Here is a 115,343-nt window from a genome sequence, read left to right as displayed (position 1 = left end):
AGTGCAACACCTGGTCGATCTGCATTTTCTGTTTCCTTTTTCTATCCCCACCGCACGCGGGTAGGTAGAGTTATAGCCATGCAGAGCCTTACTGAACTCGCCAAGGGCCCGCTGGGCGATAGCTTGACCCATGAGGACCTCGACTGGCTACACCTGATTCTAGCGGACTGGCAAATGCTGTCGGACCTGGCGGCCGCGGACCTCGTCATGTGGTTACCAACGCGCGATGGTCGCTTCCAAGCGGTAGCGCACGCGCGTCCCTCAACCGCGTCGACGGTGCATATGGATGACGTGGTGGGGCTTTATGTGCAACCAACTCGGGAGGCTTGGCTGCGGCAGGCCATGGAAGCGCAGCAGGTGCTTCATTCCGCCGCTCCCACGTGGTTGGGTACGTATGCGCGCACCGAATTCGTGGTTCCCGTGGTGCGTAAGGGCCGGTCGATCGCAGTTATAACCCGCGAATCTAACCTGTCTTCGCTCGGCTTTCTGGTTGGTGCGGAAACGTGGACTGTGGAGGCCGCGGACACGCTGTGCGACATGATCGCGACCAGTGAGTATCCCTACGATGCGACTCCCACATCTGTTACACACGGGCAGCCGCGCGTGATGGATGGGGCGATCCTGATTGACGCGGAAGGGGTAGTTAAACAACTCACCCCTAACGCGGTGTCTTGCCTGCGTCGGTTAGGTTTGCAAGAGGACCCGATCGGACGGTCCCTCATTGAAGACGTGACGAATATTGTTAAGGAAGACCAGCAGATAGACGAAACCCTCGCGGTTGTGGTGATGGGGAAAGCCAGTTGGCGCAGTGAACTGTCTCATGGGCGTTCAACCATAACGATTCGCGCGGTCCCGTTATTTGAGGACGGCGTGCGGATTGGTGCGGTGCTGCTCACCCGGGACGTGTCGGAGATGCGACGGCGCGAGCTGGAGCTGATGACTAAGGACGCCACTATTCGCGAGATTCACCACCGGGTTAAGAACAACTTGCAGACGGTGTCGGCACTGATCCGGCTGCAGGCACGCCGATCCGATAACCAGGAAGTGCGGGAGGCATTGACGGAAGCGGAGCGGCGCGTAAGTGCGATCGCTACCGTGCACGCAGCACTGTCGCAGAACGTGGATGAGCACGTTGATTTTGATGAGGTTGCGAAAGAAGTGCTGCGGCTCGCCTCGGTTGTAGCTACCCACCACCATGAGGTGTCGGTGGATATTCGCGGTAGTTTTGGTGAGGTAGATGCTGACGCTGCACAAGCCCTAGCGACGGTGCTGACGGAACTGGTCACTAACTCGGTTGAACACGGGTACGTGGACGGCGGTGGGGTAGTGGTTGTGGAAGCACACCGCTTAGGCCGCAAGCTAGAAGTCACTGTTACCGATGATGGGGTTGGGATTGATGAGGGGAGGGCCCGGTCGGGGCTTGGCACTCAGATTGTCGCCACGGTCGTAGCTGGGGAACTGTCGGGCTCTATCGAGTGGGAGCGGCGCAGCCACACGCACGGCACTCGCGTTCGGATCCACGCGCTCCTAGAAGACAAGTGAGCGCGGCAGTAGGTTTCCGGTGCTTGGCGCACCTAGAGTTTCCGTCAAAGTAGACGGATGGTGCTAAGAATTCCCGATTATGCAGCGAGCCTCACAATCTGGTTTAGGGACGTTTAGGCGTTGGTGTCGCTTGTTTCGTATCCGTGTTCGAGGAGGTGCTCGAACTGGTCGGAAGCGAGCACGGGAACCCCTAGTTGCTCCGCTTTCGCCTGTTTTGAACCCGCGCCCGGCCCGGCGACCACGAGGGAAGTTTTTTTCGACACGGACGAAGCGGCTTTAGCGCCCCGCGCAACAATCGCTTCTTTCGCTCCCTGCCGGTCGTAGCCCGGGACTGTACCGGTCACAACGATCGTCAGCCCACTGAGAGTTTGCTCAACTTCAGGCCCGGCTTCGTCTTCCATCCTCACGCCCGCTTGCGCCCACGCTTTCACGATCTCAACGTGCCAATCCACTGCGAACCAGTCGTGGATAGACTGGGCAATAACCGCCCCCACCCCGTCGATTTGGGCGAGCTCTTGTACGCTCGCGTCGCGTATTGCCGCCATGGTGCGGTAGTGTGCCGCCAACGCCTGCGCAGCCGTGGGACCCACGTGTCGGATCGATAGGGCAACCAGGACGCGCCACAGCGGCTGCGTCTTCGCGTTCTCCAACTCTTTGAGCATTGACCGCAGACTCTTGGACGGTTTTGGCTCCCCACCTTTCGCGAAAGTGCCGTCTTTCTTAACCCTGCCTTTCGTCCAAAAAGTAGGAACGGCCTCCCAATGATCTACCGTCGGCTCCGCTCCCGCGCGCTCCCGTGCCATCGCTGGCATCCACGTGTACACGTGTTGTAACCGAGTTTCCGTGAGGTCAAATAGTTCAGCTGCAGATTTAAGCACTGGTTCTTGAGGGGGTGGCAGCAGGGATTGTGCTGCTTGCGCGTACTCCGATGGGTGCAATCCCTCGGTGTCTAAGTGTTTAACTGACCCGTCGCGCAAGTGAACACTGAGGCCGCGGGTGAGTGCCTCAACAACCATGTCCCGCCCCGCTTCCGGCTGGGTTAAAGCAAGCGCGGATTCATCCCCCAACCCCTCAATGTCGAGCGCGGACCGGCCCCCGATATACGCAATGTGCTCCGTGATCTGGGCGGGGCAAGATTCTTGATTCGGACACCGCAAGTCCACGTCCCCCTCTTTCGCGGGGGCTAGGGTGGTTCCACACGACGGGCATTGCGTCGGCATATGCCACGGCTTTTCCGTACCATCCCGCTCACTTTTGACGGGCCCGACAATTTCGGGAATCACATCGCCGGCCTTACGCACAATCACCAGGTCACCCACCAGCACTCCTTTGCGCGCCACCTCCTGCGCATTATGCAATGTAGCGCGAGAAACATGGGAGCCGGCCACCAGCACTTTTTCCATCAGCCCAAACGGCGTCACTCGGCCCGTGCGACCAACCTGCACGTCAATGCTCAGTAACCTGGTTTGCACTTCAATCGGCGGGAACTTGTACGCCGCCGCCCACCGGGGGGCCCGCGACGTGGTCCCTAACTGCGCCTGGTCCGACCGCGAATCAATCTTGAACACCACCCCATCAATCTCGTGGGAAAGCTCGGTGCGATGCGCCGCAAAATACTCGATCGCCTCATCAACCTGCTCGTGAGTTTGCACCAGACGCGTATACGAAGACGTGGGAATACCCCACCCGGCCATGAGCTCATACCACTCGTGTTGACTGTCGGGCAGGTCCGCGCCCTCAAAAACCCCAATCCCGTGCGCCACCATTGCAAGTGGTCGTTTCGCAGTTTCCTGAGGATCTTTCTGCCGTAAAGACCCAGCTGCCGCATTGCGTGGGTTCACAAATCTTTGCTTCCCCAGTTTTTCGCGGCGCGTATTTAACTCCTCAAAAGCGGAAAGAGGGAAGTACACTTCCCCGCGCACTTCAACCCGGTGGGGGATATTCGAACCGGTCAACTGGTGGGGGACGTTCGTAATCGTTGCTACGTTAGCGGTCACGTCCTCACCCACGCGCCCGTCCCCGCGCGTAGCTGCGCGCGTGTAGACCCCATCTACGTAGAGTATGGAAACGGCGAGCCCATCGACTTTAACTTCAGCGGTCAACGTTGGAGCAGCTTCCCCGAGGCTGCGCCGGCACCTGTCTAACCACTGGTGGGTCTCTTCCACACTGAACACGTCATCGAGGCTGAGCATAGGAATGTCATGCTGAACGGGCGCGAACGCTTCGGACGCATACCCACCCACAGTTTGCGTTGGAGAATTGGCAGATACTAGCTGCGGATACTCCGCCTCAAGACTCGTTAGCTCTTGGAAGTACTCGTCGTAGCGCGCATCTGGCATAGTGGGGGCGTCCTGCTGGTAGTACTCCACCCGTGCCTGCTCGATCGTATCGAACAGTTCTTGCCAGCGTTCACGCGCCTGCTCAAAGGTATCTGCCACTTCTTCGCTCATAACAACTATTGTTCCCCATTCACCGGCATTTATGAACTCCTAACTCTAGGTCGATGCGCATCGCGACACTCTAGGTCGATGTGCATCGCGACGGCTGTGCAAATTCACTCGGTACGCGTAGGGCTAGCGAATCGTGTTTCGTGAAGCATGGCAAGCAAACAATTTCGGAGCGTTTATCTAATCTGCTTGTGGACAAGCGCTATCCACAGCGTTCTAGTAACCACAGGAAACAATATCGGGCAGGTATTTAGGCCTCCCAATGCGGTGCAATAGGCCCATGCCAGAAGCTACGTTCCTAACGTGCATTGACGGGCCAGACCGCGGCCTGGTCATCCCCGTGCACGCCAACCACGCACTGACGCTAGGCCGATCCGGAACTCCCATAACAGACCCGCAAGTGTCGCGTGAACACTGCGAAGTCCTAGTTCATCTAACCCGACGGCGAATGCGCATGCAGGTTATCGACAAACAATCAGCCAACGGTACCTATAGCGGCAAACCACTTCGATTCCTCCCCGGATTTGCCTACAACCGGTACTGGTTGCGCCGCCGCACACGCGCACACATAAAAACCGGAGGGGTAATTGGAATCGGCAAAAACCTCTTCCAATGGGAAGTGTCTGGCCTAGAAGTGTCAATCCCCGTGGTCGTTGACGCGCTGCAAGCCCCCAAACGAACGCGTTTCACCTGGCAGAAACTCTTCTACTTCCTCCCCCTGCTGAGCATCGGGTGGCTGCTGTGGCGCTTCATCTCCGCCTGGGGCGCAGCAGCGTTTATCGCTGCCATACTGCTCTCACTCCTCTACTGGTCCCTGGCTCGGCGCAGTCACATCTGGCACGTTCCCCTCCTGGCCACCCACCAAGCACTAGAGCTAAAAGCAGCTGAACACAGCGAGAATCCAAGCAACCTCAAAAACCAACTCCCCCTGAACTTGAACGTTGAACCGGAGTTCAAACGCCGCTACATCTTCACAATCTTGATGTGCCGCAGAAAACGCCCGCGCCGCAGAGACACTCACATCGCCTGGGGTGCGTCGATTTCTGTGTTGGGCGAAAAAATGGAATCGTGGCAGCTGTGGATTGCCCACCAAATCCTCCTGCAAGCCAGGTACCGTGGACTGTGGGACTGCACCGTGACCCACGCGGAACCACAGGAGAGGGAAAGCAAGTGCCTCGTCGTAAAATCCGGTGCGCAAACACTCGCGCGAATAGGGAAAATGCCAAACGCACGCGTGGTTCTAAAACTTGCTGGTCCGCCGCCCATAACCACCGCGAATACGGCGCTCAAACAATCTGCTCGTGAACAGACGCTGCCATCTCGCCTGCAGGTAACAGAACTTCCCACTATCAAGGCTGAACCCGGGTCGCTGGCAGTTCCGATTGGTGCGGGCATCGACACGCTAGATATCGTGCGCGACGGCCCCCACGCGCTCGTAGCTGGCACCACTGGTTCTGGAAAATCTGAGGCACTGCGAACCTGGATCATGCAAATGGCACGGTACTACCCACCCGATCGGCTACAACTCGTCCTATTCGACTACAAGGGCGGCGCCACTTTCAGTAAACTTGCACAGCTACCACACTGCGTCGGGCTCGTCACCGACCTCACCCCACGCCTGGCGATCCGCGCGATCCAAAGCCTGGATTACGAGATTCGGCAAAGAGAAATCCAACTGTCCGAATACGGTTACGCCGATCTCTCGCAATGGGAAAAAGCCGGTTCCGCACCCGCCCGAATCCTCCTGGTCATCGATGAGTTCCACGCCGTTGTGCGTACCCACCCAGAAGTAATGGACAGCCTGGTAGACATGGCTGCGCGCGGCCGGTCCCTGGGAATCCACCTAATCGCCGGTACCCAAAGCCCCGGCGGCGTAATCACCGCGCAAATGCGTGCGAATCTGACGCTACGCATCTGCCTGCGAACCGCTCAAGTGTCACAGTCTCTCGACATCCTCGGGGTCGATGACGCAGCAAAACTACCGCGCATTCCCGGACGCGCCATAATCGACACCGGGCAATTAAAAACAATCCAATGGGCGTACTGCGATGTTGCCCCCACCAGCGTTTCGAAACCTCGCACCCACGCCGGCACCGCACTGTGGAAACCACCTCTCCCCGCGGTAGTGAGCGAACGATTTGTAAAACAAACACTGGCCCTCACGCCCGCAGATGCCGCGGTACCGTTCGCGCTCGCGGACAACCCGCAAGTGCGCGCCTACACGCCGTTAAAGCTGCCCAAGGCGCCCGTAGCGATAGTTGCCGAACCCGACTCAAAGAATGCGGCCATCGCACACATCAACCAGTACCTCCAGGTTCACGCCAGTGATCGCGCCGTGTTGCGCGTAGACGAACGTGAAGACTTAGAAGCCACGCTCTACCAGCTAGAACGAGCCTGGGGTACCGACCGCCCCATAATCATCCCAGACCTGTCCACACTCATTGAAGCCATGGACGACGAATGGGGACACGGCAGTGGGAAAAGTATTTGGAAACGGTGGGCAAAACGAAACAGTGGCATAACCATCGTCGGCCTAGACCCGAGTGATCTACTGACCACCAGAGAATTGCAGTACGTACTAGCCTCAATCACCCCAACCCAAGCGCAACTCGCGGGGTTGGATCGCGACCAAGTGCAGATGTGTGAGGCGCTCAGTGGGGAACAAGACGCCAAAGCAGGCGTCTCACTCATGACCCTGCGCTGGAGGCATATACGAACGGTTAGTGTTGCGTTAACCCAAGTGTCACCACCCGTTAAAACACTGCAAGCAGCTGAAAAACCCGAAGAAAGAACCCCGTCACTAACTGTCGATGCGCTCGTGGAAAAGGCAGAAAACACGACTATAGATAGCCTCATAATCTTGGGGTATACCTCGGAAGCAGTGGAGGAAACCGCTCGGGAAGCAACCGAGGAACTGCAAGTTGAACTGCAAAAATACACAGGGCTAGAACTGGGCATGCAAAGTGAGGGGATTGCACGAAAAATGGGGCGTGCGCTCACCATAGTGGGGGAAGTAGAAGGTGCGGCAATGCGGGCGCTTCGGCCACCGCTTTACGCCCGGACCCACGCTCATAATCCCCAGCGCGTGTGGGTCGTTTGCGAACAAAATTGGCTTCGATATTGGACGTAAAATATTAGTGAGTCCCAGGTGAATAATCAACGTGAGGATTTGCACATTAAAAGACATGTGATACAAGCTCAAAACCCTTGCGTCATAAGAGAAGTTCAGTAAAACTTGAGGCGTCGCAAGAAATCAATGATCAGATCGGGACGCGCACGTCTCGATCGTTTTTATTTTGGAGGAGCCATAAACAATGGACTGGCGTACACGTGCCGCTTGCCTGAGCGTTGACCCGGAGCTGTTTTTCCCCATCGGCAATACCGGGCCCGCCATCGCGCAAACAGCTGAAGCAAAAGCTGTGTGTGCAACCTGTGAGGTCAAAGAAATCTGCCTCAAATGGGCGGTCGACAACAACCAGGACGCAGGTGTCTGGGGTGGGATGAGCGAAGACGAACGCCGCACCCTCAAACGCCGCAAAGCACGTGCCCGTCGAGTAGTCTAAGCCCCGCGGTTTAACGCGCGGTTAACAAACCTGAAGCGCCCACACACTCAGCTCGGAGCCGGCAACTGCAACAAGCCGGGGAGCTCACATGAGGGGCGCAAGCGGTTTCAAAATCTTCTCAGCGACTCGTCGTAAGACGGGTCGCTGAGCCCATCTAGCGGCAGTTAAACGCTTCGAGTTGGTCAAGTCATTATCAAAAATGTCTTGCAACACCTTCGCGTAGTCGGTGGAGTGGAACTGCATATTGATCTCAAAGTTCCCGAACATAGATAGGCGATCAATATTCGCGGTGCCCACAGTGGACCAGTGGCCATCAACGGTAGCTGTTTTCGCGTGGATCATAGTGTGCTTGTACTGGTAGATCTCCACGCCCTCGGCTAATAGTTCGTCAAAGAACGCCGATGATACCCAGTCGGCAACCACGTGGTTCGAATGCTCCGGCAAAAGTATGCGCACTTTTACGCCCCGCCGAGCCGCGTTTATGAGGGCGCGGAGAATCTCACCGTCTGGAATAAAATACGCGGAGGTTAGTAACGCCTTTTCACTAGCGCGGTCTAACGCGTCAATGTAAAGCCCGCGCACGGGGTAAAGCATGTGGGAGGGGAGGTTCAACGCAGCGAAGATTCTAGGGTTCCACCGCCGGGCCCCACGGTCTTGCAAGGTGGGTTGATTGCGCTTCTTAAACAGGTTCCAAAAGTCCACGAACCCGTTATCTAACTCCCACACTGCTGGACCGGTAATGCGCACGTGCGTGTCGCGCCATGCGTCCGCGTAGAGTTTACCGATGTTATACCCGCCGACGAAGCCGATGTGACCGTCAACTACGAGTAATTTTCGGTGATCACGCCCCGTTTTTCGCAGGTTCAAAACCAGCAGTCCGGTGCGGATCTCAGGGACGCGAACTACGTGCAGATTCGGGTGTTTCGGAAAGATTTTGAACCGCGGATCCACCACGAGGTTACCGAACCCGTCGTAAATGACGTACACCTGCACCCCGCGGTCTGCCGCTGCGATGAGCGCATCTTTAAAACGTTGTCCCACCCGGTCGGATTTCCACAAGAAGGTTTCGAAAAAGACGTATTTTTCGGCCGTGTTAATCGCGTTGAGCATGTCGCTATACAGGGAGCGCGCTTCCGTGTACGTAGTGATCGTATTGTCGGCAATGCGCGTGTCGATGGGGTCCATGGCTGGGAAGCTGCGCGGACTGGTGCGGCGTTTACGAACCTCGTCAACTACCAGCAGGGATGCGATCAGCGTGGCTTGGACGCCCAGCGCCGACAATCCTACGTATTTTGCCACGCGTAGGGCGCTTTCGGGTTTTGGCAGTCGAGTCAGTTTTGGCAGTCTAGTGAGGACTTTCCCCACTTTGGAACGGAGTCGGCGGTTCATACGTCTACTCTAGCGTTGTTGCCAAGGGGGAATGAATCCGACAAGCGCAGTGCTCAGCGGGTCCACTTTGACCGGTCAGTTACCCACGCGCGTTTCTGGCCAGTTACCCATGCGCGTTTCTGGCCAGTTACCCGCCCTGGTTTGTGAGCTTCTATACTGGAGGACATGTCGACTATTTCTTCAAAAGAGGTGGCTCGCGTTGCTGCGCTAGCCCATATTGCTCTGACCGATGAAGAGATCGATCGTTTCGCTGGTGAACTCGATGTTGTAGCCGAGTCGGTGGCGAAGGTCTCGGAGGTTGCTAAAGATGATATTCCAGCTACATCTCACCCGATTGCGCTAGAGAATGTGTGGCGTGAGGACGAGGTTGGGCCAACTTTGGACCGTGAGGAAACGCTGAAGAGTGCGCCTGAACCTCAAGATGGTATGTTCCGGGTGCCGCAGATTCTAGGGGAGGAATAAGACGTGACGGATGTCCTTTTGAAAACTGCGACGCAGATGGCGCAGATGCTTCGCGACGGGGAAATCACGTCGGAAGAGTTGACGCAGGCGTGTTTGGATCGGATTGAACGTTTTGACGGGAAGATTCACGCGTTTTTGTTTGTTAATCGTGAGGGGGCGTTAGCCACCGCGCGCCAGGTCGATGCCGCCCGCGAACGCGGGGAGGAATTGCCGGCGTTTGCCGGGGTGCCGATTGCGTTGAAGGACAACATTGTTACGCGTGGCATGCCCACGACGTGTGCGTCGAAAATGTTGGAGGGGTGGATTTCTCCGTATGACGCCACGGTGGTGAAACGCGTTCAGGCGGCGATGATGCCGATCCTGGGGAAAACTAATATGGATGAGTTCGCGATGGGGTCCACGACCGCTACGTCCGCGTTTGGGCGTACTGGTAACCCGTGGGACCCGGAGCGGATTCCTGGTGGTTCCGGTGGTGGCAGTGCAGCCGCTGTGGCTGCGTACATGGCGCCGCTTGCGCTGGGGTCGGATACGGGTGGTTCTATTCGCCAGCCCGGTTCGGTAACCGGCACGGTGGGGGCTAAACCAACGTATGGGGCGGTTTCGCGCTACGGTCTGGTGGCGATGGCTTCTTCCTTGGATCAGATTGGGCCGGTCGCTCGGTCTGTGGCGGATGCCGCGGCGCTGCAAGACATTGTGGGTGGGCACGATCCACTAGATTCCACGTCGCTCAACGACATGCCCCAGTCAATGGCTGAAGCGGTCGCGAACCGGAGTGAGGACCTATCGGGTCTGCGCATCGGCGTGGTCAAGCAGATGACTGGCGACGGATATGAACGTGGGGTTATCGAGGCTTTCAACGCCGGAGTTGAAGCACTGAAAGCACGTGGCGCGCAGATTGTTGAAGTTGATTGCACGTCTTTCGAATACGCGTTAGCGGCGTATTACCTGATTATGCCCGCTGAAGCGTCGTCTAACTTAGCGCGTTTTGATGGCGTGCGTTTCGGGTTGCGGGTGTTGCCTGAGGACGGGCCGGTGACGGCCGAACGGATGATGTCAGCCACGCGCGAAGCCGGATTTGGCGATGAGGTGAAGCGGCGCATCATTTTGGGAACCCACGTGCTGTCGGCCGGTTACTTCGATGCCTACTACGGCAACGCACAGAAGGTCCGCACCCTGGTGCAACGCGATTTCGCGGCTGCGTTTAAGCAAGTTGATGTGTTGGTTACTCCCACGTCGCCGACCACGGCGTTCCGGTTTGACGATAAACCACAGGACCTCATGTCTATGTACTTGAATGACATTGCGACGATTCCCGCGAACCTTGCGGGTGTGCCGGGCGTGAGCGTCCCAGTTGGATTGTCAGATGGCCTGCCGGTTGGCTTGCAGGTGTTGGCGCCGGCGCGTAAAGACGAGCTCATGTACAAGGTGGCGTCGTTCGTTGAAGACTTTGCGGACGTGGAGCCACACAACCCAGCGGCGCAGTGGTGAGAGGAACTGTGGATATGACTAAGTTAATGAAGTACCAGGATGCGGTAAAACAGTTCGACCCTGTGCTCGGGCTGGAAGTACACGTGGAGCTGGGGACAAAAACGAAAATGTTCGACGCGGCCCCAAACGTGTTCGGTGGGGAGCCGAATACGAATATCACGGAGGTTTCGCTAGGGCTCCCCGGTTCCCTCCCCGTGGTGAACCACACGGCGGTGGAGTACGCAATCAAGATTGGCCTGGCGCTCAACTGCCAGATCGCGCAGCACTGCCGGTTTGCACGCAAGAACTACTTTTACCCCGACTTGGCGAAGGCGTACCAGACTTCGCAGTCCGACGAACCGATTGCGTTTGACGGGTATTTGGATGTTGAACTTGAGGATGGGGAAATCTTCCGGGTTCAGATTGAAAGAGCCCACATGGAGGAGGACGCGGGGAAGAACACGCACGTCGGTGGTGCTGACGGGCGGATTCAGGGCGCGGACTACTCGCTGGTGGATTACAACCGTGCGGGCGTACCACTTGTAGAGATCGTGACCCGGCCTATTGAGGGAGCGGGGGAGCGCGCTCCGGAGGTGGCAGCGCGGTACGTGCAGACGCTGCGCGATATTTTCCGAGCCCTGGACGTGTCTGAGGCACGGATGGAGCGGGGGAACGTTCGCGCGGACGTCAACGTGTCTTTACGCGAGTCGCCGGATGCTCCGCTGGGCACCCGAACGGAAACGAAGAATGTGAACTCTTTCCGCGCCATCGAGAAAGCGGTTCGTTACGAAATTTCGCGGCAGGCCGCGCGCCTTTCTAGTGGTGAGCAGGTGATCCAAGAGACCCGGCATTATCACGCTGAAGATGGCACTACGTCTGCTGGGCGTGAGAAGTCAGATGCCGAGGATTACCGTTACTTCCCAGAGCCGGACTTGGTGCCGGTAGCGCCCCCGAGGCAGTGGGTGGAGCAGCTACGTGAGGGTCTACCTGAACTACCTGCAGTGCGTCGGCGTCGACTGCGTGAAGAATGGGGCTTTACTGAAATGGAAATGCGCGACGTGGTTTCCGCGGACGCTGTGGACCTCATTGAGGAAACCGTAGCGGAAGGGACCACGCCGGCTGCTGCCCGCAAGTGGTGGATGGGATCACTCTCGCGCACCGCGAAAGAGGCGGACGTGGAACTGTCGGAGCTTGCCGTTACCCCGAAGCAACTCGCGCAGCTACAAGCTTTGGTTGATGACGGTTCTTTGAACGATAAGCTCGCCCGTCAGGCACTTGAAGGGGTTCTTGCCGGGGAAGGTTCCCCCGCGGAAGTCGTGCAAAAGCGTGGTTTGAAAGTTGTTTCGGACGACGGTGCATTAGTTGAAGCGGTTGAACAAGCCATGGACGCTAACCCGGATGTGGTGGAAAAGATCCGGGGTGGAAAGATGGCTGCTGTGGGCGCGTTGATTGGACCGGTCATGAAGGCTACGCGTGGCCAGGCAGATGCTGGGCGCGTGCGTGAACTGATTATGGAACGGATCTAGTCGACGAGTTGGAAAACCTAAGGTCGGGGTGCGAGCAATACCTAGTTCGCACCCCGATTTCATGCAATCTTCATGCAGTCGCAAGAACTATGCAGCTGTTGCGGTGACCGGGAATAACCCGTGTGTTTGCAGCGAATCACCACTGTATGTACGCAGTGGAAACAAGGTGTGGTGCTTGTCACCGCAAGGAAATTTGTGTTGGAAGTAGAACCTGAGTAATGTTGTTTCTCGCCGCCGGTTGCAGCGCTGATGAAATCGGAACTGCGAAGGCGGAAGTCACTGCGATGGCAAACAGGTGTTACAACGCTCATAACGAGCGAAGTTGACTGAAAGAAACTGAGTTGCTAGAGTAAGTGGCCGGGTCGCTCGGAAATGATTAAATATTTCCAACAGCGGCTTTTCCTCAAACGTTGTCTTGAGGATTCTTACCTGCACTGATGCTCCAAACTATTACGCTTGGATCGCATTGTGTGTGGTGGGGTTGTTTGTGAACTTGATAGTGTGTTTTCTTGGCTTTTTTTGCTTTTTGTTTTTGTTTTTTCTTTTGTTTTTTGGTTGGGGTTGGCTGCTGCTGGCTGGTTGATTGGTTTTTTGGCTGGTTGTCTGGTTGGTGGTGGTTTGCTTTCTGAATGTTTTTGTTTTTGTTTGGAGAGTTTGATCCTGGCTCAGGACGAACGCTGGCGGCGTGCTTTACACATGCAAGTCGAACGGGATCCATCTTGATTCTTTTTGTTTCTTGGTGGTGAGAGTGGCGAACGGGTGAGTAACACGTGAGTAACCTGCCCTTTTCTTTTGGATAACCGCATGAAAGTGTGGCTAATACGGGATATTCTGCTTCCTTCGCATGGGGGTGGTGGGAAAGGCTTCAATGTTTTTGTTGTTGTGGATTGGGATGGGCTCGCGGCTTATCAGCTTGTTGGTGGGGTGATGGCTTACCAAGGCTTTGACGGGTAGCCGGCCTGAGAGGGTGGGCGGTCACATTGGGACTGAGATACGGCCCAGACTCCTACGGGAGGCAGCAGTGGGGGATTTTGCACAATGGACGCAAGTCTGATGCAGTGACGCCGCGTGAGGGATGACGGCCTTCGGGTTGTAAACCTTTTTCGCTGGGTTGAAAGGCCGCTTTTGTGGTGGTTGATTGATACTGGTAAAGAAGTACCGGCTAACTACGTGCCAGCAGCCGCGGTAATACGTAGGGTACTAGCGTTGTCCGGTTTTATTGGGCGTAAAGGGCTTGTAGGTGGTTTGTCGCGTCTGTCGTGAAATCCCATGGCTTAACTGTGGGCTTGCGGTGGGTACGGGCAGGCTTGAGTGCGGTAGGGGAGACTGGAATTCCTGGTGTAGCGGTGGAATGCGCAGATATCAGGAGGAACACCGGTGGCGAAGGCGGGTCTCTGGGCCGTTACTGACGCTGAGGAGCGAAAGCGTGGGGAGCGAACAGGATTAGATACCCTGGTAGTCCATGCTGTAAACGTTGGGCACTAGGTGTGGGGGGCCGTTTTGGTTTTCTGCGCCGTAGCTAACGCATTAAGTGCCCCGCCTGGGGAGTACGGCCGCAAGGCTAAAACTCAAAGGAATTGACGGGGACCCGCACAAGCGGCGGAGCATGCGGATTAATTCGATGCAACGCGAAGAACCTTACCAAGGCTTGACATGCACCGGGCGGGGTTTTAATCGACTCTTCTTTTTGCTGGTGTGCAGGTGGTGCATGGTTGTCGTCAGCTCGTGTCGTGAGATGTTGGGTTAAGTCCCGCAACGAGCGCAACCCTTGTCTAGTGTTGCCAGCAACATTTTTTATGGTTGGGGACTCTCTAGGGACTGCCGGGGTTAACTCGGAGGAAGGTGGGGATGACGTCAAATCATCATGCCCCTTATGTCTTGGGCTTCACGCATGCTACAATGGATGGTACAGAGGGTTGCGATACTGTGAGGTGGAGCTAATCTCTTAAAGTTGTTCTAAGTTCGGATAGTAGTCTGCAATTCGACTGCTTGAAGGTGGAGTCGCTAGTAATCGCAGATCAGCATTGCTGCGGTGAATACGTTCTCGGGTCTTGTACACACCGCCCGTCACGTCACGAAAGTTGGTAACGCCCGAAGCCCGTGGCCTTATGGGGAGCGGTCGAAGGTGGGATTGGCGATTGGGACGAAGTCGTAACAAGGTAGGCGTACCGGAAGGTGCGGCTGGATCACCTCCTTTCTAAGGATTTTTGCTTTTTGCTTGCTGGCTTGGTTTGTTCCTGCTGTGTTTGGGTGGGGGCTGGGTTGGTGAGTTTCCTTGGTTTTGGATTTTTTTGAGGGATTAAACAGGGGCTTTGAGTGTTTTTACTGCTTGGTGGGTGTGAGTGTTTTGCTTGCTCTGCTGGGTTGGGCTGGGATTTGCTTGCTGGTGCTGCGCGTGTTTTTGTGTGTGGTGTTGGTGGGGCATGCTATCGGGTTTAGGGTCAATTCCTTTTGTGGCCTTTGGCTTCATGTTTCTTGCTGCTGGTTTTTGCTGGTGGTGGGGGGTGTGGTGGTTGGGTTGTTGGTGAACTGTATAGTGGTTGCGAGCATCTTTTTTGTTTGTTTGTTTGTATTGTGTTTTGTTGTTGTTTTTTGTTTGTGTTCTTGTTTGTTTTTTGGGTTTGGTTTGTTTTTTGTTTTGGGGCGTTCGGTGGATGCCTTGGTGCTTGGAGCTGATGAAGGACGTGGTGGTCTGCGATATGCCTTGGGGAGTTGACGAGCGAGCTGTGATCCAGGGGTTTCCGAATGGGGTAACCTGACTGGGCTTTGGCCTGGTTACCAGCCTTTGAATGTATAGGGGGTTGGGGGGAACGTGGGGAAGTGAAACATCTTAGTACCTGCTGGAAGAGATATTCTGTGAGTAGTGGTGAGCGAAAGTGGATGATGGCTAAACTGTGTGCGTGTCAAGGCGGCAGCTGTTGCGCATGTGGGGTTGTGGGATATGTTTTTTGGTTCTTCTGCCGGGGGGCCGGGTAGTGATAAATGCAAGTGGGGAGCTGAATAGTTTGGGATGGCTGACCGTAGTGCGTGATAGTCGTGTAGGTGGTTCCTGTTTGCCTGCCTTGAGTGTGTCCCGAGTAGCAGTGGGCTCGTGGAATCTGCTGTGAATCTGCCCAGACCACTGGGTAAGCCTGAATACTACCAAGTGTCCGATAGTGGATAGTACCGTGAGGGAATGGTGAAAAGTACCCCGGGAGGGGAGTGAAATAGTGCCTGAAACCGTGCGCTTTTAATCCGTCAGAGCCAGTCGACCATGTTTTTTTGTGGTTGTGGTGATGGCGTGCCTATTGAAGAATGAGCCTGCGAGTTAGTGGTGCGTGGCTTGGTTAACCCTTTGTGGGGTAGTCGTAGCGAAAGCGAGTCTTAAATGTTTTTGGGCGTTTGTGGTTGCGTGCTCTAGACCCGAAGCGGGGTGATCTACCCATGGCCAGGTTGAAGCGATTGTAGTAGGTCGTGGAGGACCGTACCCACCTAGGTTGAAAACTGGGGGGATGAGTTGTGGGTAGGGGTGAAAGGCTAATCAAACTCCGTGATAGCTGGTTCTCCCCGAAATGCATTTTGGTGCAGCGTTGCGTGGGCCGGGTGGTGGTAGAGCTACTGGTTGGTTGAGGGGCCGTTTGGTTACTGACGTCAGCTAAACTCCGAATGCCGTCTTGGTTTTTGCGTGGCAGTGAGACTGTGGGGGATAAGCTTCATAGTCGAGAGGGAAACAGCCCAGATCATCGGTTAAGGCCCCTAAGGGTGTGCTGAGTGGGAAAGGATGTGCAGTTGCATTGACAATCAGGAGGTTGGCTTAGAAGCAGCTATCCTTGAAAGAGTGCGTAATAGCTCACTGGTCGAGTGATTGTGCGCCGACAATTTAGCGGGGCTTAAGCACGCCGCCGAAGCCGTGGCAGCATAATGGTTTTTTGTTGTGTTGGGTAGGGGAGCGTCCTGCGTGTGGTGAAGCTGGCACGTGAGTGTTGGTGGAGTGCGTGGGAGTGAGAATGCAGGCATGAGTAGCGTTTGACGGGTGGGAATCCCGTCCGCCGATTGACTAAGGGTTCCAGGGCTAGGTTTATCCGCCCTGGGTTAGTCGGGTCCTAAGGCGAGGCCGACAGGCGTAGTTGATGGATGACCAGTTGATATTCTGGTACCGGTGTTGTTTCGATCGTGCTGACAAAGTTGTGCTAACCATCATCCACAATGCGACCGTGCTCTTTCGGGAGTGTGGTTGCGGGTGGGTTTTGGGGTCCCTTCTTGGGTAGGCAAGCGCGTTAACAGGGGTGACGCATTGAGGTAGCCTGCGCTGGCCGGTGGTTGTGCCAGTCTAAGGTTGTGGCCTGCTGTCTTGGTAAATCCGGGTGGCTGCACTTATTGTGCGAAGGTGAGGGCTGATGGGCCTGCGCGCGTTGGCGTGTGGGTGTGGGTGATCCTGTGGTGTCTAGAAAAGCCTCGGCGTTAGAAGCAATACTGCCCGTACCCATAACCGACTCTGGTGGTCAGGTAGAGTATACCGAGGCGGCGAGTTAATCATGGTTAAGGAACTCGGCAAAATGCCCCCGTAACTTTGGGATAAGGGGGGCCAAACCCGGACATGGCTTTTTCAGGGTTGTGGTTTGGGTTTGGTCGCAGTGATTTGGCAGAAGCGACTGTTTATCAAAAACATAGGTGTGTGCGAAGCCGTAAGGCGATGTATACGCACTGACGCCTGCCCGGTGCTGGAAGGTTAAGCGGAAGGCTTAGCCACTCTTTTGGGTGGCGAGGGTTTGAAGTTAAGCCCCAGTAAACGGCGGTGGTAACTATAACCATCCTAAGGTAGCGAAATTCCTTGTCGGGTAAGTTCCGACCTGCACGAATGGCGTAACGACTTCTGCGCTGTCTCGACCATGAACTCGGTGAAATTGCAGTACGAGTAAAGATGCTCGTTTCGCGCAGCAGGACGGAGAGACCCCGGGACCTTTACTATAGCTTGGTATTGGTGGTTGGGTGTGTTTGTGTAGGATAGGTGGGAGACTTTGAAGCGCTCATGCTAGTGGGTGTGGAGTCGTTGTTGAAATACCACTCTGATACTTCTGATTGTCTAACTTTCGCCCGTGATCCGGGTGGGGGACAGTGCCTGGTGGGTAGTTTAACTGGGGCGGTTGCCTCCTAAATGGTAACGGAGGCGCTCAATGGTCTTCTCAGCCTGGTTGGTAATCAGGTGTTGAGTGTAAGTGTAGAAGAAGGCTTGACTGTGACACTGACGGGTGGAGCAGGTACGAAAGTAGGAACTAGTGATCCGGCAGTTGCTTGTGGAAGCGCTGTCGCTCAACGGATAAAAGGTACCCCGGGGATAACAGGCTGATCTTGCCCAAGAGTTCATATCGACGGCATGGTTTGGCACCTCGATGTCGGCTCGTCGCATCCTGGGGCTGGAGTTGGTCCCAAGGGTTGGGCTGTTCGCCCATTAAAGCGGTACGCGAGCTGGGTTCAGAACGTCGTGAGACAGTTCGGTCCCTATCCGCTGCGCGCGTTTGGAAACTTGTGAAGGCCTGTCCCTAGTACGAGAGGACCGGGACGGACGAACCTCTGGTGTGCCAGTTGTACTGCCAGGTGCATGGCTGGTTGGCTACGTTCGGTATTTTTGGATAACCGCTGAAAGCATCTAAGCGGGAAGCCGGCTTCGAGATAAGGTTTCCCACCCACGCTTGTGGGGTGAGACTCCCAGTAGATGACTGGGTTGATAGGCCAGGTGTGTAAGCCTTGTGAGGGGTTTAGCTTACTGGTACTAATAGTCGAACAGGAAAAACAAGCTCATAACAGACCCAAGGAACAACGGGGACGCGAGTGCAGGAAACAACCCCCCCACCTACGGCACGAGGACACTAGCTGGTGCCACGTGTTAAAAGGAGGGGAGCACAATAAAGAGAATGAGCAAACATTAAGGTTTTGCACGCATACCACTATACGGTTCACCACCAACCCACCAACCAGCCAAAACACATGGGGGGGGGTTGACACGCATAGTTTTGTGTGGTGGTCATAGCCTAGGGGAAACGCCCAGTAACCATTCCGAACCTGGAAGCTAAGCCCTAGCACGCTGATGGTACTGCAACCGGGGGGTTGTGGGAGAGTAAGACACCGCCACACACAAAAACAATAAAAAAAGGGGGGCCAACACACTAACGTGTGTTGGCCCCCCCAAAACACACCCACGCAAATACACACATGCAGGCCTGGGCTTATGGTGAAAACTTACATGGTGAGTACTTCTACGGTGAAGACTGGGTGTGTTAATTGGTTCCCACGTACCCCCCCCTATAGCGTGTCGGGTGGATGGACGGGTTGCAGGCTCGTGCTGGTTACATTGGCTTCGCCGTTTAGTGTCGGGCCACGCGTAAACACCCACGTGAACACTCCCACCCACCACACACCACAACAACAAGCAATTAGGGCGCTGGGAAGTATTTTAGGCATCAATTACTCACTGAAGATCGCATGAGTAGTGAAATCTAAAGCTCGATTGAGCATAGCTCCAAGATCAGGAGCTTTTTGGAGTTATATTTATGCCTGGGCTAAAACAACACCAACGCGTAAATAGGAGCGTACAATAACTCTTGACACGCAATGGTGCGTTATCAATCTTGACGAGATTGATATGTGTAATTGAAAGTGAAACTACAAATGTCAGATAAAAAGTGGGTAACCAAATCCGACAAGGCAGATGCTGGGTACGCTAAGTCCCTCAAGAACAGGCACCTGCAGATGATCGCAATCGGCGGCTCGATAGGTACAGGTCTATTCCTCGGCGCAGGCGGTAGGCTCGCACAAGGCGGTGCGGCCCTCGCGATATCGTACGCCCTATGCGGTTTCTTTGCGTTCATCATGGTCCGAGCACTTGGGGAACTATCGGTGTACCGGCCGTCCTCAGGCGCATTCGTATCGTACGCACGCGAATTCCAAGGGGAGAAAGGTGCGTACATAACCGGATGGTTGTTCTTCCTAGACTGGGCCGTTACCGTAATGGCAGACATTACTGCGGTGGCCCTGTACCTGCACTACTGGGCAGCCCTCACAGTAATCCCACAATGGGTACTAGCAGCCGGAGCGCTAGCAATCGTATTTGCACTCAACATATTCTCCGTAAAATTCTTTGGGGAATTCGAGTTCTGGTTCGCAGCAATCAAAGTCGCCGCGATTCTTCTGTTCATGGGAATAGCAATCTACGCGATCGTAACCGGAGCTGCAGTTGGTGAGCACACAGCCGGGTTCCACAACTGGACGGACTACGGTGGGTTTTTCCCAATGGGCGTTGTGCCAATGTTCACCCTGTCCATGGGCGTCATCTATGCATTCGGCGGCACCGAAATGGTGGGTGTAGCCGCAGGGGAAGCGCAAGAGACCCGGAGGATCATGCCGAAAGCCGTGAACTCCATGATCTGGCGGATAGCGTTCTTCTACGTCGGCTCCGTGATCCTCATGACCCTCGTACTGCCCTGGAACGCTTACTCAGGCGACGAATCCCCATTCGTCACCTTCTTCACCGGCATTGGAGTGCCACACGCGGGTGACATCATGCAGGTCGTGGTGCTCACAGCCGCACTGTCATCCCTCAATGCAGGCCTATACGCAACTGGCCGTACCCTGCGTTCCCTCGCCGTTGCAGGCGAAGCCCCCGCAATGGCTGCGAAACTGAACAAACACAAAGTGCCAGCAGCTGGCATCGCATTCACCGCAGCTCTCGGCCTGATTGGTGTGGCAATCAACTACGTGTACCCAACCGAAGCGTTCGAAATTGTGATGAACTTAGCGGCGTTCGGCATTGCCGGCACGTGGATCTCCGTGCTTATCTCCCACTGGATTTTCGTGCGCAAAGCCAGGGAAGGGAAACTGGAACGCCCGTCGTTCCAACTCCCGTTCGCGCCCTACTCGAACCTGCTCGCAATCGCGTTCTTCGCCATCGTAATCATCTCCATGGCATTCGACCGTGCCGGCGTGACGAAGTGGTACGAGCTGGGGAACGGGCAGAAAACCCTCGCCCTCTTCGGGGTCGTCTGCATCATGATGGTGATCGGCTGGTACGCGTGCCGCGACCGGATTAAACCTGAAATGATGGACGAGATCCTCGAAGAAGACCCGAAGGAGTAAACCGTGCGCATAGGCGTTGTATACACCGGCGGCACCCTGGGAATGGTGCAGTCCGAACGCGGACTCGTGCCCGGAGATGCGATTGAAGACTGGCTCAACTCGGTAGCCCCCGAGTTCGGACACGAACTAGTGTTCACCCGGTTTAAAAAGCTTCTGGACTCATCCAACATGGCGCCGCACCTGTGGCAAAAAATAGTGGACCACATTGAACAGTTTGAGGGCGTAGACGCCGTGGTTGTACTACACGGTACCGACACGCTCGCGTACACGTCTTCCGCCCTCGCATTCGCACTGTCTGGAACGCCGATCCCGATCATTGTGACCGGCTCCCAACTGCCCATGTTCCAGTGGGGCTCGGATGCGAAACCCAATGTGATGGGCGCACTCACCGCCGCCACCTGGTGTGACCCCGGAGTGTACGTGTATTTCGCTGGGGAGGTACTAAAAGGTGCGCGCGTGTGCAAAACCTCTGCCACGTCATTTAAAGGATTCGCCTCCCCGGAACCCCCGCTGGCTCAAGTGGGGGTGCCTTGGCGGCACCTCACCCAAGCCCCCCGCGCAGGCACCAGATGCGAATGGGGGCGCAAACCGGAACCTTTCCGGGACTTCGACGTTCCCGTCATCGACCTCGTGCCCGGCCTGAAAGCAGAACGGCTTGAGGCCATGCTGTCTGGAAACCCGGACGCCGTGATCCTCCGAGCTTTCGGGGTTGGGAACGGGCCCTCAAACAACGCGGGATTCATGGCGCTGCTACACAAAGTTTCACAGGCAGGGGTGACCGTGGTTGTCGCCTCCCAATGTATCGACGCGGCCGTGGAATTCGACTCCTACGAAACCGGGTACGCACTGCGGGAAATAGGTGCTGTTAGCGCAGCAACTATGACCACGGAAGCGACCTACGCTAAAGTCCAGTTCCTCCTCGCGCAAGGCTGTGGCAGAGACGAGATCGAACACTGGATGCGTAAAAACATGGTGGGGGAGCTGCGCGAGTAAAACCGCGCCTCACCTACCGTAAATCCCGAACTTTAACGACACTATCAATGAGGAGAGAGCGTTGACCAGAACGCGGAAAGAAAAAGACCTGCTCGGCACCCGCGAAGTACCAGCCGAAAAATACTGGGGTATACACACCTTGCGGGCAGTTGAGAACTTCCAGATTTCGAACACGAGAATCGACCACTACCCCTCTTTCGTGAAAGGAATGGTGCAGGTTAAGAAAGCTAGTGCGCGGGCTAACGCACGGCTGCACACACTGCCTCACGACATTGCAAATGCAATCGAACAAGCCTGCGACCAAGTACTTAACAACGGCAAATGCATGGACCAGTGGCCCGTAGACGCCTTCCAAGGTGGTGCAGGTACGTCCGTGAACATGAATACGAATGAGGTCATAGCCAACCTTGCGCTCGAAACCCTGGGGTACGAAAAAGGACGCTACGACATCATTCACCCAAACGACCACGTGAACAAATCCCAATCCACAAACGATGCGTACCCCACTGGGATGCGCCTGGGGATCTACCACGAGTTGTGTGCACTGCGTGAGCACATGGCGGTGCTGCGCGATGGCCTCAAGCAAAAATCGGAAGAGTTTAAAGACGTCCTAAAAATGGGGCGCACGCAACTGCAAGACGCGGTGCCGATGACGTTGGGACAAGAATTCGCGGGCTATGCCAAATGGGTGAGCGAGGACATGAACGTTATCGATAAGGCGAGTGCAGAACTGTTGCGGGTGAACCTGGGGGCAACCGCGATTGGTACGGGCCTGAACACGCCTGCCGGCTACGCGAAGGTGGCGTGTGAGGAACTGGCGAAAGTCACCGGGCTGAACATAACTAGTACCCCCAACCTGGTGGCCGCCACGCCGGACACGGGCGCGATTACGAGTGTGCACGCCGCGATTAAACGGTTCGCAGTTAAACTTTCAAAAATCTGTAATGACCTGCGGCTGCTGTCTTCCGGACCGCGGGCGGGGCTGAGTGAAATCTTGCTGCCCGCTTACCAGGCGGGGTCTTCAATAATGCCAGCAAAAATAAACCCGGTTATCCCAGAGGTCGTGAACCAGGCGTGCTTCAAAGTTATCGGCAACGACGTAACCGTGTCGATGGCGGCGGAAGCAGCTCAGCTAGAACTGAACGTCATGGAACCCGTGATGGCGCACACAGTATTTGAATCCATCACCCTGCTAGAAAACAGTGTGAAAACCCTGCAAGACCGGTGCGTCGCCGAGATTGAAGCACACCCGAAGATTTGTCGGGAAGAAGTGTTCCGATCAATCGGGATCGTCACTTATTTCAACGAAATCCTCGGGCACGCAAAAGGTGATGAGATCGGTAACGAAGCGCGTGAAACCGGGAAGAAAGTCGCGGACCTGATTGTTGAAAAAGGCTTGCTGCCGCGCGCGAAAGTAGACGAAATCCTCGCGGTAGAAAACCTGGTTAACCCAAAGTATTCCGGGAAGATATGGGGGGAGGACGAAGCGGGGATTCCCTCAAAGCAGTAGCTTTCCCCGGAGGAATAAATGTTGTGGCCTTGCACGCGCCTATAACTTTCAACGTTCGGTTAGCTATACTTTTCTCAGCGCAAGCAAGAGGGAGTTGTGAAGTTGAAACAAGTGTGGCGCGTGCACGGTTTTTCCCAAAATTACAGTTGGGGTGATCCCGTTGCTCTCCACGAACTATGTGACACAGTTCCCGATGGGAAACCGTTGGCGGAAATCTGGTTCGGCACCCATTCGGACGGGCCCGCAACGCTTGATGACGGGCGCTCCTTGATGCAGATCTTAGATGAACCCGCGCCTGGAGCCGACCGGCCGGTTGAGGGGTTGGCTTACCTAGCTAAGTTCATTGCGGTGGCCCGGCCCCTGTCGCTGCAAGTTCACCCTTCGAGGGCGCAAGCGGCTGCGGGGTGGGAACGGGAGAACGCCCAGGGGGTTCCCTTGCACTCGCGCGAGCGTTCCTTTAAAGACCGCAATCACAAGCCGGAAATGCTTTACACGCTTACCCCCTGGCGGGCGCTCGTGGGGTTCTCTGATCCGAGTGAAGTTGCTCGGTTTTTCTTAGCTGTCGGAGGCGAGTTGGGGCGGCGGTATGCAGCTGCGCTTACTCGCGGCGGGATTGACGCGTTCGTACATGACGCGTTGACGAACCCGCCTCAAGAAGCGTTGTTTCAAGAATTTCGTGAGGGATGTGAGCGGATCCTAGCTACTGGGAGCGAGCCGCAGGTGGACCGGGCGCGAGTGGCGTTGGAGGTCGATGAGTATTTCCCAACCGAGCCGGGCGTGCTCATTGCAGCTGCGATGAATCATGTGCGGGCAGAATCTGGGCAGGCGGTTATGGTTCCGGTAAACACTGTGCATGCCTACCTTAAAGGCGTGGGGTTGGAGTTGATGGCATCGTCCGACAACGTGATCCGCGCGGGGCTTACCGATAAGCACGTGGATGTGCAAGAACTGCTGGCCTGTGCGAACCTTGCGCCCACCCGGCCCGCGTTTATCGTGCCTACGCCTGTACGGGGGACTGTGCCCATGCCGACGCCTTCGCTACGGACTGTTCCCACGCCTACGTTTGTGCCAGGTCCTATGCCTTTGCCGAGGCCCGAGACCGCACTCGCAGGTGCAGCTTCGGGAGCAGCACCTGCGCAAAGTGGTGTGGAGAGTGCAGCCGCGGAGCCAGTGGTTTGGAGGTACGACCCGGGGGTACCCGATTTTCAACTGGACCTGTGCAACACCACTGGCGGGAAAGATCTGTGCAACACCACTGGCGGCCAAGACCTGTGCAACACCACTGGGGGGCGCGTTGACTATTGCGTAGAGCGCGACGCCCTGGTCATAGTGCTGCGCGGCGATGCGCACATTGGTGGGGAGCAGTATTCGCGCGGTAGTGCTGCGTACGCGTGCGCGGGTGCACGCGTGGTCGCCACCGGTGATGCGACCATCGCGATCGTTACTGAATCATTCGGCAACGCCCCGCGCAGTTAACCCGGTGTGCTCGACGGAGCCTTGCGCTCACATGCCGCCGAGGATCTGCGCAACCAGGATTTTGCCGATCATCGCCACGGGGTAAACCAACGCGTAGCCCATAGCGACCCGCGGATCTGAGTTTGTCCGCGAGTTCGCGAACGCCAACACAGCGGGTTGGGTTTGCGCACCCCCAAGCACACCCGCGGTCTGGGTGCCGCCCATCTTGAACATCCACCGCATAGACGCGTAGAGGCCCGCACCCATGATCGTGGTTATAAGGGCCCCGAGGATGAGGATTTGCCACCATTGCCCACCGGTGAAGGCTTGCGCAATCTGCCCACCCGCGTTGGTGCCCGCTTGCGCCAGGAAGATGAGTAGGCCGAACTCGGACAGCACCATGGCAGCCGTGTAGGGGATCGCGGTGACTACGCGGCCCACGCGGCCTACGCGTCCGAAGATCAGGCCGACGATCAGCGTGCCGGCGGCGGAACCGATTGAGAAGTAGTCCCCGGATGGCGTCAGGATCGGCAGCTCACCGAGCAGAATTCCGAGGGCCATTCCGAATCCGAGGGCGATTGGGTTAATGTCGGATAGGCCGCGCGCGGAGTCTCCGAAGAACTTGGTGATTTCTTTGATTTTTGAGGTGGGGGCCACTACCCTCACCCGGTCGCCTTGCTGTAGCACGAGGTCTGGTTCGCCTACCATGTCGATATCACCGCGACGTACCCGGGAGATGGTGCCGGAGAATTTGGCGGGCAAATCTAGGTCCGCAACCGTGTGGCCCGCTAGTTTCGGATCGGACACCGTGATGCGGCGGAAATCTAGGTAGGAGCGGTCTTGGATCAGCGAATGCGATGAGCCGTGTCCCAGTTCAGTAGCCACCCGGGTGACGAGTTCGCGCGGCCCCACAACGGTCACTAAGTCGTCTTTGAACAGTGCGTCGGACATGGCGGGGCGCGAAATCGGCCCGGTTTCACCGCGGCGGATGCGCGAGAACGTGACTTTGCGACCCATCATTTCGAAGATGTCACCCACGAGGGGATTGTCGGTGCGTTCCACGCGGATGGTGCGGTTCGCTAGTGGCGAGGGGGTGTCCGTGTCGTGTTTGCCGTAGCTCAGGGCCATGCCCGCGGCGATCATCATGCCGATAACCCCAAACAGGTAGGCCACGGCGTACCCCACGGTGGCGGCCCCGATGTCGCCGGAAGCTTGACCAGCGGCAGCTAGCGCAGGCGTGTTTGTGAGGGCACCGGCGAACGTGCCGGACACCATGGATATCGGTAGGTCGAACACGAATCTGCCCAGCAGGTATGCGGCGCCGGCAGCAACAATGTAGAGCATCACCATGCAGAGGATGGGGCCTACCGCGGTTTTTAAGTTGTGGAAAAATGCGGCTCCGGCGTTGATCCCGATGGCGAACGTAAATATGGCTAGCCCCAAGATCCCAAGTTCGTGAGGGACTCGCACCTCAATGTTGCCGGCTTGTGCCCACGCGGAGATCCCGATGGCGGCGAACAGTACGCCCGCCGCCCCCAGCCCCACGCCTCGGATTTTGATGTGCCCGAAGGCCATCCCGATTCCCAGTAAAAGGAACAACGTCAGTACTGGTTGTTCCGCTAAGAAGGTGAAAACTGCGTTCACGTTGTAAATGCTCCTACATACGCTCAAGAGGTCGCCGTGGGTTACGGCGGCTTATACAGTCTTGCGGCAGTCGCGTGCCACAATCTCTAGTATGTCAGTGCATTTGTAAATTTCGTAAGCATACAGTCCCAAACGCGCGGGTCTTCGCCTCCGGTTTTCCGTATTTTGGGTTGACATCATCCGCATGAGGGACTTCCGTCTCGAAGCCTCGAGGCATTCACATCCTAATGGTTGCCGCACTCGCGTTCTTGCCGGCCCGAGGTACGTGCGTTCCTCAATCTTGCTAGACCCACCTTCCATGGGCCCGAGGTACGGGCGTTCCTAAGAATAGTCCCTGAAACCGGCTCCTAAAACGGGCTCCTAGAAAAGGGTTGCATGCGGTTTTCCGTGGGGCGATGGTTAGTGGATTGAAGTTTTCTTGTTCCCTAAGAGCCGGTCGGGGAGCGTGAGGGGTTGTTCGAAAGTCCACCCGGGGTCGGTGAGCATCCGCGCGGCTGCGAGGCCAACGCCGATAGCGAGGATGACGAACGAGATGCTGGTTAGTGAACCGAGTGCCTGCATGAAGGAGCCGTCGTTCAGGGCGTTGATAGCCCGGTAGAACGGCACCCCCGGGATCATGATGACAACTGCGGGGACGGATAGGGAAACGCGCGAGTAGTAGGTGCGCAGCGCGATCGCGGTTGCGGTAAGCCCAACGAGTAGCGCCATGATTCCCGCCATGAGTTGGCTGGGCGCACCGTTTGCGTTGAGCAGGATCCGCGCTGGGTTCAAAGCGGCGCCAACCAGTGCAGCACACGCGGCGACGCGGGGCCGGCAGTTGAATAGGACTGCGAAGCAGAACGCGGCTACGAACGTGGCGGCGGTGTTCAACCCGTACAGTTGCAGTGTCGACAACCCCAGGTCGGGGGCTGCGGCGGTAACTTCCCAGCTGAACAAAGAGGTGACGAACCAGGCCCCCACCCCGGCGGACACCATGAGGATAAGCACGTAAAGGCCGCGCATTACGCCGGCGACCAGGTCGAACCTCACTAAATCAAGAATGGCGGTGGTGAGGGGGAAACCGGGAATGAGGAACAGGATTGCAGAGACGATCCCCGCTTGGTGCGTGTCGTCAACCATGCCGGTTACGAACAGGGCTTGCACGAGCGCCACGTAGATCGAGCAAGACAGGATTGAGCACAGCATCCACACGGCCGCGTGATTAACTTTGCGGCGGTTCAGCCACACCCGCAGCGCTTGTCCGAGGAATGCGGCAATCAGTACCGCAAGGCAGTCGATGGGCCCACATTTGTTGAGCCAGCCGAAGCATGCACAGCCCGCGCCAGAGGCAATGGCGAGCTGCATGGGAGAGTAGAGGGCGGGGCGGGTTGCGATCTCATCTAGTTTCTCGTCGATATCCTCGGCGATCATGTGCGGGTGCAGGTTGCGAACCAAGGCTCGCAGGTCGTCAATGCGCGCGGCGTTCACGCCGATGGCGCGTTGCTCAGCCAACTCGGTGCGGAACGTGCCGGATGCGAACGCGGTGGTGGTTACCTCATGAAAAAATACTTGCGAATGGAACTCATCTATTCCCACTGCTGCAGCCAGGCGCGCCATGGAGGTTTTTACGCGGTAGGCACCTGCCCCCGCGCCCATGAGCATGCGGCCCAGTTTTAGAACCACCCCGGTTTGCCGCACCAGGCGTTCGCGAGCGTGCTGACGCCTGGCGGTCTGCTCTTCGGTTAAAGAAAGGGAGGCGAGTCGCTTCTCAATGTCTTGCCGTTCCCGATCCTCACTGCTTGGGGTTTGCCCGATTTTGCTGGTTTCAGCTTCCCCCGAGTCGGCAGAGTTGGGGTCGGGGTCAGTGCGGTCAGGGGGCGTGGAAGAGGTCGAGGAACCTCGAAGGAGTTTTCTCAATCGCTTAAATAACACGTTCCCAGTGTAGAACGACCGTGCTTGAGAAATCACTGCAACAGTCCTAAACCAGCTGCACTCCAAGTGCAAGTGCCTGCTCGTGAGCGAGTATTCGTGCTTCGCAGCCCGGTATCCTTTTATGATGTAGGTAGAGAATGCGATTGGGTTGAATTTGCGGGTTTGGCCTGAGGGCCGGCCTTGGTGAAAACGCAGTGTTAGGAGAGTTACCGTGGCGCAAATCCTGTACGACGACGATGCAGATTTAGTGGTTATTCAAAACAAGAAGGTCGCAGTCGTGGGGTATAACGCGTTAGCGAGAGCGCATGCCCTGAACCTGCGTGACACGGGTGCGGACGTGATTGTGGGGGTTCAGCCGGAGGATCCCACGGGGCAGCGAGCTGCGGAAGAGGGGCTGCCCGTCGCCCCGATCGCGCAGGCGGTTGATGGCGCGGACGTGGTGGCACTGCTGGTCGCCGATTCAGCGCAGGTGGGGATCTACACCGAACAGGTGGCACCGAACCTCAAGCAAGACGCAACCCTCGTGTTTGCACACGGGTTTAACGTCCGCTACGGCTACATTGACCCCGGTAGGCACGACGTGTGTTTAATCAGCGCAAAATCTGCTCCGAGTGAGCTGCGCCGCCTGTTTGAACAGGGGCAAGGCGTGCCCGCAACAGTCGCGATCAGTGACGACGGTTCCGGACGCGCGTGGGAGGTAGCGCTGTCGTACGCCAAGGCGCTTGGAGCTACGCGTGCTGGAGTGATTAAAACCACGTTTGATGAGGAAGTTGAAGCGGGCCTATTTGGAAAAATCGCGGTGGAACGCGGTGGAATCCTAATGCTCATGCAGTACGGTTTCGAAACCCTCGTGGACGCAGGATACGAACCCGAGGTCGCTTACTTGGAGGTGTGCCACGGACTGCGCCCGCTCATGGAACTGGTGTCCGACCCATCGGCAAGCGTGCCGGTGGGTGCCTCGGCAAGTGAAGCAGCAAACCGGCCGGCAGATCAACGGGATAGCGTCTCGGAGAGTGGATCAGCAAACGCGCCTATGGGGCTGGAAGAAGTGAATACTGCGCTTTACGGAGCGCTCGTTGAAGGCCCGCGCGTAGTGGCACCTGAAGTTAAGAAACACATGCGCGAGGTGCTGACGCGGATTCAAGACGGGACGTTCGCGCAGCAGTTCATTGACGACCAGGCAGGCGGCGGGCAAGAACTCCGCGCGTTAACTGAGCAGGCGCGCTCCCACCCGATGCGCCGCGCCCAGGAAACTTTGAAAACCGCGTTTGGCTTCAATAACTAATGGAGCGCTAGGCACCTGCGCCGGTAGTTCCTGGCGCGAGATGCGGGTTAGCTCACGATGCGGCGGCACTCGAGGTAGTAGCGTTTCTCTTCTGCTTCTCCAAGTGAAAACGATTTGCGCGGCATCGTGCCGTTTGCCGACACGTAGTCAAACAGGGCAGACCTAGAGAGGGTTGGCAGCAGCAGGCCAACACTATCGGTTTGCGCCACCAGTGCGCGGGTAGCGTCACTGCCGTGCACGTACTCTAACGCCGCCGCAGGTAGGCTTTGCTCGGACAGTAGGGTGTCAAGAATCTGCTGTACCGCCTCTATCAGCAGCGGTCCAGGCTGGGCCACCTCAATCTGCCTCGTCCCGTTTTGCGCAGAAACCACCGCCACTTGCGCAAGCGGATCCTGGGGATGCGCCGCGTTCCACACCTCAACCGCGTCGAGTAGCACCTGCGTGTCAACGCCTTGCAAGAGCCGGTGGATAGGTTCCAGCACCAGCCCCTCCTCGTGCACATTCAAAACTTCCACCAAAGCGTAACGCGCCGGATGATCCTCGCTTGCGCCCTCGGACTTCAGCTGTTCCCAATGCATTTTCGCAGTCGCTAACGATTGGTTCCCATCTCCAACGATCGCACCGAACCCACGGTCCGGATCCGTCAAGACGCGTTCCAACGCAGCATTTAACGCCTGCCACAAGTCACTGCTCGCATCAATCCGCCAGCCCCGCACGTGCCCACCATCGAGCATCAAATCCGTGTCGTACAGCTGCTCCAAATCCTTAACCACCTCTGGTGGGAGCAAACCAAACACGTCCCCATCAGGATCGTCAAACAGCACCTGCGCGTGCGGCAGTTCCAACGTGGCGCCCGCCCGCACCTGTGCGCGCACTGGAATCCTCTCGACCACCGGAGCTTCCGAAGCGCGCACCTGAGTGTCTGCAGCCGCCTCATAGGAATACTGCTCAAGATCCAACGCCAAAACTATTGAGCGACGCCGACTCGCCTGCGCGGAGGCGCGCTCAACATACACCACGGTGTTCGCGCGCGGCACCAGCACCTGATCCGCGTACGCCCGCATCGCTTCGTGAACCCGGGCAATCCGCGCCCGCGCCTGCGCGGAATCCTCAAGCGGCAAAAAAACCTCAGGCACAATCATGCGCAAAGTAGAAGGAGACTGGCCGACTATGCCCTCCACCTGCTGCCAATACTGCAAAGAAGCCGAATGCTGGTCGGCTGCGATCACAGCCCAACGGAACCAGTCAACATCTTGAGGCAGTAGCACGGTAGTGGGTTTAAACAAAGCCGCCATGATCCTCCTGTATTCAAATGCTGCTCTTATCATCGCAGATACCCCAGTGAAACACCGAAACCCCCGGATTCAAACCCGGGGTAAGATGGGGGAAGTGTTGAAACTAGCAAGAAAGATGGAAATGCCCAACGACGGATTGGAACACAACCCCACAGCATTAGAACGCGCGGCCGAACAACCGCTGCCAAACGCAGACACGTTAGCGAACGAGTTTGAGGTGCTGCAGCACCCAGCGCCCGCAACGCCCGCGCAATGGCAAGAGGCGATGGAGAAACTGCAGTTCGGAACCAGTTTTTCCGACCACATGGCGACCGCGCATTGGAATCCGCAGCAGGGGTGGCACGACAAACAAATACAGGCTTTCGCCCCACTCGAGATCTCCCCGGCGTGCTCTGTGCTTCACTATTCGCAAACCATCTTCGAAGGGATGAAGGCCTACCAGCATGCAGACGGTTCCATTTGGACATTCCGCCCCGGATACAACGCCGCCCGCTTCACCTACTCTGCGCAGCGGCTGGCGATGCCCGCGCTGCCAGTCAGTGACTTCCTGGCTTCACTAGTGCAGACCGTGCGGCTCGATGCCCGCTGGGTGCCGCAGCAGCGGGGCGCGTCCCTATATTTGCGCCCCCTCATGTTCGCCTCGCAAGCATTTCTGGGGGTGCATCCCGCGCAAGAAATCACGTACCTGATGATGGCCAGCCCAGTGGGATCCTACTTCGCAAGTGGTCTGGCGCCAGTGTCTATCTGGGTTGCGCAAGACTACCACCGCGCCGGCCCAGGTGGCACGGGAGATGCGAAAACCGGCGGTAACTACGCGGCTTCGCTACTACCTCAAATCCGCGCGTCAAAGGCTGGTTTCGACCAGGTTTGCTACCTGGATGCGCAAACAAATAAGAATCTTGAGGAACTGGGCGGCATGAACGTGTTCGCAGTGCGCCGCGATGGGGCCCTGATTACCCCGAAGTTGACGGGCACCATTTTGGAAGGAGGAACGCGCAGCGCGATCGCTCGCATGTGTCGCGATGAGGGCCGGCCCGTGTTCGAACAAACCGTGGCACTGTCGCGGTTGTTGGAGGAGATAGACTCCGGGGAAATCACCGAGATGTTCGCCTGTGGCACAGCGGCAGTGGTAGTGCCCATCGGCCGGCTCGCCGGCGACGGGTTCGACGTTACCTTACCGGGTAGTGGCGTGGCGCAGCGTATTTACGATCGGCTAACCGGGATCCAGCAGGGGAGGGGCAAAGACCCGTACGGGTGGATGTACCGCCTCGCGTAAGGGCAAAACTTTGGGGAGGGCGCGGCGCCCTCCCCAAAGTGTTTGTAGCGTAATCGAGCTTGTAAAAAGCTACTGGCTAGTGCTACTTATCGTCGCCAGTAATTTCATCCTTCAGTTTGTTGAAGCCCGCTTTTGCGTCTTCGCCGAGCTCCTCAACCTTATCCTTAGCGGTCTCGAACGCATCCTTGATCTTGGACGAAGCCTGGTCTGCTTTACCTTCGGACTTCAAACCCTTGTCGTCGGTTACTTTGCCGACACCCTCTTTTACTTTGCCGCCTAGGTTCTCGGCCTTGTTCTCAATCTTATCTTCTGCTGACATTTGCCGCTCCTAACGTGTTAGTGGGTAAGTCAGGTGACTTACAGATACCAATTAGAACTTATACGTTTAAACGCCGTTACGCTACCCGACGCGGCCCAAACGCCATCGAACCTATCCGCACGCGGGTCGCACCTTCGGCGATCGCCAGGGGAAAATCACCGCTCATCCCCATAGACAGTTCCGTTGCGTCCACAAGCCCCTGCTGCACCGCCGCATCGCGAATCTGCCGCAGCTGGGCAAAAGAGCGTCGCACCAGCGTTTCGTCATCCGTGTGCGCCCCAATCGTCATGAAGCCAACCAGGTGCAGTGCGGGCAGCTCACTTATTGCCCCAGCCAGTTCGAGCGCATGCTCTGGATCCACTCCCGACTTCGTGTCTTCCCTCGCGGTATTCACCTGCACCATCACGTTCAGCACGCGCCCCGGTTCCACGCGTTTAGCTACCGCTTGCGCCAGCTTGAGGGTATCGAGCGTCTCAATTTCCTCAACCACCCGTAAAGCGTGGTTGATCTTGTTTTTCTGAAGCGGCCCAATCAAGGTCGGATAAAAATCCGCAATCCCAAGATCGCGCAACCCCGGGGTGCTCACCTGCGCTTCCTGCACCCGGTTCTGCCCCAAAATGGCTCGCTGCCCCCGCTTGTTCAACGCGTGAACCGCCTGCGCGATCTCGTTGACCGTACGGGTCTTGACCGCCAGCTCCAGCTGCACGTGTGCGCGATCACGCCCCGCCTGCTGCGCGGAAGTGTGGATTTGTTCTAGGATCCTGTCGATTCGACAATCAATACTTTCACTCACACTTAGAGCCTACCGCGGCTCCCTTTCAGCTTTGGTCCGCCGCGGGCCGAACGCCACCTGTGAATACCCCACGTAGCGCAACAGGGTACCTAAACCAACCCCAATAATGTTCGCAGACACATTGTCCGCAAGCGCGTCCGTGAGCCCCATCAGGTAGTGCGACACCCACAGGCACACCACAGGTGGGGCTAAACCGAGTGCGTTAATCACCATAAAACTAACGAACTCGCGGCCCAGGGAATGCCGCTGCCGGTTAGCGAACGTCCAAGACCGGTTCATCACCCACGAAAACAACGTTGCCGCCACCGCTGAGATCACTTTCGCCGTAACCACATAGTGGCTCAGCATAGTGAATCGCAACGCATTGAACACCCCCAGGTCCACCACGTAGTTCATGCCGCCCACCAGTAAGAACTTGAGGCCCTCGCGAACCTGCGGCCGCCCCGTCACCCTCACCGCGGGCCCACACTCAACAGTCGCAAGCACACCTCGTCCCGCTCGCGGGTTAACGCCAAGTCCACCAGTGCCACCAGGCGCCAGTCCCCATCACCATCTGGGTCCTCGAACGTGTAGCTGACGAGCATGCGGTCGGTCAGATCCGCATTTGCCTCAACTAAACGGTCGGGCACGCCCGCGTCCACAAGGTCCGCGTCCGTCGCATCTGCCGTTAGCGTGAAGCGGGCGCTGGAACGCGCCTCCGCGCTGGCACCAAGCCAGTCGTACTCCGCGTAGTACCGGTCCAGAACACTATCCCACCGGTCCGCTGTCCACTTCTCTGCCCCGTCCGAATCCTCAAAACCCGCGAGCCCATCCACGTCATCCAACGTGAACCGGTCCACGCGGCGGAACACTTCGTTACGCACCGCGCGGGCCAGCAGGTGCGGATTTGAACTCATGCGCACCACCCCGTCTGCATCGGCGCCGAACGCGCGCTCCACCGCAGTGTCAGTGTTCGCCGCATCGCTTGGCTTAGCGGCCTGCGGATTCGATAGTGCCTCCCACTCGTCTAACAGGGAGGAGTCCACCGCCTTAATCAGACCGGCCAGCCAGTCTAGAATCTGCTCAACCTCGTCCGTGCGGTACCGGTCGGGCACAATCTGACGCAGCGCCCGGTACGCGTCGGAGAGGTAACGCAGCACCACGCCCTCGGAACGGGCAATGTCGAAACGCGAAATCAGATCCGAAAACGTCATCGCGTTCTCCACCATGAAGCGCACCACCGACTTGGGGGCAAGCTCATGGCCCAGCACCCACGGGTTCGACTCCTCAAACGTCCGAAAAGCAGGCACCAGCAGTTCCGCAAGCGGCTGCGGCCACGTCACTTCCTCTAACGCTTCCATCCGATCTGCGTAGTCCAACCCCGCGGCTTTCATCTGCTCCACCGCATGGCCTTTCGCCTCATGCAACTGGGCAAACAAAAGGGGACGCGGATTTTCCAAAACCGCTTCGACTACTGACACGACATCCAACGCGTACGTCGGGGCGTCCGGGTCCAGTAAGTCTAACGCCGCCAATGCGAACGGGGAGAGCGGTTGGTTGAGCGCAAAATCTTCCGGGAGGGAACGCACGAGCTGCAACCGATCCACCCCCCGCTCTTGGGCGGTCGCAGTGGATAGTTTGTCCACCACGCCGGCCTGGCGCAACGACGTGTAAATCTGCCCAAGGCGGCGCAAATGCGGGTTCGAAACCGCGGGTTCAGAGTGGTTCTCGGTGGCCAAATACAGCAGGTGTTCGGTGGGGGACTGGGGGTTCGCCAGCACGTTCAGCACTATTGAGTGAGAGAACTCGAACTGGGACGACAGCGGTTCCGGCTGTGCATGCTGCAGGCGTTCAAATGTGGATTCGGACCAGCTGACTTGCCCGGCCTCGGGTTTCTTCTTCACGAGTTTGCGCCGCTTTTTCGGGTCATCACCCGCCTTCTTTTCTTCGATCCGGTTCTCAATCACGTGCTCCGGGGCTTGCACCACCACCCAACCGACTTCATCGAATCCAGCGCGCCCGGCCCGCCCGGCAATCTGGTGGAACTCGCGGGCAGACAGGATCCGCTGGCGGCGACCATCGAATTTCACGAGGGACGTGAGCAGCACCGTGGTGATCGGAACGTTAATCCCCACGCCGAGCGTGTCAGTACCACAGATCACCGCGAGCACACCCGCTTGCGTGAGCTTTTCAACGAGCCGACGGTAGCGCGGCAGCATCCCCGCGTGGTGCACCCCCACGCCCGCAACAAGTAGGCGCCGTAGGATCTGGCCGAAACCGCGGCCAAACTTGAATCCCCCGATCGCGTCCTTGATGCGCTGCGCATGATGTTTAGACACCAGGGTTTCACGGGCCAGTGCATGCGCGGTGCTCATCGCGGCTTTTTGCCCAAAGTGCACGATGTAAATGGGGTACTTACCTGCCTCAATCAAATCCGCCACCACCGTGGCCAGGCGGTCGTAGGAAAAAGACATTTCCAAGGGAACGGGGCGCTGCGCATCATTCACCAGCGCCACCGAGCGGCCCGTTCGTTTCTTCAGGTCCTGCTGAAAAAACGTGACGTCCCCCAAGGTGGCGGACATGAGCACGAACTGCACGCGCGGTAGCTCCAAGAGTGGAACCTGCCACGCCCACCCCCGATCTGGGTCCGCGTAAAAATGGAACTCGTCCATAATCACCATGTCCGCATCCAAATCCGCGCCCTCACGCAATGCTTGGTTAGCGAGGATTTCTGCGGTGCAGCAAATAATCGGTGCGTTCGCATTCACGGACGCGTCCCCGGTCACCATTCCGACGTTCGCGGAACCAAACAGGGCAACGAGGTCAAAGAACTTTTCTGACACCAACGCTTTGAGTGGGGCAGTGTAGTACGACCGCCCGCCACGTGCGAGCGACAAGAAATGCGCCGAGAGTGCGATCATGGACTTACCCGAACCCGTGGGGGTGGCGGCAATGACGTGCTGGTCGTCTAGCAGCTCCAGGAACGCCTCGTCTTGGTGCGGGTACAGGGGCCGGCCAGATTCTTCCGCCCACGTGGTGAACGCCGTGTAGATGGCTTCTTCGTCATCTAATTGTTCGCGGTCTTCCAAGTCGTCAAGCAGTGAGTTCAATGCGGCCATAAGTCGATTGTCTCAAAAACTTGGGCCCAGCCAAACACCGGGTTCCCTATTTTTCGCGCAGCCAAAAACCGGGCGTTCCAGTTATTGAACAAACTCCCGGGGTAATGCGGGGTTTAGAAAACAGTTCGGTAAACTCATGCGAGTATATTCACGCTGATACACCCCACTGTCTGTGGAGTTAGATATGCGAGGTTCTGATGCACAGTACTATTTACGCCCTCAGCGCCGCCGAATCTGTAGGTGCGGTTGCGGACTGGATTACCCTGCACGTCACAATGTGGGTCCTGTTCGGCGCGGGCGTCTTTTTTACTGTCATCACCCGTTTCGTCCAAGTCCGCCACCTACCGCGCATGGTGCGCACGGTTTTACATTCCCGAGGGGACGCGCACGGCGGAATCTCATCGTTCCAAGCGTTCACGATTTCGCTGGCAGCCCGCGTGGGCATTGGGAACGTTTTCGGGGTGGCCGCCGCCCTCATGTTCGGTGGCCCCGGGGCCCTCGTGTGGATGTGGGGAGTGGCGCTAGTGGGGATGGCGACCGCGTTTTTTGAGGCAACGCTCGCCCAAGTATTCAAAGTGCGCGGGCCCGACGGGTCTTTCCGTGGTGGCCCCGCGTACTACATGCGGCTGGGAATGCATTCGCGCGCACTGGGCGTGGTTTTTGCGATCATCACGATCGTCACGTGCGGATTCGTAATCACTTCCGTGCAGGCGAACGCAATTGCTCAAACGGTGGTGGAAACCACGGCGCTGAGTGAAACGCAAATCGCGATCATAATGGTGGTGTGCGCAGCCCCCGTCATTTTCGGTGGGGTACGGCGCGTGGCGCGGGTAACCGAGTACTTGGCGCCCATCATGGCTACGTTCTACGTCCTCGTCGTCGTTGTAATCATGCTCATGAACCTGTCGAAACTACCGGGCCTCTTCTCACTCATTTTCGCGAGCGCATTCGCTCCCAAACCAATCGTCTCCGGCCTTGGTGGGGGAATCCTCGCCGCCCTCATTACCGGGACGCAGCGCGGCATGTTTTCAAACGAAGCGGGTCAGGGCACCGCCCCGAACGCGGCTGCAACCGCCACCGTAGACCACCCGGTTAAACAGGGGTTTGTGCAATCCCTAGGCGTGTTCGTAGACACCATCATCGTGTGCACCGCAACCGCCATGGTGATCCTAATCGCTGGGGAACGCGTCTGGTCTGCGCCCGGAGTTAACCCCTCAAACTTAACGATGTTGGCGGTCCAAAACGAGTTGGGGAACTGGACTGTGATCCCCATGGCGATCATGATTTTCGTGCTCGCATTCTCCTCTATAATCGCCGCCTACGTGTATTCCGAAGTGAACATGGACTTCATCGTCTCTTCCCCCGTGGGCCGGTGGATCGTGCGCATCGTTTCCGTTGCCTCTGTTGGGATCGGCGCGGTAGCCAGCCTACAGCTGGTGTGGAACATGGTGGACATCGCCATGGCCGTCATGACGGTGATGAACCTGCTCGCACTGCTGTACCTCTACAAGTGGGTCGTGGGCGTACTCAGAGATTACGAATCACGCAAAGGCGCGCCCTTCAACCCTCAAGAATGTGAATTTCTACCCGCAAAACTACCTGCCGAAGTAGCGCAGTAAACGGGAGCTAAGCATGATTACCAGGATTCTTTCGACACTTGAAAACACGCTCATGTGGGCAGTGGACATGCTGTACTCGTGGGTCCTACTGTTCCTGCTGATCGGCGTTGGCCTGGCGTTAACCGCGTACCTGAAGGGCGTGCAATTTCGACATTTCAAAGACATGGTCCGCTCGCTAGCGAACTCGCGGACAGCAAGCCGAAATGGGATCTCCTCATTCCAAGCGTTCGCAGTTGGAATCGGCACGCGCATCGGCATTGGAAACATCGGTGGGGTGGCGCTTGCCCTAATTATGGGTGGGCCCGGCGCGATCTTCTGGATGTGGATCGTCGCCGCGGTCGGAATGGCATCCTCATTCGTCGAATCCGTACTGGCACAACTATTCAAAGTCCGCCACGCAGACGGCACGTTCCGCGGCGGGCCAGCGTACTACCTGCGGCAAGGTCTGAACTGTAAACCAGCGGCCGTAGTGTTTGCCGCAATCACGGTACTCGCCTGCGGATTCGCCGTACCCATGGTGCAGGTCAACACCGTGGCCGCCACGTTTGCTGCCAACCACGGGGTACCCACGTACTCCACAATGCTGTTCTTCCTGTTGCTACTCGCACCCGTGATCCTAGGGGGAATCCGTTCCGTAGCCCGCGCGTCCGAATACTTAGCGCCCATCATGGCCGGCGCCTACGTGGTCATCACCCTCGTGGTGCTTGTCCTGCACCCCGGCCAAGCGCTCGCGGCCCTAACCAGCATTTTCACCGCCGCATTCGGACCCACCCAAGTAGCTGGTGGCGTAACCGGCGGATTGTTCGTCGCCCTCGTGAACGGGGCGCGCCGCGGCTTGTTCTCTAACGAAGCCGGGCTGGGCACCACCCCGAACGCGGCCGGCGCAGCCGCGGTAGACCACCCCGTGCAACAAGGATTCTTGCAAGCCTTCGGCGTGTTCGTAGACACCATCGTCGTGTGCACCGCCACCGCCCTACTGATCCTCGTGTCTGGCGTTTACACCCCGGGCATGGACCCGGCGGCAGCGGGCTCGTTAACCGCCCAAGCCGTCACTTCCTCCCTGGGTTCGTGGATGGCACTCCCCATGTCGCTAATCATCTTTATATTTGGATACACCTCCGCCTACGGTGCATACTCTTATGGGCAAGTTGCACTGGACTCACTGACCTCCAACCGCGCGGCCTCGTGGGGCTTTCGCGTACTAGCCGTGGCCGTAGCCGGGTTGGGAGCCGTCGTTAAACTACCGGTCGTGTGGGCACTGTCGGATTTCCTCCTCGGCCTGGGCGGAATCATCAACCTCGTCGCCATCGTCGTGTTGGTGCGGTGGGTGCGGGTCGCGCTCGAAGATTGGGAGAAACAAACCCAACTCGGTACGCGCCCCGTGTTTAACGCCGGTAAGTATCCCCGCCTCAGGCCAATCCTGGAAAACAGGGTGTGGTCTGAGGGTAGTGATAGGAAGGTGCAGTAACAACGATCGGAGACTAGACATGACGACATTAATGAACGGGGTAGCAAGCGCAGTGCAATGGGCGGCGCAAATGCTCTATTCATGGGTCCTAGTCTTCCTTCTGATTGGGGTGGGCATATACCTCACCATCTACATGCGGGGCGTGCAAATCCGCCACTTCCCAAACATGATCCGCGCACTCAAAGGGGCGCGCAGCATCAAAGGGCAAGAAGTCAGTTCCTTCCAAGCCTTCGCCGTTGGCCTGGGCACGCGCATTGGAATCGGAAACATCGGGGGCGTGGCACTCGCTCTTATTATGGGTGGGCCAGGCGCGATCTTCTGGATGTGGATCGTGGCCGCAGTCGGGATGGCAACCTCATTCGTTGAATGCGTACTCGCGCAAATCTTCAAATCAGAAGTAGAACCCGGTATTTACCGAGGCGGACCCGCCTACTACATTTCCCGCGCCCTGGGGTGGAAACGCGTGGCCGCGGTTTCGGCGTGCATTTCCGTCGTCGCATCCGGCTTGGCCGTGCCCATGGTGCAGGTCAACACGGTTGCGTCCACCCTCGGGGCGAACCACGGCGTACCCACGTGGGTGACGATGCTGATCTTCCTCGTCCTCCTCGCACCCGTGATCTTGGGCGGCATGTACTCGGTGGCGCGTGCCTCCGAGTATTTAACACCCATCATGGCGGGCCTGTACATTTTGGTGACGATCGCGGTGCTGGCGCTGAACCCCGCTGCCGCAGCCGCCGCCTTCGGGTGGATAATCACCGCTGCATTCGGCCCCACCCAAGTGGCGGGTGGCGTGACCGGCGGGTTGTTCGTAGCGTTGGTGAACGGGGCGCGCCGCGGCCTGTTCTCTAACGAAGCTGGCCTGGGCACCACCCCGAACAACGCGGGGGCAGCCACCGTCGCCCACCCGGTGCAGCAAGGCCTCGTGCAATCACTGGGCGTGTTCATCGACACGATTGTGGTGTGCACCGCCACCGCTTTGCTGATCCTCGTTTCGGGCGCCTACCATCCCGCGATGCCGACGCAAGCTGCGGGTTCCTTAACTGCCCAAGCTGTGACCTCCTCCTTGGGCTCGTGGATGGCATTGCCGATGTCCCTGATGATCTTCGTGTTTGGCTACACGTCGGCGTACGGCGCATACTCGCACGGGCAGGTGGCGCTCGATCATCTGAGTCGCAGGCCGGCGGTCACGTTGGTTTATCGGGCGGCCGCAGTGTTGGCAGCATCTGCCGGCGCAATTGTGAACTTGCCCGTTGCTTGGGCATTATCTGACTTACTCTTGGGGTTGGGCGCTATTATTAACCTCGTGGCCATCGTCGTGTTGGTGCGGTGGGTGCGTTTGGTGCTGCAGGATTGGGAGAGTTTGAAGCGGCGCGGCAAACCACTCGTGTTCAATGCAAACCGATACCCCGAATTGCGTGAACTCACGCAAGAGGGCGTGTGGAATGGTGAGCTACGGTAAATAACCGCATGTGACCGCTCTGGGTGGCCGCAGCGCTAAACCGCCATTGACCTGGAAAGGGAGTACCTATGTACTCAGCAAGCATCGTTGATACGTTTGAATCCATTGATTCAACGCTGGCGAATCTTTTTACATTGTTTTACGATAATCCGTTGCAGATGAACGTGATTTACGCGCTCGCTGCCGCCGGAATCGTGTTCACAATCTGGACGCGCGGCGTGCAACTGCGGTTCTTCCCCGCAGCCTTGAAAGCGGTTTTCTCCTCCCGGGCGGATGCGGAAGGGGGGATTTCCTCGTTCCAAGCTTTCGCGATTGGCCTGGCGTCGCGCGTGGGGACCGGCAATATTGCTGGGGTTGCGATCGCGATCGTCCTCGGCGGCCCCGGCGCCGTGTTCTGGATGTGGATCGTTGCGATTTTAGGGATGTCAACGGCGTTCATTGAGGCCGTGTTGGCGCAGCTGTTCAAGATCCGCTCTAAAGACGGGTCTTTCCGCGGCGGGCCTGCCTATTACATTCGCGACGCACTCGGGTCAAAACGAGTGGGCGCCGTGTTCGCCATCTTCTTGATTTTCGCGTACGGATTCTCATTCAACATGGTGCAGGCGAACACGATTTCAAACGTGGTGTCCACCCAGTTCAACGTACCCACCTGGAGCGTGGCGCTGGTTTTGCTGCTGATTAGCGCACCAATCATTTTTGCTGGGATTAAACCAGTTGCCCGTTTCGCTGAGGTTCTTGCGCCCTCCATGGCGATTGCATACATTCTGTTTGCGGTTGTGATCATCGGGTTGAATGTGATGGATGTGCCGGCGGTGCTGGTGCAGATCGTCCACTCCGCGTTCGGTTGGGACCAGGTGGTTGGCGGTGGCGTCGGTGGGTTCATGGCGGCGTTAACGAACGGGGTGAAGCGCGGCCTGTTTTCGAACGAGGCCGGGATGGGGTCGGTGCCGAACGCGGCGGCGACCGCGACGGTGCGTCATCCGGTGCAGCAGGGCCTGATCCAAACCCTGGGGGTGTTTGTGGACACGATGATTGTGTGCACAGCCACCGCCTGCATCATCCTCTTCTCGGGCTTGTACAACCCGGGGATGAGTAGCAACGATGGGGCGGCGTTGACGGTTGAGGCGATCAGTACGAACCTGGGGACCTGGGTGGAGATCCCGATGGCAATCATCATCTTCGTTTTCGGCTACTCCTCGGTGCTGGGTAACTACACGTACGCGGAGATCAACTGGAACTACCTGCGGGGTATGAACGCGTCAACAGTGCCCCTTAAGGCCCTCGTACTGGTGTCCGTGGGCTTGGGCTCGGTCATATCGCTCAAGGCGGCGTGGAACCTGGCGGATATTGCGACCGCGTTCATGACGATGCTGAACATCGTTGCCCTGTTTCTGCTGGGCCGGTACGCGGTGGGGGCGCTTCGAGACTGGGTGGATCAGCGGCGTTTCTCTGATGCTCCACCCGTATTTTGCGTAACGGATAACAAGTACTTCCCCCAGGGGCTGCGCGGTTCAACCGTGTGGTCGCGCGAGGCCGTTAAACAACAGTGGGGTGAGATTCCGCGTTACTATGGCGTGCAGAAGGAGGGTTAGAAAACTATGAAGGTCGTGAGGTTCAAACCGGCGGGCAATCCGCGCTACGGGGTGTTAGAAGAAGGTTCCAGTCGGATTCTTGGGCTCAAAGGTGATCCCCTGTTTCAACAGGTGGAACCGTCCGGGGAGTTCTTCGAGGTGGACGAAGTGCGGTTACTTTCGCCCGTGATTCCGCGTTCTAAAGTAGTGGGGGTGGGCCGCAACTACGCGGATCACGCGCACGAGTTGGGCAACGAAGTGCCTCAGGACCCAATTTTGTTTTTTAAACCGAACACGTCTGTGATCGGCCCGGACGACCCGATTGTGTTGCCACCTTGGTCCAACGAAGTGCATTACGAGGCGGAATTGGCTGTGGTGGTGAAAACGTTGTGCAAGGACGTGGCTGCGGACAGGGCGAAAGATTATATTTTGGGCTACACGGTTGCCAATGACGTGTCTGCCCGCGATGTGCAGCGAAGTGATAACCAGTGGGCGCGGGCGAAGGGATTTGACACGTCGTGCCCGTTGGGTCCGTGGATTACAGTGGATCCTGACTTGGATCCGCACGACCTGGATATTTCAACCACGCTGAACGGGCAGGTGGTTCAAACGGGTAATACCCGCGACATGCTCGTTGGCGTGGGGGAGTTGATTGAGTACATTACGCACGCGTTCACGCTCTTGCCCGGGGATGTGATTTTGACGGGCACTCCCGCGGGTGTGGGGCCGATGCAGGCTGGTGACCGGGTGGAATGCACGATTAGTCAGATTGGTACGCTCGGTAATTTTGTGGTGCGTCGATAGGTGCGATTGTAGTTGCCGGGTTGGGAAAACAGTTCCAGTAGTGTGGTGGATGCGCAGACGCGTAAGATTCATGAGGTTCTAGCAGCTCAGTCGCTGCCGATTCTGTCTGTGCGCGGGCAGGTCGAAGAGGCGGCTGCGCGGGGCGGCCGGTTTGTTTTGTCGGCCACGCCGGGCAGTGGGAAAACCACGTTGGCGCCCCTCATGTTGGCTGGTGTCCGGCCGGGTCGCGTTCTGGTGGCGGCGCCGCGGCGGGTGGCGGTGCGCAGTGCCGCCCGGTTTGTGGCCGCCCTGTTTGGTGAGCCGGTGGGACGCACGGTGGGCATGTCGATGCGTGGGGATCGGCGGGTTAGTGACCGCACCCGCGTGGAGTACACCACCACTGGGGCGCTGTTGCGGCGAGTAATTAACGAACCGGACTTGCCGGGGGTTAGTGCCGTGTTAATAGATGAGGTTCATGAGCGGCACGCGGATGCGGATTTGGCGTTAGCGATGGTGCTGGATGTGGCGGATTTGCGCGAAGACCTGCTGGTGGGCGTGATGTCCGCAACCGCGCAGAACGAACTGTTTGAACACTTGCTGGAGCCGGCGAGGCGCATTGAGGCGCGCGGCCAGATTTTTCCGCTGGAGGAATACTGGCGTCCGCATCGAAGCCCGTTGGATGCCGGTGGGCTCACCCGCGGGTTCCTAAGCCACGTGGCTGACGTGGCCCGCGCGGCGTTCGACCGTCACGGTTCCACATTGGTGTTTGTCCCCGGGGTGCGGGAAGTGGAGGCGGTGCGCGGGCAGTTACAAAACCTTGGGGTACCCGCGTTGCCACTGCACGGGTCACTGACTTCTGAGCAGCAAGACGCTGCGCTGGCCGATGGCAAGCGCGTGGTGGTGGCAACCGATATTGCGGAAACTTCCCTGACAGTACCGGGGGTGAATTGCGTTGTGGATAGTGGTTTTACCCGGGCCCCGCGGTTCGATCTGGCGCGGGACGCGCAAGCACTCGTAACGGTCCGGGAATCGCGTTCGTCTGCGCGGCAGCGGGCGGGGCGGGCGCATCGCACCGGGCCGGGCGTGGTGTACCGGTGTTTTAGCGAGGTAGATTTTGCCCGCCTGGAGCGGTTTGTGCGTCCTGAAGTGGAGTCGGTTGATTTAACTGAGCCGGTGCTTTTAGCCCACGCGTGGTCTGCGCCAGCGCAGTTGCGGCTGCCCACGGCAATGCCTGCCCCAGCGATGGAGCGGGCCGAAGCGAACCTGCGGGGTATCGGGGCTTTAGACGAGTCGAATGCGTGCACTAATAGTGGTCGCACCCTGGTGGGGATCCCAGTTGATCCGCGGATGGCGCACGCACTGTGCACGGTTGCAACGTGGGTGAATGATGCGGCGGCCAAAGCGGAGGTTAACGGGAAGCGCGGCGCCACTAGCTTGGTGCGGGTCGCCGCCCAGGCAGTGGCATTGCTGAATACGGATGCGCGCCTTCCCGGCAGTGACTTAGAGGCAGCGCTCGCCAGCGCGGACAAACGTGAGGTTGCGCGGCTGCTCAAAGTGGCGCGGCGCGACTATCCGCTGACGCCGCGGGAGCGCAAATGTTTAGCACACGCGCCCGGGCTGACTAAAGTTCAGGTACCCGGTTTAGTTACAGCGCTGGCGTTTCCGGGGCGGGTAGGTAAGCGCCGGGGGGAGGACCGGGCCGGGCGGGCGAGATTCACGGCAGTTTCTGGCACGGGTTTCGTTGTGGACCCGAATTCGCCGCTGCACGGTGAGTCGTGGATTGCGGTTGGCGCGGTGCAGACGATTCGCGGAGTGACACACGTGCGGGCGGGAGCACCGCTGGATCCAGAGTTTTTGCCGGTAACGAACCCATCTGATTTTTGTGAAGTGCAGACAGCCGAAGTGATTTTGGACCGCGTGGTGGGGCAGCGAGTGCGCCGGGTTGGGGCGATTGAGATTTCCAGGGAGCGCACGCGTGCCGAGTATGCCCCAGCGCTTGAGGCGTTGCGTGAACTGGTGCGCGAACGCGGACTGGCGGTGTTCAAACCCAGTCGGCAAACTCAGCGGCTACTGGATGCGATGACGTTCTTAGCTGGAGCTGATGAGGCAGCGAAGCACAGTGCCGGCGAGGCGGCCGACGCGAGTGCTGAACCGGGCGAAGAAGCAAAATCAGCGAATGCTCACCCTAGTGCCAAGCGGTGGCCAGCACCTACTGCGGAGTTTTTCGTAAACCATTTGGAACTGCTGATTGCCGGCACGCGTGCGTTAGAAGGGGAGCGGCTGTCGAGTATTGCGGTGACCACGGGAATCCGGAACGTGTTGGGCTGGGAAAAAGCTGCGCAACTGGACCAGCAGGTGCCCCAGCGCGTGCAGTTGCCCAGCGGCCGGTTCGCTCCAGTGGAGTTCGACCCCGAGCGGGGTCCCACGATCCGTGCAAAGCTACAGGAGTGCTTCGGGTGGCGGGATGTCCCCCGGGTGCTGGGCAGGCCCCTCACGATTGAACTGTTAGACCCCGCTGGGAGGCCGCTGGCGATAACCGGGGACCTGGAGTATTTTTTCAACGAGGTGTACTCGCAGGTGCGCTCGCAAATGCGGGGCCGGTATCCGAAACACCCGTGGCCCGAGGACCCGTGGGCGGCGGTGGCCACGAACCGCACAAAGCGTCGCATGTAACCCAGCGCCACCTCGAATCCTCAGGCAGCTAATCTAGCTTCAACAAGCAATCCCACCGCAACAGGCAATCCCACCGTAACAGGGTGCTGGCTGGGCGTTACTGTACGGCAGGGGCAAACCGGTGGACGCTCGCGCTAGTTACTGCAATAGATCCTTCAACGGAGGCGAGTGCGACCTGTCGGGCGCCCTTCCCTTGGGGGAAGTTCAGGGAGGTCAGCGACGTGCTGCATCCGTTTGCAAACACCTCCAGCGAACCCTTATCTACCAGCACGCGAAGCTGTAGGTGGTCCCCACCGTTGTAAGGCATGGAACGGTACCCGCGCTCACTGGGAACAGCTAAACCGCGATCCAAGTAGATCCGCTCCGACAGGGAATCGTACCCAACTACTGCGCAGGACTGCTCGGTTGCATGCACTAGCAAGGCAACTTGTTCAGAGGAAGTCGCGGTCAAATCAACCTCCACGTTCACTTCCCCGGCTTGCAGGTCTGCGCAGAGCACGCGGGTTTCGTTGGGGCCGAGCGTATCCGCGTCAATGCGGGCGAGTTGCGGGCCGTGCAACCCCTCGATTTCCTTGACAGGACGAGCGCATAGTTCCCCATTTGCAGCTAAAGTCAGCTCCCGGGGCGTGCACTGCTGTCCGCTCCAATGGTCCGCCACCGAAGCCAAAGGTCGGTCGAAACCACCCATCCACGCAAACAGGATGCGCCGCCCATCCGGTGCCTGCATGGTTTGGGGCGCGTAGAAGTTGTGCCCTAGATCGTATTGCGCGTACTTAGACGTCACCTCAAAATCCGAACCGGGTTGCCACCGGCCCACCACGTACCCCGTGTTGTGCCCGTTTCGCCCCGAATATCCTTGAGGTTTCGCGTGCGTCATAGGGCCGTACAACAGTACCCACTGGTCGCCAAGTGGGAAGAAGTCGGGGCATTCGACCATGTACACGTTCCGATCAGGGGCGGTAAATAGCACGCGGTCAAACTCCCAGTGCTTGAGGTTTTTTGAGGTGTACAACCACACTTCACCACGGTTCTTAACGCTCGCGGCAACCACCAGGTACCAAGTGTTACCCATGCGCCACACTTTAGGGTCGCGAAAATCCTCCACTCCTTCTGGGGGTGCAATTACCGCCCCGCGCTTTTGAAACGTGATGCCATCTTTGGAGGTAGCCAGGCATTGAGTTTGGATTTTCCCATCCGCGTCGTCACGGCCGTTCACCCACTGGTTACCGGTGTAGAACACGACGAGCTCGTCATCGTCCACCACCGCGCACCCAGACCACACGCCCCCGGTGTCCTGTGTAATCTCACCGTTGTTTGGCTCAGTTCCTCCCTCAGGAATATTACTGGGGGCCAGGGCAATGGGGTGTCGCTGCCAGTGAACCAGGTTTGGGCTGGAAACGTGCCCCCAGTGCATCGGACCCCAGTGGGGTGCGTACGGGTAGTGCTGGTAGAACACGTGGTAGCGGCCTTTGAAGTAGCACACCCCGTTGGGGTCATTCATCCATCCTGCTGCGGGGGCAATGTGGAATTGCGGGTACCAGCGGTCCGCACGCTGGTTTTCGAGGTTGTGGTTTGCGTACATCGCTTCGGTAATCGCCGCGTCCGACTCCCCCTCAGACGAAATGAACCCGATTGAATGCGACTTACCCATGCGCAAGGTGCGGGCCGTGGCATCGCGAATGTACCCCAACTCGTGAGCCGCCTGCCACACCCGCTGCTGCGTGCGATCCGAAATGCGGCGGCCCGTATGGTTCAACACGAGCGACACGGTGGCAACAGAAACCCCCGCAAGTTTCGCAACATCAGCCATCCGTGGTTTAACACTCACCGCAATCCCTTTCCACCAAAATCCACTCGCCCAGGCGCCCCTGATAGTTCAAACAGGCCTGCTGTTTCAGACGGTCTACTGTTTCCGATGGCCTACTGCTTCAGCGGGCCCCTGATTGTTCCAGCAGGCACACCCGCTCAAACACCTCTATTTTCTCACGCGTGCGGGTGAGGAAACCGCTCTAAGCTGCGACGCAAAACAGAACGCCCGGTTGCAACGTTGAACCGAATAAACTGGTCGAAACCCGCTCCGCATGCTTTCCCATCATTGACCAAAATGCCGGCGCGCACAAAATCCTCTGCTGGACATTCACTGCCCAGCGCAGACGCGTCAATGAACCCCATGTACGTGCCTTCCGGCCGCGTCCACGACAGCGCACGGCCAGCCAGGAACTCATCGACAACCGTCAGGTTCTCATCAACATACGCGTTAACGGCATCCAACCATTCGCCGCCCTCGCGGTACGCCGCAATCGCTGCTATCGCTCCCAGTGGGGCAGCCGGATGCAAGTACCGCCGTGCCTGCTCCCATCGGCCGGCCAACTTCCCTCGCCCCACAATCATCTGCGCGCAGTGCAAACCCGCCACGTTAAACGCCTTCGACGCCGCCACCGCCATCACCGCGTGGTCCGCGAACGATGGATCCACACTCAAATAAGGTACGTGCCGACGCGGCTGCGGCACCAGACCCGCGTGAACCTCGTCGGCAAACACCAGCAAGTCGTGTCTTTGAGCAATTTCCCCAACGCGTTCCAACTCCTCGCGTTCCAACACCCTCCCCGTTGGATTCCACGGGTTACATAGCACCAGCAGGTCCCCCGAATGCGCGGCTGCCTCAAGTGCCTCAAAATCCAACTGCCAACGCCCCCGCACAATCTGGCCGGGCACTTGGTGGACGCGGTGACCATGCAGCTGCGGCAACGTCAAAAAAGGCATGTAAGCCGGCGTGGGCACAATAACGGTTGAACCGGGCTCCAACAGGCCCTGAAGCATCGCGCAAAACCCATCTAGCACCGAAGAAGCTAACGACACGCAGGTCGGATCTACCGAAAACCCAAAGCGTTCGCGCTCAAAAAACTCCACTGCCAACGCAGTGCGGCGCGCCAAGTGGGGCGGTAGGTAACCAAAAAACTCCTGCCCCACCGCCTGCTCAACCGCCCGCTTCACCGCTGGCGCAGTACCGTAATCCATCTCCGCAATCCAATGACCACTGGCCGACTCCAGTGTTTTCGCGGGCGTGTTTGCGACCGGGGAAGTAGACCACTTCATACTCGCCTTCGAACGCATCTGCGCCTCGTCAAACCCGTCAAAATCAAAACCCATAACCAGCATCCTCCCTGATGGTCTCGCGGTAACGCCACGCATCTTGTACAGCGCATACCTGCACGCGGTAGAATAAAAGCACTATGGCTACTAATTCTAACGGTAAAGTCCGCGTTCGTTTCTGCCCTTCACCAACGGGCACCCCCCACGTCGGTATGGTTCGCACCTGCCTGTTCAACTGGGCTTGGGCCCGGCACGTGGGAGGCACGTTTGTGTTCCGCATCGAAGACACCGATGCGGCCCGCGATTCACAAGAATCATTCGACCAAATCATCGAGTCGCTGCAGTGGCTCGGCCTGGATTGGGACGAGGGTATCAACAAAGGTGGCCCACACGGGCCCTACCGCCAGTCGGAACGCATGGACATCTACCAGGATGTAGCGCGCAAACTAGTGGAAGGTGGATACGCGTACGAGTCTTTCTCAACGGCAGAGGAAGTGGAGGCCCGCCACCGGGCAGCCGGACGCGATCCGAAATTGGGGTACGACGGCTACGATCGCGACCTAACGCAAGAACAAAAAGATGAGTTCCGAGCCGCCGGACGCGAACCCGTGCTGCGCATGCGGATGCCCGATGAGCCCATTACGTTCACGGACATGGTGCGTGGGGAAATCACGTTCAAACCCGGTTCCGTACCCGACTACGTGATTGTGCGGGCCAATGGGCACCCGCTCTACACGCTTGTGAACCCGATTGATGACGCGCTCATGGACATTACTCACGTGCTGCGTGGTGAAGACCTATTATCGTCCACGCCGCGGCAGATCGTACTGTACCGCGCGCTGCTGGAGCTGGGGATTGCCAAGCAAATCCCCCAGTTTGGCCACCTCCCGTACGTGATGGGGGAGGGGAACAAGAAACTGTCTAAACGCGACCCCGAATCGAACCTCCTGCTGCACCGCGAACATGGGATGATCCCCGAAGGGCTCATCAACTACCTCGCGCTCCTCGGCTGGTCAATCAGTCCTGACAACGATATTTTCTCTGCTCAAGAGATGGTGGATGCGTTCGACATTCACGACGTAAACCCGAACCCGGCGCGGTTCGACCTCAAAAAATGCACCGCCATTAACGCAGAGCACATTCGGATGCTTGAACCAGATGATTTCAAGTGCCGCCTAGTGCCGTTCCTGCACCGCGAAGGGCTCGTGTCTGCAGAAACGTTTGACGAGCTTTCCGGGCGGGAACAAACCATCCTCACTGCGGGTGCGCCGCTGATCCAAACGCGGATCCAGCTGCTAGGGGAAGCACCCGGTATGCTGCACTCGCTGTTCGTGGGCTCCGACCTGATTTCTTACGATCCGAAAGCCGTGAAAAAACTTAAAGCCGGCGCTACGGAAGTGGTGGAACGCGCGCGCGACATCCTCACGGATCTTCCGCAGTTCGACGCGCAGTCTATTGAACACGCACTGCGCAGTGAACTGATCGAAAAGATGGGGTACAAACCGCGTTTGGCATTCAACCCAGTGCGGGTTGCCGTGTCTGGCAAACAGGTGTCGCCACCACTGTTCGAATCCCTCGAGATTATTGGGCGCGAAGAAACCCTGGTGAGGCTGAACAAGTTCGTGGGCGAAGTGCAACTGTAGAACACAACTGAGGTTCACGCCGCTAAAGCAGAGCGTGACCTGTTTAACCCCGCGCCGATTTGTGAACGCGAAGGGGACTCAGGTAAAGTTTCTTAGCGGCGACGCCGGCGGAATGATTGAAAAATCAACCGTCAGCGAGCCTCATGCCTTGGGGTATGGTGTAATTGGCAGCACGAGTGATTCTGGTTCATTTAGTCTAGGTTCGAGTCCTGGTACCCCAGCCACCACTTGTTTTTGCAAGTGGTTCCACCTGTAGCGTGGTTGTTTGGCCCCCATCGTCTAGCGGCCTAGGACACCGCCCTCTCACGGCGGCGACACCGGTTCAAATCCGGTTGGGGGTACTGCGTCTGAGCATTCAACCGTTCCCATTTTTGGTTCGAAAACCAGTTTGGTTCGAGAGCCTTTCTTGGCGCGAAAACCATTTCGGTTGAGACCTTCTTGGTGTGGAAGAATGCGTAGGCGCCGATTTGGCCCCCATCGTCTAGCGGCCTAGGACACCGCCCTCTCACGGCGGCGACACCGGTTCAAATCCGGTTGGGGGTACCATCCACGCGGGCGTTTTCGTAGGCCTGCACGTACCGCCACATTCCTGTTTTCCACGTGTAATCCACGGGTTTCAGTGCGGCTTCTTGCAGTTTATTTAAAGTTCGAGGGGCCCGCACCAGGCGGGCGATCGCTGCTTCTAACTGCTCATCGGAATCGACTAGGGCACCGTTTACCCCGGAGGTAATGAAGTCGGCGATTCCGTTATTACTTCTAGCTAGCACGGGTAGGCCGCAGGCGCGCGCTTCGAGTGCAGCAATGCCGAACGCTTCGTGCACCACTGGGGAGACGAAGGCGTCCGCACGTTCGTAAGCGTGCGCTAGGGTGGTGGCGTTAGCGCGACCATGCAGGCGTATCGGCGCACCTTGCCGCGCGAGTTTACTCAGGGCTGCGGCGTCGGGCCCCACTCCGTAAACGTCCCAGCGCACAGCGATTCCCGCGCGCTGCATCCGCAGAATCGTTTTCCCAAAGGGCACTACTCGTTTACGCCCTGCCAGCCGCGTTGCGGTCACGAGCCGCAGTGGCTGTGGCCCCGCGTAGTTGCGACTGCATTCTGGGGTTGTTTCTAGCGTGCGTAGTTTCCGTCCGGTTTGTTGTGCGCGCGCTTGGATGCGGTTTTGGCGGGCGCTTTCCCACGGGTCGGTATCGATTAGGTTTGGAAGTATTTTGACGTTGAGGGGGAAGCGGCTGCATGCCTGCACTGCTTGCGCGGCGGCGTGGGACACGGAGGTTAAACTCATCGGGGTGGCCGCCCATTGCGCGAGGGGATGCACCCAGCCGTACCAGGTGCGCGAGTCGGTGAGTAAACAGTGCCATGTGAGCACAGTTGGAAGTTTCAGTTCGGCACAGATTTTTACGGCCATGCGGGCGAACGGGGAGACGACCCCCATGTGAATGTGCACTACGTCGTACAGTGGCAGCATGCGGCGCAGAGTGGGGCCGGCGAATGGGTTAACGGGCACTTGTCCCGGCAGGCGCAGTGCGAGCCGCACGACTTTGGGCCCGCCCGTGTCCGGGTGGGGGCTGGCAGTAGCGGTGATGACGGTGACGTCGTGCCCAATGCGCTGCAGGGCGTGCGCTAAACCACTGACTTGCGACTCAATCCCTCCCATGCGCGGGGGGTAGCAGTCGGAAACTAGTGCGATCCGCAATCGTCCTAGCCTTGTGAGTGGTCTTGTTCTTCGGCGCGCCGTAAGAAGTCAGAGAGTCGGTTCGCAGCCGCCACTACGGACGGGCCGTGTTGGCGCCCTGGCTGCCGCCCCATGCGCTCGACGGGCCCGGAGATTGAGAGGGAGGCTAAGACTTTACCTTTTGGCCCGCGAACGGGGGCGGATACGGAGGCGACCCCGGTTTCACGTTCTGCGATGGACTGCGCCCAGCCGCGGCGGCGCACCGCAGACAGCATGGTGGCGTTGAACGCGGCGCCGTACAGGCCGCGGTGCAGGCGGTCAGGTTCTTCCCACGCTAAAAGCACTTGCGCGGCAGAACCAGCTTTCATTGAAAGGGTTGCGCCCACTGGAATGGAGTCGCGCAACCCCATTTGCCGTTCTGCGGCGGCTACGCACACTCTCTGGTCACCTTGACGGCGGTACAGTTGAGAAGATTCGTGCGTGTGATCACGCAGCGCAACCAGCACTGGTTTCGCGAATGTGAGTAAACGATCTTCCCCGGCTGCGGAAGACAGTTCAGCCAGGCGCGGGCCCAGTATGAAGCGGCCTTGCATGTCGCGCGCCACAAATCTATGGAACTCGAGGGCCACGGCCAGCCGGTGGGCTGTGGGGCGGGCGAGTTCCGTTGAGGATACGAGCTGGGCCAAGGTAGCAGGGCCGGCTTCGAGTGCCGATAGCACGAGCGCAGCCTTGTCTAAGACGCCCACTCCGGAAGTGTTAGTCTTCTCGTCCATAACACGATCATTGCATCTCAAGGCGTGAGATGGCAACTTTAAGTGAGTTGTCTCCGTTCACCTGCCGCGTACGACCTTGGAGCCGGCGAGTCGGTAGAGTAGAGTACACACTCTTAGAGATGGTTAGTGCGAAAGGGCGAAATGGCCTCTGGAAATGTTTTGCGGGTAAACGGCGGGAAACCGCTCAATGGCTCTATACGCGTGCGGGGAGCGAAAAACTTCGTTCCCAAAGCAATGGTCGCATCCCTGTTGGGGAATACGCCGTCGACGCTGCGTAACGTACCGCTTATCCGCGATGTCGATGTGGTCTCGGAGCTGCTCACTTTGCATGGCGTGCACGTGAACTATGACCAGGCGGGGGGCGTGTTGGAGCTCGATCCGTCGAGTGTGGAAACGGCGCACAGTAGTGAAGTGGATGCGCTCGCGGGTTCGTCTCGGATTCCGATTTTGTTCTGTGGACCGCTGCTGCACCGGATTGGGGAAGCGTTCATCCCGGACCTGGGTGGGTGCAATATTGGGGGCCGGCCCATTGATTTCCATTTGGATACGTTGCGTTCTTTTGGGGCCGTGGTGGAGAAGCTTTCCAGTGGGATCCGCATTAGCGCTCCGGAGAGGCTTAAGGGCACCCGCGTGCACCTGCCGTACCCGTCTGTGGGGGCCACCGAGCAGACTTTGCTCACTGCCGTGATGGCGGAAGGCATTACGGAGCTGACGGGCGCTGCGATTGAACCGGAGATCATGGATTTGATTAACGTGCTGCAGAAAATGGGGGCGATCATTTCTGTGGATACGGATCGGACCATCAATATTGAGGGCGTTGACGAGCTCGAAGGGTTTACGCACACGGCGCTGCCGGATCGGATTGAAGCGGCATCTTGGGCGTGTGCTGCACTGGCTACGCGTGGAGATATTTATATTGAGGGCGCGCACCAGCCGGACATGATCACGTTTTTGAATACGTTCCGCAAAGTGGGTGGACGGTTCTCGGTGGAAGATGAGGGGGTCCGGTTTTGGCATCCCGGTGGGGATCTGAAGTCGATTGTGTTGGAAACGAATGTGCACCCGGGGTTCATGACGGATTGGCAGCAGCCCCTGATTGTGGCACTAACGCAGGCGAAAGGCCTGTCGATTGTGCATGAGACTGTGTACGAGAACCGGTTTGGTTTCACCCGGGCGCTGCGGGACATGGGGGCGAACATTCAGGTTTACCGCGAGTGCTTAGGGAACTTGAAGTGCCGGTTTGGGCAGCGGAACTTCCGCCACTCCGCGGTTATTTCTGGGCCAACGCCACTGCATGGCGCCAATATCACGGTGCCGGACCTGCGCGGCGGGTTCTCACACCTCATCGCAGCTTTAGCGGCCGAAGGTGAGTCGAATGTCGCGGGGATCGACGTCATCTCGCGCGGCTACGAGCACTTCCTCAAGAAGCTAGGGCAGCTGGACGCCCACGTGGAAATGGTAGCCCGCTAAAAAGACCGCGCCCGTCGGCTTTGGAATCGGTTCGTGAACATTGACGCACTTGGAAGCGATGCGGGGCGACCAAAGGAACGAGTGGGGTCGGATGCGCTGGGGCGACCAAAGGAACGAGTGGGGTCGGATGCGCTGGGGCGACTGGGTTTGATTATGATGTAGGTCGTGAGTAAAAAACCTGAAGGCATGTATAAGGCGGTTTTGCGGATCACGGGCCCACTGATCCGACCTATGATGCGTACGCATTGGACGGGACAAGAGAACCTCCCGAAAGAAGGCCCGTTCATTTTGATCATGAACCACGTGACCGAGTTCGATCCATTCATGGTCATGTACTATCTGGGCGACGAGGGACACGCCGTGCGCGCCCTGGCGAAAGATAGTTTGTTCCACGTTCCCCTGCTGAAAACGGTGCTTAAACGCGCAAAAATGGTGCCGGTTCACCGTTCTTCCTCCGAGGCTGGGGACGCGCTGAAGAACGCGAAAAATGCGATTGCCCACGGTGAGTCGATCGCGTTTTTCCCAGAAGGTACGCTCACACGCGATCCAGACATGTGGCCAATGACGTTCAAAACTGGAGCGGCCCGCCTGGCGTTCGCCATGAATGTGCCAGTGATTCCACTGGCGCAGTGGGGTGGGCACAAGATTATGCACCGGTTCCGCGATTCGATCCCGTTCCTCAAGGGCCGGCAAGACGTGTGGGTGCATACCGGGCCGGCGATCGACCTGTCCGATTTGAATCAAGATGAGGAAGACCGCGCGGCCGTGCATGCCGCTACCCGCCGGATGCAACGCGTGATAACGCAGATGGTGGCTGCGTTGCGGAACGAAGAACCTCCGCGCTACCCGTGGAATCCGAAACTGGGCCGGTACTTAACCGCAGACGACGACGCGGGAGACACCACCATCTCCTAACGACGCCACCCGCAGCTTGCACCGGGGCAGGAGTAATTTTCTCCCTCTTGTGGCCCGCAAGTTTTCCGTGCCCCTCTTTTCCGCACTCGTCGGCACCGACTGCTCAGCCGATCCTACTGGCAGTGGTTATTTTTGAATGTCAATCACGAGACGCGTGGGGGAGTCGTAGAACACGGCGGATGCACCGGTTTGCTTGCCCGTGGAGATCGCCAGGTGGGTTTGATCTTCGTAACTACCGTCGAACCACGCGATCGTGTGGGCGTCTAACCGCTTGTCTGCCGGCCCGTTGTACGCCACCTTCTGCTGGTCCGCCATTATCGGAGCGATCGTTCCAATCATGCGTATGTCCAGCACATGTTCTTGAGGGATTGGCAGCGGCAATCCCCGTCCCATTTCGACAACTTTCTGCGTTGCCCACTGGGCTTTAACCTGCGGTCGTTTATCGCCTACGAATTCGACTACCACGCGGTAGTACCCATCGTGCTCACCGACGCGGAAATCCCGTACGAGCGCTCCCGCTGATTCGGATCCTTTGAGTTCGATCGGGTTTTGCGTCCACTGGTGACTATCGCGCTCACCATTTTTGCCTGAGGGGGTGGGGGCGCTGTCTGCTTCGTCCAAATCCGCGGTGGGTGACGCAGTTGGCGTGGGAATAGCGCTCTTTGAATGCTGAGGGGAAGCCGACGCCGAACTGCTGGCAGGGGCGCTGCTGGGCTGGTCTGAGGTTGTGTTGGAACACGCGGCAGTGAGTGCCGCACATGCTCCCATAGTCAGACATGCCCGCCCCAACTGCTTTAAACGCGAGGTCGTGAAGGGATGGTGGTTCTTTCGCCTCGGTTTGCGCTCGCTCACAGGTGTGGGGTGCTGCTCGCTCACAGGTGTGGGTTGCTGCTCGCTCCCAGGTGCGGGGTGACGCTCGACGTTGTGCCTGCTTTTTCCTGTTGTTTCCATGCCGCCTCCTAATAGTAACTAGTGTGCCAAACCCCGCTGGCCACCGCCATCTTGACGCAGCCGAGCGTTAAAACTTAAAACCATCGGCGCGGACGAACAGAGTGGTTGTAGTGGAGCGGTAAAGTATTTGGCATGACTCAAACCCAGCGTGCACACAAAACCCGCGTAGCATTAATCTTCGGTGGGCGCAGTGGGGAACACGAAGTTTCCTGCGCAACCGCCGCATCCGTAATGAACGCGATCGACCAAACGAAGTTCGAAATCCTCCCCATTGGGATCACGAAAGACGGACGTTGGGTGCACGTAACAGGGGACGTAGAAGCATTCAGCATGGACCACAGGCCCGAAGGTGCCGTGGAAGCCGACGACGAAACCGTGTCCCTGTGGTTAGGGTCGCGCTCAATCTTCCAACAAAGCCCCGGAAACCTGGGCAAACTACAAGACGTGGACGTGATCTTCCCGCTGCTGCACGGGCCCTACGGCGAGGACGGCACGATCCAAGGGCTGTTCGAAATGTGCGCAGTTCCCTACGTGGGGTGCGGGGTCGCGGCCTCCGCAGTGGCGATGAATAAACACCTGGCGAAAACAGTGCTGCGCGCCGCCGGCATCAACGTGGGGCGCTGGACACTCATCACCGACGAACTGTGGCACACGGACCGCTCGCGGGCACTTGCCCAAGTCTCCGCTGTAGGCACAGACCTCTACATTAAACCCGCGCGCGCAGGTTCTTCACTGGGCATAACCCACGTGACGGAACCGAAAGAACTGGAAGACGCCATCGCTCACGCGCGTGAATACGACCGGCGAATAGTGGCAGAAGCAGCTATTGCGGGCCGCGAAATTGAATGCGGCGTGCTGGAAACCGAGGAGGGGCCCCGCGCCTCAGTGTGCGGAGAAATCGCGGTAAAAGACAGCGAGTTCTACGACTACAACACAAAGTACGTGGCCGCAGACCAAGCGGAACTATCGTGCCCAGCCGCAGTACCCGAACAAGTGCAGACCCGGATCCAGCAAATCGCGGTGGAAGCATTTACCGCACTGGGCTGCGAAGGCCTCGCGCGCGTCGACTTCTTCTACGACGAACAAACCGACAGCATCACCTTGAACGAAGTGAATACGATGCCCGGTTTCACGCCTATCTCGATGTACCCGCAAATGTGGCAGGCAACCGGAATCGCTTACCCGAACCTGATCACCACGCTCATTGAACAGGCACTGAACCGTCCCGTGGGCCTGCGGTAAAAACGGGCGTGGGCCCGTCCCGTGGGCCTGCGGTAAAACAGAATCTAAGTACTCTATAGTGGAAGTTATGAAACGTCGCGTAACACTTGTAACCAGCCGGGATATGCCGAACCTGTATTCAGACGAAGCCGGTATCCTCGACCTACTTGCCGAACGGAACATGGACCCGCAAATCAAGTTCTGGGACGACCCGGATATGGACTGGGAAAAAGCGGGGGTAGTGGTAGTGCGGTCCGTGTCGGACTACGCGAAACGCCGCGACGAATTCCTGAGCTGGGCCCGCAGTGTGCCACGCATTTTAAACCGGCCCGAAGTATTGACGTGGAACTCAGATAAGCACTACCTGCGGGAACTGGCGGACCGGGGGCTACCGATCATTGAAACAACGTGGTTGGAACCCGAACAAAAACTCACGAAACACCGGATCCACTCGCGTTTCCCAGCACTGCAGGACTTCGTTTTGAAACCCGCGGTATCATCGGGTTTGCGCGACATCGGTCGGTACAGCGCGATCTTGAACGAAGACCGGTCAAACGCCGTGTTCCACGCCATGGAACTACTGTCTGCAGGTCGTTCCGTGATGCTGCAGCGCTACTTCAGCGCAGTGGATGAACACGGGGAAATCTCCCTGGTGTTCTTCAACGGGCTCGTCTCGCACGCGGTCGAGAAAAAAGGGATGCTCCACCCATCGCACGTGACCGACGAACTCATGCATGAAACCCGCAACCGGGCGCGCGAAGCCACGCCGGAAGAGTGGCGTTGGGGCGAACAGATTCGCAACGTGCTGCACGAAGTTATGCGCGACAAGATCGGTCACGACACCCAGTTTCTATTCAACCGAGTGGACGTGGTGCCCGACGGAGAAGGGTCGTTCCGCATAATGGAAGTCGGGCTGGTGGACGCGCAGCTGTACCTCGACTCCTCGGCAGATGCGAAACGCAACTTCGCAGACGCGATCGCACAGCGAGTGCACTGGTAAAAACTGATTCTGACACCAGCCGCCTACAAGTCTGAGCGTGATTTTCCTAACGCTCATTGGTTTTGGGTTTAGCTGAGCGTGCTGGTAAAGTAAGGTCTTGCTGCTTCACTCAAGAAGTGGTGATGGTGGGTGTAGCTCAGCTGGTAGAGCACCTGGTTGTGGTCCAGGATGTCGCGGGTTCGAGCCCCGTCACTCACCCAGCTCACCGGGGGTTCAACCCCCGGTTTTTTATATGCACTTACCTCTACTTTTTCGATAGCATGCACTCGAACGAAAAACTGTTAAAAAGGGATATTCTGTGCGAAAAAACTCGGTGAAGTCACCAATCGTTAAGGCCGCGGTCGAGTCGATAGCGTCCCACCGCTATGCGTGGGCAGGGGCTGCGCTCGCGCTCTTAGCATTGGTGGTTGCCGCGTGCCTGTCGTGGAACACAGCTGCCGTTCAGCACTTCGTGTCTAAATACCCCGGGGTTGCTACCGGTGCCGAGTTTGAGGGCAACGCCGCCTGGGTGTGCGCACTTCACGCACTGAACATATTCTTCATGGCCCTCATCGTGAAAACCGGTATGCAAGTGAGGTTTTCGCGCCGAGGCGCCGGGTACCTCAAACCAAAATGGCCGCGCAAATCCCCAAAGGTGAGTGTCCTGCAGTTCACGCACGTGCTGGTGGACGTGCTGTGGATGGTTAGCGGACTCGGGTACGTCGTACTCATGTTCATTTCTGGACGCTGGGTCCGGCTGATTCCAACCAGCTGGGACGTGTTCGCCCACAGCGCGTCCGTGGCCTTGCAATACCTTTCGTTCCACTGGCCGGCCGACAATGGGTGGATCGCGTACAACGCGTTGCAAATGCTGGCGTACTTTGCCGTTGTGTTCATTCTGACCCCACTGGCGATAATCACCGGCTGGCGGATGTCCACCCTGTGGCCAAAAAAGTGGAACCGAGCATTCCCCATGCCGTGGGCACGGGCAATCCACTTTCCAACCATGATCGCGTACGGCCTATTCGTGGTCGTGCACCTGGTGCTGGTGGCCAGCACTGGGCTGATTCAAAACCTCAACCACATGTTCGCTGCCCGCAACGACAACAGCCTGTGGGGCCTGGTGGTGGCAGTTGTAGTACTGGCATTAACCGCGTTCGCCACCTGGGGGTTAAAGCCCGTGCTGATGCGAACCTTCGCCACTTTGTTTGGTCGCGTCACCCGCCGGTAGCGGGGTTTTGGGAGTTGCATTTCGCGCCCAGGCAGCCCCGGGTTGTAAACGTGCGTTTAAGGTGGGCGGACAGAAAAGCCTTAGTTTTTGGGTGCGTCAATCAGCATGCAGGTAAGGCGCGCGCTGGCGCACAACTGGTCTGCGTCGTCGCGAATCTGAATTTGTGTTGCCACGAGGGACCTGCCCGCCTTCAGCGTTTGCGCGCGCGCATGCACCCGCCCACTGCGCGCCGAGGAGTGATGTGTAACATTCAGTTCAATCCCCACCGCGGTTTTTCCCTTGGGCGCATTTGCGCGGGCCACGAGGGAACCCAACTGCTCGGCTAAAACGGCAGACGCCCCACCGTGCAGCAAACCAATTGGCTGCGTATTACCTTCCACGGGCATAGTCGCGTAACCTCCCTCAGCAGACAGGTCCACCAGTTCAATCCCCATTTTGTGCGCTAACGCGCCCATCACTGTTGCGTCCACGGGCTCCTCCTTCGTCTATAACCTACGTGTAGGCTATCGCCTCACGCGTGTGCAAAGTCTTGTCTAACCTGGGTACCAAACGCAGGGCGGAAAATGCGTAAGCAAAAACACAGTCCGCAGCCGCATTCGGGGTTTAGTTTAACAATCCGGTTCGTTACAATGGCGAGCAACGGCATAGACTCGGCCCGCTTGAAGAACCCGCGAACTTCGCGTTCTTGCAAAACTTGGTTCTACCTGCGGATATCACCGACGAGCCACCCGGAAGAAACGCGTTAACGCTTATTAGAACCGGGCGGGTAAGCCCGAAATAGCAGATAACAAGCGGCCCCACGAGCACTCGTTAAACCCGGGAGCCGGCGTAGCCCGGTTCCTGGTGTATCCCGGTAGCCGGTGAAGCCCGGTAACTGGTAGAACCTGGCAACCACCCCATGAGGGTGGTGCGGGAAACACGTGTTCGCGGTGGGGCAAGCGAGGTGGTACCGCGCAACCGACCCCGTGGTCGGCCACGTCCTCGACGACAGACGATTAGGACTCGAGGACAGGTAACGTGAGCGAGAAGAATTACCCCTTGCACCGCAGTGGTGACGTAGAAGCATCCCCATTTTTCCCAGACGTTGAACGCGACGTCCTCGCGTACTGGAAAACGGACGATACGTTCAAGAAGTCCATTGCCCAACGCCCGGCCGGTAAGAACGGTGATAACGAGTTCGTTTTCTACGACGGCCCCCCGTTCGCTAACGGCCTGCCTCACTATGGGCACCTGCTAACCGGTTACGTTAAAGACATCGTGGGCCGGTACCAAACGATGCAGGGCCGGCACGTGGAACGCCGGTTCGGGTGGGACACGCACGGCCTCCCGGCGGAACTGGAGGCCGAACGGATCCTCGGGATAGAAGACAAATCCCAGATTGAAGGGGAAGGCGGTATCGGTATCGCCGCGTTCAACGACGCCTGCCGGTCGTCCGTGTTGCGCTACACCGACGAGTGGGAAGAATACGTTACCCGCCAAGCCCGCTGGGTCGATTTCGAAAATGACTACAAGACCCTCGACCCCACCTACATGGAGTCCGTGATCTGGGCGTTTAAAACCCTGTGGGATAAAGGTCTGGTTTATGAGGGCTACCGGGTGCTTCCATACTGTTGGAACGACGAAACCCCGCTGTCGAACCACGAACTAAAAATGGATGACGACGTCTACCAGGACCGGCAAGACAACACGCTCACCGTCGGCATGCGTTTGGAAACCGGGGAGCTGGCCCTGATCTGGACCACCACCCCGTGGACACTGCCATCTAACCTCGCGATCGCAGTGGATCCGAATACGGACTACGTGACAGTTGAACCCACCGAAGGTGAGTTGGTGGGGGAGAAAGTGGTGCTCGCCCAGGCGCTAGTGGACCGGTACGCGGCAGAACTGGGGGAAGACCCCCGGGTGGTTGCCACATATAAAGGCAGTGATTTAGTGGGCCGCGCATACACCCCAATCTTCGACTACTTCGTCGGCCGCGGCAAAGATGAGGCGCCGGGTGAAAACGCGTGGCACGTGATTGCCGCGGACTTCGTCACTACGGAAGACGGCACCGGGCTGGTGCACATCGCCCCCGCGTTCGGTGAAGACGACATGAACGTGTGCGTGGAAAACAACATCCGCGCCGTCGTGCCCGTTGACGAGGCCGGTAAGTTCACTGCCGAAGTTCCCGATTACGAAGGCCTGCAAGTGTTCGACGCAAACAAGCCAATCACCCGGGACCTGCGGCGCGGTTGGGAAGAAGACGAAGGGCCCGTGGCGCGCACTCCCCGCAGCGAGCGTGCCCGCCTGGTGCGCCAGCAGTCTTTCGCCCACTCCTACCCGCACTGCTGGCGTTGCCGCAAACCCCTGATCTACCGGGCGGTGTCTTCTTGGTTCGTGCAAGTAACCGCTTTCCGCGACCGCATGGTGGAGTTGAACGAGCAGATCAACTGGTGTCCTGCGCACATCAAGCACGGCCAGTTCGGGAAGTGGCTTGAGGGAGCGCGGGACTGGTCGATTTCCCGCAACCGGTTCTGGGGGAGCCCAATCCCGGTGTGGAAGTCGGATAATCCCGATTACCCCCGCATTGACGTATACGGGTCTTTTGAGGAACTGGAGCGCGACTTCGGGGTGAAGGTAGATAACCTCCACCGCCCCTTTATTGACTCTCTGACTCGCCCGAACCCGGATGACCCAACCGGGCAGTCCACGATGCGGCGGATCCCCGACGTGTTGGACTGCTGGTTCGACTCCGGGTCGATGCCGTTCGCACAGGTGCACTACCCGTTTGAGAACGAAGACTGGTTTGAAGACCATTACCCGGGTGACTTCATTGTTGAATACATTGGGCAAACCCGCGGGTGGTTCTACACGCTTCACGTGCTCGCTACCGCACTGTTTGACCGCCCCGCGTTCAACAACTGCGTGAGCCACGGCATCGTCCTCGGTGACGACGGTCGGAAAATGAGTAAATCACTGCGCAACTACCCGGATGTGAACGGTGTGTTCAACGACTACGGGTCCGATGCCATGCGCTGGTTCCTCATGTCCTCAAACGTGGTGAACGGCGGGAACCTCGTGGTAACTGAACGGGGAATTCGCGACACGGTACGCCAGATCGTGCTGCCCATGTGGAACGCCTACTACTTCTTCGCGCTGTACGCAAAAACGTGTGCGAAAGGGAGCGGCTACCTTGCGACCGCGATCGCTCCAGATGATGAGGCGCGGGTGAAGGCCCTGCCCGTCATGGACCAGTACTTGCTTGCCCGCACCAGGCAACTAGCGATAGAGGTGGAAGCGGCGCAAAACCGGTTTGATATTCCCGGAGCATGCGAACTGGTGCGCGCCCACTTGGACCTGCTGACCAACTGGTACGTGCGCGTGTCGCGCCAACGGTTCTGGGATGAGGACCACGACGCGTTCGACACCCTGTACACGGCACTGGAAGTGCTCATGCGCGTGTCCGCACCACTGCTGCCACTGGTCACAGAAGAGATCTGGAGGGGCCTAACCGGCGGTGAGTCAGTGCACCTCACGGACTACCCGCATATCGGGCAGGCGTGGGCAAACGACGAACTACTGCAAACCATGAATGAGGTGCGCGACGTCGTCTCTGGCGGCCACTCACTGCGCAAAGCCGAACAGATCCGCGTCCGCCAACCGCTGCGCTCCCTCACGGTAGTATCCCCACTGGCGCAAAACCTGGAGGCTTACAAGCACCTCATTGCCTCAGAAGTAAACGTGAAAAACGTGCGTTTGAGCGCGCCGGACACCTCCGGATTAGAAACCAGGCAAGAACTCACGCTGAACCCGCGCGCATTCGACCCCGCGGTGCGGCGCTACACGTCAAAACTGTTCGCAGCGCAAAAACAAGGGCAGTGGCAAGCGGAAGACGGCAGCGTTGTTTTCCCAACCGTGCTCGTAGAAGGCGAACCTGTGCGGCTGAGTGGAGACCAAGTTAAACTCGCTACCGTCGTGCAAGCGGAAGAAGGACAGTCGGCCACAGTGCTCGGATCGGGCTCATTCGTGGTCCTAGATACGCAACTGGATGAGGAACTAAAAGCGGAAGGGTACGCACGCGACCTCGTGCGCGCCATCCAAGACGCACGGAAACAAGCGGGCTTGGATATTTCAGACCGCATCAACCTCACGCTGCAGGTACCAAACGAACATGTGGCCGCCGCCCGCACGCATGCGGACATGATTGCCCACGAAGTGCTCGCACTCGAAACGCACATCACCGGCGGTGTGGACGAAGTGAAGATTGAGGTGACGAAACGATCGTGACTGAGGATCTGGATACGGAACGTAAACTCAGCGAAATAATGGACCGCGACGTGTCAACCGACCTGCGGTCCGCGTTAGGGTCGCTGCACATGCTGCCTGAAGAGGAGCAGGAAACGCCGCCGCAGGCAACCAAACTCGGGAACGAGGAGCGCGTGGCAATCCACGAGCGATACCGGGCGATTGAACAGGCGATTCTAGCGCGCGCCCCGGAGCACAAGATACAGCCGTCATTAGAACGCGTGCGCATGGCCCTGGGAATCCTCGGGGATCCGCAAACCACGTACCGGAGCGTGCACATTACGGGCACAAACGGGAAAACCTCAACCGCGCGCATGCTTTCTGCATTGCTGATGGCTACGGGGCGGAAGGTGGGGCGCTACACCAGTCCGCACTTGCACAGCATGTGCGAACGCATCAGCATTAACGACGAACCGGTTACGGAAGCGCAGTTCAACGCCCTGTTCGACGACGTCGCGCTCTACCTCGACATGGTTGATGAAGCGAACGAGCAGGCTGGCAAGCCCCGCATGTCGTTCTTCGAAATCCTCACGGTAATAGCGCTTGCGGGGTTCGCGGATATTCCCGTGGACGCCGCCGTGGTGGAAGTGGGCATGGGGGGTACGTGGGATGCCACCAACGTGCTCGACGCGGAAGTGGCGGTGATTGCCCCGATCGCACACGACCACGAGAAATGGCTTGGTTCCACACTGCGTCAGATTGCGGCGGAGAAAGCGGGAATAATCAAACCCGGGAGCGTGGCCATTGTTGCGCACCAAGAACCCGAAGTTATGGAAATTTTGGAGCAGCGTGCCCGTGAGGTAGATGCCCAACTTCGAGTTGAAGGCCGGGACTTTGAGGTTGCGCAGCGGCGCCTAGCGGTCGGTGGGCAAATGCTGACTGTGCGCACTCCCGCAGCCGTGTACGCCGACGTGTTCGTCCCGCTCGTGGGCGCCCACCAGGCGCAGAACGCGGCGTTAGCTCTTGCGGCGATGGAAGCGTTTAACGGCGGTCGCGCTCTCGAGGGCACGCTCGTGGAAGAAGGGTTCGCATCCGCAACCTCCCCGGGGCGGTTAGAGGTGGTGCGCACCTCCCCGTCGATCGTGGTGGACGCCGCGCACAATCCGCACGGGGCCCGCGCGCTCGCCACCGCGCTTGGGGAGTCGTTTGACTACACCCACATGGTCGGCGTGTACGCTGCGATGGCGGATAAGAACGTGGAGGCCGTGCTGTCCGAAATGGAACCGATCCTAGATTCGATCGTTATCACCGGGATGGACACGCCCCGCGCTATGCCGGCGCAAGACCTGGGGGAGGTCGCGGTGGACGTGTTCGGACCCGACCGGGTGAGTGTGCAGCACTCTTTGCTGGATGCGATCGACCAGGCGGTTGAGCAAGCGGACGCGTCGACCGATCCGGCGGCGTCAAACGGGGTGGTGGTGTTCGGTTCCGTCGTCCTCGTGGGCCACGTGCGGGACCTCATGAAAGAACAAAACCAGCGGCTTTAAACGCACGCGCACTAAACCCTGGTAATACGGAAGTAATGATGGGACAATCGTGATTGTATTCACGTTTGTCCCATCTGCTTTATTGAGCGTAGTTCGAGGAGAACAATGAAGAAACTGGTCAATGATGTCCATGAGGTAGTGCGCGAGTCCTTAGAAGGATTCGCTCTGGCGCACGGTGATCTGGTGCAAGTTGAGTACGATCCCGCGTACGTGTACCGAAAGCAAGCCAAAGACGAGGGGAAGGTAGCGCTCGTTTCCGGGGGTGGGTCTGGCCACGAGCCCCTGCACACGGGCTACGTTGGATACGGGATGTTGGATGCGGCAGTGCCCGGCCCGGTTTTCACGTCCCCCACCCCGGATCCGATTGTTGCGGCGACGCAGCAGGTGGATCGCGGTGCCGGCGTGCTGCATATCGTGAAGAACTACACGGGCGACGTGCTGAACTTTGAAACCGCGGCGGAACTGGCGCAAATGGAAGACGTGGACGTGCGCACGGTTGTGGTTGCGGACGACGTTGCGGTCGAAGACTCTTTGTACACCGCGGGCAGGCGCGGTGTGGCGGGAACCTTCTTGGTGGAGAAGATCGCGGGGGCGGCTGCGGAACGCGGTGACGATCTAGATCAGGTGCAGTCCGTTGCGCAGGCCGTGTGCGACAACATGCGGTCCATGGGGTTGGCGCTGGGTCCGTGCACGGTTCCGCATGCGGGTAAGCCCTCGTTCGACTTGGGGGAGCGAGAAGTGGAGCTCGGGATCGGGATTCACGGGGAACCCGGTTACCGGCGCACATCCATGCGGGAAGCAGACGTGTTGGTCGCGGAGCTGTACGAGAAGGTGCAGGAGGACCTGCCGTTTAAGACGGGCGACAAGGTGGTAACGTTGGTGAACGGCATGGGGGGCACGCCACTGTCGGAACTGTACATAGTGAACCGCAAGCTCGGGCAACTACTGGATGACGATGGGGTTGAACCAGTCCGCATGCTGGTGGGTAACTTTGTTACGAGCCTGGAGATGCCGGGCTGTTCCGTTACCATGCTTCGTGTCGATGAGGGAATGTTGGAACTGGTGGATGCGCCCGCTTTAACACCGGGGTACCGGAAGGGAATGTAAATGAGTTTAGACACCGCTTGGGCGGTGCGGTGGTTGAATGACACCGCCGCGTTGATGCGTGAAAACCGTGAGGAACTAGTGGATCTGGATCGGGCGATTGGCGATGGCGACCACGGTGAAAACATGGACCGCGGGTTCACGGCACTGCGTAAACGCCTAGAAGAAAACGAACCCGATTCGATTGCGAGTGCGCTAAAACTGACCGCGAAAACCCTCATGTCTACCGTCGGTGGGGCAGCCGGCCCCCTGTACGGCACCGCTTTTTTGCGGGCCGCTAAGGTTGTGAATGCGCCAGCCCTTGAAGCGGCGGACGTGAACGCGCTCGTGGAAGCCATGCTCGACGGCGTGCAGGCGCGGGGCAAAGCAGCGCCCGGCGAGAAGACTATGGTGGACGCGTTAGCGCAGGCCGCGCGGGCCACCCGCGAGGCCGTTGCGGATGGTGCTGAGCCAGGCGCAGTGCTGGAAGCGGCGGCGGCCGGTGCGCACGCCGGCGCGGAGGCGACTAAACCCATGCGGGCCCGCAAAGGCCGGGCTTCCTACCTGGGAGAACGCTCCGTTGGACACCTGGATCCGGGGGCGGTTTCTACCGCACTGATTTTCCAGGCTGCTCTAGGAGCGGTAGATGAGTGAGACCACGACGGCGCTGCTGCTGGTGTCGCACAGCGAACAGCTCGCCAACGGTCTCGCTGCGCTCGCGGCGCAAATGGCACCAAACGTGACTATGAAAACCGCTGCCGGAACCGCTGACGGCAGGTTGGGAACGTCTTACGACAAAGTCGACGACGCCCTCAGCGAAATGCTCAAAGCCGGATCCGTGGTGGTGCTAACCGACCTGGGGTCAGCCACCCTCACCGCCGAATCCGTACTAGAGTTCCTAGACGACGAACCCGTAGTGTTTGCGGATGCCCCTTTCGTTGAGGGCGCTGTAGCCGCAGCTGTTGCAGCTCAAGGTGGCGGCGACGCATCCACCGTTGCGCAAGCGGCCCGCCAAGCCGCGCAGCAGTGGAGAGCACAGAGCGAGCCTGAACCTCAAGCGGAATCGGAAGAAGACTACGCAAACGCACAGGCCGTGACCGCGCAAGCAACCATCCACGACCCGGCTGGTCTGCATGCCCGACCGGCCGCTAAAATCGCGCGGGTTGCGGCGAACTACGATGCGGTAGTGACAATCAACGAGGTAGAAGCCGATTCGGTACTATCAGTAATGGGATTGGGCCTAAAAGACGGCGACACGGTAACCGTCGTGGCCCGCGGACCACAAGCGGAAGAGGCGTTAGACAACGTGGTCAACACGATTAACGAAACCCAAAAGGATGCGCAATAACAGCGTAGAAAGGAACAATATGCCTACTCCAGACCTGCTGGACCCAGAGAAAGAACACACGCTGGTACTCATCAAACCGGATGGGTTCAAACGCGGCTTGACCGGTGAAGTACTGCGCCGGATCGAACGCAAAGGATACGTGCTCAAAGGGCTGAAAATTAAGAAAGCCTCCACGGAACTGCTCGAACGCCACTACGTCGAGCACCGTGAAAAACATTTCTTCAAAGACCTCGTGGCCTACATGCAGTCTGGCCCCCTGGTTGCGGTGGTCGTGGAAGGTGACCGCGTGATTGAAGGGTTCCGACACATGATGGGCGCCACGAACCCCACGGTGGCGCAGCCGGGAACGATCCGCGGTGACTTGGCGCGCGACTGGGGAACCGGGCAGATTGAGAACGTGGTACACGGTTCAGATTCAACTGAATCAGCGGACCGGGAAATCTCCCTGTGGTTCCCAGAGCTCGTGTTTGAAGACGAGAAGAAATAGTTCTCCCCTCGGGTCCGCCGCCGCTTGGCGGCGGGCCCGTATAATAAGCAACTGTGCACCTTAAAACCCTGACTCTGCGCGGATTTAAATCGTTCGCATCCGCTACCACCCTGAACCTCGAACCCGGAATAACGTGCGTGGTGGGGCCCAACGGATCTGGAAAGTCAAACGTGGTGGACGCCCTCGCGTGGGTAATGGGAGAGCAGGGCGCTAAAACCCTGCGGGGTGGGCAGATGGCCGACGTTATTTTCGCGGGAACCTCGGGCCGCGCGCCACTGGGGCGAGCGCAAGTGTCCCTCACGATTGATAACAGCGACGGGGCCTTACCGATCGACTACACGGAAGTGACGATTTCCCGCACCCTGTTCCGCGGTGGCGGCTCCGAGTACTCCATTAATAATAATCCGTGCCGCCTGCTGGACATTCAAGAACTCCTGTCGGATACGGGGATGGGCCGGCAAATGCACGTGATTGTTGGCCAGGGGCAGTTAGATGCTATCTTGTCCGCGGGCCCAATGGAGTTGCGCGGTTTCATTGAGGAAGCCGCGGGCGTGCTGAAACACCGCCGGCGCAAAGAACGGGCGCTAAAAAAACTGGATTCAATGGAGGCTAACCTGCATCGGGTTCGGGACCTGGCTAATGAGCTCGCTCGGCAGTTGCGGCCCCTCGCGCGGCAGGCGAAAGCAGCGCGGAAAGCGGCGCAGGTGCAGGCTGTGATTCGCGATGCGCAAGCGCGGCTGCTGGCGGATGAACTGCAAGACCTCACGGAGCGCCTCGAAGTGGCGAACGCACAGGGGGAAGGCGTGGCTAAGCGCCGAGCTGAAATGGAAGAGCGCATGGGGACGCTCAAGCAGCAGCTGGCCGAGACGGAAGAACAGGCGCGCAAAGGGGCCCCGAGGGCGCAAGAACTAACTGTTATTTGGCAGGATCTAAACGCGGTTAACGCGGCGCTGGGAACCTTGGATTCGGTAGCGAAAGAACGGGTTCAACAGGCCGCGCACGCGCCGACCAGGCCCGCGGTGGACCTGGCGCAACTACAAGAACGCAGTGAACGAGCGAACTCTGAGGACAGTGAGCTACTGAAACAGTTGGAAGCCAGCGCCACCCGTTTAGACCAGGCCCGTAAAGACCGGGAGGCCGCGGAGGAAGCGGCGGCGCAGGCACAGCGGTTGGCACGGCGCCTCGAGTCCGAACGCGCGCAACACCGCGAACAGGTCGCCCGCCTAGTGGGGGACGTGCAAACCGCCCAGCAGGGGGTGCATAGCGCACAAGCGGATATGAAACGCATGGAGGAATCAGTTGCGGGAGCCCGCGAGCGCACCACCCGCGCTAGAGCTGCGGTGGAGGAACTGGGAACCGTGGCTCCCGAGGAGGAATCCGGCCCTGCGCGTGAACATGAGAAAGCCGTGGAAACGCGGGATCGGGCGCGGGAAGTGGTGGACGAGCTGCTTGCTACTGAGCGCGACGCGCAGGCGAGTGCGGCGACGTGGCGGGCGCGGCGCGACACGCTGCACCGCGGACTAGCGCCAGATGATGAGACTGCGCTACTGCTTGAGGATTCGCGTGCCCGCGGGACGCTGTCGCAGTTCGTGCGGGTAGCTTCCGGGTGGGAGAACGCGGTTGCGGCGCTGCTAACTCCGTTTTCTGACGCGGTTGTGGTCGATGATTTGGATGTGGTTACGTCGCTGAGTGGGGAAGGGGCCCGCCGCGTGGTGATCGCCAGTGCTGAACCAGTGGGGCCGGACGTCGGGAGCGAGCGCGCGTTGGATCCGGTAGAAGCCAGCTCGGAGGCGGCGGGTAGTGGGCCGGCGCAGCATGGTTTAGAGGCGAGCGGGCGCGAGGAGCGTGGTCTAGAGGGGACTGGGCCCGAGGGCGCTGTCGCTGCGTTGAGCGCGGTGGAAACCAGTGTGGAAGTGGCGGGTGTGAGCCGGGAGGTGCTGGCTGACTGCCTGCTGGTGGAGGATCTGCCCGCCGCGGTGGCTGCGGTGCGAACCCCGGGGGTGCGCGCGGTGGCGACGCGCGCGGGGGATGTGCTGACGCGTTACGCGGTGCGGACCGCTGGGCGAGTGCACGCGTCGGTTCTGGAGCGGCGCGCGGAGTACGAGGTGGCGCGCAAGCAAACCGAGAGCGCCCAAGCGCACTTGACGGATGTGCGTAAGAAACTGCAGGCGGCGCGTGAGCACTACGATGCGGCGGTTAAAGCTGCGCATCAGAGTTTGCAGGCGGTGCGTGCGGCGGATGCAAAGAAGGCGCAGCAGTCGGAGCGCAGAGCGCGGGTCCTGTCGGCATTGCGCGCGGCCCAGGCGGAGCAACAGCGTTTGGGAGAGTCGTTAGAAACCGCTCGTAAACGCGCGCGCGATGCGGTACAGCGCCTGGAGGCGGCGCAGGTTCGGCAGCGGCAGGTGCAGGATGTGCCTGAGGGGGCGGATCCGGCGGAGGCGTTAGAGCGTGCCCAGCGGTGTGAAACGCAGGCTAAGCAGGCGCGGGCTAATGAAACCCAGGTGCGCCTCGACGCGCGTACGTTGGAAGAGCAGTCGAAACGGGCGCGGGATCGAGCGCGGTCTTTACGCACGCAGCTGGCTCGTGCGCGCGAACAGGTACATGCGTACGAGCGGCAGGAGCAGCGGCGGGTGCGGCGCCACGCAGCGCTGGTGAGTATCGTGGAGCGGCTGCAAGGCCCTCTGCAGGCTGCGGATGCGGCGTTGAACCAGGCGGGGGAGGCGTTGAAGCAAGCGGAATCCGCGCGGAGTGAATTTAGCGATCGGGCGGATGCGTTGCGCAAAGAGGTGGATGCGCGGCGGGCAGAGCTGATTGCACTGACGGACGAGGCGCATCGCGACGAGATTGCCAAGCAAGAGCTGGTGCTCAACTATGAACGGGTGGTGGAGCGTGCCCAAGCCGAATTAGGGCTGGAGCCGCAGGCCCTGTTGGCGCAGTACGGGCCGGCTGTTCCAGTTGAGGCACCTGAACCCTATCCATATGATCGTGAGGAACAGCAGCAGCGGCTGGGGCGGGCGCAAAAAGAGCTGAAACGGCTGGGGAATGTGAATCCGTTGGCGCTTGAGGAGCATCGCGCGCTCGAGCAGCGGCACCAGTTTTTAACCGACCAGCTGCGCGACTTGTTGGAGTCGAAGAACGACCTGCTTGGGATTGTAGACGCGGTGGATGCCCAGGTGCAGGAAGCGTTTGCGTTGGCGTTCTACGACACGGCGGAAGCGTTTGAGCAGGTGTTCGCCACCTTATTTCCGGGCGGCGCGGGCCACTTGGCGCTCACGGATCCTGAGGACATGCTGCAAACTGGGATTGAGATTTCTGCCCGGCCGGCGGGGAAGAAGATTACCCGCCTCTCCTTGCTGTCGGGTGGGGAGCGTTCACTTGCGGCGGTCGCGCTGCTAGTTGCGATTTTTAAGGCTCGGCCTTCCCCGTTCTACGTTATGGATGAGGTTGAAGCGGCTCTCGATGACGTTAACCTGTCGCGTTTGATCACTATTTTTAAGCAGTTGCAGGAGGATTCCCAGCTGATCATTATCACCCACCAGAAGCGGACGATGCGGATTGCAGATGCGCTGTACGGGGTGACTATGCGCGATGGGGTGACGCAAGTGGTGTCGCAGAAGTTGGCGCAGACCCCGCAGGCGCAAGCAGATGAAAACTGAACGGACCGCGACGTGGTTGCAGCTGCGCACCCGGTCTAGAGAATGGTCACAAACTGGCAACAAGAGGCGGTTCTAGTTGATATTTGTTGGGGAAATACTGATTATTAGAGGGTGCTTTCTACCGCGTTTTTTGTGATCATCACGACGTTAGCTATCGTCGTGATCGCCCTGATTGTGCTGGCGGTATTGATGACTACGCGCCGACCTATGGCGTCGTGGCAGGACGAGTTGAAGAGCGCGCGCACGTATTTGAAGCCGCAGCAGAAACCGGATGAGAAGAGGGATGCGGCGCCTCAAAAACCCATTTTGGTTGAGCCGCAAACAGAGTCCATTTTTACGGTTATGGAACGCGATTCCACGTCGGGGTCTGGGTATTTGTCGGCGGACGAGTTGCAGGCACCTCAACTGGGGGAAGAAGAAGACGACTAACCCACCCGTGGGTGAATGCGGGTAACGCGCAGAGCAAAAAGTTTTCCCCTGGGCTTTTCCCAGCGCTGAAAATAAGCGAAGATGGAAAGCATGAGTAGTTTAGTGCTTCTGTATGCGATCCTGGGGATTGCCGCTGTCGTCGTAATTGGGGCCGGTATCTACTGGGTTAAACGCCGTCATGATTCCCTTCCACCCGCACCGGACCAGTCGCAGTTGGAACCGCGGCAGCCGGAGGAACCAGCGGGCAAAGCCGCAGCGGAACAACCTGAAACGCAGGCCGAAGCGAAGCCCAGCACGCCGCAGGCGCACGAACCGGCAAAGCCGCAGGTTGTGGAACCGGAGCCGGTGGCGGGGCGGATGCAGCGGCTGCGTTCACGCTTGGCGGGGTCAGGCAAGATGGGGCAGTCACTACTGTCAATCCTTTCGCGCGCCGACCTTTCAGAGGCGGACTGGGAAGAGTTCGAAGAAACCCTGCTGATGGCGGATCTTGGGTTGGACGCCACCCAAGAGGTACTCGACAGTGTGCGTCAGCAATTGAAGGTGCGCGGTAGTGCCGACGCGGCAGTGGCGAAACAGGTGCTGCGGCAGGAGCTGCTGAAAATCGTGGATCCCACTTTGGATCGGAGTCTGAACCTGGAACGCACGAACGATGAACAGGGCGCGCACCCAGCTGTGCTACTCATGGTGGGGGTCAACGGAACTGGGAAGACCACCACGGTGGGTAAACTGGCGCGACTGCTTGTGGCTGAAGGGAAAACAGCGCTGCTAGGGGCCGCGGATACCTTCCGGGCGGCCGCCGCCGAACAGCTTGCCACGTGGGGCGAACGCGTTGGAGTGAACACTGTGCGTTCTGAAGTTGAGGGCGCAGACCCGGCTTCCGTGGCCTTCGACGCGGTCAAACAGGGGCACAGTGAAGACGTGGATGTCGTGCTCGTAGACACGGCGGGTCGCTTACAGAACAAATCCACCCTCATGGACGAACTTGGGAAAGTGAAGCGGGTAATGGAAAAGCAAGCCCCCGTTTCCGAAGTCCTGCTGGTGCTCGATGCAACGACCGGGCAAAATGGGCTGCGCCAGGCGGAAGTATTCTCGCAGGTAGTGGATGTCACGGGCGTGGTACTGACAAAACTAGACGGGTCCGCTAAAGGCGGTATCGTGGTGGCTGTCCAACGCGCCCTGGGGGTGCCGGTTAAACTCGTGGGCCTAGGGGAGGGTGCGGACGACCTAGCGCCCTTTAATGCCGAAGACTTTGTCGATGCCATCATCGGGTAGCGTGGAGTATCGGTTAAAGTAGACGAAGTAAGCTCCGAAGGTAAATAAGGGTACGCAACGTGTTTAATAATCTGTCTGACCGCCTTTCCAACTCGTTCCGCAAACTGCGGGGCAAGGGCATCATTAGTGAATCTGACATTCAGGAAGTGTCGGCTGATATCCGCCGGGCCCTGCTGGATGCAGACGTGGCCCTCCCCGTTGTGCGCGAGTTCATCGGGAACGTTCGCGAGAAAGCGGCGGGCGCCGTTGTCACCCAGGGGCTTAACCCAGGCCAGCAGGTGGTGCGTATAGTTCACGACGAACTGGTGCGTGTTCTGGGTGGGCAGACTCGGGAACTGCATTTCGCGAACCGGGGTCCGACGGTGTTCATGCTCGCGGGTCTGCAGGGTGCGGGTAAAACCACGTTAGCGGGTAAACTCGGCCACTGGATGCGGGAGGAAGGCAAGCGAGTCCTCCTGGTAGCAGCGGACTTGCAGCGTCCCAACGCAGTCACCCAGCTGGAGGTTGTGGGTAAGCGCGCCGGCGTGGACGTGTGGGCACCCGAACCTGGCAACGGAGTTGGGGACCCGGTGCAGGTTGCGCGTTCGGGAGTTAACCACGCTGTAGAAAACGGGTACGACCTCGTGGTGGTGGATACCGCCGGCCGCCTGGGGGTTGATGAAGAACTGATGACGCAGGCGCGGAATATTCGTGAGGCGATTGAACCTCACGAGGTATTATTCGTGCTCGACGCCATGATTGGTCAAGACGCGGTGAATACCGCAACGGAGTTCCGCGACGGCGTGGGATTCACCGGTGTGGTCTTGTCGAAACTGGATGGTGACGCACGTGGCGGTGCAGCTTTGTCCGTGCGCGGAGTCACGGGGGAACCAATCCTATTTGCATCCACCGGTGAGGGGTTGGAAGACTTCGAACGGTTCCACCCCGACCGGATGGCGGGCCGGATCCTCGACATGGGGGACGTGCTCACTTTAATTGAGCAAGCTGAACGGAAAATCGATGCGCAGGATGCACAGGACATGGCGCGCAAAGCCATGTCTGGCGGGCTGACGCTCGATGACTTCTTGAACCAGTTGCAGCAGATCCGCAAACTCGGGTCTATGAAGAAGCTGCTGGGCATGATGCCGGGCGCCGGCCAGTTCCGCGAACAGTTAGAGAACTTCGATGAACGCGAAGTTAACCGCATTGAAGCGATTGTGCGGTCCATGACGCCGGCTGAACGCGCGGACGTAAAGATTCTGAACGGTTCGCGCCGCTCGCGGATCGCAGCGGGGTCGGGCACGACGGTTACGGAAGTTAACTCCCTCGTGAAACGCTTTGAGGGCGCGCGCGAAATGATGCGTTCCATGGGCAGTGGCGGCGGTATGCCGGGGATGCCCGGGATGGGGGGTATGCCCGGCATGGGCAAACTACCTGGGTCGGGCAAGAAGTCAAAGGGCCGCCAGCCGAAGAAGAAGCGGCGGAAGTCGCGTTCAGGCGTGTCGGGTAACCCCGCGAAGCGGCGTAAGCAGGAGCTGTCGAAGATGGTTCCAGAACATAAGAAGGGCAGCTCGTTCGGGATTAGTGAACCGGAACCGAAACAGACGATGGATGATCTGCCTGACGATTTGAAACGCATGCTGGGAGGATTCTAACTTTGCTGTTTCGCGGCGCCGCCCTGTGGCGAGAAAAAGGGGAACCCGCCCGCTGGGTCGAAGATATCGACCTTAAGATCGAAGGGGGAACTGTGCGCCGCGTTCCTCGCACGCAAACGAGTGCGGACCTGGAAGGGTGGATGCTTCCCGGCCTGGTGGATGCGCACTGCCACATTGGGATTGACAAGACGGGGCCGCGACAGGATTCCGATTTGCTTGCCCAGCAGGCGCGCGTGGCCCACCACAGCGGGGTGCTGCTGGTGCGCGATTGCGGGTTGCCGTTCGATAACCGCGCGGTAAATGAGCAGCGTGACGGCGTGCGTTTACTGCACTGCGGCCAGCACATTGCGAAGTACAAGCGGTATATCCGCGGGTTGGCAGTAGAGGTAGAGCGCGACGCAGACTTGCCGCAGCAGATGGCGTATCAGGCGCGTCGCAGTGACGGGTGGATAAAACTGGTGGGCGATTGGATCGATCGCGCTGATGGGGCGGATTCAACCCTGCACCCCTTGTTTTCCACCGAAGCGTTGAAAGATGGTGTTCAGGCCGCTCATGAGGCAGGGGCCCGGGTTACGGTGCACACGTTTGCCCGCGCGACGATTGAGAGTTTGCTGGAGGCGCGGGTGGATTGCATTGAGCACGGTACGGGCATGACTTTGAGCCAGATGCGGGAGGCCGCCCAGCTTGGGATCGCGGTCACCCCCACGATTATTCAAGTGGACTTGTTCCCCTCGTTCGCGAGCAGCGCGGGCACTAAGTACCCGGTTTACCGCGATGACATGCGCGGCCTGTATGCGGATTACCCGCAGACACTGCGTAATATCGCCGAGTCGGGGCTCACGTTGTTGCCGGGCACGGATTCTGGTTCGTTCCAACCCCACGGTTCGATCGCCAAAGAAATCATGGCGTTCACCCGCATGGGGCTTACGAACACGCAGATTCTTGATCGGGTTACTTGGCAGGCACGGGATTTCTTGGGGTTCCCTTCCCTTTCTGACGGTGAGGCCGCGCACGCCGTGGTTTATGATCGCGATCCGCGCGAGGACCTGTCGGTGCTGGCGAGTCCCCACCGCGTGGTTTACGAGGGGTAGGTGTATAGAGTTGAAGATTTCACAGTTAAGTGCGCCCCAGGTGGAGCGGTTGCAACGACACCTGGGGTTGCGTGGGTTCGGGCCGGCGGCGCAAGAGAAGTTGTTAAACGCGCGCGTAACCGTGGTGGGCGCCGGAGGCCTGGGTTCGGCCGCGCTGCCGTATTTAGCGGCCGCTGGAGTCGGGCAAATAACCCTGGTGGATGACGACGTGGTGGACCGCACTAACTTGCAGCGCCAAGTGATCCATTCGGAAGCGAACTTGGGGATGGCGAAAACGCAGTCCGCGGCCCAGGTGTTGCGCGGGCTAAACCCAGATATCGCGTTAACTCTCGTGAACGAGCGTCTCACCAGCACTAATGCGCTTGAGGTACTGGGTGGTGCGGACGTGATTTTGGATGGGACGGATAACTTCACCACCCGGTACGTGGTTGCGGACGCCGCGGAGATCTTGGATATCCCCGTTGTGTGGGGGGCGATCTTGAGGTTCTTTGGGCAACTCAGTGTGTTTTGGCCCGGGAAGGGCCCGTTGTATCGCGATCTTTACCCGAGCCCACCGGCGCCCGGTGAGGTGCCGTCTTGCGCGGAAGCAGGGGTGCTGGGGGTGCTTCCGGGCGTGATCGGTTCCCTCATGGCGACGGAAGCGATAAAAGTGCTCGCCCACATTGGGGAGCCACTGATTGGGCAGTTATTGACGTATGACGCGTTGAGTGTGAAGTTCGAAAAAATCCCAGTTCGGCCAGATCCCAGCCGAGTACCGGTAACTAGCGTGGGAGCAGATGTGGTAGATGACGTAGGAAATACTTGCGGCGCCGGCTCGCGAGAAGGTGAGGTGTCCGCAGTCCAGCTGCGCGAACGTATCCGCGAGGGAGAGCCAATGAACCTCGTGGATGTGCGCGAAGAGTGGGAATGGAAGATGGGGCACATTCCGGGCGCGCAGCTGGTGCCACTGAGCCAGCTGATGGAGCAGCCGCGTCTACCGGGGTTGAAACCCGGCCGGCCCACGTACGTGTACTGCAGGTCGGGTGGCCGGTCCGCGCGGGCGATCGAGCTGGTAAAAGGCAACCACCCAAACGCGCAGTTCATAAACGTCACGGGTGGTATGCAACAGTGGGAACAGACCGAAAACTAGTACTGGGCAGCCAACTGGTCGAGCAGTTCTTTCAGCTTCGGGGTGGTGAGTCCGGCACATGCGGCAACCACACCGGGGCCGAACCCAGCGGGCGTCGTCGTTCCCATCGGGTGGGTGTAACTGGTGCCCCCACTGACCTGAACCAGGTGTAATCCGGCTGCAACGTCCCAGGGTTTAACCGAGGTAGCGAAGAACGCGCCCGCGCGACCGGCCGCAATATTCGCTAAATCCAAAGCAGCCGCACCGGGGCGGCGCAGCGCCCGGCACGTGTCGATGAGCTGACCAAGAACCTCAAACGTCACTTCTGGATGCGTTTTCACCTGCGTGAGGATCGGATGGTAGGTAAGTAGCAACGCCTCAATTTCACGGGTCGGGCCAGAAGATTCCAGGGCAAAGAAACCGCGTTCGTTTTCCAAGTAACCGCGTTCGGCATTGGCCCAGAACGTTTCTTGCTCGCAGGGCACGTGGATAGCCCCGGCCACTACCTGCCCGTCGAGTTCCGCTGCGATCGACGTGTTGAAATACGTCATACCCGCCGCAAAGTTCGCGGTCCCATCGATTGGATCCACAATCCACCGCACGCGCGATCCCTGCGAACGCACATCCGGGTGCGGTTCCAGTTCGGGCAGTTGGATGCGCTCGGGCAACTGGGGTTTGCCGCCAGGAAGGAGCTGTTCCCCATGCTCTTCGCCCAGCACTCTTGAGCCGGGAAGGAAGTAGCCAAGAATCTGCGTGATTGCAGTTTCAATGGCTTTGTCGTGTACCGTCACGGGGTCGTGTTCGCTAGATTTATTATCGACCCGCAAATCCTGCAGGCGCGCCCACCGAAGGTACGGTCCGCATGCCCGGGCGGTTGCGCGGGCAATTAGGGCAAGTTGGTGGGCGATTTCGTTTTGATTATCATCGAGGGAACGCTGTTGCTCAACGGTGACGGGGGCTAGTTGCGGTTGGGTATGCAGAGGAATTCTTTCACAAGTCATAGGTTCATTATCCCACGTGACGAATCGCACGCCAGGGGGCGGTGGAAATCGGTGTGAAGACTTGGGGAACCGTGGGTGAATCTGGCACAATGGAGTGTTGTACTCGGAGCCGTCGGACCCCTCTCTGACGACGGGCCCCGCGTCCTGGGATTCACCTCGCTCGATGTGATCCCCGTCAGCTAGGTAAATCCAATATTCGATTCCGAAGGAGTGACCACACCAGTGGCAGTTCGTATTCGTTTGAAGCGCATGGGGAAGGTCCATGCTCCGTTCTACCGGGTAATTGTTGTCGATTCACGCAAGAAGCGTGACGGCCGTGTAATTGAAGAGATCGGCACGTACGATCCTACCCGCCAACCGTCCACAATCAACATTAAAGGTGATCGGGCGCAGTACTGGCTGGGAGTTGGCGCGCAGCCGTCAAACCAGGTGCGTAAGCTCCTGTGGTTGACTGGTGACTGGGCGGCGTTCAAGGGGGTTGAGAACCCGAAGTCTTACGTCAAGTACGCGTCAGCGGATGAGGAAGCTGCGGCAAAAGCTATTCAGGCTGCCGAAGATGACGCGATTAAACGCAAGGCTGCTGTGGCTGAGGCGAAAGCTAAGGCAGAGGCAGAAGCTGCGGAAGCTAAGAAGGCAGAAGAAGAGGCCGCTAAGGCTGAGGAAGCGGAGGAATCCGCTGAGGAGTCTGAGGAAGCCTAATGCTCGCGGATGCTCTGGAACATATTGTTAGCGGTATCGTGGATCATCCAGACGATGTGGAGGTAACGTCGCGTTCGATGCGTCGTGGGCGTCTGCTTGAGGTTCGGGTGAATCCCGATGATCTGGGACGCGTTATTGGCCGTTCGGGCCGGACTGCGCGGGCGATGCGCGCAGTAATGTCCGCACTGTCAACACGCGGCCCGGTGCGGGTCGATGTGATTGACACGGATCGCGACTAATAGTTGCACAGCGTTCGGAGGCGGCGTGGAGTCCACGCCGCCTCCGGTTTATATTCTTCAGTAGGATTTCAGTATGGATGTAACTGTTGGGATTGTTGGTCCAGCACACGCATTGAAAGGTGAAGTGCTGGTAGATACGCGTTCAGACGTGGTGGAGAAGCGGATTTACCCGGGGGCACAGCTGCGCACCGAACCAGCTGCGGTGGGGCCGTTGACTGTGCAGACGGTGCGCGTACACAAAGGCCGTTTAGCGGTCCGGTTTGAGGGCGTGAGGGACCGCACCACGGCTGAATCTTTACGTGGCGTCCACCTGGTGGTGGACACCGAAGAGATTGAGCCGGAAGTAAACGCCTGGTACCCGCACGAGCTGCGCGGCCTAACGGTATGCGATAGTCAGGAGCGGGAACTGGGGGTGGTTAAAGATCTGCAACTTGGCGAGGCTCAAGACCTCCTCGTGGTGAGCACGGAACGCGGTGACGTGCTTGTCCCGTTTGTTGAAGCGATTGTGCCGGTTGTGGACGTGCCCGGTGGGCGCGTGCGAGTCACCCCGCCGGGTGGCCTGTTCGATGACGACTTTGAGTGAGCTAGGGCCTCATGCAATTTGATTTAATTTCAATCTTCCCCAGTTTTTTTAATGTGCTGGAACTGTCGCTGATGGGCAAAGCAGTGGACACAAACCAGCTTAGAATCCGCGTGCACGACCTGCGGGAGTGGACCCATGACCGGCACCGAAGTGTGGACGACGCGCCCTATGGTGGGGGTGCTGGGATGGTTATGAAACCAAACGTGTGGGGACGCGCAATTGATGCGGTTTTAGACGAATCGGATGCCAGGCGAGTGCTGGCAATCCCAACGCCGTCCGGGGTTCCTCTTACTCAACAACACGTGCGGGACCTGGCGGGGGTAGGGCAGATTATTGTGGCTTGCGGACGCTACGAAGGAATAGACGCGCGCGTATCGCAGCACTATCGTAACTGCACAAATGTGGAGGTATTCGAATACTCCATCGGCGACTTCGTGCTCAACGGAGGAGAAGTGGCGGCGCTGGCTCTGGTGGAGGCGGTGGCGCGGCTGCGAGAGGGATTTATGGGCAACCCTGAGTCGCTAAAAGAAGAATCTTTCGAAGATAATCTGCTCGAGTACCCCGCGTATACGCGCCCCGAGAAGTGGCGCGACCACGCGGTGCCCGAGGTGCTGAAAAGTGGGGACCACGGGCGGGTTGCGCAGTGGCGGCGGCGGAAATCCTTGATGAAAACCGCGCGGCGGCGACCAGATTTGCTGAACCAGATTCCGCAAGAGGATCTGAACGTGCATGATCTAGAGGTTTTAGCTGCGTGCGGGTGGATGCGGAGCGCGGGGTCGCGGTTCGAACGGGTGGCCTTCGCCCCTGCGCAGCTCGATGATGCGCCGCAGTTAGCGCAGCTGGCAGCACAGACGTTCCCGGATGCGTGCCCGCCCGAAGTTACTGCGCAAGCACGCCAGCGGCATATTCGGGAGTATTTGAGTGAGGACGCGGTGCGCGGGTGGATTCAGGATCCGCAGCGCCGGGTAATGGTGGCCCGGTGGCGCGGTGAGCTCGTGGCATACACGATGATTGAAATCGTCTCGACACAGGCGCCCCCGCCGGATGTTCCAGCGGAACTATGGGCGGATGCTTCGCTGTACTTGTCGAAGTGCTACGCCCGCCAGGACATGCGCGGTACCGGGATAATGGGGGCACTGCTGGAAACCGCCGTGGAACAGGCGCCGGTGGACGCAGGCCGACCTCGCATACTGCTGGGAACCCACGTGAGGAATCGGCGGGCGCAGAAGTTTTACAAGCGCCACGGGTGGCGAAAAATAGGTAAACGCGTGTTCCTAGTTGGGGGCGTGGAGAACCAGGACGTGGTGTACGCCCGAACTTTGGCGTGAGATTTGTTACCTCACCCGGCTAGGTCTTCGTCCTTGATGGGTGTTTGTGGCACAATGGTGCAGTTAGGTCCGGTGGTACAACCTGCCACAGGGGGATACCAATACCGATGACTTAACCTCAGAACAGTACTTAACACAGTTAAACTGTGCGAGTGACGGTTAATGACCTGTGGCATGAATCGTCTGGGAGTAACATGCAACGTCTAGATGCTGTAGACGCAGCTTCCTTGCGGGACAACATTCCGCAGTTCCAAGCGGGGGATTCCGTGCGCGTTAACGTGCGGGTTACCGAAGGTAACCGCACCCGTATTCAGGTGTTCGAAGGCCTGGTTATTCGCCGTCAGGGCGAGGGCGTGCGCGAGACCTTCACCGTGCGGAAAGTGTCGTTCGGCGTGGGGGTGGAGCGGACGTTCCCCGTGCACACACCTACGGTTGATTCGATTGAGGTGACGCGTCGTGGGCGCGTGCGCCGCGCGAAACTGTACTACTTGCGGGATCGGCACGGTAAGGCCGCGCGTATTCGCGAGAAGCGCTAGTTTAGTGTACTAATGGCCTCAGGCGATCGTGTTTCTTCACTTGTGGAAGAGCATGCGCTTGAGGCCTTTAGCGTATCCGAAATCGTTTGAGGCCCGAGGCGTGTCAGCGCGTAAGCGCGGAGCGCTAACATGTGGGTGGTTTGAGAGGAAGAGTATGGTAGCCACAGGGAACGCGCAAGGAGAAACCCGGGTGGATAGGCGCAAGGGGCGCGCTAAGCGCAGTGGCTGGCGGACCCTGGGGGAGTACACCATGGTGATTGTGGTGGCTCTGGTGCTTTCCGCGTTGATCCGCGCGTTCATAATGCAGGCGTTTTGGATTCCCTCTTCTTCTATGGAAGATACCCTGCAGGTGGGGGATAACGTGGTTACTTCCCGGCTAACCCCAGCGGTGTTTGATCTTGAACGCGGGGACGTGATTGTGTTTTCGGATACGCAGGGGTGGTTGCCACCGGCTCAGAAGAAGCAGGGGGCGGCGAAGTACATCAATGACGCATTAGTGTTTGTGGGGTTGCGGCCAGCTGGGGGAACTCAACATCTGGTGAAGCGATTGATTGGTCTGCCCGGTGACCGGGTTAAGTGCTGTAATGCGCGGGGGCAGCTTGAGGTCAATGGGAAATCGGTTGCGGAACCGTATTTGGCGCCGGGGGCGGATAATCGACTGTTACCATTTGACGTCACGGTGCCTGATAACCACTTGTGGGTGATGGGGGATAACCGCAACTATTCTGCGGATTCGCGGGTTCACCTTCAGGATGGGAAGATGCCGTTTGTGAATGTGAATGACGTGGTGGGCCGCGCGAAGTTTGTTGCGTGGCCGGTTTCGCATTGGTCTGATCCAAATCACAATGAGGTGTTCACTGGTGTGCCGAATGCGAAGCGGAAATGAGGTTTGCAACCCCGGATTTTGAACGTTCCTTAATGCAGCCCGGTGCGGTTGTGGTGGGGATGGATGAGGTTGGGCGCGGCTCGATTGCCGGGCCAGTTGCGGTGGGCGCGGCAACCGCCGGTACGGGGGTTCCACCGACCGGTTTGGCGGATTCTAAGCTGTTGTCGCCGCGGCGCCGCGCGGAAGTTTTTGCTGCTGCGGCGCAGTGGTCGCGGCCGTGCGCAGTGGGGTTTGCTTCGGCAGCTGAGGTGGATGCCGTCGGGATTTCGGGGGCGTTGCAGTTAGCTGGTTTGCGGGCATTGGAGGTTATCGTGCGAGCCGTACCCGCGGTGTCTACCGTGCTGTTGGACGGTTCGGTTGATTGGTTGACGCCTCGCGCGGACCTGTTTGCGGACGAGGATTTGCCGTGCCGTTTTGCTCGCGTGGGTGATCCACGGGTGGTTACGCGGATTAAGGCGGATCAGGAGTGTACGGTGGTGGCTGCAGCGTCGATTGTGGCGAAGGTGGCCCGCGATCACCTGATGGAAGCGCTGCCGGATCCGGGGTACAGTTGGGCTTCGAATAAAGGGTATGGTTCTTCTGCGCATCGCGGCGCGGTGGCGAGCTTTGGGCCGTCTCCGTTGCACCGGTTGTCGTGGAAGCTTGGGTAGCGTAGGGCGCGTAAATGTGTCGATGGGCTGGCGTAAAAATGTGCAGGGCGTATACACAGATGCGTAGATAGTGTAGAGGAGTTTGCAGTGAACGGTGATATTGAATCGTACGAGAACGCGCGTGAGCTTGAACTGTTCCGCGAGTACCGCGACGTCGTTAAGTTGTTCAAATACGTGGTGGAGACCGAACGTCGATTTTACTTGTGTAACGAAGTGGATGTGCAGATCCACCCGGTGGGCCAGGACGTGTTTTTTGAGTTGCGGATGCGGGACGCGTGGGTGTGGGATATTTACCGTTCATCTCGGTTTGTGAAGTCTGTGCGGGTGATGACGTTTAAAGATATTAACGTTGAGGAACTGGCTAAATCTGAGCTTGATATCCCCTAACTTTTGTTTGCCGCTCACTGGCCGGATGCGGCTTCGAGTAACCTTTACACTGCGCACTGTACTGTGTTTGCCTGTCTACACTGATGGATCATTTGCATACCTGTGAATAGCTAACTCGGTGGATAATTAGTTTCCACAGCGCGGCCCGCTAAGCGCTTGTCCACAACCACCTCGGTCCTGTGGGCCGCAGCCATCGGCCCTGCGACATAGTGGGGGTATGAAACGAACCCGTTATGCTTTAGGTCGAGCCGGAGAGGACGCGGCAGCTAACTATTTGCGTGATACATTGGGCTGGCGCATTTTAGAGCGCAACTACAAACGTAAGCACTGTGAACTGGATATCGTGGCGGATGACGGCACGCAACTGGTGGTGGTTGAGGTGCGCACGCGGCGCGGTTCCAGCTGCGGCACGGCGTTGGAATCCGTAACGGAAGCGAAACTAAATCGGCTCCATCGCGGTGCGCACCAGTGGCGGTGTGAACGCGGCGTGAACCGCGGTTACCGGGTAGACCTACTGACCGTGTCCGTGCGTGGCAGCCACGCGGACCTGCAACTGCACCGGGGGATCGTATGAGTTCCCCCGCGATTCTCGTTAAAACTCACGGTTGCGCGTTTTGCGGCACCCAGGGCCATATCGTCACGGTAGAAACCCATTTGGCGAGTGGTGTGCCTGGCTTTCACTTGGTGGGGCTACCCGACACTTCCATTAAAGAAGCGCGCGATCGGGTGCGGGCGGCAGTGCAGTCGTGCGGCCTGGCGTGGGTGCAGAAGCGGATTACTGTTAACCTCTCCCCAGCGTCACTGCCTAAGGCGGGAGCCGCGTTTGATTTAGCGATCGCGGTGGGAATGCTGGCGGCCCGGGGGCGGGTGAAGGCAGCAGCCATCGAAAACTGTGTGTTTGTTGCTGAACTTGGTTTAGATGGTTCACTGCGCCCTGCGCGTGCCGTCTTGATTGCCGCTCTGGCATCTAGAAAAGCTGGTTACACCACGCTCGTGGTGGCGCGTGAGTCGCTTGACGAAGCTTCACTGGTACCGGGAATCCGAGTGCGGGCATATTCGCATTTGCGCGATTTAGTATCTGATTTTGGGGGCACCCTTCCCGCGGGGCTACCGGTAGTGCCTCAAGAATCAGTGAGTGAAAACCCTGCGGATACCGAAGATGAGAATTTGGATTTAAGTGAGGTTCGGGGGCAGAACTATGCGGTTCGGGGCATGATCCTAGCGGCATCCGGTGGGCATCATCTGGTGATGAATGGGGAACCGGGAGCTGGGAAAACCATGATTGCCCGGCGGCTCCCAACGTTTTTGCCGGATTTGTCGGCTGAGGATTCGGTGGAAGTCACGGCGGTTCACTCGATTGCCGGTAAGTTCTCCGCCGCAAACGGGTTGATTGTAAGGCCCCCGATTCAAAGTCCGCACCATAGCGCCACCATGGTGGCACTAATTGGTGGAGGGGCGGGAATGCCCATGCCGGGCGCGGTTTCGTTGGCTCACGGCGGAGTCCTTTTCTTAGATGAGGCCGCTGAGTTCCCGGTGCGAGTGTTGGACGCGTTACGTCAACCTCTGGAAAGCGGGGTGGTGACGATTCACCGGGCGCGCGAGATTGTTCGCTTCCCAGCACGGTTTCAACTGGTGATGGCCACGAATCCGTGTCCGTGTGGATTTCGAAACTCCCGCCGGCGGGCCTGCAAATGCTCGTCGATACAGTTGCGTCGGTATGCGGCGCGGCTGTCTGGACCTTTGATGGACCGAGTGGATATTCAGATTAATGTGACTGCCCCGTCCGCCGCGGCTTTGTCCGAACCTCCCGTGTGGTCGAGCGCGCGGGCGCGCGAAATGGTGGTGGCAGCTCGTGAGCGCAGTGCTCATAGGTGGCGCACCTACCCGTGGTCTATGAATGCGCACGCGAGTTCTAGCGTGGTGCGCCAGGTTTGTTCAGACTTTGGGGTGATCGATCCAATCGAAACGGCACTCAGCCGCGGACGGATTTCTTTGCGCGGCGCGGATCGGGTGTTGCGGTTAGCGCTCACTCACGCGGACGTGGCTGGCAGAGATGTGCGTTTGGAAGATGTTTATGCGGCGTTGAACTATCGAAATGGGGAAGAATCGTGAGTATTGATTACGCGGATCCGAAGCAGGTGGCGTGTGCGTGGAGCGCACTCGTGGAGCCCGGTGATGAGTCCGCCGGAATACTGGTAGATGCGCTCGGAGCGGCGCAGGCACTGGAATGGGTACTGAGTAAACCTGCAGCGGATTCGCTTCCCAGCACGCTGATCTGTGACGAGTCAGGTCAGGAACGGCCGTGGGTGCGAGCTCTAGCCCGGTGGCTACCGCGGTTAGAGAAGTTGAACGTAGAGCGGGACTTGGAAGCAATCGACCGGGTTGGTGGCAGTGTAATCTATCGGGGGCACCCAAATTGGCCGGTGGAGTTCAACGATTTGGGTAATGCTGCGCCACATGCCCTGTGGATCCGTGGGGAATTGAAGCAGCAGATGCGAGTGGCGCTGGTGGGTGCGCGTGCCTGCACGCATTACGGGCGTGAGTTAGCGCGGGATTTCGCGTGGGAACTCACCCGCGCGGGTAAGACCGTGGTTTCGGGAGGTGCGCTGGGCATAGATACTGCGGCCCACGCCGGTGCGGTGCGAGGTGGGCACACGGTAGCGGTCATGGCCGGTGGGGTGTGTAATCTTTACCCGCGTTCTAATGAGGAACTGTTTTATTCAATCATGGAAACGGGAGCGATCATTTCAGAGGGCAGCCCGTTTTCGCGTCCGGCTCGCTGGCGGTTTTTAGCAAGAAACAGGTTGATTGCTGCCTACTGCTCAGCCACTATCGTGGTTGAGGCAGGGTACCGGTCGGGTGCGTTGGCTACGTTGAACCGGGCTCTAGAACTGGGCCGGGCTGTGGGCGCAGTACCGGGCTCTGTGTTTTCGAGTCAGTCTGCGGGTTGTCACGAGGCGATCCGCGACGGCGCATCCCTGGTGGCGAGTGCTCAGCAAATCTGTGAGCTGGTGGATCCGATTGGGACGCAGTTGGAGTTGACTTTGCCAGCTAAGGCGGCGGGGGAGAGTAAGCAGAGCTCGCCAACAAACTTATCTGATGCCCAGCAGCGAGTGTGGGATGCTCTGCCGCGCCGCGGATGGGCATCTGCCGATAATGTTGCTTGTGAAGCTGGTTTATCTATGCAAGAAGTACTGCCTGCACTAGCGGCTTTGGTGTTGGCTGGGCAGTGCCGCGGTGGTAATGGGGTGTATGCGCGCTCTTAGACTCGCCGACTGGGAGAGGGGCGAGTTTAACTGTGTGAAACCCAGATGAGCTGTGCACTTGATTTACCAACTGGAATCGGGTTTTGTGTTTTCGGTAGTCGGATAAGAACGTTTTCTGAGAACTCACCCGCTGGAATCGACTGGAAGGTTGATCCAATGTGGATGTCGTTCTCTTTGAGGAACCGCAGGAACTTCGGATCTGAGTCACTGATCCGCTCCACTTTCAGCTCCACATCTTTCGGGGCTTCGGTCAACGGTTTCGCATCCAACTGCGCAATATTGCCGTCCCGATCTGGAATTGGATCACCGTGGGGGTCCCGCGTGGGGTAGTCCAGCATCTCTTCCATGCGGTCAATGAGCTTATCGGATGCGGCGTGCTCTAAATGCTCTGCCTCGTCGTCAACTTCGTCCCACCGGTAGCCCATGTGGGATACCAGGAACGTTTCGATAATCCGGTGGCGGCGGACCATGGCGATCGCGATCTTGCGGCCTTTGGGGGTGAGCGCAATCGATGAATACGGGGCGTGTTTCACTAGACCGCTAGCGGTGAGCCTCTTCACTGCGTCTGACACGGTTGATGCCCGCATTCCTGAGGTTTCCGATAGGAGTGTGGTGCTAACTGGCTGGTCAGACCACTCTTTTAGTTTCCAAATGATCTTCAGGTAATCTTCGGCGGAGTGGGATAGTTTTGCATTACTCATATAGGCAGAATATCAACGAATAGTCATGCCGTCCTGTTTTATTTGCGGTGTACAATTAAGTGTTTCGAAAGGGCGATCACGTGGACCAAGAAGAGTTGCTGGAGGATTTCGGTCGCTACTTGCAGTACACGCGCGGTTTTAGCAAACACTCAGTCCGAGCGTATGAAACTGATCTGCGGGCTTGCCTCAGTTGGATTTACCCCAATGGGAACTTCCAGGCGGAGGTTTTCACTTATAGGGCATTGAGAGGTTGGCTTGCGCACCGGGTGCGGGAGGGGACAGCGCGGACTTCTCTGGCTCGTTACATCGCTACCGTTAGGCTCTTCGGTGCTTGGGCGAAAAAAGAAGGTTTTATCGCGGTGGATCCCGCGTTGAAACTCACGGGGACTAAAGTTAGTCAGAACCTGCCGGCAACGTTGAATGTGAAGCAAACTAATCGGCTCTTGCAGTGGGTGAAGGTACAAGCGGAGGATGATCCGCAGCAGATGCGGGACTGGGCGATTTTTGAGGTCTTATATTCAACGGGAATGCGGGTGGCGGAGCTTACTGGGCTTGATTTGACCAGTTTGGACGCTTCGACACATACGTTAAGAGTGTTGGGGAAGGGAAATAAAGAACGGGTAGTTCCGTATGGTTTACCGGCTCACGAAGCGATGCGTCAGTGGATTGAGGTGGGGCGCGGTCAGTTAGCGAGTGAGAAGTCGGGGCAAGCGTTTTTCTTGGGGGTTAGAGGAAGGCGGATTAACCAGAGGACCGTGCGGGCTCGGTTGGAGCGGGCGTGTGTGGGCGCGGGTGTGCCAACCATTTCTCCGCACGGTTTACGTCACTGCGCTGCTACGCACATGCTCGAGGGGGGAGCGGATCTGCGGGCGGTGCAGGATCTGCTCGGGCACGCGTCGTTGCAGACGACGCAGCGTTACACGCATGTGGATGCGGCGCGTCTTACTCGCATCATGCGTCAAGCTCATCCGCGTGCGTAAGCGCAGCCGCGGACCCAAGAAACTCCATGTGCGTAATAAAGCTCGTTTCTGCTTCTGCCGGTTCGCGGTTTAAGCCGGGGCGTCCCAGGGTTTTAAAACTGCTCTGGGGTTTATCAGCAAGAGGGGATCTAAGTAGGTATCTTTGTCTTTGCGCACACCAAAATGTAAGCAATCGTTGTCGTGTCCGCTAACTAGTGTGCCCACCACGGTACCTTGTTCTACTGTTTGCCCTTTGGAAACAGTTGCTTCCACGGGTTCGAGGGTGGAGTGTAAACCGTCCTCATGTTCAATTGAAATGACGGGCCTTCCGGCTAGGTCAGCGGCGTACACTACGCGGCCTGCGCGTGGGGCACGTACCGCAGTGCCCAATGGGGGACACAAATCTACGCCGCGGTGCCCGGGCAGCCAACGTTTAGCCGGTGGATCAAACCGCCTGCCAACGTTCAATGGGCGGGGAACCGGTGGAATCCAGCGCCCACTGGCTTTGAGGCGGGGGTGAGTCCGAGTGGCGCCAGGGCCCTCGTCTGCAGATTCACCGGTAATTGTTAAACCGGTGGATTCCCACTCGGCTGTTTCGCGGTTTGCACTGCTTGAAACGGAGTTGGCGCCAGTACACAGGGCTAGCGCTACAACTAAGGCAACACTGCGGATTAACGCCCGTGAGGAGAACGCGGCGAAACGGAGTGAATGCGGAAGCGGCCGATGTAAATGAAGCATGGTGTTGAATCTACGGTACAAACTGCACGTGAATGCGGTGCGTCCACGCGGTTGTGTGTAAAAACAGCGGTGGATAAATCCCATCCACCGGTTTGTGTGAGCGGGCGTACCACCCCGTTCCTTTACCGTCTGCGCCCTGTGGCGTACAATAAACGCGGCGCCGTTTGTGTCCAAATGGTCATGAGCGGCGACTAACGCGCGTTCTTCACCGCTGTCACACCCCTACTAGGGCGGACCACACTGGTGCGTCAGCTAAGTAGGCGGCTCGTGAAGTGGGACGCGGACGCCACAGTCCTAACCGTTAGGTTGGGTGCGTACGGTCAGAACGCTAGGGGCCCTCAAGGGCTATAAAGGAACTGAAATTACCCGCATTATGCGGCCGATTGGTGCACTCGCACCGGAAGGAACAACCATGGCAGTTGTTACCATGCGTCAGCTTCTCGAAAGCGGCGTCCACTTTGGTCACCAGACCCGTCGTTGGAACCCGAAGATGAAGCGTTTCATCCTCACGGAACGCAACGGCATCTACATCATTGACCTGCAGCAAACCATCGCGGATATTGACCGCGCATTCGAATACGTTAAAGAAACGGTTGCGCACAACGGCAATATCCTGTTCATCGGTACCAAGAAGCAGGCGCAAGAAAGCGTTGAGGAGCAGGCTCAACGCGTTGGCATGCCGTACGTGAACCACCGTTGGCTCGGCGGTATGCTCACTAACTTCCAGACCGTAGCTAAGCGCGTGCAGCGCATGAAAGAACTGGAAGAGATCGACTTTGACGACGTCGCTTCTTCGGGTCGCACCAAGAAGGAACTACTCATGATGCGTCGCGAGAAAGAGAAGCTCGAACGCTCCCTGGGTGGGATTCGGGACATGGCGAAACTCCCGTCCGCACTGTGGGTAGTGGACACGAACAAAGAGCACCTCGCGATCGCGGAGGCGAAGAAACTGGGGATCCCAGTGATTGCTATCCTCGACACCAACTGCGATCCGGATGATGTTGAATACGGCATTCCCGGTAACGATGACGCAATCGGTGCCGTCTCCGTACTGACCCGCGTAGTTGCTGATGCGGTTGCAGCGGGCCTGTTGGAACGTTCACAGCGTCGTCAGAAGAAAGATGGTGAGGCACAGGCTGAGCCGATGGCGGAGTGGGAACGCGAACTGCTGGAGGGCGAGACCCCTGGTAAAGATGCGTCAGCCAAGTCCGCTGAAAAGGCCGACAGTGAACCCAAGGCAGACGAAGCAGCTGCCGAACCTAAGGCAGATAAAGCCGAGCAGCCGAAAGCAGAAGCAGCGGACGCTGAGACTGTGCAAAAAGCTGACTCCAAAGACGAGTCAAAAGCAGAAGAAAAGTAAGTTCAACCAACTACTCTTACTGAAGGAAGAAACATGGCAAACTTTACAGCTGCCGACGTTAAAGCCCTGCGTGAGCAGACAGGCGCCGGCATGATGGACGTTAAGAATGCCCTCTCTGAGGCTGATGGGGACAAAGAGAAAGCACTGGAAATCATCCGCCTGTCGGGCCTGAAGTCACTGTCTAAACGCGAAGGCCGCACCGCTTCCGCCGGGCTCGTGGCCGGGAAGATCGTTGACGGCAAAGTTGGCGTGGTCGTTGAGGTTAACTCCGAAACGGACTTCGTTGCCAAGACCGATAAGTTCGTTGACTTCGCAAACAAGGTCCTCGAAGCCGCGGTTGCTGCGAACGCAACTAACGTTGAAGAGGCCCTCGAAGCACCCTCTGGGGACGAGAAAGTTTCGGACCTGGTGAAAAACATGGGTGCCGTAGTGGGGGAAAAGGTGGAGGTGCGGAACGTGGTGCGCCTGGAAGGCGAAGCCATGTCCCTGTACTTGCACCAGACGTCCGCGGACCTGCCGGCGCAAGTGGCGGTTCTCGTTGCCACCAACCAGGCCGGAGAGGGCGTGGCACGCGACATCGCGATGCACATCGCAGCGTTCTCACCCGACTACATTTCTGAGGACACGGTACCCGCCGACGTGGTGGAGCACGAGCGGGAAACCCTCACGAAGATTACGCTGGGTGAAGGCAAACCAGAGAAAATCGTGCCGAAAATTGTCGAGGGCCGCCTGAACGCGTTCTACAAAGAGAACTGCTTGGTCGACCAAGACTTCGCTAAGGATCCGTCGAAGACTGTGGGCCAGGTGCTCAAAGAGGTCGGCGGTGACGTAACCGGATTCGCCCGCGTCCAGGTGGGAGCATAACGAGCCCAGGTTGGGACGTAACGCGTCCAGGTGGGAGCTTAACGAGTCCAGGTTGGGACGTAATGCTTCCAGCTTGGAGCCTAGCGCGTCCAGGTGGGTGCCTGAGGTAGCTACCTGGTGCACCTACCAGGGCACGTAAGTGCCTGAAACTAAATAAACCACTGTGGCCTTGCCCTGATTATTCAAGGCAAGGCCACGGTTGTGTCCGCGAACGGAAGCGGGCAGGTAACATGGTGAAGGAATCTCGTACTTAAGTTATCCCGTTGCAGGAGGGGAACGGCATGCCACACGATGCTGCTGCGCCACGGCGCGTGCTAATGAAACTATCGGGCGAAGTGTTTGGTGGAGGCAAAATCGGCCTAGATCCGAACGTCGTGCGCTCGGTGGCCACACAAATAGCCACCGCAGTTAAACAGGGGGTGCAGGTAGCGGTCGTCGTTGGGGGTGGAAACTTCTTCCGAGGCGCGCAACTATCTAAACACGGTTTAGACCGCTCCCGCGCGGACTACATGGGGATGCTCGGCACAGTAATGAACGCGCTCGCGCTCCAAGACTTCCTGGAGCAAGCAGGCGTTACCACGCGCGTGCAATCCGCGATCTCGATGCGGCAAGTAGCGGAACCTTACATTCCACTGCGGGCTATCCGCCACCTCGAAAAAGGCCGCGTAGTCGTATTCGGAGCGGGCGCTGGCCTACCGTACTTCTCCACAGATACCGTGGCGGCCCAGCGGGCGTTAGAAACGCGGTGCAGCGAACTGCTGGTTGGTAAAAAGGGGGTCGATGGCGTGTACACCGCTGATCCGAAAGTGAACCCCGATGCGGAAAAACTCGACACGCTAACGTATTCGCAAGCACTCGCGCAGGGCCTCAAGGTAGTGGACGCAACCGCATTCGCACTGTGTAAAGACAACAACTTAACCATGCGCGTATTTGGCATGTCGGAACCGGGGAATGTCACGGCAGCGCTGTTGGGTGAGAAGATAGGTACCCTGGTAACAAACGGTGTAACGGAAGGACACACAAAATGATCAAAGATGTCTTGTTGAGTGCGGAAGACGGTATGGAAAAGGCCGTGTCCGCAACAAAGCGTGAGTTCGGTAATATTCGAACCGGGCGGGCAAACCCAGACATGTTCAACTCAATCATGGTTGACTACTACGGTGCCCCAACGCCCCTGCAACAGCTCGCGTCTATCCAGATTCCCGAGGCGCGAATGGTGCTTATTTCCCCCTACGACCGCAACGCGGTACAAGAAATCATCGCCGCAATCCGCGATGCAGACCTGGGGGTTAACCCCACCGACGACGGCAACGTGATCCGCTGTAACCTCCCGGCCCTCACGGAAGAACGCCGGAAAGAATACGTGAAACAGGCGCGGTCACGAGCTGAAGAAGGCCGCATCTCAGTTCGGAACGATCGGCGGAAAGCAAAAGAAGAACTCGACCGCATCAAAAAAGACGGTGAGGCCGGGGAAGACGAAGTAGACCGGGCAGAAAAAGATCTGGAAACACTCACGAAGAAGTACGTTGACCAGATCGATGCGGAACTTGAAGCTAAAGAAAAGGATCTGATGACCGTCTAGAGGCGGACGTATTACTTTGAATCTTTCAACGATAATTAACCCGCCTCCAACGCAGAATAAGGAGCCACTTCCCGCGTCTGGGCGGGCCGGGCGGAACCTGCCTGCCGCCATCGGAGTGGGCGTAACCTTGGGGGCGGTGGCACTGGCTGCCATCCTCGTTTCCGCGCACACGTTCATGGCGCTCGTGTGCCTGCTTGTCGTGGTCGCACTGTGGGAACTAGCGGGTGCTTTCGCCCGCAAGGATGTGCGTATTCCCCTCATCCCCCTGTGGGTTGGCGGGCTCGGCATGCTGGTTTGCGCCCGGTACCTCGGGTTGGGGGCGACACTCGCGGCGCTGTGCATGACGCTGCTGGCGTGTGTCGTGTGGCGGCTGCTCGATCACGTTGAGGGATCCACACTGCTCAGTGAGATTCTTGCCAGCGGTTTCGCGCTCGCGTACGTGCCCCTGCTGGGGGCGTGCGCAGTTCTGGTTCGCGACATGCCGCTGGGGGCGCGCGCGGTGATCGTGTTCGTCCTCCTTACGGTCGCTAATGACCTGGGCGGATGGGCTGCGGGCGTGCTGATGGGCAAGCATCCGATGGCGCCCACTGTGTCACCAAAGAAATCTTGGGAAGGTTTCGCCGGTTCCATTGGCCTGTCCATGATTGTGGGGGCAATCGGGTTCGCGTGGCTCGGTGTCGGCTGGTGGTGGGGGCCGGTTGCGGCCGTGTTAACCACAATCGCGGCCACCATTGGAGACTTAACGGAATCACTAATCAAACGTGACCTGGGGCTGAAGGACATGTCGAACCTACTTCCTGGCCACGGTGGGGTGATGGACCGGCTCGATTCCCTATTAATGGTGGCCCCCGTGTTCTACGTTTTGATGGAGGTTATGCTATGAGCCCGCAAAGACCCGCGTTGCATCAGCCCGTTCGCTCCCGGCAGTCGCGGAATGCGCGGCAAGTGATGCCTACCGACCAGTTGCCTGAGGGGGCGCGCTCTAAAGATGCGCGGGCCCGCGTGTCGATGCGTCCCAAACGCCGGGGGAAAGCACCGGCGCACATGGCGGACCTGACGATGGAGGCACGCAAGCAGGCTCTCAAAGAAATGGGAATCCCCGGGTTCCGGGCCGACCAGCTGTCCCGGCAGTACTTCACGCATTTTGAAGCGAACCCGGAGCTCATGTCGGATATTCCCCAGCAGCTGCGCGCGCCATTGCGCGAAGGTTTTCTGCCGCAGTTAGTGGAACACGTGACAACGCAAAAAGCTGATGCTGGCTACACGTTGAAACACCTGTGGTCACTGTTCGACGGTGCCCGCGTGGAGTCGGTGCTCATGCGTTACCCTAAACGCACCACGCTGTGTATCTCCTCGCAAGCAGGGTGTGGAATGGGCTGCCCGTTTTGCGCTACGGGGCAGATGGGCCTTACGCGTAACCTGTCGGCCGCGGAAATCCTCGAACAGGTGCGGTTAGCGGCCAAAGCGTGTGAACGCGGCGATCTGGCGGGTGGGGCAACCCGGTTAACGAACGTGGTGTTCATGGGTATGGGCGAGCCGCTAGCGAACTTCGGTGCCCTCAAAAACGTGCTGAAAGGGCTGATTGAAGAGCCACCGAACGGCTTCGGCCTCTCGGCTCGGAACATCACGGTCTCAACTGTTGGGCTTGTCCCCGGCATAAAGAAACTAGCTGCACTGGGGTACCCGGTGACCTTAGCCGTGTCCTTACACGCACCGGATGATGAGCTTAGAGACCCCCTCATCCCAATAAACTCCCGTTGGAAAGTGGGGGAACTGCTGGACGCTGCTCGGGAATATTTCGTTACAACGGGCCGGCGCGTGTCGATTGAATACGCGCTAATTAAGGACATGAACGACCACCCGTGGCGCGCGCAGCTGCTGGCGGATCAACTCAACGCCCGCGGACACGGTTGGGTGCACGTGAACCCTATTCCGCTGAACCCAACGCCGGGATCCATATGGACTGCCTCCACCAGGGCGGCGCAAGAGGAATTCGTGAGCGTGCTGCGCGGCGCAGGGATTTCCACAACAATTCGTGATACACGTGGATCAGATATTGACGGCGCGTGTGGTCAACTCGCAACTAAAGTCGCGAAAGAAGAGGAAAAAACGCATGACTGACTTCTTCCCATCAACGAAGTTCTTCCAAAAGGGATACGACCAAGATGCGGTAAATAGCTTCTTCGAAAAAGCTCGCGAAGCCTATGAGCAGAACCGTCAACTGTCGGATTTCACGTCTGAACACGTGCGCAATGCCGCGTTCCCGATGCGTCGCGGTGGGTACGACCCAGCTGCAGTGGATGCGGCGCTAGACCGCATGGAAGGCGCGTTCGTAACCCGTGACAGGGCGGATCACGTGGCGGTGAACGGGGAACAGGCATGGCTGAACCACGTTGCGGACCGGGCAACGACTCTGTACCCGCGTTTGGTTCGTCCCGTGGGGGAGAGGTTTGCGCACCCCGCGAAAGGTAAGCAGGGGTACGACAGTTTGCAGGTGGATGATTTTCTGGATCGCCTGGGCCGGTTCTTTGACGACGAAGACACGCTTACCGCCGAGGAGGTTCGTCACCTCACGTTCAAAGTTGCGAAAGGTGCGGAAGCGTACAAGGAAGGCCCAGTCGACGCGTATCTTTCGCGGGTGATTGAGATTCTGCTGGCGGTGGAGTGAACGATGCGCGACGTCGTTATTTTGGGGTCTACGGGTTCGATTGGGACGCAGGCGCTTGAGGTACTTGCTTCTCACCCGGGTCGCATGCGCGTGCGCGCCCTCGCGGCGGGTGGAAACAACTTCAAGCTGCTCGCGCGGCAGGTGAAGCAGTACGAACCGGAGTTCGTGGCGGTGGCGAAGGGGGATGCGCGGGAACTGCAAGACCTGGTGGGGGAGCGTGTGCGCGTAGGCGTGGGGGAAGCCGCGGTGACCCAGGCCGCGAGCATGCTGGGTCCCGAAGGTGTGGTGCTGAACGGTATCACCGGTGGGATCGGTCTTGAACCCACGCTTGCGGCATTGCGCAGTGGAGCTCAACTGGCGCTCGCGAACAAAGAATCTTTAGTGGTGGGCGCGCCGCTCGTGCGCGCGGCGATGACCCGGCCCGGGCAGGTCACCCCCGTCGATTCGGAACACAGTGCGATCGCCCAATGCCTATCGGCCGGTAAGCACGAAAAAGGGCTCACTTCCCCCGTGGTTACGGGCAGCAGTGAGGTCGCACGGCTCGTGCTCACCGCCTCCGGAGGGCCGTTCCGAGGACGCACCCGGGCGGAACTGACGGACGTAACCGCAAAGCAGGCGCTGGCGCACCCCACGTGGAGCATGGGGCCGGTGGTGACGATCAACTCCTCTACCCTCATGAATAAAGGCTTGGAACTGATTGAAGCGTCGGTGTTGTTTGACGTTTCAGCGGAAAAGATTGACGCGGTTGTGCACCCGCAGTCGATTGTGCATTCAATGGTGACGTTTAAAGATGGGGCGACGATCGCGCAGGCATCACCACCGGACATGAAGTTGCCGATTGCGCTGGCCCTGTCGGCGCCACAGCGGTGGGCAGACGTGGAAGCCCCCTGCACGTGGGATGAACCGACGTCGTGGACATTCGAACCTGTGGATAATCAGACTTTCCCGGCGATGAACTTGGCGCGCAGTGCGGTGGCGGCATCTGACACGCACGCGGCGGTGCTGAACGCAGCGAACGAAGTGTGCGTGGACGCGTTCCTAGCTGGAAACTTACCGTACCTGGACATCGTGGACACGGTTGCGCGCGTGCTTGACGAACACACCGGTGTTGATGGGCCAACCTTCGAGCAGATTGTGCAGGTGCAACACTGGGCTGTGGAGCGGGCCCGGAACCTCATTGCGGATCAGTGAACTTGAACGCGGCACTGTCAAACTTGAACGCGGCACTTGTCGAACCTGAACGCGTAACGGTCAAACGTACAGCCGCAACCGTTGAACTTGAACACAAAGCCGTGAGGGCGAATAATCGTCGGGAGGTTTGTTTCGATTCCACCGAAGGAGCGTCATGGGTTACCTGTTAGGCATTGTGTTGGCGATTGTGGCGTTGATTCTTTCGGTGGCGCTACACGAGTTAGGGCACCTGCTGCCCGCTAAGAAATTCGGGGTATACGTCCCTCAGTACATGGTAGGTTTTGGCCCCACCCTGTGGTCTAAGAAACGCGGGGATACGGAATACGGGGTGAAAGCCATTCTTTTGGGTGGATATGTGCGGTTGGCGGGTATGTTCGCTCCTGCCCGTGAGGGCGTGCGTACACACAAAGCCGATGGCAGACCCACGCTCGCACAGGAAGCGCGGGAAGCGTCGGCGGAGGAACTGCCAGCTGGGCGGGAGCCGCAAGCGTTTTATAACCTGTCGGTGCCTAAAAAGCTGGTGGTGATGCTAGGTGGCCCAACGGTGAATCTCGTCATGTCGATTGTGCTGATCGCGATCGTGATGATGGGCATCGGTGTGCAGCAGCCGGTGACGAAACTTGCGCAGGTTCCGCAGTGTTTGGGCCAGTGCGAGCAGGGTGCGCCGAAAAGTCCGGCGTATGAGGCTGGTTTGCGTGCGGGCGACACGGTGGTGGCTTGGGACGGGCACCGGGTGGATACGTGGCCGCAGCTGGTGGAGCAGATCACGGCGTCCGGTTCACGCGCAGTCCCGGTGCAGGTGCAACGCGAGGGCAAGACTAAAAGTTACACGGTCGCACCCAAGGCTGTGAACGGACAGGCTAAAGCCGGGATAGTGGCCGGCTTTGAACGCCGGCGCGCTAGCGTGGTGGACGTGGCGGACGCGTCGTGGCACACGTTCACGGCTACCGCATCGGTTGTTCTGCGCTTGCCGAAAGCCGTGTGGGACACTACGGTCGGGCTATTCCAAGACCGGCCGCGCGACCCGAACTCGGTGTTGTCCGTCGTGGGGGTGGGGCGTTTAGCCGGGGAGGTTTCTGCCGACACGAATCCGCAGGTTACGGTGTGGGACCGCGCCGGTGTGCTGCTGTCCTTGTGGGGATCACTGAACATGGCGCTGTTCGTGTTCAACTTGATCCCACTACCCCCGCTAGACGGCGGGCACGTGGCGGGTGCCCTGTGGGAAGGTGCGCGGCGGACCTACAACCGGATGCGCCGTAAACCAGATCCGGGGCCGGCAGATACGGCGCGCCTCATGCCCCTGACCTACACTATGGTGCTGGTATTCGCGGTGATGACGCTAGTGCTGATAGCAGCCGATATTATTAACCCGATTCACCTGCTGCGTTAACTTGGGTAATCTGCGGCCCTCGCGCAAGCATACGTGCGGGTCTAGCGCGGACTAGTTGGGGCATCGAATCAGATTACTAGCAACGTCGGCGGGGTAGGGAATGCGCAATGGCCCACCATGAGTCGATTTTTACGAACTAACAGAGGATAATGACAGCGTGACTGCAGTGAATCTAGGAATGCCCGAGGTAAAAGAACCACCGTTTCCGCGCAAGAAAACCCGCTTGATCCACGTGGGGGATGTGCCGGTGGGCGGTGGATCCCCGATATCCGTTCAGTCTATGACCACAACAAAGACCACTGACATCGGGGCAACCTTGCAGCAGATCGCCGAGTTGACTGCTGCTGGCTGTGACATTGTGCGGGTAGCGTGCCCTTCAGCAGATGACGCGGAGGCGCTGCCGATCATCGCGAAGCAATCCACGATCCCCGTGATTGCTGATATCCACTTCCAACCCCGCTACGTGTTTAAAGCCATTGAAGGTGGTTGCGCGGGGGTGCGTGTGAACCCGGGGAACATCCGCAAGTTCGACGATCAGATTGAAGACATCACCAAGTGTGCTCGCGACCATGGGACGTCGCTGCGCATCGGGGTGAATGCCGGGTCGCTCGACCGGCGGATTATGGAAAAGTACGGGAAGGCAACGCCGGAAGCACTTGCGGAGTCCGCGATGTGGGAAGCATCGCTTTTTGAGCAATACGACTTTCACGACTTCAAGATTTCAGTGAAGCACCATGATCCCGTGGTAATGATCCGCGCGTATGAGATATTGGCGGAAAACGGTGATTGGCCCCTTCACCTGGGGGTGACGGAAGCGGGCCCGCAGTTCCAGGGGACAATCAAGTCTGCAACGGCGTTTGGTGCGCTGCTGCGCCAGGGGATTGGTGACACGATCCGCGTGTCTTTGTCGGCCCCTCCGGTGGAGGAAGTGAAGGTGGGAATTGAGATCCTCCAGTCGATGGGTTTGCGTGAACGCACGTTAGAGATTGTGTCGTGCCCGTCGTGTGGGCGCGCGCAGGTGGATGTTTATGCTTTGGCAAACGAAGTCACGGAAGGCCTCAAGGAGCTGACTGTTCCACTGCGGGTAGCGGTTATGGGGTGCGTGGTGAACGGACCTGGGGAAGCGCGTGAGGCTGACCTGGGCGTGGCTTCTGGTAACGGGAAGGGCCGGATTTTCATTAAGGGCAAGACGGTGGCGTCGGTGCCGGAGGAAGAGATCGTCCCAACCCTTTTGGAGCATGCGCACCGGCTGGCAAAAGAAATGGGGCTTGAGGAAGGCTCCGGTCACGTAGACGTCTTGGCATAGCATTCATTTGGTTTTTACGCCCTCAACCGGGCTAGTATTTAAGACTTGGTTTCGTCCTCAGGCGGCTTTGACGTAGTCTTTTAGATGTGCTGAAAAACATGTCTGATTACTTTGTCCGAACCCTTCGGGAGGACCCGGCTGACGCGGAAGTTGCTAGCCATAAGTTGATGGTCCGGGCGGGTTATATCCGCCGGACTGCTCCGGGGATTTACAGTTGGTTGCCCCTGGGGTTGAAGGTGTTGCGTAATGTCGAACGCGTGGTGCGTGAGGAGATGGACGCGGCCGGGGCTCAGGAGGTGCTGTTCCCCGCGTTGCTGCCTGCGGAGCCGTATCAGAAGACGGATCGTTGGGACGAATACGGTCCGACGCTGTTTAAACTTAAGGACCGGCGTGGGGGCGACTACTTGTTGGCACCGACTCACGAGGAGATGTTCACGCTCCTGGTGAAGGACTTGTATTCGTCGTATAAGGACTTGCCAACGGTTTTGTATCAGATTCAGACGAAGTATCGCGATGAGGCGCGGCCGCGGGCAGGGGTTATTCGCGGCCGGGAGTTCGTCATGAAGGATGCGTACAGTTTCGATATTGACGATGAGGGGTTGGACGCGTCTTACGATTCACAGCGGGCGGCGTATCAGCGGATCTTTGATCGGTTGGGGTTGCCGTATGTGATTTGTGCAGCCATGTCGGGCGCGATGGGGGGTTCGCGTTCGGAGGAGTTTTTGCATCCCTGTGAGATTGGTGAGGACACGTTTGTGCGTGCCCCTTCGGGTTACGCGGCGAACGCGGAGGCAGTGGTGACTCCCGCGCCTGATCCGGTGGATGCGTCGCACGTGCCGGCAGCGGATGTGCGGGATACGCCGGATGCGGGGACGATTGAAGATTTGGTGCGGGTGTCGAATGAGCTTTATCCACGGGAGGATCGGCCGTGGGAAGCGAAGGACACGTTGAAGTCCGTGGTGCTCACCCTCGTTCACCCAGGTGGGGAGCGGGAAGTAGTTAACTTGGGGATTCCCGGTGACCGCGAGGTGGATATGAAACGTGTAGAAGCTTCGTTCGCACCGGCGGAAGTGGAGATGGCAACTGCTGAGGACTTGGCGCAGCATCCGGAGTTGGTACCGGGGTTCTTGGGCCCGCAGGCGTGTGGCCCAAACTATGAGGGGCGGACTGTGGATGCGGATGGTAACCCTTCGGGGTCAGTTCGGTTCCTGGTCGACCCGCGGGTGGTTGATGGTACCGCGTGGATTGCGGGTGGTAACGCGGTCGGTAAGCACGTGTATAACCTCGTGATGGGCCGGGATTTCACTGCCGATGGCACGGTAGAGGCCGCGCAGATCCGGCAGGGGGATCCGTCGCCGGATGGTTCCGGTCCGTTGCAGTTGGCGCGGGGGATTGAGATTGGGCATATTTTCCAACTGGGCCGCAAGTACGCGCAGGCATTGGATTTGAAGGTGTTGGATCAGAACGGGAAGTCCCAGGTTGTGACCATGGGGTCGTATGGCATTGGGGTGTCTCGCGTGCTGGCAGCGCTTGCGGAGTTTTACCACGATGAGAAGGGGTTGTCTTGGCCCATGGTGGTGGCACCGTTCCACTTGCAGGTAGTCGCTGCGGGTAAGGGGGAGGAGATTTTCTCGACTGCAGCGGATATTTCTGCGGCCGTGTCCAAGGCTGGATTCGACGTGTTGTATGACGACCGGAAGAAGGTGTCTGCGGGCGTAAAGTTCGCGGATTCGGAATTGATGGGGATGCCTTACGTGCTCGTGGTTGGGCGCGGTTTGAAGCAGGGTGTGGTGGAGCTACGTGATCGGCGTGGCAAGTCTGCACGTGAGATCCCTGTGGCGGATGCAGCCCAGGTTATTAAGGCGCAATTGGAAGCGAATTTGGAGGCAAACGAATGACGGTTCGTGATATCCGAGTTATTGGGGACCCGGTGCTGCGCACTCCGTGTGAGCCTATTACAAAGATTGATGAGGCAGTTAAGCACCTAGTTGACGATCTGTTAGAGAACGTCGATGAAGAAGGTCGTGCGGGGTTGGCGGCGAACCAGATTGGGGTTGGTCTGCGCGCATTCTCGTGGAATATTGACGGCGAGGTGGATTACATCCTTAACCCCCGCATTGTGGAGTTGTCTGAGGATGAGTATCAAGATGGCGACGAGGGTTGCTTGTCGGTTCCTAACCTGTGGTTTCCTACGAAGCGGGCTTGGTATGCCCGGGCCGAGGGCATTGACTTGGATGGGAAGAAGAAGGTCGTTGAGGGTGAAGAGCTCATGGGGCGCTGTATTCAACATGAATGCGATCACCTCGATGGCATGCTCTACTTAGATCGCTTGGATCGGGCAATGCGACGTAAGGCCATGAAGCAAGTGCGCGAGATTATGGGGTGATTTACCTTCGCGCGCATGAAGCTCCCGCGCTGTTACCACTGTGCTTGCAGTCTTTAGACATGCGGCCATAGTTGCACTTGCTGCCTTTTGGCACGCGGGCATCGTTGCACTTGCTGCCTTTTGGCACGCGGGCATCGTTGCACTTGCTGCCTTTTGGTGCGTGAGCACCGTTGTACCTGCAGCATCCAAGTACGACGTGTCACCGTTCTTCATAAGGCATGTTGCGCTCTTGTGTAACACGCGAAAGTGGGGCAAAATGAGGGTGACGGCTACAGTTGTTTAGCTGGCAGACCAGGCGAGTACGGTTGGATCAGTCTAGCTGCCAGCTAGGAAGTGTAGTTTCAGAATTTAATAGTTTGTTACACCGCTGAGGCGTGTGGGTGTCTCTTAGGGCTGGACGTAGGGGAAGACGATCTGGTCAACTTGAAGGAGGCAACGACATGACCGGGAGTTTTACGCGCGGTGTACTTTTTGTGCATTCAACCCCGCCGGCGCTGTGTCCACACTTGGAGTGGAATGTCTCCGGTGTGCTCGACCAGGCTGTGAACCTGGAGTGGACTGACCAGCCGGCGGCGCCCGGTATGGTGCGCACCGAGTATTCTTGGGTAGGCCCAGTTGGAACGGGGGCCCGGCTGGCATCCGCACTGCGCGGGTGGGAGCATTTGCGTTACGAGATCACGGAGGAACCGGTGCGTGGATCCGATGGTGCGCGTTGGTGTCATACGCCGGACCTTGGGATTTTTCACGCCCCGATGGACACGTCGGGAAACATGATGGTTCCCGAAGACAGGGTCCGGGCTGCGATGGAGTCTTCCAGTGATTTAGCTTCGTTGCGTGAGCGTCTGAACTTGGCGTTGGGGCAGGCGTGGGATGATGAGTTGGAACCGTTCCGGTATGCGGGCGCAGGTGTGCCTGTGCGTTGGCTGCACCGGGTCGGATAAAGCTTCGTGGGCGGTAATGTTTGAGTCAAATAGGGGGCGTGAGTGATGAGTGGTGTTTCGATTGCTCAGATGCTTGGAATTGATTTGCCTGAGGAACAGGGAAAACTGGCGTCTTTGAACGGTGACAAAAACACGCCTCGTGGCGAGGAATCGGGAGAAAAGAAGTCCGCGCAAGGACGCACGCTGGGTTCGGACAATCCCGGTGGGGTAGATGACCACACGCTAGAGGTGATCACTGGGGCGCTGCTGAACGAATCCGCATTGCCCGCCGAATCGTATACTCCAAGCGCGCGGCTGAAAGAAGACTTCGACTTAGACACGATTGGCCTATACGCGGTGGTAGCAGCTGTGGAAGACGATCTGGGTCGGTCTGTGGCCGATTCGAATGTGGACAGTGCCCGCACGTTCGCCCAGCTGTGCGAGTTATTCCGCTAACTCGCCTGCATACTTGCCGTCGATCTTGCAGTGCCGCACGTAGTTGGGCACTGAATGTTTAAGAGGGGATCCAAGTGGATCCCCTCTTAGTGTGCCGCGTTGTAACTGACTGCGTCAGCTCGCCGCCCAGTCAGTTACAACGGTATGGCTAGTGCTTAGGCATCACCACCGGCTGAGCCGGAGGAACCGGCGTTCACGTTCGTGAGGTCGTATTTCTCGATCGCCTGCGCAACCACGGACCGGTCAATGCTTCCTTCATCCGCAAGGCCTTGGAGGGCGCGAACTACCACTGATTCCGCGTCGATGTAGTAGTGGCGGCGGGCTGCGGGCCGGGTGTCAGAGAAACCGAAACCGTCTGCACCGAGCGTGTAGTATTCGCCGGGTACCCACTTGCGAATCTGGTCGGGGACCAGGTGGTCGAAGTCCGACGTCGCCACGGTGGGGCCGTCTAATTCGGCGAGTTTCTCGCTCACGTACGGTACTTTCATTTCGTCCTCGGGGTGCAGGTAGTTGTGCTGATCAGCGTCCATCCCGTCGCGACGTAACTCGTTCCATGAGGTAACCGAGTACGTTGCGGCAGCTACACCCCAGTCTTCGCGCAGCAATTTCCGTGCCTCGCGGATCCATGGCACACCCACGCCGGATGCTAAGAGTTTAACGGTCGGTCCATCTCCCTCTGGATCATCCAGTCGGTACAGGCCGCGGATAATGCCGTCTACATCCACGTCTTCCGGTTCCGCGGGTTGGTGCATGGGCTCGTTGTAAACCGTGAGGTAGTACATGACGTTGCGGTCCCGGTTTTTCTCGTTCGGCCCATACATGCGTTCGATCCCGTCGTACACAATGTGGCGGATTTCGTATGCGTACGCCGGGTCGTACGAGACAACCGCGTGGTTTGTTGCCGCAAGAATCGGGGAGTTACCGTCCATGTGCTGCAAACCTTCACCCGTGAGGGTGGTGCGTCCCGCGGTGGCGCCAATTATGAAGCCGCGCGACAGTTGGTCTCCAGCGGCCCAGAACTGGTCGCCGGTGCGTTGGAATCCGAACATGGAGTAGAAAATGTAAAACGGAATCATCGGCAGGTTGTGGGTAGCGTAAGACGTACCCACCACTTGCATTGCTGCGGTGGAGCCGGCTTCGTTAATGCCGGTGTGCAGCAACTGGCCTTTCTCGGATTCCTTGTACGACAGCATCATGTCGGCATCCACCGCCGTGTAGTTCATGCCGTACGTGTTGAAAATTTTCGCGGTTGGGAACACGGCGTCGAGCCCGAAGGTGCGTGCCTCATCGGGAATGATCGGCACGATGTGTTTACCGATGTTCTTGTCTTTAATGAGGTCCTTGAACAACCGCACCAGTGCCATGGTGGTCGCGACTTCCTGGTGGCCCGAGCCTTTTGCGAGGGCGCGGAACGGTTTGTCGGCTGGCATGGGGAGCGCCGGGTCTTCCTGGTGGCGGCTCGGTAGGTAGCCCCCTAGGATCCGGCGGCGTTCCTGCATGTACTGCAGAGCTGGATCGTCGTCATCTGGCTTGTAGTACGGCGGCATGTACGGATCTGCTTCAAGCTGCTCGTCTGTGATAGGGATGCGAAGTCGGTCGCGCAGGCCCTTCAGGTCTTCGAGCGTGAGTTTCTTCATCTGGTGCGTGGCGTTACGGCCTGCGAAGTGCTTACCCAGGATGTAGCCCTTAATGGTGTGCGCCAGAATGACGGTGGGTTGGCCGGTGTGTTCAACCGCTGCCTTGTATGCGGCGTAGACCTTGCGGTAGTCGTGGCCACCGCGTCCGAGCGCCCAGATGTCTTCGTCAGACCAGTTTTCCACCATTGCTTTGGTACGTGGGTCCCGGCCGAAGAAGTGTTCGCGCACGTATGCGCCATCGTTGGCTTTGAACGTCTGGTAGTCACCGTCCACGGTTTCGTTCATGATGTTTACCAGCGCTTGGTCTTTATCCGCAGCGAGTAGCTGGTCCCAACCGCGGCCCCACACGACCTTGATTACGTTCCAGCCGGCACCGCGGAAGAACGCTTCGAGCTCTTGGATGATCTTCCCGTTACCACGTACGGGGCCGTCGAGGCGCTGCAGGTTGCAGTTGACGACGAAAGTGAGGTTGTCCAGGCCCTGCTGTGCGGCGAGTTGGAGCATGCCTCGGGATTCTGGTTCGTCCATTTCCCCGTCCCCAAGGAACGCCCACGTGTGTTGCTGGGAGGTGTCTTTGAGGCCGCGTAAGTCTAAGTACTTGTCGAACCACGCCTGGTAGATCGCTTCCGCAGGTCCGAGCCCCATGGATACCGTCGGGTACTCCCAGAAGTCTGGGAGTTGACGTGGGTGCGGGTATGAGGGGAGGCCGTGTTTGGCGGAGACTTGCTGGCGGAAGCCATCCATTTCTTCTTCACTGAGCCGACCTTCGAGGAAAGCACGGGCGTAAACGCCGGGGGAGGAGTGGCCTTGGAAGAACACGTGGTCGCCCCCACCGGGGTGGTTTTTGCCTCGGAAGAAGTGGTTGAATCCCACTTCGTACAGGGTGGCGACTGATGCGTAGGAGGAAATGTGGCCACCTACTTGCACGCCGGGGCGTTGTGCCCGGGTTACTTGAACCGCAGCGTTCCAACGCATCCACCGGCGGTATTGACGTTCCGTCTTTTCATCGCCCGGGAAGTACGGTTCTTCTTGTACGGGGATGGTGTTCACGTACGGTGTCGTCAGCTCCATCGGTAGGCGCACGTCGCGGCGCCGGGCTTCGTGAAGCATGTGGAGCAGGATGTAACGTGCCCTCGGACCACCTTTTTCGTCGATCAGGCCGCTGAGGGATTCTAACCACTCCGCGGTTTCCTCCGGATCGTTGTCTGGTACCTGCCGGAGTACCCCGTTGATAATCGGACGTTCAGGATATGTAGCCACAAGTCCTCTTTTCTTTGTTGTTACCGCACGCTGCTATGCGTGCGCGCTCTCATACCTTCTATCATCGTCGTTTTTGCACGAAATTTCATTACGATGAAGGACCTTAGTCACGCGAGATATGTCTCGATTGTGTCACACCGCAAGAATGCGTTGGTTTTCGCTGTTTTATGGGTAAACTATGGGACGTGAGTTCAAACGCAATCCAGGAAGGCATTGTTCCCACTGTGGATAGCCTTGGTTTTAAAGATGGCCAGGTAGTTCAAGAGTTTTATTGGGATGAGGACGTGGACGACCCTTTGCGTCGTCATATTGAGCAGGTTACGGGTGAGGCGCTCGTTGATGGTGAGTACGGCAATGTTGTCGACGGAGTCATCATATGGTGGCGCGCTGATGACGCTCAGGAGGAAGACTTGGCGGACGTACTGCTCGACTGCATTTCCGATTTAGACAACGGGGGGCTCGTGTGGGTGTTGACCCCAAAGCCCACGGATGCGCAGCACGTGTCCCCTAATGATGTGGCAGAGGCTGCGCGTATCGCAGGTTTGCATGCCACGTCCGCTGAGGTGGTGGCGCCTCAATGGACTGGTATGCGGCTAACGGCAGCGGCGAAGTGAAATCGTAATCCGCACCTTCTAAGAGTGGGGATTAAAGCGGAACCTAAAGCTAAATAGGGCATCAAGCTGAATAGGTGTCAAGCTAAACGGCGCCACAAAAATCAAATCCGAACGTGCGCGGCCCATCTGGCTGAGTGTTGCGACACTAATGCGACGCTCCTAGGCTGGAAGGCCGCGTTCGTCTACGCGGTGGGCTTCCCCTTTGCCAGCTCAAGTGCCGGTGACGTATTGGGTGCTAACTCTAAGGAAAGAGATACCCCCCATAGTGGGACTCATGGCGTCAGAGCGTCATATTTACTGAAGCAGCAATTTCAACTAGGAGAATTCGTTCGATTCTTTAGACACCTGAGTGTCTCGCTAAAGCAGAAACAAGGTATCTAGTCGGAGAAGTTTTCTCACGATCCAGCTGTTAATCCTTGTGAGGACGAGCATTCAGCTCCTTCTTTATAGCTGCTGTGCTAATCACGTACACAAGCGGTAACACAACCAAAATGGTTAATACCCACCCCTTGTGTTCTCTCAAAAGATCAACGAGGGTCGTGTTGAACAATGGTGCGCCAATAGCGACTATCGCTAGGCAAAGCAGTGAGACTGCGATGCCCTTGATTACAGCCTTCATTTGAATCCCTTACTCAGCCCAATGCGTAGCACACCAGATGGCCGATGCAGATAAGAATGCTGCTGTTGACGTACCGAGAGCCATAACGGCGGCAGTGCTCACAGCAGTAATTGTTGAAACAACGGTCTTCGTGATTCCCTCCCAATGTGTCTCATTGTCAGCGGAGTACTTACCGCTTCTGTTCCGCAACGAGTTTGAATACGCGTAGCGAGGGCAACAACACTTACGCAGCATAAAAGCTGTTTAAATGTTGTTATGTTAATTCAGACACCCCGTACAGGCTTGTCAATAGATAGCGGATCCACTGGGAATGTGGCAGGCTCCGTGCGGTAGCAAAGCGGGATCAGGCTTCCGCTAACACCGCTAAAGACTTCCCTCTGTCCGTCATCTCATCCAAAACGGCAACTGAATAGCACCGCAGAAAACATGAGAAAACCTTGGAATACTAGCCAAAATATAGAAGTTTTGGGGACAAAACATGTAAAGCATTGTGTCTGGCGTTGAGTGGTAATGGTGGGCCCAGAGGGACTTGAACCCCCGACATCCACGGTGTAAACGTGGCGCTCTAGCCAACTGAGCTATAGGCCCTGCGTGCGTTGGTGTAACCAGCAATCTTCGCAACGAAATAGAGCTTACCCTGATTCGGCTTAAAAAACCCAATTGATTAATGAGTTTCAGGGGGAAAGTGGTTAGAGTCACGAAGTGGAGTGGAGTTGGCGGGCATAAAGTAAGGAGGTCCTCGCGGACCTCCTGGGTATTCGCAGTTTTGAAGCAACCGCGAACCTTTAACAAAAAGGTTAGGTTCGGCTTCAAAAAACTAATGCAACTTACTTCTGCTCATCCTCTTCCGCATGCTCGTGATGCATCTTCGGAGGATATGGGGTTTGCGGGTCAGAAACACCGCGCATTGGGTTTTCTTCGTCATGCTCTTTGTGGGCATGGCCAAGTTCTGGGCTGTCTTCGCGTTTCATAACCTCTCCTTTTGTAGGATCTGACGCCTCCTATTATCGCATGAAACCAACCTGATTGACCTATTAAATCAATCACCAGCTCGCATGCTCATTTCCGCTGTGTGGCACACTTTTCTTACCTTTCATGTTTTCCGCGCGCCCACTTGTGCGAGTTCCTTGTGAACGTGTTCATGTTTCTTTCCTTAATTGTGCTTGAGGGGAAAGCTCCGTGCAGTTGCTAAACGATGGATAAAGCCCGAGCGGTTGCTAAACGATGGATAAAGCCCGAGCGGTTGCTAAACGATAGATACAAGTCCAAGTGGTTGCTGAACGATGGCAACGAGCCCAAGTGGTTGCTGAACGGGTAATATCAGTAGACTGAAATAAAAACTCGCAACTCTAGAACTTATGAGTTCTAAACTATGATCTGCTAGCTTTGTAACATGAGGCAAATGCGTGTACGCGATGTGATGGCACAGATGGAACGGATGTATCCCGCGGCCCTTCAGGAGTCGTGGGATTCAAACGGACTTATCGTCGGGGAACCAGACCAGACAGTGGAGTCAATTCTGCTGGCGGTCGACCCGGTACCTCAAACTGTTGAACAAGCGGTTGAAGGTAACTACGACATGCTCATTACGCACCACCCCCTGTACCTGCGCGGTACTAACAGCGTGTCTTGCACCGATTACAAAGGGCGTATTGTGCACGAACTCATCCGTGCGAACGTGTCCCTCATGAATGCGCACACGAACGCAGATGCAGCCGCCCGCGGAGTCGCGTGGTCACTTGCACATGCGCTTGGTTTCGAAGGCACACCGTTTGAACCGCAAGAATCCAAAAAAACAACCCAGCTAGTTGGCCTAGGACGGTACGCGGATCTAGACGAAGAAACGACACTGGGGGAGTTCGCAGCGCGGGTGGCGCGGGCCCTCCCAGCCGGGCCGCATGGAATCTACGTTGGAGCGCCCTATGGGGCGGACGGCAGCATGCCCGTCAAACGCGTAGCGGTCTCTGGTGGGGCGGGTGACTCGTTCTTGCAAAAGGTCCGCGAACTAGGGGCAGACGTGTACGTAACCGCAGATCTGCGCCACCACCCGGCATCGGAGCACCTGAGTGAAGGGGGGCCGGCCCTCATCAGTGGATCCCACTGGGCAACCGAATGGTTGTGGCTCCCCAATCTGCAAGATGACCTGCAAGCCGCGCTCCCCGGCGTGCAAGTGGACGTATCCCGAACCTGTACTGAACCGTGGCAGGAACACAAGAAAACTTTGGGATAGGCAATAAGACACCATTAAACTTGAGGTGAGGGTGCCCTCAAGGAAAACTTCATAACCGCACGAACGTACCACTGGTGGGAGGCCAAAAATGAAAGCATCACCGGAGCAACAACGAATCCTTTTAGACCTACAGGCAGCAGACCGGCGGATCGCGCAACTAAAAACGATCCGCAAAAAACACCCTGTAGTAGCCACGCTGGACGAACTTGGGGCGCGGCGAGACGATCTGGAACGCGCTCTCATTGGGGCCAGGTCAAAAGAAAAAGATGTAGACCGGGATGTTAAACAGGTGGAACACGACCTCGAACGGCTCGAAGCCCGTCAAGACATCATGCAGGAGCGCCTAGACGCTGGGAAAGGCACGTCAAAAGACCTGATGGCCATGCAGCACGAGCTGAATCAGATGGCGAAACGGCGGGGAGAACTGGAAACCACGGTTATCCAAGTAATGGAAAAACGCGAACGCGCACACGAGGCCGTTACCAAGCTCGAAGATCAAATGAACCAGGTGGGGGCCGACCAGGCGAAGGCACGGGAAGAACTGGGCACCGCCATGTCCGACGTGGAAGCGGAGCTGGAAGAGAAAACGCAGCTGCGCACCAAACTTGCCGGTGCACTCGACGATGAGTTAAGCGAAGAATACGAGTACTGCCGCTCCCGCACAGGTGGGATCGGCGTTATGGAAGCGAAGGGACGCAGCATTGTCGGTATGACGGTGCAGCTATCCGAAATGGAATGGCACGAAATCAACATGCTCCCCGCAGACGAAGTGTTCCTGAGCGAAGAACTTGAATGCATTGTCGTAAAAACGGAATGATATGAAAACTAAAGAACACTCCCGCGGCCGCGTGATCACTTTGCTCGGCCCAGCATTTGTCGCGGCTGTAGCCTACGTGGATCCTGGGAATGTCGCTGCAAATATTACCGCGGGCGCCCGCTACAGCTACCTCCTCGTGTGGGTTCTTGTGCTGGCAAACGCGATGGCGGTTGTAGTGCAATACCAAAGTGCCAAGCTGGGGTTAGTTACGGGTAAATCTTTACCGCAACTGCTCGGAGACCGCCTTCCTAAACCCGTCCGACTGGGGTTTTGGGGGCAAGCAGAAATCGTTGCGGCCGCAACAGATTTAGCGGAGGTAGTGGGCGGGGCCATCGCCCTAAACTTACTGTTCGGCCTACCCTTGTTCACCGGGGGCGTGATTGTTGGCATCGTTTCCATGGTGCTGTTGGTAACGCAGGGGAAGGGCCGGCAACACGTTTTTGAACGCATAGTGATTGCGTTGCTCGTGATCATCACCATTGGATTCGTGGGTGGGTTGTTTGTGGCACCGCCGTCTGCGTCCGGTATCCTATCTGGTTTGGTGCCCCGTTTCGCCGGTACCGACACGGTGCTGGTGGCTGCCTCAATGCTGGGCGCAACCGTGATGCCCCACGCTATCTACCTGCATTCATCCTTAGTGATCCACCGCCACCAGGGCAGTAAGCACTCCACCGAACGGTTACTGCGCGCCTCCAAGTTTGATGTGACGTGGGCATTGGTGGTTGCTGGGTTCGTGAACATTGCCCTGCTTTTGCTGGCCGCATCTGCCCTCGGAGGAGTATCGGGCACCGACACGATCGAAGGTGCCTACGGGGCAATCGCCGCGCACTTAGGGCCCGTTATCGCAACCATCTTCGGCATTGGGCTACTGGCCTCTGGCTTAGCTTCAACTTCAGTGGGAGCGTACGCGGGGAGTGAAATCATGAAGGGCCTCCTCCACATCGACGTGCCCCTGGTGTGGCGCCGGCTGATCACCTTGATTCCCGCTTTGGCGATCCTGTGGTCGGGAGTTGAACCAACGTGGGCGCTTGTGGTGTCCCAAGCGGTGCTTTCGTTCGGTATTCCAATGGCGATTATTCCCCTCACGATTTACACCCGTAACCGCGACCTAATGGGCAAAAACGCGGACGGGCGCGCCCTGCAGGTAGTGTCCTCTCTGATCGCAGTGGTGATTGTGGGGTTGAACATTGCGTTGCTCGTGCTCATGGCGATGGGGGTCGACTAAACGCTGGCGCGAGTAGGGAAGTAGCGCGTCGAACTATTGCGCTTCAATCACCAGTTCGAAATTCCGCGTCCCTTCCACCAGGTCGACGCGTTTAATCCCCTCTTTCCCCACGAGGTTTTGGGCCACTTCGAATAGTGCCGCCAAGTTCGATTCTGGTTGGTTTCGGATAATTTCACCCGTGAGGAGCCCGCGGAACCGCTTGGCCCAGTGTGAAACAACGCGCCGGCGTCCGTCTTTGACGCGCACCGCTTTAACTTTCACCAGTTCGTGCTCCCCATCGAGGCCGGGCCACGCCGCAGCGTAGGCACCGGATCGGCAGTCAACGACCACGTCGTGGTGTGCCATCTGATCCATCACCGGTTTGAGAGTGGGGCGCCACCGGGTGGCGAGCCCTCCAACTCCAGGAAGAGTCACGTCCATGGACAGGCGGTAATCAGTGATGGGCGCATTCAGATCCACGATCCCAAGCAGCGCACTTTGCACGCAAACGCGCAACCCGGTTTGGTCGTTTTGCTGTGACCCCGCTGGCCCCTGGTAGTCACCTTCCGATAGCTGTGCCGCGTCGTACAGTACCCCGGTGTAGACCTGCCAGGCGGGAGCGCTGGCGCGAGTTTCAATACTGAGGTTAGCCCTCACTTGTTCCTCCAGGGATTTACCGACCTTGAGGATCTCTAGCGCTTCTGGCCGGGCACTCGTTTCGATCAGGGCGGTGAGAATCTCCTCGCGGGTGCGCGCCAGGTCCTCACTGATGGGGTGGATGCGCGAGAGGTCAAAGTTCGGTCCGCTCTCCGGTCGGTGTTTGGTTTCTGACGGTGGTAGGAGCACAAGCATGGTTCCACAATAGCGTCTGAGGGTTCGGTAGGTATAAGATCAAGGGCGGGTGAGCTGGCTGGATGGCCGCGGCCTGCAAACAGGCTGAGGAACGTCCGGACTCCACAGGGCACGATGGTGGCTAACGGCCACTCGGGGCAACTCGAGGCTAGTGCAACAGAAAGTAAACCGCCCAACCCACAATGGTGGGTTGGGTAAGGGTGAAACGGTGATGTAAGAGATCACCAGCACCTCAGGTGACTGAGGTGGCTAGGTAAACCCCATTGGGAGCAAAACCAAGCAGCGCGCGCAGCGGCCCGCTGGACGCGCGCGGGTAGGTTGCTAGAGGCTGTCAGCAATGGCAGTTCGAGATAGATGGCCATCGCCGACCCGGTTCTAAGCGCCTCGCCGCGCGGAATCGTGGCCGGTACAGAATCCGGCTTATAAGCCAGCTCACCTTCTATACTTTCTTGCTTTTGCGGGCCCGCTAAATCGAGTGTGTTTAGTGCCGCTCAGTAGCTTCTGCAGCCTGGATTGCCGCTCCAATGATGCCCGCGGTGTTTCGCAGTTTAGCGGGCACGATAGGGGCACGCAGCTTCAGGAGCGGTAGGAACTGGTCGTGATTTGCAGAGATGCCTCCGCCCACCACAATGAGGTCGGGGCACAGCAGCATTTCGACGTGTGCGTAGTAGCGTTGCAACCGCTGCGCATATTCTTCGTAGCTGAGGTTGTAGCGCGTCTTCTGGGCAGAGGAGGCAACAGATTCCGCGTCTTTGCCATCTAGCTCTAAGTGTCCGAGTTCTGAGTTCGGCCACAGTTTCCCATCCAAAATAAGGGCGCTCCCAATCCCCGTGCCAAGTGTTGTCACCAACACGGTGCCATTCACACCTGCCGCGGCGCCAAAACGCGCTTCGGCAATGCCCGCGGCGTCCGCGTCATTCACGCCCACTGCTTCTGTACCCAAATACTCGCGGTAAAGTGCGTGCACGTCGGTTCCCGCCCACGACTGGTGAAGATTTGCTATGAACAGCACGCGGTTGTGCGACACCGGTGCCGGCAGGGTAACGCCCACAGGCACATCCGGCCCCACCTGGCAGCGCGTAAGAAGCTCTGCGCACATCTTCGTCACGTTCTGCGGAGTGGAGGGCTGCGGAGTTGGTTCGGTTACCACCGAGGTTATCAGCGTGCCCTCGCTTGTATCCACAAGGGCGCCTTTAATCCCCGAGCCTCCAATGTCTATCCCAAACGCTGCGCTCATCACTGGCCCTTTCACGACTCGTAAGTTACTAACGACGTCTACCAGACTTACTAACGACGTCTACCAGCCGAAAGTTTTCTCCTAATACACATTGTTATCCACCAGGGTGATCTACCAGGCGGTTTTCATGTACTAGTTTGGCAGGGTTAAAATTTCTGCACCATCTTCTGTGACCACAATCGTGTGTTCAAACTGGGCGGTCCGGCTCCCATCTGCCGTCACTACCGTCCACCCGTCATCCCACTGCTGCCAATCCACACCCCCGAGGGTGAGCATTGGTTCGATTGTGAACACCATGCCTTCTTCCATTACCGTGTCGTACGACGGCGAGTCGTAATGCGGAATAATTAGACCCGAATGGAACGCTTCCCCAACGCCGTGGCCGGTAAAATCACGCACCACCCCGTAGTTGAAACGTTGCGCATATTTTTCAATCACCCGGCCAATCACGTTGATCTCCCGGCCTGGTTTCACGGCTTTTATACCCCGCATCATAGCGTTCTTGGTGCGTTCAATCAGCAGCGAGTCTTCTTCCGAGATCGTCCCTACGGGAAACATCGCGCAAGTGTCACCGTGCACACCATCTATATAAGCGGTGACATCAATGTTCAAAATGTCCCCGTCTTGCAGTGGTCTGTCGTCGGGAATGCCATGGCAAATGCACTCGTTGATAGAGGTGCAAATCGATTTGGGAAACCCCATGTAGTCCAAACACGAGGGGTAGGCGCCTTGGGCAATAATGTACTCGTGTGCAATCCGGTCGAGCTCGTCGGTTGTCACCCCGGGTTTTGCCGCCGTCCCCGCAGCCTCCAGCGCGCCCGCTGCAATCGCGCCGGCACGCCGAATCTTCTCCACCGTCTGCGGGTCCTTAACGTCGGAAGCGGTGACTACCTCGGGTCCGTCGTGGAACAGGTACTCGGGCCGCTCAATTGTCGAAGGAACAGCGCGTTTTGCAGAGATCTTTCCCGGTGAAAGCAATGACATAATCTATTGAAATCCTACAGATCGGTTACATGTTTACAGCTAGGTTACTATCCGCCACAAACTCTACTCCGATTTGTAATGCTGGGGTGCGGGAAAAGAACCATCCTTAACAGCCTGCGTGTAAGCCTGCGCCGCCTGCTTCAATTGCTCGCCCAGCTGTGCGAAGCGTTTAACAAAACTGGGGGTCCACTCCGTCATCCCCGCCATGTCAGACCAAACTAACACTTGCCCATCCGTGTTTGGCCCTGCACCTATCCCAATGGTCGGAATACTCAGCGTGCGGGTAATCCGGGCGGCCGCGCGGTCGG

General features: G+C 58.3%; 93 protein-coding genes, 5 tRNA genes, 3 rRNA genes and 1 other RNA gene (2 of these 102 running past the window's edge). 76 read left to right on the top strand and 26 right to left on the bottom strand.

Annotation, left to right across the window (positions count from 1 at the left end):
• Nucleotides 1–25: the beginning of a DUF2505 family protein gene (locus CJ187_RS04900; RefSeq protein WP_102217092.1), read on the bottom strand. It extends 479 nt beyond the left edge of the window; the window shows 25 of its 504 coding nt (coding positions 1–25); it begins with the start codon at nt 23–25; its stop codon lies beyond the left edge, outside the window.
• Between the two features lie 53 nt (nt 26–78).
• Here CJ187_RS04900 and CJ187_RS04895 point away from each other — a divergent pair, with 53 nt between their 5' ends.
• On the top strand, nt 79–1,542 hold the full coding sequence (locus tag CJ187_RS04895; RefSeq protein ID WP_102217091.1) for a sensor histidine kinase: 1,464 nt from the start codon (nt 79–81) through the stop codon (nt 1,540–1,542).
• A 113-nt stretch (nt 1,543–1,655) separates the two neighbouring features.
• Here the strand turns inward: CJ187_RS04895 and ligA are convergent, their stop codons facing one another.
• Nucleotides 1,656–3,992: an NAD-dependent DNA ligase LigA gene (ligA, locus tag CJ187_RS04890; RefSeq protein WP_102217090.1), complete on the bottom strand. Its 2,337-nt coding sequence runs from the start codon at nt 3,990–3,992 to the stop codon at nt 1,656–1,658.
• Between the two features lie 277 nt (nt 3,993–4,269).
• Between ligA and CJ187_RS04885 the strand changes: the two genes are divergently transcribed.
• Together CJ187_RS04885 and CJ187_RS04880 are read left to right on the top strand one after the other, a co-directional pair.
• Complete coding sequence (locus CJ187_RS04885; RefSeq protein WP_158237758.1) at nt 4,270–7,119, top strand: FHA domain-containing protein; 2,850 nt, start codon at nt 4,270–4,272, stop codon at nt 7,117–7,119.
• A 184-nt stretch (nt 7,120–7,303) separates the two neighbouring features.
• Entirely contained in the window at nt 7,304–7,552 is a 249-nt protein-coding gene (locus tag CJ187_RS04880; RefSeq protein WP_102217088.1) for a WhiB family transcriptional regulator, read from the top strand.
• An 84-nt stretch (nt 7,553–7,636) separates the two neighbouring features.
• Here the strand turns inward: CJ187_RS04880 and CJ187_RS04875 are convergent, their stop codons facing one another.
• Nucleotides 7,637–8,851, bottom strand: coding sequence for a phospholipase D-like domain-containing protein (locus CJ187_RS04875; protein WP_233187404.1), 1,215 nt, complete (start codon nt 8,849–8,851; stop codon nt 7,637–7,639).
• Between the two features lie 255 nt (nt 8,852–9,106).
• On the opposite strand from CJ187_RS04875, the gene gatC reads away from it, so the two are divergent.
• The 10 genes from gatC to manA all read left to right on the top strand — a co-directional run bounded on the left by gatC (nt 9,107) and on the right by manA (nt 24,484).
• Nucleotides 9,107–9,403, top strand: a complete 297-nt coding sequence (gene gatC, locus CJ187_RS04870) for an Asp-tRNA(Asn)/Glu-tRNA(Gln) amidotransferase subunit GatC (RefSeq protein ID WP_102217086.1) — start codon at nt 9,107–9,109, stop codon at nt 9,401–9,403.
• 3 nt (nt 9,404–9,406) lie between these two features.
• Nucleotides 9,407–10,891 (top strand): Asp-tRNA(Asn)/Glu-tRNA(Gln) amidotransferase subunit GatA, encoded by a 1,485-nt coding sequence (gatA, locus tag CJ187_RS04865; RefSeq protein ID WP_102217085.1) that lies wholly within the window; start codon nt 9,407–9,409, stop codon nt 10,889–10,891.
• A 14-nt stretch (nt 10,892–10,905) separates the two neighbouring features.
• Complete coding sequence (gene gatB, locus CJ187_RS04860; RefSeq protein ID WP_102217084.1) at nt 10,906–12,396, top strand: Asp-tRNA(Asn)/Glu-tRNA(Gln) amidotransferase subunit GatB; 1,491 nt, start codon at nt 10,906–10,908, stop codon at nt 12,394–12,396.
• Between the two features lie 642 nt (nt 12,397–13,038).
• Nucleotides 13,039–14,593 (top strand): 16S ribosomal RNA (locus CJ187_RS04855).
• A 430-nt stretch (nt 14,594–15,023) separates the two neighbouring features.
• Nucleotides 15,024–18,170, top strand: a 23S ribosomal RNA gene (locus CJ187_RS04850).
• A 219-nt stretch (nt 18,171–18,389) separates the two neighbouring features.
• A 5S ribosomal RNA gene (gene rrf, locus CJ187_RS04845) occupies nt 18,390–18,507 on the top strand.
• The 16S, 23S and 5S rRNA genes sit together here, the layout of an rRNA operon.
• A gap of 534 nt (nt 18,508–19,041) precedes the next feature.
• Nucleotides 19,042–20,505, top strand: coding sequence for an amino acid permease (locus tag CJ187_RS04840; RefSeq protein ID WP_102217190.1), 1,464 nt, complete (start codon nt 19,042–19,044; stop codon nt 20,503–20,505).
• 3 nt (nt 20,506–20,508) lie between these two features.
• Nucleotides 20,509–21,498: an asparaginase gene (locus tag CJ187_RS04835; RefSeq protein WP_102217191.1), complete on the top strand. Its 990-nt coding sequence runs from the start codon at nt 20,509–20,511 to the stop codon at nt 21,496–21,498.
• A 61-nt stretch (nt 21,499–21,559) separates the two neighbouring features.
• A complete protein-coding gene (aspA, locus tag CJ187_RS04830; RefSeq protein WP_102217192.1) occupies nt 21,560–23,008 on the top strand; it encodes an aspartate ammonia-lyase in 1,449 nt (482 codons plus the stop codon).
• Between the two features lie 96 nt (nt 23,009–23,104).
• Nucleotides 23,105–24,484 carry a mannose-6-phosphate isomerase, class I gene (manA, locus tag CJ187_RS04825; RefSeq protein WP_102217193.1) on the top strand — a complete coding sequence of 460 codons (1,380 nt, stop codon included), beginning with the start codon at nt 23,105–23,107 and terminating at the stop codon, nt 24,482–24,484.
• 27 nt (nt 24,485–24,511) lie between these two features.
• On the opposite strand, the gene CJ187_RS04820 is transcribed toward manA, so the two are convergent.
• Together CJ187_RS04820 and CJ187_RS04815 are read right to left on the bottom strand one after the other, a co-directional pair.
• Nucleotides 24,512–26,107: an aspartate:alanine exchanger family transporter gene (locus CJ187_RS04820; protein WP_102217194.1), complete on the bottom strand. Its 1,596-nt coding sequence runs from the start codon at nt 26,105–26,107 to the stop codon at nt 24,512–24,514.
• Nucleotides 26,108–26,506: 399 nt separating this feature from the next.
• A complete protein-coding gene (locus CJ187_RS04815) occupies nt 26,507–28,003 on the bottom strand; it encodes a threonine/serine ThrE exporter family protein (protein ID WP_146003125.1) in 1,497 nt (498 codons plus the stop codon).
• Nucleotides 28,004–28,229: 226 nt separating this feature from the next.
• Here CJ187_RS04815 and ilvC point away from each other — a divergent pair, with 226 nt between their 5' ends.
• Nucleotides 28,230–29,303, top strand: a complete 1,074-nt coding sequence (gene ilvC, locus CJ187_RS04810; protein ID WP_102217196.1) for a ketol-acid reductoisomerase — start codon at nt 28,230–28,232, stop codon at nt 29,301–29,303.
• Between the two features lie 47 nt (nt 29,304–29,350).
• Here ilvC and CJ187_RS04805 read toward each other — a convergent pair whose 3' ends face one another.
• Nucleotides 29,351–30,598: a DUF1015 family protein gene (locus CJ187_RS04805; RefSeq protein ID WP_158237765.1), complete on the bottom strand. Its 1,248-nt coding sequence runs from the start codon at nt 30,596–30,598 to the stop codon at nt 29,351–29,353.
• Between the two features lie 121 nt (nt 30,599–30,719).
• Between CJ187_RS04805 and CJ187_RS04800 the strand changes: the two genes are divergently transcribed.
• Nucleotides 30,720–31,874, top strand: coding sequence for a branched-chain amino acid aminotransferase (locus CJ187_RS04800; RefSeq protein WP_102217272.1), 1,155 nt, complete (start codon nt 30,720–30,722; stop codon nt 31,872–31,874).
• 82 nt (nt 31,875–31,956) lie between these two features.
• Here the strand turns inward: CJ187_RS04800 and CJ187_RS04795 are convergent, their stop codons facing one another.
• From CJ187_RS04795 to CJ187_RS04780, 4 genes are all read right to left on the bottom strand, one after another.
• A complete protein-coding gene (locus CJ187_RS04795) occupies nt 31,957–32,193 on the bottom strand; it encodes a CsbD family protein (protein ID WP_102217198.1) in 237 nt (78 codons plus the stop codon).
• Nucleotides 32,194–32,269: 76 nt separating this feature from the next.
• Nucleotides 32,270–32,986, bottom strand: a complete 717-nt coding sequence (locus tag CJ187_RS04790; RefSeq protein ID WP_102217199.1) for a YggS family pyridoxal phosphate-dependent enzyme — start codon at nt 32,984–32,986, stop codon at nt 32,270–32,272.
• Nucleotides 32,987–32,995: 9 nt separating this feature from the next.
• Nucleotides 32,996–33,472 (bottom strand): GtrA family protein, encoded by a 477-nt coding sequence (locus tag CJ187_RS04785; protein WP_199171136.1) that lies wholly within the window; start codon nt 33,470–33,472, stop codon nt 32,996–32,998.
• Nucleotides 33,439–36,084, bottom strand: coding sequence for a DEAD/DEAH box helicase (locus tag CJ187_RS04780; RefSeq protein ID WP_102217200.1), 2,646 nt, complete (start codon nt 36,082–36,084; stop codon nt 33,439–33,441). The genes CJ187_RS04785 and CJ187_RS04780 overlap by 34 nt, the downstream gene beginning before the upstream one ends.
• Nucleotides 36,085–36,281: 197 nt before the next feature.
• On the opposite strand from CJ187_RS04780, the gene CJ187_RS04775 reads away from it, so the two are divergent.
• The 6 genes from CJ187_RS04775 (at nt 36,282) to CJ187_RS04750 (ending at nt 45,657) form a co-directional block, all read left to right on the top strand.
• A complete protein-coding gene (locus tag CJ187_RS04775; RefSeq protein ID WP_102217201.1) occupies nt 36,282–37,703 on the top strand; it encodes an alanine/glycine:cation symporter family protein in 1,422 nt (473 codons plus the stop codon).
• A gap of 13 nt (nt 37,704–37,716) precedes the next feature.
• Nucleotides 37,717–39,171, top strand: coding sequence for an alanine/glycine:cation symporter family protein (locus CJ187_RS04770; protein WP_102217202.1), 1,455 nt, complete (start codon nt 37,717–37,719; stop codon nt 39,169–39,171).
• A 19-nt stretch (nt 39,172–39,190) separates the two neighbouring features.
• Nucleotides 39,191–40,630 (top strand): alanine/glycine:cation symporter family protein, encoded by a 1,440-nt coding sequence (locus CJ187_RS04765; protein WP_102217203.1) that lies wholly within the window; start codon nt 39,191–39,193, stop codon nt 40,628–40,630.
• A gap of 68 nt (nt 40,631–40,698) precedes the next feature.
• Nucleotides 40,699–42,222 carry an alanine/glycine:cation symporter family protein gene (locus CJ187_RS04760; protein WP_102217204.1) on the top strand — a complete coding sequence of 508 codons (1,524 nt, stop codon included), beginning with the start codon at nt 40,699–40,701 and terminating at the stop codon, nt 42,220–42,222.
• Between the two features lie 6 nt (nt 42,223–42,228).
• Nucleotides 42,229–43,005: a fumarylacetoacetate hydrolase family protein gene (locus CJ187_RS04755; RefSeq protein WP_102217205.1), complete on the top strand. Its 777-nt coding sequence runs from the start codon at nt 42,229–42,231 to the stop codon at nt 43,003–43,005.
• Between the two features lie 12 nt (nt 43,006–43,017).
• Nucleotides 43,018–45,657 carry an ATP-dependent helicase C-terminal domain-containing protein gene (locus CJ187_RS04750; RefSeq protein ID WP_146003126.1) on the top strand — a complete coding sequence of 880 codons (2,640 nt, stop codon included), beginning with the start codon at nt 43,018–43,020 and terminating at the stop codon, nt 45,655–45,657.
• A 97-nt stretch (nt 45,658–45,754) separates the two neighbouring features.
• Here the strand turns inward: CJ187_RS04750 and CJ187_RS04745 are convergent, their stop codons facing one another.
• Nucleotides 45,755–47,485, bottom strand: coding sequence for a sucrose-6-phosphate hydrolase (locus CJ187_RS04745; protein ID WP_146003127.1), 1,731 nt, complete (start codon nt 47,483–47,485; stop codon nt 45,755–45,757).
• A 155-nt stretch (nt 47,486–47,640) separates the two neighbouring features.
• On the bottom strand, nt 47,641–48,807 hold the full coding sequence (locus CJ187_RS04740) for a MalY/PatB family protein (protein WP_158237766.1): 1,167 nt from the start codon (nt 48,805–48,807) through the stop codon (nt 47,641–47,643).
• A gap of 155 nt (nt 48,808–48,962) precedes the next feature.
• On the opposite strand from CJ187_RS04740, the gene gltX reads away from it, so the two are divergent.
• The 4 genes from gltX to CJ187_RS04720 all read left to right on the top strand — a co-directional run bounded on the left by gltX (nt 48,963) and on the right by CJ187_RS04720 (nt 50,939).
• The gene (gene gltX, locus CJ187_RS04735) at nt 48,963–50,393 is read left to right on the top strand and encodes a glutamate--tRNA ligase (RefSeq protein WP_233187423.1); all 1,431 of its coding nucleotides are present in this window, start codon (nt 48,963–48,965) and stop codon (nt 50,391–50,393) included.
• A gap of 149 nt (nt 50,394–50,542) precedes the next feature.
• Nucleotides 50,543–50,617 (top strand) — tRNA-Gln (locus CJ187_RS04730).
• Nucleotides 50,618–50,661: 44 nt separating this feature from the next.
• Nucleotides 50,662–50,734 (top strand) — tRNA-Glu (locus CJ187_RS04725).
• A gap of 129 nt (nt 50,735–50,863) precedes the next feature.
• Nucleotides 50,864–50,939: transfer RNA gene (locus CJ187_RS04720), tRNA-Glu, on the top strand.
• On the opposite strand, the gene CJ187_RS04715 is transcribed toward CJ187_RS04720, so the two are convergent.
• Entirely contained in the window at nt 50,918–52,087 is a 1,170-nt protein-coding gene (locus tag CJ187_RS04715) for a glycosyltransferase family 4 protein (protein WP_102217210.1), read from the bottom strand. The two genes, CJ187_RS04720 and CJ187_RS04715, sit on opposite strands and share 22 nt — an antisense overlap.
• A 5-nt stretch (nt 52,088–52,092) precedes the next feature.
• The gene (locus tag CJ187_RS04710) at nt 52,093–52,839 is read right to left on the bottom strand and encodes an IclR family transcriptional regulator (protein WP_102217211.1); all 747 of its coding nucleotides are present in this window, start codon (nt 52,837–52,839) and stop codon (nt 52,093–52,095) included.
• 141 nt (nt 52,840–52,980) lie between these two features.
• On the opposite strand from CJ187_RS04710, the gene murA reads away from it, so the two are divergent.
• The 3 genes from murA to CJ187_RS04695 are packed head-to-tail and all read left to right on the top strand — an operon-like array spanning nt 52,981 to nt 55,224.
• Nucleotides 52,981–54,309 carry a UDP-N-acetylglucosamine 1-carboxyvinyltransferase gene (gene murA / locus CJ187_RS04705; protein WP_102217212.1) on the top strand — a complete coding sequence of 443 codons (1,329 nt, stop codon included), beginning with the start codon at nt 52,981–52,983 and terminating at the stop codon, nt 54,307–54,309.
• 33 nt (nt 54,310–54,342) lie between these two features.
• Complete coding sequence (locus CJ187_RS04700; protein WP_269843603.1) at nt 54,343–54,471, top strand: hypothetical protein; 129 nt, start codon at nt 54,343–54,345, stop codon at nt 54,469–54,471.
• 3 nt (nt 54,472–54,474) lie between these two features.
• Complete coding sequence (locus CJ187_RS04695) at nt 54,475–55,224, top strand: lysophospholipid acyltransferase family protein (protein WP_233187419.1); 750 nt, start codon at nt 54,475–54,477, stop codon at nt 55,222–55,224.
• A gap of 126 nt (nt 55,225–55,350) precedes the next feature.
• On the opposite strand, the gene CJ187_RS04690 is transcribed toward CJ187_RS04695, so the two are convergent.
• Entirely contained in the window at nt 55,351–56,175 is an 825-nt protein-coding gene (locus CJ187_RS04690) for an AMIN-like domain-containing (lipo)protein (protein ID WP_146003128.1), read from the bottom strand.
• A 132-nt stretch (nt 56,176–56,307) separates the two neighbouring features.
• On the opposite strand from CJ187_RS04690, the gene CJ187_RS04685 reads away from it, so the two are divergent.
• The 4 genes from CJ187_RS04685 to CJ187_RS04670 all read left to right on the top strand — a co-directional run bounded on the left by CJ187_RS04685 (nt 56,308) and on the right by CJ187_RS04670 (nt 59,606).
• Nucleotides 56,308–57,417 carry a D-alanine--D-alanine ligase family protein gene (locus tag CJ187_RS04685; RefSeq protein WP_102217215.1) on the top strand — a complete coding sequence of 370 codons (1,110 nt, stop codon included), beginning with the start codon at nt 56,308–56,310 and terminating at the stop codon, nt 57,415–57,417.
• 67 nt (nt 57,418–57,484) lie between these two features.
• Nucleotides 57,485–58,396 carry an ATP-grasp domain-containing protein gene (locus CJ187_RS04680; protein WP_102217216.1) on the top strand — a complete coding sequence of 304 codons (912 nt, stop codon included), beginning with the start codon at nt 57,485–57,487 and terminating at the stop codon, nt 58,394–58,396.
• A 125-nt stretch (nt 58,397–58,521) separates the two neighbouring features.
• Nucleotides 58,522–58,594 (top strand) — tRNA-His (locus CJ187_RS04675).
• Between the two features lie 100 nt (nt 58,595–58,694).
• Nucleotides 58,695–59,606 (top strand): cytochrome b/b6 domain-containing protein, encoded by a 912-nt coding sequence (locus CJ187_RS04670; protein ID WP_102217217.1) that lies wholly within the window; start codon nt 58,695–58,697, stop codon nt 59,604–59,606.
• 80 nt (nt 59,607–59,686) lie between these two features.
• Here the strand turns inward: CJ187_RS04670 and CJ187_RS04665 are convergent, their stop codons facing one another.
• A complete protein-coding gene (locus tag CJ187_RS04665) occupies nt 59,687–60,076 on the bottom strand; it encodes a PaaI family thioesterase (protein ID WP_199171137.1) in 390 nt (129 codons plus the stop codon).
• Nucleotides 60,077–60,623: 547 nt separating this feature from the next.
• Between CJ187_RS04665 and ileS the strand changes: the two genes are divergently transcribed.
• The 12 genes from ileS (at nt 60,624) to moeB (ending at nt 77,506) form a co-directional block, all read left to right on the top strand.
• Complete coding sequence (gene ileS / locus CJ187_RS04660; protein WP_102217218.1) at nt 60,624–63,872, top strand: isoleucine--tRNA ligase; 3,249 nt, start codon at nt 60,624–60,626, stop codon at nt 63,870–63,872.
• Entirely contained in the window at nt 63,869–65,377 is a 1,509-nt protein-coding gene (locus CJ187_RS04655) for a bifunctional folylpolyglutamate synthase/dihydrofolate synthase (RefSeq protein WP_233187420.1), read from the top strand. Before ileS ends, CJ187_RS04655 begins: the two co-directional genes overlap by 4 nt.
• A gap of 105 nt (nt 65,378–65,482) precedes the next feature.
• A complete protein-coding gene (gene dhaK, locus CJ187_RS04650) occupies nt 65,483–66,484 on the top strand; it encodes a dihydroxyacetone kinase subunit DhaK (protein WP_102217219.1) in 1,002 nt (333 codons plus the stop codon).
• Nucleotides 66,485–67,114, top strand: a complete 630-nt coding sequence (gene dhaL, locus CJ187_RS04645) for a dihydroxyacetone kinase subunit DhaL (RefSeq protein WP_102217220.1) — start codon at nt 66,485–66,487, stop codon at nt 67,112–67,114.
• Nucleotides 67,107–67,808, top strand: a complete 702-nt coding sequence (gene dhaM / locus CJ187_RS04640) for a dihydroxyacetone kinase phosphoryl donor subunit DhaM (RefSeq protein ID WP_102217221.1) — start codon at nt 67,107–67,109, stop codon at nt 67,806–67,808. The genes dhaL and dhaM overlap by 8 nt, the downstream gene beginning before the upstream one ends.
• A 19-nt stretch (nt 67,809–67,827) precedes the next feature.
• Nucleotides 67,828–68,295, top strand: coding sequence for a nucleoside-diphosphate kinase (ndk, locus tag CJ187_RS04635; RefSeq protein ID WP_102217222.1), 468 nt, complete (start codon nt 67,828–67,830; stop codon nt 68,293–68,295).
• Nucleotides 68,296–68,348: 53 nt separating this feature from the next.
• Entirely contained in the window at nt 68,349–71,951 is a 3,603-nt protein-coding gene (locus CJ187_RS04630) for a chromosome segregation SMC family protein (RefSeq protein WP_284668044.1), read from the top strand.
• Between the two features lie 111 nt (nt 71,952–72,062).
• Nucleotides 72,063–72,380: a hypothetical protein gene (locus CJ187_RS04625; protein ID WP_102217224.1), complete on the top strand. Its 318-nt coding sequence runs from the start codon at nt 72,063–72,065 to the stop codon at nt 72,378–72,380.
• Between the two features lie 81 nt (nt 72,381–72,461).
• The gene (gene ftsY, locus CJ187_RS04620) at nt 72,462–73,652 is read left to right on the top strand and encodes a signal recognition particle-docking protein FtsY (protein WP_102217225.1); all 1,191 of its coding nucleotides are present in this window, start codon (nt 72,462–72,464) and stop codon (nt 73,650–73,652) included.
• A 59-nt stretch (nt 73,653–73,711) separates the two neighbouring features.
• Complete coding sequence (gene ffh / locus CJ187_RS04615) at nt 73,712–75,286, top strand: signal recognition particle protein (protein ID WP_102217226.1); 1,575 nt, start codon at nt 73,712–73,714, stop codon at nt 75,284–75,286.
• A gap of 2 nt (nt 75,287–75,288) precedes the next feature.
• Entirely contained in the window at nt 75,289–76,377 is a 1,089-nt protein-coding gene (locus CJ187_RS04610) for an amidohydrolase family protein (protein WP_102217227.1), read from the top strand.
• A 10-nt stretch (nt 76,378–76,387) separates the two neighbouring features.
• Nucleotides 76,388–77,506 (top strand): molybdopterin-synthase adenylyltransferase MoeB, encoded by a 1,119-nt coding sequence (gene moeB / locus CJ187_RS04605; protein ID WP_199171138.1) that lies wholly within the window; start codon nt 76,388–76,390, stop codon nt 77,504–77,506.
• Here the strand turns inward: moeB and CJ187_RS04600 are convergent.
• A complete protein-coding gene (locus CJ187_RS04600; protein WP_158237767.1) occupies nt 77,503–78,486 on the bottom strand; it encodes an inositol monophosphatase family protein in 984 nt (327 codons plus the stop codon). The genes moeB and CJ187_RS04600 overlap by 4 nt on opposite strands.
• 222 nt (nt 78,487–78,708) lie before the next feature.
• Here CJ187_RS04600 and rpsP point away from each other — a divergent pair, with 222 nt between their 5' ends.
• The 11 genes from rpsP (at nt 78,709) to dprA (ending at nt 87,060) form a co-directional block, all read left to right on the top strand.
• On the top strand, nt 78,709–79,185 hold the full coding sequence (rpsP, locus tag CJ187_RS04595) for a 30S ribosomal protein S16 (protein ID WP_102217230.1): 477 nt from the start codon (nt 78,709–78,711) through the stop codon (nt 79,183–79,185).
• Complete coding sequence (locus CJ187_RS04590; protein ID WP_102217231.1) at nt 79,185–79,424, top strand: RNA-binding protein; 240 nt, start codon at nt 79,185–79,187, stop codon at nt 79,422–79,424. Before rpsP ends, CJ187_RS04590 begins: the two co-directional genes overlap by 1 nt.
• Nucleotides 79,425–79,497: 73 nt before the next feature.
• On the top strand, nt 79,498–80,007 hold the full coding sequence (gene rimM / locus CJ187_RS04585; protein WP_102217232.1) for a ribosome maturation factor RimM: 510 nt from the start codon (nt 79,498–79,500) through the stop codon (nt 80,005–80,007).
• Between the two features lie 11 nt (nt 80,008–80,018).
• A complete protein-coding gene (trmD, locus tag CJ187_RS04580; protein ID WP_102217233.1) occupies nt 80,019–81,335 on the top strand; it encodes a tRNA (guanosine(37)-N1)-methyltransferase TrmD in 1,317 nt (438 codons plus the stop codon).
• Between the two features lie 194 nt (nt 81,336–81,529).
• Nucleotides 81,530–81,871, top strand: coding sequence for a 50S ribosomal protein L19 (rplS, locus tag CJ187_RS04575; protein ID WP_102217276.1), 342 nt, complete (start codon nt 81,530–81,532; stop codon nt 81,869–81,871).
• Nucleotides 81,872–82,025: 154 nt separating this feature from the next.
• On the top strand, nt 82,026–82,757 hold the full coding sequence (gene lepB / locus CJ187_RS04570) for a signal peptidase I (protein ID WP_102217234.1): 732 nt from the start codon (nt 82,026–82,028) through the stop codon (nt 82,755–82,757).
• Nucleotides 82,754–83,407 (top strand): ribonuclease HII, encoded by a 654-nt coding sequence (locus CJ187_RS04565; RefSeq protein WP_102217235.1) that lies wholly within the window; start codon nt 82,754–82,756, stop codon nt 83,405–83,407. The genes lepB and CJ187_RS04565 overlap by 4 nt, the downstream gene beginning before the upstream one ends.
• Before the next feature lie 87 nt (nt 83,408–83,494).
• Nucleotides 83,495–83,794, top strand: a complete 300-nt coding sequence (locus CJ187_RS04560; protein WP_102217236.1) for a DUF2469 domain-containing protein — start codon at nt 83,495–83,497, stop codon at nt 83,792–83,794.
• 217 nt (nt 83,795–84,011) lie between these two features.
• Nucleotides 84,012–84,368 (top strand): YraN family protein, encoded by a 357-nt coding sequence (locus tag CJ187_RS04555; protein ID WP_102217237.1) that lies wholly within the window; start codon nt 84,012–84,014, stop codon nt 84,366–84,368.
• Nucleotides 84,365–85,906, top strand: a complete 1,542-nt coding sequence (locus CJ187_RS04550) for a YifB family Mg chelatase-like AAA ATPase (RefSeq protein ID WP_102217238.1) — start codon at nt 84,365–84,367, stop codon at nt 85,904–85,906. Before CJ187_RS04555 ends, CJ187_RS04550 begins: the two co-directional genes overlap by 4 nt.
• On the top strand, nt 85,903–87,060 hold the full coding sequence (gene dprA / locus CJ187_RS04545) for a DNA-processing protein DprA (RefSeq protein WP_158237768.1): 1,158 nt from the start codon (nt 85,903–85,905) through the stop codon (nt 87,058–87,060). The genes CJ187_RS04550 and dprA overlap by 4 nt, the downstream gene beginning before the upstream one ends.
• Nucleotides 87,061–87,086: 26 nt before the next feature.
• On the opposite strand, the gene CJ187_RS04540 is transcribed toward dprA, so the two are convergent.
• A complete protein-coding gene (locus tag CJ187_RS04540) occupies nt 87,087–87,761 on the bottom strand; it encodes a metal-dependent transcriptional regulator (protein WP_102217240.1) in 675 nt (224 codons plus the stop codon).
• Between the two features lie 80 nt (nt 87,762–87,841).
• On the opposite strand from CJ187_RS04540, the gene CJ187_RS04535 reads away from it, so the two are divergent.
• The gene (locus CJ187_RS04535) at nt 87,842–88,741 is read left to right on the top strand and encodes a tyrosine recombinase XerC (protein ID WP_102217241.1); all 900 of its coding nucleotides are present in this window, start codon (nt 87,842–87,844) and stop codon (nt 88,739–88,741) included.
• 69 nt (nt 88,742–88,810) lie between these two features.
• Here CJ187_RS04535 and CJ187_RS04530 read toward each other — a convergent pair whose 3' ends face one another.
• A complete protein-coding gene (locus CJ187_RS04530) occupies nt 88,811–89,458 on the bottom strand; it encodes a M23 family metallopeptidase (RefSeq protein WP_158237769.1) in 648 nt (215 codons plus the stop codon).
• A 412-nt stretch (nt 89,459–89,870) separates the two neighbouring features.
• On the opposite strand from CJ187_RS04530, the gene rpsB reads away from it, so the two are divergent.
• From rpsB to CJ187_RS04460, 14 genes are all read left to right on the top strand, one after another.
• Nucleotides 89,871–90,818, top strand: coding sequence for a 30S ribosomal protein S2 (gene rpsB, locus CJ187_RS04525; RefSeq protein ID WP_102217277.1), 948 nt, complete (start codon nt 89,871–89,873; stop codon nt 90,816–90,818).
• Between the two features lie 33 nt (nt 90,819–90,851).
• Nucleotides 90,852–91,682: a translation elongation factor Ts gene (gene tsf / locus CJ187_RS04520; protein ID WP_102217243.1), complete on the top strand. Its 831-nt coding sequence runs from the start codon at nt 90,852–90,854 to the stop codon at nt 91,680–91,682.
• A 281-nt stretch (nt 91,683–91,963) separates the two neighbouring features.
• Nucleotides 91,964–92,710, top strand: a complete 747-nt coding sequence (gene pyrH / locus CJ187_RS04515) for a UMP kinase (RefSeq protein ID WP_102217244.1) — start codon at nt 91,964–91,966, stop codon at nt 92,708–92,710.
• Entirely contained in the window at nt 92,707–93,264 is a 558-nt protein-coding gene (gene frr, locus CJ187_RS04510) for a ribosome recycling factor (protein WP_102217245.1), read from the top strand. The genes pyrH and frr overlap by 4 nt, the downstream gene beginning before the upstream one ends.
• Before the next feature lie 16 nt (nt 93,265–93,280).
• Entirely contained in the window at nt 93,281–94,147 is an 867-nt protein-coding gene (locus tag CJ187_RS04505) for a phosphatidate cytidylyltransferase (protein WP_102217246.1), read from the top strand.
• Complete coding sequence (gene rlmN, locus CJ187_RS04500; RefSeq protein ID WP_102217247.1) at nt 94,144–95,385, top strand: 23S rRNA (adenine(2503)-C(2))-methyltransferase RlmN; 1,242 nt, start codon at nt 94,144–94,146, stop codon at nt 95,383–95,385. The genes CJ187_RS04505 and rlmN overlap by 4 nt, the downstream gene beginning before the upstream one ends.
• Nucleotides 95,378–95,932 carry a DivIVA domain-containing protein gene (locus CJ187_RS04495; protein ID WP_102217248.1) on the top strand — a complete coding sequence of 185 codons (555 nt, stop codon included), beginning with the start codon at nt 95,378–95,380 and terminating at the stop codon, nt 95,930–95,932. The genes rlmN and CJ187_RS04495 overlap by 8 nt, the downstream gene beginning before the upstream one ends.
• A 3-nt stretch (nt 95,933–95,935) precedes the next feature.
• A complete protein-coding gene (dxr, locus tag CJ187_RS04490) occupies nt 95,936–97,123 on the top strand; it encodes a 1-deoxy-D-xylulose-5-phosphate reductoisomerase (protein WP_102217249.1) in 1,188 nt (395 codons plus the stop codon).
• A 154-nt stretch (nt 97,124–97,277) separates the two neighbouring features.
• On the top strand, nt 97,278–98,513 hold the full coding sequence (locus CJ187_RS04485) for a M50 family metallopeptidase (RefSeq protein WP_102217250.1): 1,236 nt from the start codon (nt 97,278–97,280) through the stop codon (nt 98,511–98,513).
• A gap of 178 nt (nt 98,514–98,691) precedes the next feature.
• Entirely contained in the window at nt 98,692–99,819 is a 1,128-nt protein-coding gene (gene ispG, locus CJ187_RS04480; RefSeq protein WP_199171140.1) for a flavodoxin-dependent (E)-4-hydroxy-3-methylbut-2-enyl-diphosphate synthase, read from the top strand.
• An 86-nt stretch (nt 99,820–99,905) separates the two neighbouring features.
• On the top strand, nt 99,906–101,717 hold the full coding sequence (locus CJ187_RS04475) for a proline--tRNA ligase (RefSeq protein WP_102217252.1): 1,812 nt from the start codon (nt 99,906–99,908) through the stop codon (nt 101,715–101,717).
• A complete protein-coding gene (gene def, locus CJ187_RS04470) occupies nt 101,714–102,205 on the top strand; it encodes a peptide deformylase (RefSeq protein WP_102217253.1) in 492 nt (163 codons plus the stop codon). Before CJ187_RS04475 ends, def begins: the two co-directional genes overlap by 4 nt.
• A gap of 440 nt (nt 102,206–102,645) precedes the next feature.
• Nucleotides 102,646–103,146 carry a DUF3145 domain-containing protein gene (locus tag CJ187_RS04465; protein ID WP_102217254.1) on the top strand — a complete coding sequence of 167 codons (501 nt, stop codon included), beginning with the start codon at nt 102,646–102,648 and terminating at the stop codon, nt 103,144–103,146.
• A 45-nt stretch (nt 103,147–103,191) separates the two neighbouring features.
• A complete protein-coding gene (locus CJ187_RS04460; RefSeq protein ID WP_102217255.1) occupies nt 103,192–103,581 on the top strand; it encodes a hypothetical protein in 390 nt (129 codons plus the stop codon).
• A gap of 155 nt (nt 103,582–103,736) precedes the next feature.
• On the opposite strand, the gene aceE is transcribed toward CJ187_RS04460, so the two are convergent.
• Nucleotides 103,737–106,478, bottom strand: coding sequence for a pyruvate dehydrogenase (acetyl-transferring), homodimeric type (gene aceE / locus CJ187_RS04455; protein ID WP_102217256.1), 2,742 nt, complete (start codon nt 106,476–106,478; stop codon nt 103,737–103,739).
• Between the two features lie 185 nt (nt 106,479–106,663).
• On the opposite strand from aceE, the gene CJ187_RS04450 reads away from it, so the two are divergent.
• Nucleotides 106,664–107,092, top strand: coding sequence for a DUF3052 domain-containing protein (locus tag CJ187_RS04450; protein ID WP_233187421.1), 429 nt, complete (start codon nt 106,664–106,666; stop codon nt 107,090–107,092).
• A 656-nt stretch (nt 107,093–107,748) separates the two neighbouring features.
• The gene (locus CJ187_RS04445; protein ID WP_158237770.1) at nt 107,749–107,919 is read left to right on the top strand and encodes a hypothetical protein; all 171 of its coding nucleotides are present in this window, start codon (nt 107,749–107,751) and stop codon (nt 107,917–107,919) included.
• Between the two features lie 303 nt (nt 107,920–108,222).
• Here CJ187_RS04445 and CJ187_RS04440 read toward each other — a convergent pair.
• Both CJ187_RS04440 and CJ187_RS04435 read right to left on the bottom strand, forming a co-directional pair.
• Nucleotides 108,223–108,299, bottom strand: a tRNA-Val gene (locus tag CJ187_RS04440).
• 239 nt (nt 108,300–108,538) lie between these two features.
• Nucleotides 108,539–108,682 (bottom strand): hypothetical protein, encoded by a 144-nt coding sequence (locus CJ187_RS04435; RefSeq protein ID WP_158237771.1) that lies wholly within the window; start codon nt 108,680–108,682, stop codon nt 108,539–108,541.
• A 431-nt stretch (nt 108,683–109,113) separates the two neighbouring features.
• On the opposite strand from CJ187_RS04435, the gene CJ187_RS04430 reads away from it, so the two are divergent.
• From CJ187_RS04430 to CJ187_RS04420, 3 genes are all read left to right on the top strand, one after another.
• On the top strand, nt 109,114–109,941 hold the full coding sequence (locus tag CJ187_RS04430; protein ID WP_284668025.1) for a Nif3-like dinuclear metal center hexameric protein: 828 nt from the start codon (nt 109,114–109,116) through the stop codon (nt 109,939–109,941).
• An 88-nt stretch (nt 109,942–110,029) separates the two neighbouring features.
• Nucleotides 110,030–110,758: a zinc ribbon domain-containing protein gene (locus CJ187_RS04425; protein ID WP_102217260.1), complete on the top strand. Its 729-nt coding sequence runs from the start codon at nt 110,030–110,032 to the stop codon at nt 110,756–110,758.
• A 1-nt stretch (nt 110,759) separates the two neighbouring features.
• Entirely contained in the window at nt 110,760–111,983 is a 1,224-nt protein-coding gene (locus CJ187_RS04420; protein WP_102217261.1) for an Nramp family divalent metal transporter, read from the top strand.
• 33 nt (nt 111,984–112,016) lie between these two features.
• Here CJ187_RS04420 and CJ187_RS04415 read toward each other — a convergent pair whose 3' ends face one another.
• A complete protein-coding gene (locus CJ187_RS04415; RefSeq protein ID WP_102217262.1) occupies nt 112,017–112,814 on the bottom strand; it encodes a YaaA family protein in 798 nt (265 codons plus the stop codon).
• Nucleotides 112,815–112,864: 50 nt separating this feature from the next.
• Between CJ187_RS04415 and rnpB the strand changes: the two genes are divergently transcribed.
• Nucleotides 112,865–113,253, top strand: an RNA gene (rnpB, locus tag CJ187_RS04410) — RNase P RNA component class A.
• A 42-nt stretch (nt 113,254–113,295) separates the two neighbouring features.
• On the opposite strand, the gene ppgK is transcribed toward rnpB, so the two are convergent.
• The 3 genes from ppgK to panB all read right to left on the bottom strand — a co-directional run.
• Entirely contained in the window at nt 113,296–114,051 is a 756-nt protein-coding gene (gene ppgK, locus CJ187_RS04405; RefSeq protein WP_102217263.1) for a polyphosphate--glucose phosphotransferase, read from the bottom strand.
• Between the two features lie 132 nt (nt 114,052–114,183).
• Nucleotides 114,184–115,035 carry a type I methionyl aminopeptidase gene (map, locus tag CJ187_RS04400; RefSeq protein WP_102217264.1) on the bottom strand — a complete coding sequence of 284 codons (852 nt, stop codon included), beginning with the start codon at nt 115,033–115,035 and terminating at the stop codon, nt 114,184–114,186.
• Nucleotides 115,036–115,098: 63 nt separating this feature from the next.
• Nucleotides 115,099–115,343 carry the 3' end of a 3-methyl-2-oxobutanoate hydroxymethyltransferase gene (gene panB / locus CJ187_RS04395; protein ID WP_102217265.1) on the bottom strand. Its footprint extends 592 nt past the window's final position, so 245 of the gene's 837 nt are visible here — the last part of the coding sequence; the start codon falls outside the window, past its right edge — the gene reads right to left on this strand; it ends in the stop codon at nt 115,099–115,101.

It is taken from the genome of Gleimia hominis (assembly GCF_002871945.2).
Lineage (GTDB): Bacteria > Actinomycetota > Actinomycetes > Actinomycetales > Actinomycetaceae > Gleimia > Gleimia hominis_A.
The sequence above is the reverse complement of the archived record's forward strand: the minus strand, read 5'-3'. Positions and strand labels throughout refer to the sequence as shown.

Coding starts and splice junctions, on each gene's coding strand:
- CJ187_RS04800 (WP_102217272.1), top strand. CDS start 30,720: ATGCCCAACGACGGATTGGAACACAACCCCACAGCATTAGAACGCGCG.
- ispG (WP_199171140.1), top strand. CDS start 98,692: ATGCCCGAGGTAAAAGAACCACCGTTTCCGCGCAAGAAAACCCGCTTG.
- CJ187_RS04530 (WP_158237769.1), bottom strand. CDS start 89,458: ATGCTTCATTTACATCGGCCGCTTCCGCATTCACTCCGTTTCGCCGCG.
- rpsB (WP_102217277.1), top strand. CDS start 89,871: ATGGCAGTTGTTACCATGCGTCAGCTTCTCGAAAGCGGCGTCCACTTT.
- gatC (WP_102217086.1), top strand. CDS start 9,107: ATGTCGACTATTTCTTCAAAAGAGGTGGCTCGCGTTGCTGCGCTAGCC.
- frr (WP_102217245.1), top strand. CDS start 92,707: ATGATCAAAGATGTCTTGTTGAGTGCGGAAGACGGTATGGAAAAGGCC.
- dhaL (WP_102217220.1), top strand. CDS start 66,485: ATGAGTTTAGACACCGCTTGGGCGGTGCGGTGGTTGAATGACACCGCC.
- CJ187_RS04805 (WP_158237765.1), bottom strand. CDS start 30,598: ATGGCGGCTTTGTTTAAACCCACTACCGTGCTACTGCCTCAAGATGTT.
- CJ187_RS04435 (WP_158237771.1), bottom strand. CDS start 108,682: ATGAAACGCGAAGACAGCCCAGAACTTGGCCATGCCCACAAAGAGCAT.
- CJ187_RS04680 (WP_102217216.1), top strand. CDS start 57,485: ATGAAACGTCGCGTAACACTTGTAACCAGCCGGGATATGCCGAACCTG.
- CJ187_RS04755 (WP_102217205.1), top strand. CDS start 42,229: ATGAAGGTCGTGAGGTTCAAACCGGCGGGCAATCCGCGCTACGGGGTG.
- CJ187_RS04460 (WP_102217255.1), top strand. CDS start 103,192: ATGAGTGGTGTTTCGATTGCTCAGATGCTTGGAATTGATTTGCCTGAG.
- dhaM (WP_102217221.1), top strand. CDS start 67,107: ATGAGTGAGACCACGACGGCGCTGCTGCTGGTGTCGCACAGCGAACAG.
- CJ187_RS04600 (WP_158237767.1), bottom strand. CDS start 78,486: ATGACTTGTGAAAGAATTCCTCTGCATACCCAACCGCAACTAGCCCCC.
- CJ187_RS04430 (WP_284668025.1), top strand. CDS start 109,114: ATGCGTGTACGCGATGTGATGGCACAGATGGAACGGATGTATCCCGCG.
- CJ187_RS04555 (WP_102217237.1), top strand. CDS start 84,012: ATGAAACGAACCCGTTATGCTTTAGGTCGAGCCGGAGAGGACGCGGCA.
- gatB (WP_102217084.1), top strand. CDS start 10,906: ATGACTAAGTTAATGAAGTACCAGGATGCGGTAAAACAGTTCGACCCT.
- rplS (WP_102217276.1), top strand. CDS start 81,530: ATGCAACGTCTAGATGCTGTAGACGCAGCTTCCTTGCGGGACAACATT.
- CJ187_RS04685 (WP_102217215.1), top strand. CDS start 56,308: ATGACTCAAACCCAGCGTGCACACAAAACCCGCGTAGCATTAATCTTC.
- CJ187_RS04465 (WP_102217254.1), top strand. CDS start 102,646: ATGACCGGGAGTTTTACGCGCGGTGTACTTTTTGTGCATTCAACCCCG.
- CJ187_RS04425 (WP_102217260.1), top strand. CDS start 110,030: ATGAAAGCATCACCGGAGCAACAACGAATCCTTTTAGACCTACAGGCA.
- CJ187_RS04485 (WP_102217250.1), top strand. CDS start 97,278: ATGGGTTACCTGTTAGGCATTGTGTTGGCGATTGTGGCGTTGATTCTT.
- CJ187_RS04565 (WP_102217235.1), top strand. CDS start 82,754: ATGAGGTTTGCAACCCCGGATTTTGAACGTTCCTTAATGCAGCCCGGT.
- ftsY (WP_102217225.1), top strand. CDS start 72,462: ATGGAAAGCATGAGTAGTTTAGTGCTTCTGTATGCGATCCTGGGGATT.
- CJ187_RS04420 (WP_102217261.1), top strand. CDS start 110,760: ATGAAAACTAAAGAACACTCCCGCGGCCGCGTGATCACTTTGCTCGGC.
- CJ187_RS04540 (WP_102217240.1), bottom strand. CDS start 87,761: ATGAGTAATGCAAAACTATCCCACTCCGCCGAAGATTACCTGAAGATC.
- ndk (WP_102217222.1), top strand. CDS start 67,828: ATGCCTACTCCAGACCTGCTGGACCCAGAGAAAGAACACACGCTGGTA.
- CJ187_RS04690 (WP_146003128.1), bottom strand. CDS start 56,175: ATGGAAACAACAGGAAAAAGCAGGCACAACGTCGAGCGTCACCCCGCA.
- CJ187_RS04550 (WP_102217238.1), top strand. CDS start 84,365: ATGAGTTCCCCCGCGATTCTCGTTAAAACTCACGGTTGCGCGTTTTGC.
- CJ187_RS04770 (WP_102217202.1), top strand. CDS start 37,717: ATGATTACCAGGATTCTTTCGACACTTGAAAACACGCTCATGTGGGCA.
- dxr (WP_102217249.1), top strand. CDS start 95,936: ATGCGCGACGTCGTTATTTTGGGGTCTACGGGTTCGATTGGGACGCAG.
- CJ187_RS04415 (WP_102217262.1), bottom strand. CDS start 112,814: ATGCTTGTGCTCCTACCACCGTCAGAAACCAAACACCGACCGGAGAGC.
- gltX (WP_233187423.1), top strand. CDS start 48,963: ATGGTTCGCACCTGCCTGTTCAACTGGGCTTGGGCCCGGCACGTGGGA.
- CJ187_RS04895 (WP_102217091.1), top strand. CDS start 79: ATGCAGAGCCTTACTGAACTCGCCAAGGGCCCGCTGGGCGATAGCTTG.
- tsf (WP_102217243.1), top strand. CDS start 90,852: ATGGCAAACTTTACAGCTGCCGACGTTAAAGCCCTGCGTGAGCAGACA.
- CJ187_RS04740 (WP_158237766.1), bottom strand. CDS start 48,807: ATGGGTTTTGATTTTGACGGGTTTGACGAGGCGCAGATGCGTTCGAAG.
- murA (WP_102217212.1), top strand. CDS start 52,981: ATGGCCTCTGGAAATGTTTTGCGGGTAAACGGCGGGAAACCGCTCAAT.
- rimM (WP_102217232.1), top strand. CDS start 79,498: ATGGATGTAACTGTTGGGATTGTTGGTCCAGCACACGCATTGAAAGGT.
- rlmN (WP_102217247.1), top strand. CDS start 94,144: ATGAGCCCGCAAAGACCCGCGTTGCATCAGCCCGTTCGCTCCCGGCAG.
- CJ187_RS04445 (WP_158237770.1), top strand. CDS start 107,749: ATGGCCGATGCAGATAAGAATGCTGCTGTTGACGTACCGAGAGCCATA.
- ligA (WP_102217090.1), bottom strand. CDS start 3,992: ATGAGCGAAGAAGTGGCAGATACCTTTGAGCAGGCGCGTGAACGCTGG.
- CJ187_RS04495 (WP_102217248.1), top strand. CDS start 95,378: ATGACTGACTTCTTCCCATCAACGAAGTTCTTCCAAAAGGGATACGAC.
- CJ187_RS04765 (WP_102217203.1), top strand. CDS start 39,191: ATGACGACATTAATGAACGGGGTAGCAAGCGCAGTGCAATGGGCGGCG.
- trmD (WP_102217233.1), top strand. CDS start 80,019: ATGCAATTTGATTTAATTTCAATCTTCCCCAGTTTTTTTAATGTGCTG.
- CJ187_RS04780 (WP_102217200.1), bottom strand. CDS start 36,084: ATGGCCGCATTGAACTCACTGCTTGACGACTTGGAAGACCGCGAACAA.
- CJ187_RS04885 (WP_158237758.1), top strand. CDS start 4,270: ATGCCAGAAGCTACGTTCCTAACGTGCATTGACGGGCCAGACCGCGGC.
- CJ187_RS04590 (WP_102217231.1), top strand. CDS start 79,185: ATGCTCGCGGATGCTCTGGAACATATTGTTAGCGGTATCGTGGATCAT.
- CJ187_RS04880 (WP_102217088.1), top strand. CDS start 7,304: ATGGACTGGCGTACACGTGCCGCTTGCCTGAGCGTTGACCCGGAGCTG.
- def (WP_102217253.1), top strand. CDS start 101,714: ATGACGGTTCGTGATATCCGAGTTATTGGGGACCCGGTGCTGCGCACT.
- CJ187_RS04840 (WP_102217190.1), top strand. CDS start 19,042: ATGTCAGATAAAAAGTGGGTAACCAAATCCGACAAGGCAGATGCTGGG.
- ppgK (WP_102217263.1), bottom strand. CDS start 114,051: ATGAGCGCAGCGTTTGGGATAGACATTGGAGGCTCGGGGATTAAAGGC.
- dhaK (WP_102217219.1), top strand. CDS start 65,483: ATGAAGAAACTGGTCAATGATGTCCATGAGGTAGTGCGCGAGTCCTTA.
- lepB (WP_102217234.1), top strand. CDS start 82,026: ATGGTAGCCACAGGGAACGCGCAAGGAGAAACCCGGGTGGATAGGCGC.
- CJ187_RS04775 (WP_102217201.1), top strand. CDS start 36,282: ATGCACAGTACTATTTACGCCCTCAGCGCCGCCGAATCTGTAGGTGCG.
- CJ187_RS04760 (WP_102217204.1), top strand. CDS start 40,699: ATGTACTCAGCAAGCATCGTTGATACGTTTGAATCCATTGATTCAACG.
- map (WP_102217264.1), bottom strand. CDS start 115,035: ATGTCATTGCTTTCACCGGGAAAGATCTCTGCAAAACGCGCTGTTCCT.
- pyrH (WP_102217244.1), top strand. CDS start 91,964: ATGCCACACGATGCTGCTGCGCCACGGCGCGTGCTAATGAAACTATCG.
- CJ187_RS04710 (WP_102217211.1), bottom strand. CDS start 52,839: ATGGACGAGAAGACTAACACTTCCGGAGTGGGCGTCTTAGACAAGGCT.
- CJ187_RS04795 (WP_102217198.1), bottom strand. CDS start 32,193: ATGTCAGCAGAAGATAAGATTGAGAACAAGGCCGAGAACCTAGGCGGC.